The sequence below is a fragment of the Pseudomonas sp. Ag1 genome (assembly GCF_000278565.1).
Classification (GTDB): Bacteria; Pseudomonadota; Gammaproteobacteria; order Pseudomonadales; family Pseudomonadaceae; genus Aquipseudomonas.
The window spans coordinates 114,551-227,744 of the sequence record NZ_AKVH01000110.1 but is presented as its reverse complement, the minus strand read 5'-3'; the positions used below and the strand labels follow the sequence as shown (position 1 = coordinate 227,744).

116 protein-coding genes and 2 pseudogenes (2 of these 118 cut by a window edge) are annotated in these 113,194 nt (G+C 49.5%); 51 read left to right on the top strand and 67 right to left on the bottom strand.

The genetic code is table 11. From position 1 onward, the window contains the following. Positions 1-2,293, top strand: the 3' portion of a protein-coding gene (locus A462_RS05095; RefSeq protein WP_008438502.1) for a putative bifunctional diguanylate cyclase/phosphodiesterase. Its footprint begins 44 nt before the window's first position; 2,293 of the gene's 2,337 nt are visible here — the last part of the coding sequence; its start codon lies beyond the left edge, outside the window; it ends in the stop codon at positions 2,291-2,293. Positions 2,294-2,323: 30 nt separating this feature from the next. On the opposite strand, the gene A462_RS05100 is transcribed toward A462_RS05095, so the two are convergent. The 4 genes from A462_RS05100 to A462_RS05115 form a co-directional block, all read right to left on the bottom strand. Continuing rightward, positions 2,324-3,748 (bottom strand): pyridoxal phosphate-dependent decarboxylase family protein, encoded by a 1,425-nt coding sequence (locus A462_RS05100; protein WP_008438501.1) that lies wholly within the window; start codon positions 3,746-3,748, stop codon positions 2,324-2,326. Positions 3,749-3,782: 34 nt separating this feature from the next. Next, complete coding sequence (locus A462_RS05105; protein ID WP_008438500.1) at positions 3,783-4,640, bottom strand: 2OG-Fe(II) oxygenase; 858 nt, start codon at positions 4,638-4,640, stop codon at positions 3,783-3,785. Positions 4,641-4,884: 244 nt separating this feature from the next. Next, positions 4,885-7,302, bottom strand: coding sequence for a glucose/quinate/shikimate family membrane-bound PQQ-dependent dehydrogenase (locus tag A462_RS05110; RefSeq protein ID WP_008438499.1), 2,418 nt, complete (start codon positions 7,300-7,302; stop codon positions 4,885-4,887). Positions 7,303-7,415: 113 nt separating this feature from the next. Further along, positions 7,416-8,753, bottom strand: coding sequence for a carbohydrate porin (locus A462_RS05115; RefSeq protein ID WP_008438498.1), 1,338 nt, complete (start codon positions 8,751-8,753; stop codon positions 7,416-7,418). A 294-nt stretch (positions 8,754-9,047) separates the two neighbouring features. Here A462_RS05115 and A462_RS05120 point away from each other — a divergent pair, with 294 nt between their 5' ends. Both A462_RS05120 and A462_RS05125 read left to right on the top strand, forming a co-directional pair. Next, positions 9,048-9,305: a hypothetical protein gene (locus A462_RS05120; protein WP_003210383.1), complete on the top strand. Its 258-nt coding sequence runs from the start codon at positions 9,048-9,050 to the stop codon at positions 9,303-9,305. 1 nt (position 9,306) lies between these two features. Further along, complete coding sequence (locus tag A462_RS05125; RefSeq protein ID WP_003210382.1) at positions 9,307-9,690, top strand: DUF1640 domain-containing protein; 384 nt, start codon at positions 9,307-9,309, stop codon at positions 9,688-9,690. Between the two features lie 44 nt (positions 9,691-9,734). Here the strand turns inward: A462_RS05125 and A462_RS05130 are convergent, their stop codons facing one another. Continuing rightward, positions 9,735-10,985 carry a 2-aminoadipate transaminase gene (locus tag A462_RS05130; RefSeq protein WP_008438489.1) on the bottom strand — a complete coding sequence of 417 codons (1,251 nt, stop codon included), beginning with the start codon at positions 10,983-10,985 and terminating at the stop codon, positions 9,735-9,737. Positions 10,986-11,091: 106 nt separating this feature from the next. Next, complete coding sequence (locus A462_RS05135; RefSeq protein WP_008438487.1) at positions 11,092-11,988, bottom strand: LysR substrate-binding domain-containing protein; 897 nt, start codon at positions 11,986-11,988, stop codon at positions 11,092-11,094. 144 nt (positions 11,989-12,132) lie between these two features. Here A462_RS05135 and A462_RS05140 point away from each other — a divergent pair, with 144 nt between their 5' ends. Beyond that, complete coding sequence (locus tag A462_RS05140) at positions 12,133-13,161, top strand: amino acid ABC transporter substrate-binding protein (protein WP_008438485.1); 1,029 nt, start codon at positions 12,133-12,135, stop codon at positions 13,159-13,161. A 4-nt stretch (positions 13,162-13,165) separates the two neighbouring features. On the opposite strand, the gene A462_RS05145 is transcribed toward A462_RS05140, so the two are convergent. From A462_RS05145 to A462_RS05160, 4 genes are all read right to left on the bottom strand, one after another. Further along, a complete protein-coding gene (locus tag A462_RS05145; protein WP_023659140.1) occupies positions 13,166-14,179 on the bottom strand; it encodes a diguanylate cyclase in 1,014 nt (337 codons plus the stop codon). Positions 14,180-14,315: 136 nt separating this feature from the next. Then, positions 14,316-16,235, bottom strand: coding sequence for an alkaline phosphatase D family protein (locus tag A462_RS05150; protein WP_008438482.1), 1,920 nt, complete (start codon positions 16,233-16,235; stop codon positions 14,316-14,318). Positions 16,236-16,372: 137 nt separating this feature from the next. Then, entirely contained in the window at positions 16,373-16,618 is a 246-nt protein-coding gene (locus A462_RS05155; RefSeq protein WP_008438481.1) for a hypothetical protein, read from the bottom strand. Further along, on the bottom strand, positions 16,608-17,396 hold the full coding sequence (locus tag A462_RS05160; protein WP_008438478.1) for an MlaA family lipoprotein: 789 nt from the start codon (positions 17,394-17,396) through the stop codon (positions 16,608-16,610). The genes A462_RS05155 and A462_RS05160 overlap by 11 nt, the downstream gene beginning before the upstream one ends. Positions 17,397-17,560: 164 nt before the next feature. Between A462_RS05160 and A462_RS05165 the strand changes: the two genes are divergently transcribed. Further along, positions 17,561-18,271: a response regulator gene (locus A462_RS05165; RefSeq protein WP_023659139.1), complete on the top strand. Its 711-nt coding sequence runs from the start codon at positions 17,561-17,563 to the stop codon at positions 18,269-18,271. Next, complete coding sequence (locus tag A462_RS05170) at positions 18,268-19,587, top strand: ATP-binding protein (RefSeq protein ID WP_008438475.1); 1,320 nt, start codon at positions 18,268-18,270, stop codon at positions 19,585-19,587. Before A462_RS05165 ends, A462_RS05170 begins: the two co-directional genes overlap by 4 nt. A 356-nt stretch (positions 19,588-19,943) precedes the next feature. Here A462_RS05170 and A462_RS05175 read toward each other — a convergent pair whose 3' ends face one another. The 4 genes from A462_RS05175 to A462_RS05190 form a co-directional block, all read right to left on the bottom strand. After that, the gene (locus tag A462_RS05175) at positions 19,944-22,172 is read right to left on the bottom strand and encodes an ATP-binding protein (protein WP_008438474.1); all 2,229 of its coding nucleotides are present in this window, start codon (positions 22,170-22,172) and stop codon (positions 19,944-19,946) included. Then, positions 22,169-22,783 (bottom strand): biliverdin-producing heme oxygenase, encoded by a 615-nt coding sequence (locus A462_RS05180; protein WP_008438473.1) that lies wholly within the window; start codon positions 22,781-22,783, stop codon positions 22,169-22,171. Before A462_RS05180 ends, A462_RS05175 begins: the two co-directional genes overlap by 4 nt. Positions 22,784-22,884: 101 nt before the next feature. Continuing rightward, positions 22,885-23,262: a response regulator gene (locus tag A462_RS05185; protein ID WP_003210361.1), complete on the bottom strand. Its 378-nt coding sequence runs from the start codon at positions 23,260-23,262 to the stop codon at positions 22,885-22,887. A 142-nt stretch (positions 23,263-23,404) separates the two neighbouring features. Further along, positions 23,405-24,124 (bottom strand): SDR family NAD(P)-dependent oxidoreductase, encoded by a 720-nt coding sequence (locus A462_RS05190; protein WP_008438472.1) that lies wholly within the window; start codon positions 24,122-24,124, stop codon positions 23,405-23,407. Between the two features lie 124 nt (positions 24,125-24,248). Here A462_RS05190 and A462_RS05195 point away from each other — a divergent pair, with 124 nt between their 5' ends. Further along, on the top strand, positions 24,249-24,770 hold the full coding sequence (locus A462_RS05195; protein WP_032899797.1) for a GNAT family N-acetyltransferase: 522 nt from the start codon (positions 24,249-24,251) through the stop codon (positions 24,768-24,770). Between the two features lie 27 nt (positions 24,771-24,797). Continuing rightward, positions 24,798-25,181: a c-type cytochrome gene (locus A462_RS05200; RefSeq protein WP_003210355.1), complete on the top strand. Its 384-nt coding sequence runs from the start codon at positions 24,798-24,800 to the stop codon at positions 25,179-25,181. A gap of 1 nt (position 25,182) precedes the next feature. Here the strand turns inward: A462_RS05200 and A462_RS05205 are convergent, their stop codons facing one another. Next, on the bottom strand, positions 25,183-26,121 hold the full coding sequence (locus tag A462_RS05205; protein ID WP_023659137.1) for an AraC family transcriptional regulator: 939 nt from the start codon (positions 26,119-26,121) through the stop codon (positions 25,183-25,185). Positions 26,122-26,200: 79 nt separating this feature from the next. On the opposite strand from A462_RS05205, the gene A462_RS05210 reads away from it, so the two are divergent. Beyond that, a complete protein-coding gene (locus A462_RS05210; RefSeq protein ID WP_003210351.1) occupies positions 26,201-27,166 on the top strand; it encodes an oxidoreductase in 966 nt (321 codons plus the stop codon). Between the two features lie 39 nt (positions 27,167-27,205). On the opposite strand, the gene phnX is transcribed toward A462_RS05210, so the two are convergent. From phnX to A462_RS05255, 9 genes are all read right to left on the bottom strand, one after another. Continuing rightward, entirely contained in the window at positions 27,206-28,033 is an 828-nt protein-coding gene (phnX, locus tag A462_RS05215) for a phosphonoacetaldehyde hydrolase (protein WP_003210349.1), read from the bottom strand. Positions 28,034-28,121: 88 nt separating this feature from the next. Continuing rightward, positions 28,122-28,994 carry a LysR substrate-binding domain-containing protein gene (locus A462_RS05220; RefSeq protein ID WP_008438457.1) on the bottom strand — a complete coding sequence of 291 codons (873 nt, stop codon included), beginning with the start codon at positions 28,992-28,994 and terminating at the stop codon, positions 28,122-28,124. Positions 28,995-29,030: 36 nt separating this feature from the next. After that, positions 29,031-30,326: an MFS transporter gene (locus tag A462_RS05225; RefSeq protein ID WP_003210345.1), complete on the bottom strand. Its 1,296-nt coding sequence runs from the start codon at positions 30,324-30,326 to the stop codon at positions 29,031-29,033. A 93-nt stretch (positions 30,327-30,419) separates the two neighbouring features. Next, positions 30,420-31,511, bottom strand: a complete 1,092-nt coding sequence (psrA, locus tag A462_RS05230; protein WP_003210343.1) for an iron-containing alcohol dehydrogenase PsrA — start codon at positions 31,509-31,511, stop codon at positions 30,420-30,422. A gap of 126 nt (positions 31,512-31,637) precedes the next feature. Continuing rightward, positions 31,638-33,656, bottom strand: a complete 2,019-nt coding sequence (locus tag A462_RS05235) for an LTA synthase family protein (RefSeq protein WP_008438456.1) — start codon at positions 33,654-33,656, stop codon at positions 31,638-31,640. Next, positions 33,656-34,255, bottom strand: coding sequence for a hypothetical protein (locus tag A462_RS05240; protein WP_008438455.1), 600 nt, complete (start codon positions 34,253-34,255; stop codon positions 33,656-33,658). Before A462_RS05240 ends, A462_RS05235 begins: the two co-directional genes overlap by 1 nt. Further along, positions 34,255-35,523 carry a sialidase family protein gene (locus A462_RS05245; protein ID WP_032899777.1) on the bottom strand — a complete coding sequence of 423 codons (1,269 nt, stop codon included), beginning with the start codon at positions 35,521-35,523 and terminating at the stop codon, positions 34,255-34,257. Before A462_RS05245 ends, A462_RS05240 begins: the two co-directional genes overlap by 1 nt. Positions 35,524-35,546: 23 nt before the next feature. Beyond that, entirely contained in the window at positions 35,547-36,092 is a 546-nt protein-coding gene (locus A462_RS05250; RefSeq protein ID WP_008438453.1) for a cytochrome b/b6 domain-containing protein, read from the bottom strand. Continuing rightward, the gene (locus A462_RS05255) at positions 36,092-36,358 is read right to left on the bottom strand and encodes a PepSY domain-containing protein (protein WP_003210334.1); all 267 of its coding nucleotides are present in this window, start codon (positions 36,356-36,358) and stop codon (positions 36,092-36,094) included. Before A462_RS05255 ends, A462_RS05250 begins: the two co-directional genes overlap by 1 nt. Before the next feature lie 147 nt (positions 36,359-36,505). Between A462_RS05255 and A462_RS05260 the strand changes: the two genes are divergently transcribed. Both A462_RS05260 and A462_RS05265 read left to right on the top strand, forming a co-directional pair. Continuing rightward, positions 36,506-37,168 carry a response regulator gene (locus A462_RS05260; RefSeq protein ID WP_008438452.1) on the top strand — a complete coding sequence of 221 codons (663 nt, stop codon included), beginning with the start codon at positions 36,506-36,508 and terminating at the stop codon, positions 37,166-37,168. Continuing rightward, the gene (locus A462_RS05265) at positions 37,165-38,565 is read left to right on the top strand and encodes a sensor histidine kinase (protein WP_008438451.1); all 1,401 of its coding nucleotides are present in this window, start codon (positions 37,165-37,167) and stop codon (positions 38,563-38,565) included. Before A462_RS05260 ends, A462_RS05265 begins: the two co-directional genes overlap by 4 nt. On the opposite strand, the gene A462_RS33845 is transcribed toward A462_RS05265, so the two are convergent. The 5 genes and pseudogenes from A462_RS33845 to A462_RS05280 all read right to left on the bottom strand — a co-directional run bounded on the left by A462_RS33845 (position 38,522) and on the right by A462_RS05280 (position 41,281). Next, on the bottom strand, positions 38,522-38,992 hold the full coding sequence (locus A462_RS33845) for a hypothetical protein (RefSeq protein ID WP_083853253.1): 471 nt from the start codon (positions 38,990-38,992) through the stop codon (positions 38,522-38,524). The two genes, A462_RS05265 and A462_RS33845, sit on opposite strands and share 44 nt — an antisense overlap. A 9-nt stretch (positions 38,993-39,001) precedes the next feature. Beyond that, complete coding sequence (locus A462_RS05270; RefSeq protein ID WP_008438442.1) at positions 39,002-39,280, bottom strand: colicin E3-like toxin immunity protein; 279 nt, start codon at positions 39,278-39,280, stop codon at positions 39,002-39,004. 14 nt (positions 39,281-39,294) lie between these two features. Beyond that, positions 39,295-40,453, bottom strand: a pseudogene (locus A462_RS0132760) (S-type pyocin domain-containing protein). A 125-nt stretch (positions 40,454-40,578) separates the two neighbouring features. Next, positions 40,579-40,899: a DUF6966 domain-containing protein gene (locus A462_RS05275; RefSeq protein WP_008438441.1), complete on the bottom strand. Its 321-nt coding sequence runs from the start codon at positions 40,897-40,899 to the stop codon at positions 40,579-40,581. Positions 40,900-40,936: 37 nt separating this feature from the next. Then, a complete protein-coding gene (locus A462_RS05280; protein WP_008438440.1) occupies positions 40,937-41,281 on the bottom strand; it encodes a PH domain-containing protein in 345 nt (114 codons plus the stop codon). Between the two features lie 157 nt (positions 41,282-41,438). Here A462_RS05280 and A462_RS05285 point away from each other — a divergent pair, with 157 nt between their 5' ends. After that, entirely contained in the window at positions 41,439-42,074 is a 636-nt protein-coding gene (locus A462_RS05285) for a LysE family translocator (RefSeq protein ID WP_003210319.1), read from the top strand. Here A462_RS05285 and A462_RS05290 read toward each other — a convergent pair. Then, the gene (locus tag A462_RS05290; protein ID WP_008438439.1) at positions 42,071-42,400 is read right to left on the bottom strand and encodes a hypothetical protein; all 330 of its coding nucleotides are present in this window, start codon (positions 42,398-42,400) and stop codon (positions 42,071-42,073) included. The two genes, A462_RS05285 and A462_RS05290, sit on opposite strands and share 4 nt — an antisense overlap. A 561-nt stretch (positions 42,401-42,961) precedes the next feature. On the opposite strand from A462_RS05290, the gene A462_RS33840 reads away from it, so the two are divergent. Further along, a complete protein-coding gene (locus A462_RS33840; RefSeq protein ID WP_083853252.1) occupies positions 42,962-43,993 on the top strand; it encodes a hypothetical protein in 1,032 nt (343 codons plus the stop codon). 131 nt (positions 43,994-44,124) lie between these two features. Here A462_RS33840 and A462_RS05295 read toward each other — a convergent pair whose 3' ends face one another. Both A462_RS05295 and A462_RS05300 read right to left on the bottom strand, forming a co-directional pair. Continuing rightward, positions 44,125-44,556: a MaoC family dehydratase gene (locus tag A462_RS05295; RefSeq protein WP_008438438.1), complete on the bottom strand. Its 432-nt coding sequence runs from the start codon at positions 44,554-44,556 to the stop codon at positions 44,125-44,127. Beyond that, on the bottom strand, positions 44,556-45,221 hold the full coding sequence (locus A462_RS05300; protein ID WP_008438437.1) for an acetyltransferase: 666 nt from the start codon (positions 45,219-45,221) through the stop codon (positions 44,556-44,558). Before A462_RS05300 ends, A462_RS05295 begins: the two co-directional genes overlap by 1 nt. A gap of 821 nt (positions 45,222-46,042) precedes the next feature. Between A462_RS05300 and A462_RS05310 the strand changes: the two genes are divergently transcribed. The 4 genes from A462_RS05310 to A462_RS05320 all read left to right on the top strand — a co-directional run bounded on the left by A462_RS05310 (position 46,043) and on the right by A462_RS05320 (position 49,950). Continuing rightward, positions 46,043-47,581: a tyrosine-type recombinase/integrase gene (locus A462_RS05310; RefSeq protein ID WP_008438435.1), complete on the top strand. Its 1,539-nt coding sequence runs from the start codon at positions 46,043-46,045 to the stop codon at positions 47,579-47,581. A gap of 556 nt (positions 47,582-48,137) precedes the next feature. Then, on the top strand, positions 48,138-48,455 hold the full coding sequence (locus A462_RS34475) for a hypothetical protein (RefSeq protein ID WP_133244093.1): 318 nt from the start codon (positions 48,138-48,140) through the stop codon (positions 48,453-48,455). Positions 48,456-48,516: 61 nt separating this feature from the next. After that, complete coding sequence (locus A462_RS05315; protein WP_008438433.1) at positions 48,517-49,002, top strand: hypothetical protein; 486 nt, start codon at positions 48,517-48,519, stop codon at positions 49,000-49,002. A gap of 54 nt (positions 49,003-49,056) precedes the next feature. After that, positions 49,057-49,950, top strand: a complete 894-nt coding sequence (locus A462_RS05320; RefSeq protein ID WP_008438432.1) for a hypothetical protein — start codon at positions 49,057-49,059, stop codon at positions 49,948-49,950. A 66-nt stretch (positions 49,951-50,016) separates the two neighbouring features. Here the strand turns inward: A462_RS05320 and A462_RS34470 are convergent, their stop codons facing one another. The 5 genes from A462_RS34470 to A462_RS34670 all read right to left on the bottom strand — a co-directional run bounded on the left by A462_RS34470 (position 50,017) and on the right by A462_RS34670 (position 53,880). Then, the gene (locus A462_RS34470) at positions 50,017-50,160 is read right to left on the bottom strand and encodes a hypothetical protein (protein WP_156422427.1); all 144 of its coding nucleotides are present in this window, start codon (positions 50,158-50,160) and stop codon (positions 50,017-50,019) included. A gap of 108 nt (positions 50,161-50,268) precedes the next feature. Continuing rightward, positions 50,269-51,009, bottom strand: a complete 741-nt coding sequence (locus A462_RS05325; protein ID WP_157222880.1) for a hypothetical protein — start codon at positions 51,007-51,009, stop codon at positions 50,269-50,271. 223 nt (positions 51,010-51,232) lie between these two features. Then, positions 51,233-53,131, bottom strand: a complete 1,899-nt coding sequence (locus A462_RS34465) for a hypothetical protein (protein WP_157222879.1) — start codon at positions 53,129-53,131, stop codon at positions 51,233-51,235. Positions 53,132-53,239: 108 nt separating this feature from the next. Beyond that, on the bottom strand, positions 53,240-53,503 hold the full coding sequence (locus tag A462_RS34460) for a hypothetical protein (protein WP_155717303.1): 264 nt from the start codon (positions 53,501-53,503) through the stop codon (positions 53,240-53,242). A gap of 59 nt (positions 53,504-53,562) precedes the next feature. Then, the gene (locus tag A462_RS34670; protein ID WP_177325585.1) at positions 53,563-53,880 is read right to left on the bottom strand and encodes a hypothetical protein; all 318 of its coding nucleotides are present in this window, start codon (positions 53,878-53,880) and stop codon (positions 53,563-53,565) included. A gap of 81 nt (positions 53,881-53,961) precedes the next feature. On the opposite strand from A462_RS34670, the gene A462_RS34985 reads away from it, so the two are divergent. Beyond that, positions 53,962-54,186, top strand: a complete 225-nt coding sequence (locus tag A462_RS34985; protein WP_238544268.1) for a hypothetical protein — start codon at positions 53,962-53,964, stop codon at positions 54,184-54,186. On the opposite strand, the gene A462_RS05335 is transcribed toward A462_RS34985, so the two are convergent. From A462_RS05335 to A462_RS05345, 3 genes are all read right to left on the bottom strand, one after another. Beyond that, positions 54,183-54,434 carry a hypothetical protein gene (locus tag A462_RS05335; RefSeq protein WP_008438429.1) on the bottom strand — a complete coding sequence of 84 codons (252 nt, stop codon included), beginning with the start codon at positions 54,432-54,434 and terminating at the stop codon, positions 54,183-54,185. The two genes, A462_RS34985 and A462_RS05335, sit on opposite strands and share 4 nt — an antisense overlap. A 932-nt stretch (positions 54,435-55,366) precedes the next feature. Continuing rightward, positions 55,367-57,943, bottom strand: coding sequence for a hypothetical protein (locus A462_RS05340; RefSeq protein WP_238544267.1), 2,577 nt, complete (start codon positions 57,941-57,943; stop codon positions 55,367-55,369). Positions 57,944-58,002: 59 nt separating this feature from the next. Then, positions 58,003-60,675 carry a hypothetical protein gene (locus A462_RS05345; RefSeq protein WP_238544266.1) on the bottom strand — a complete coding sequence of 891 codons (2,673 nt, stop codon included), beginning with the start codon at positions 60,673-60,675 and terminating at the stop codon, positions 58,003-58,005. A 791-nt stretch (positions 60,676-61,466) separates the two neighbouring features. Between A462_RS05345 and A462_RS34455 the strand changes: the two genes are divergently transcribed. From A462_RS34455 to A462_RS34440, 11 genes are all read left to right on the top strand, one after another. Beyond that, the gene (locus tag A462_RS34455) at positions 61,467-62,033 is read left to right on the top strand and encodes a hypothetical protein (RefSeq protein ID WP_157222878.1); all 567 of its coding nucleotides are present in this window, start codon (positions 61,467-61,469) and stop codon (positions 62,031-62,033) included. A gap of 147 nt (positions 62,034-62,180) precedes the next feature. Next, positions 62,181-63,185, top strand: a complete 1,005-nt coding sequence (locus A462_RS05350; protein ID WP_083853251.1) for a DNA adenine methylase — start codon at positions 62,181-62,183, stop codon at positions 63,183-63,185. 260 nt (positions 63,186-63,445) lie between these two features. Then, positions 63,446-63,886, top strand: coding sequence for a hypothetical protein (locus tag A462_RS05355; protein ID WP_008438419.1), 441 nt, complete (start codon positions 63,446-63,448; stop codon positions 63,884-63,886). Positions 63,887-63,912: 26 nt separating this feature from the next. Next, the gene (locus tag A462_RS05360) at positions 63,913-64,293 is read left to right on the top strand and encodes a hypothetical protein (RefSeq protein ID WP_177324617.1); all 381 of its coding nucleotides are present in this window, start codon (positions 63,913-63,915) and stop codon (positions 64,291-64,293) included. A gap of 95 nt (positions 64,294-64,388) precedes the next feature. Continuing rightward, entirely contained in the window at positions 64,389-64,991 is a 603-nt protein-coding gene (locus tag A462_RS34450; RefSeq protein ID WP_157222877.1) for a hypothetical protein, read from the top strand. Positions 64,992-65,204: 213 nt separating this feature from the next. Next, on the top strand, positions 65,205-65,732 hold the full coding sequence (locus tag A462_RS05365; protein ID WP_032899775.1) for a hypothetical protein: 528 nt from the start codon (positions 65,205-65,207) through the stop codon (positions 65,730-65,732). Then, positions 65,732-65,974: a hypothetical protein gene (locus tag A462_RS05370; protein ID WP_008438409.1), complete on the top strand. Its 243-nt coding sequence runs from the start codon at positions 65,732-65,734 to the stop codon at positions 65,972-65,974. Before A462_RS05365 ends, A462_RS05370 begins: the two co-directional genes overlap by 1 nt. 17 nt (positions 65,975-65,991) lie before the next feature. Then, positions 65,992-66,684 (top strand): SOS response-associated peptidase, encoded by a 693-nt coding sequence (locus A462_RS05375; RefSeq protein WP_008438407.1) that lies wholly within the window; start codon positions 65,992-65,994, stop codon positions 66,682-66,684. Between the two features lie 37 nt (positions 66,685-66,721). Next, a complete protein-coding gene (locus A462_RS34445) occupies positions 66,722-66,919 on the top strand; it encodes a hypothetical protein (RefSeq protein WP_156890629.1) in 198 nt (65 codons plus the stop codon). Positions 66,920-66,996: 77 nt separating this feature from the next. Next, positions 66,997-67,728: a hypothetical protein gene (locus A462_RS05380; protein WP_008438406.1), complete on the top strand. Its 732-nt coding sequence runs from the start codon at positions 66,997-66,999 to the stop codon at positions 67,726-67,728. 76 nt (positions 67,729-67,804) lie between these two features. Then, positions 67,805-68,125, top strand: coding sequence for a hypothetical protein (locus A462_RS34440; RefSeq protein WP_156890628.1), 321 nt, complete (start codon positions 67,805-67,807; stop codon positions 68,123-68,125). Positions 68,126-68,176: 51 nt separating this feature from the next. Here A462_RS34440 and A462_RS0132755 read toward each other — a convergent pair. After that, positions 68,177-68,456: pseudogene (locus A462_RS0132755) on the bottom strand (addiction module antidote protein). 234 nt (positions 68,457-68,690) lie between these two features. Between A462_RS0132755 and A462_RS05385 the strand changes: the two are divergent. Then, positions 68,691-70,712: a site-specific DNA-methyltransferase gene (locus A462_RS05385; RefSeq protein ID WP_008438401.1), complete on the top strand. Its 2,022-nt coding sequence runs from the start codon at positions 68,691-68,693 to the stop codon at positions 70,710-70,712. Continuing rightward, positions 70,709-73,078, top strand: a complete 2,370-nt coding sequence (locus A462_RS33830) for a DEAD/DEAH box helicase family protein (RefSeq protein WP_083853250.1) — start codon at positions 70,709-70,711, stop codon at positions 73,076-73,078. Before A462_RS05385 ends, A462_RS33830 begins: the two co-directional genes overlap by 4 nt. 59 nt (positions 73,079-73,137) lie before the next feature. On the opposite strand, the gene A462_RS34435 is transcribed toward A462_RS33830, so the two are convergent. The 5 genes from A462_RS34435 to A462_RS05405 all read right to left on the bottom strand — a co-directional run bounded on the left by A462_RS34435 (position 73,138) and on the right by A462_RS05405 (position 76,805). After that, entirely contained in the window at positions 73,138-73,629 is a 492-nt protein-coding gene (locus tag A462_RS34435) for a hypothetical protein (protein ID WP_177325586.1), read from the bottom strand. A gap of 221 nt (positions 73,630-73,850) precedes the next feature. Further along, complete coding sequence (locus tag A462_RS05390) at positions 73,851-74,285, bottom strand: hypothetical protein (protein WP_008438395.1); 435 nt, start codon at positions 74,283-74,285, stop codon at positions 73,851-73,853. A 67-nt stretch (positions 74,286-74,352) separates the two neighbouring features. Continuing rightward, positions 74,353-75,423: a hypothetical protein gene (locus A462_RS05395; RefSeq protein WP_008438392.1), complete on the bottom strand. Its 1,071-nt coding sequence runs from the start codon at positions 75,421-75,423 to the stop codon at positions 74,353-74,355. A gap of 1 nt (position 75,424) precedes the next feature. Continuing rightward, complete coding sequence (locus A462_RS05400) at positions 75,425-76,045, bottom strand: HEPN domain-containing protein (RefSeq protein ID WP_008438391.1); 621 nt, start codon at positions 76,043-76,045, stop codon at positions 75,425-75,427. 70 nt (positions 76,046-76,115) lie between these two features. Continuing rightward, on the bottom strand, positions 76,116-76,805 hold the full coding sequence (locus tag A462_RS05405; protein WP_008438386.1) for a hypothetical protein: 690 nt from the start codon (positions 76,803-76,805) through the stop codon (positions 76,116-76,118). A gap of 140 nt (positions 76,806-76,945) precedes the next feature. Between A462_RS05405 and A462_RS34430 the strand changes: the two genes are divergently transcribed. The 3 genes from A462_RS34430 to A462_RS05420 all read left to right on the top strand — a co-directional run bounded on the left by A462_RS34430 (position 76,946) and on the right by A462_RS05420 (position 80,576). After that, positions 76,946-78,412, top strand: coding sequence for a hypothetical protein (locus A462_RS34430; protein ID WP_157222875.1), 1,467 nt, complete (start codon positions 76,946-76,948; stop codon positions 78,410-78,412). An 89-nt stretch (positions 78,413-78,501) separates the two neighbouring features. After that, positions 78,502-79,854, top strand: a complete 1,353-nt coding sequence (locus A462_RS05415; RefSeq protein WP_008438383.1) for a hypothetical protein — start codon at positions 78,502-78,504, stop codon at positions 79,852-79,854. Further along, positions 79,851-80,576: a hypothetical protein gene (locus A462_RS05420; protein ID WP_008438382.1), complete on the top strand. Its 726-nt coding sequence runs from the start codon at positions 79,851-79,853 to the stop codon at positions 80,574-80,576. Before A462_RS05415 ends, A462_RS05420 begins: the two co-directional genes overlap by 4 nt. Here A462_RS05420 and A462_RS05425 read toward each other — a convergent pair. The 3 genes from A462_RS05425 to A462_RS34425 form a co-directional block, all read right to left on the bottom strand. After that, the gene (locus A462_RS05425; RefSeq protein WP_008438381.1) at positions 80,573-81,169 is read right to left on the bottom strand and encodes a hypothetical protein; all 597 of its coding nucleotides are present in this window, start codon (positions 81,167-81,169) and stop codon (positions 80,573-80,575) included. The two genes, A462_RS05420 and A462_RS05425, sit on opposite strands and share 4 nt — an antisense overlap. Next, positions 81,166-82,020, bottom strand: a complete 855-nt coding sequence (locus A462_RS05430) for a hypothetical protein (protein ID WP_008438380.1) — start codon at positions 82,018-82,020, stop codon at positions 81,166-81,168. The genes A462_RS05425 and A462_RS05430 overlap by 4 nt, the downstream gene beginning before the upstream one ends. A 396-nt stretch (positions 82,021-82,416) precedes the next feature. After that, positions 82,417-83,160, bottom strand: coding sequence for a hypothetical protein (locus A462_RS34425; RefSeq protein WP_157222874.1), 744 nt, complete (start codon positions 83,158-83,160; stop codon positions 82,417-82,419). Between the two features lie 82 nt (positions 83,161-83,242). Between A462_RS34425 and A462_RS34420 the strand changes: the two genes are divergently transcribed. After that, positions 83,243-83,920 (top strand): hypothetical protein, encoded by a 678-nt coding sequence (locus A462_RS34420; RefSeq protein ID WP_157222873.1) that lies wholly within the window; start codon positions 83,243-83,245, stop codon positions 83,918-83,920. A 39-nt stretch (positions 83,921-83,959) separates the two neighbouring features. On the opposite strand, the gene A462_RS05440 is transcribed toward A462_RS34420, so the two are convergent. After that, positions 83,960-84,730 carry a hypothetical protein gene (locus A462_RS05440; protein WP_008438378.1) on the bottom strand — a complete coding sequence of 257 codons (771 nt, stop codon included), beginning with the start codon at positions 84,728-84,730 and terminating at the stop codon, positions 83,960-83,962. A gap of 98 nt (positions 84,731-84,828) precedes the next feature. Here A462_RS05440 and A462_RS05445 point away from each other — a divergent pair, with 98 nt between their 5' ends. The 3 genes from A462_RS05445 (at position 84,829) to A462_RS05450 (ending at position 85,659) form a co-directional block, all read left to right on the top strand. Beyond that, positions 84,829-85,098, top strand: coding sequence for a hypothetical protein (locus A462_RS05445; protein WP_008438377.1), 270 nt, complete (start codon positions 84,829-84,831; stop codon positions 85,096-85,098). Beyond that, positions 85,095-85,271, top strand: a complete 177-nt coding sequence (locus A462_RS34415; protein ID WP_157222872.1) for a hypothetical protein — start codon at positions 85,095-85,097, stop codon at positions 85,269-85,271. The genes A462_RS05445 and A462_RS34415 overlap by 4 nt, the downstream gene beginning before the upstream one ends. 82 nt (positions 85,272-85,353) lie before the next feature. Continuing rightward, the gene (locus A462_RS05450) at positions 85,354-85,659 is read left to right on the top strand and encodes a hypothetical protein (protein ID WP_008438376.1); all 306 of its coding nucleotides are present in this window, start codon (positions 85,354-85,356) and stop codon (positions 85,657-85,659) included. Between the two features lie 56 nt (positions 85,660-85,715). Here the strand turns inward: A462_RS05450 and A462_RS05455 are convergent, their stop codons facing one another. The 3 genes from A462_RS05455 to A462_RS05465 are packed head-to-tail and all read right to left on the bottom strand — an operon-like array spanning position 85,716 to position 87,197. Further along, positions 85,716-86,258 carry a hypothetical protein gene (locus tag A462_RS05455; RefSeq protein ID WP_008438375.1) on the bottom strand — a complete coding sequence of 181 codons (543 nt, stop codon included), beginning with the start codon at positions 86,256-86,258 and terminating at the stop codon, positions 85,716-85,718. 31 nt (positions 86,259-86,289) lie between these two features. Next, a complete protein-coding gene (locus tag A462_RS05460; protein ID WP_008438374.1) occupies positions 86,290-86,826 on the bottom strand; it encodes a hypothetical protein in 537 nt (178 codons plus the stop codon). Then, complete coding sequence (locus tag A462_RS05465; protein ID WP_008438373.1) at positions 86,823-87,197, bottom strand: hypothetical protein; 375 nt, start codon at positions 87,195-87,197, stop codon at positions 86,823-86,825. Before A462_RS05465 ends, A462_RS05460 begins: the two co-directional genes overlap by 4 nt. Positions 87,198-87,388: 191 nt before the next feature. Here A462_RS05465 and A462_RS05470 point away from each other — a divergent pair, with 191 nt between their 5' ends. Beyond that, positions 87,389-87,697 (top strand): helix-turn-helix domain-containing protein, encoded by a 309-nt coding sequence (locus A462_RS05470; protein ID WP_008438365.1) that lies wholly within the window; start codon positions 87,389-87,391, stop codon positions 87,695-87,697. Positions 87,698-87,716: 19 nt separating this feature from the next. Here the strand turns inward: A462_RS05470 and A462_RS05475 are convergent, their stop codons facing one another. Then, a complete protein-coding gene (locus tag A462_RS05475; RefSeq protein ID WP_008438363.1) occupies positions 87,717-87,935 on the bottom strand; it encodes a hypothetical protein in 219 nt (72 codons plus the stop codon). A gap of 430 nt (positions 87,936-88,365) precedes the next feature. On the opposite strand from A462_RS05475, the gene A462_RS0132740 reads away from it, so the two are divergent. Both A462_RS0132740 and A462_RS05480 read left to right on the top strand, forming a co-directional pair. Further along, positions 88,366-88,701, top strand: a complete 336-nt coding sequence (locus A462_RS0132740) for a hypothetical protein (RefSeq protein WP_032899769.1) — start codon at positions 88,366-88,368, stop codon at positions 88,699-88,701. 157 nt (positions 88,702-88,858) lie between these two features. After that, positions 88,859-89,806: a hypothetical protein gene (locus tag A462_RS05480; protein WP_008438359.1), complete on the top strand. Its 948-nt coding sequence runs from the start codon at positions 88,859-88,861 to the stop codon at positions 89,804-89,806. A 92-nt stretch (positions 89,807-89,898) separates the two neighbouring features. On the opposite strand, the gene A462_RS0132735 is transcribed toward A462_RS05480, so the two are convergent. The 5 genes from A462_RS0132735 to A462_RS05500 form a co-directional block, all read right to left on the bottom strand. After that, on the bottom strand, positions 89,899-90,558 hold the full coding sequence (locus tag A462_RS0132735; protein WP_032899767.1) for a hypothetical protein: 660 nt from the start codon (positions 90,556-90,558) through the stop codon (positions 89,899-89,901). Between the two features lie 118 nt (positions 90,559-90,676). Next, positions 90,677-92,938 (bottom strand): hypothetical protein, encoded by a 2,262-nt coding sequence (locus tag A462_RS05485; RefSeq protein ID WP_008438356.1) that lies wholly within the window; start codon positions 92,936-92,938, stop codon positions 90,677-90,679. Continuing rightward, positions 92,938-93,735, bottom strand: coding sequence for a hypothetical protein (locus tag A462_RS05490; protein WP_008438354.1), 798 nt, complete (start codon positions 93,733-93,735; stop codon positions 92,938-92,940). Before A462_RS05490 ends, A462_RS05485 begins: the two co-directional genes overlap by 1 nt. A gap of 10 nt (positions 93,736-93,745) precedes the next feature. Next, positions 93,746-94,180 (bottom strand): hypothetical protein, encoded by a 435-nt coding sequence (locus A462_RS05495; RefSeq protein WP_008438352.1) that lies wholly within the window; start codon positions 94,178-94,180, stop codon positions 93,746-93,748. Between the two features lie 2 nt (positions 94,181-94,182). After that, positions 94,183-94,716 (bottom strand): hypothetical protein, encoded by a 534-nt coding sequence (locus A462_RS05500; protein WP_008438350.1) that lies wholly within the window; start codon positions 94,714-94,716, stop codon positions 94,183-94,185. Between the two features lie 611 nt (positions 94,717-95,327). On the opposite strand from A462_RS05500, the gene A462_RS05505 reads away from it, so the two are divergent. The 4 genes from A462_RS05505 (at position 95,328) to A462_RS05520 (ending at position 100,491) form a co-directional block, all read left to right on the top strand. Beyond that, on the top strand, positions 95,328-95,843 hold the full coding sequence (locus A462_RS05505) for a hypothetical protein (RefSeq protein ID WP_008438346.1): 516 nt from the start codon (positions 95,328-95,330) through the stop codon (positions 95,841-95,843). 521 nt (positions 95,844-96,364) lie between these two features. Then, the gene (locus A462_RS05510; protein WP_032899765.1) at positions 96,365-96,943 is read left to right on the top strand and encodes a hypothetical protein; all 579 of its coding nucleotides are present in this window, start codon (positions 96,365-96,367) and stop codon (positions 96,941-96,943) included. A 126-nt stretch (positions 96,944-97,069) separates the two neighbouring features. Continuing rightward, positions 97,070-100,186 (top strand): membrane protein, encoded by a 3,117-nt coding sequence (locus A462_RS05515; protein WP_032899763.1) that lies wholly within the window; start codon positions 97,070-97,072, stop codon positions 100,184-100,186. Beyond that, entirely contained in the window at positions 100,183-100,491 is a 309-nt protein-coding gene (locus tag A462_RS05520; protein ID WP_008438340.1) for a hypothetical protein, read from the top strand. Before A462_RS05515 ends, A462_RS05520 begins: the two co-directional genes overlap by 4 nt. Positions 100,492-100,856: 365 nt before the next feature. Here A462_RS05520 and A462_RS34410 read toward each other — a convergent pair whose 3' ends face one another. The 6 genes from A462_RS34410 to A462_RS34395 all read right to left on the bottom strand — a co-directional run bounded on the left by A462_RS34410 (position 100,857) and on the right by A462_RS34395 (position 104,866). Next, positions 100,857-101,318 carry a hypothetical protein gene (locus tag A462_RS34410; RefSeq protein WP_157222869.1) on the bottom strand — a complete coding sequence of 154 codons (462 nt, stop codon included), beginning with the start codon at positions 101,316-101,318 and terminating at the stop codon, positions 100,857-100,859. 165 nt (positions 101,319-101,483) lie between these two features. Next, the gene (locus A462_RS34405; protein WP_157222868.1) at positions 101,484-102,200 is read right to left on the bottom strand and encodes a hypothetical protein; all 717 of its coding nucleotides are present in this window, start codon (positions 102,198-102,200) and stop codon (positions 101,484-101,486) included. 110 nt (positions 102,201-102,310) lie between these two features. Continuing rightward, positions 102,311-102,667 carry a hypothetical protein gene (locus A462_RS34400; RefSeq protein WP_157222867.1) on the bottom strand — a complete coding sequence of 119 codons (357 nt, stop codon included), beginning with the start codon at positions 102,665-102,667 and terminating at the stop codon, positions 102,311-102,313. A 75-nt stretch (positions 102,668-102,742) separates the two neighbouring features. Beyond that, positions 102,743-103,594, bottom strand: coding sequence for a hypothetical protein (locus A462_RS05530; RefSeq protein ID WP_008438335.1), 852 nt, complete (start codon positions 103,592-103,594; stop codon positions 102,743-102,745). Beyond that, positions 103,591-104,466 (bottom strand): N-6 DNA methylase, encoded by an 876-nt coding sequence (locus A462_RS05535; protein ID WP_008438324.1) that lies wholly within the window; start codon positions 104,464-104,466, stop codon positions 103,591-103,593. The genes A462_RS05530 and A462_RS05535 overlap by 4 nt, the downstream gene beginning before the upstream one ends. Before the next feature lie 112 nt (positions 104,467-104,578). Beyond that, complete coding sequence (locus tag A462_RS34395; RefSeq protein WP_157222866.1) at positions 104,579-104,866, bottom strand: hypothetical protein; 288 nt, start codon at positions 104,864-104,866, stop codon at positions 104,579-104,581. Between the two features lie 258 nt (positions 104,867-105,124). Between A462_RS34395 and A462_RS0132730 the strand changes: the two genes are divergently transcribed. From A462_RS0132730 to A462_RS05545, 4 genes are read left to right on the top strand one after another with little or no spacing between them, the layout of a single operon-like run. Continuing rightward, a complete protein-coding gene (locus tag A462_RS0132730) occupies positions 105,125-105,556 on the top strand; it encodes a LexA family protein (RefSeq protein ID WP_032899762.1) in 432 nt (143 codons plus the stop codon). A gap of 11 nt (positions 105,557-105,567) precedes the next feature. Further along, positions 105,568-106,473: an abortive infection family protein gene (locus A462_RS05540; protein ID WP_050550325.1), complete on the top strand. Its 906-nt coding sequence runs from the start codon at positions 105,568-105,570 to the stop codon at positions 106,471-106,473. After that, positions 106,466-107,359 carry an abortive infection family protein gene (locus tag A462_RS0132725; protein WP_032899761.1) on the top strand — a complete coding sequence of 298 codons (894 nt, stop codon included), beginning with the start codon at positions 106,466-106,468 and terminating at the stop codon, positions 107,357-107,359. Before A462_RS05540 ends, A462_RS0132725 begins: the two co-directional genes overlap by 8 nt. A 3-nt stretch (positions 107,360-107,362) precedes the next feature. Further along, complete coding sequence (locus A462_RS05545; protein ID WP_008438320.1) at positions 107,363-108,646, top strand: Y-family DNA polymerase; 1,284 nt, start codon at positions 107,363-107,365, stop codon at positions 108,644-108,646. Between the two features lie 5 nt (positions 108,647-108,651). On the opposite strand, the gene A462_RS05550 is transcribed toward A462_RS05545, so the two are convergent. Beyond that, on the bottom strand, positions 108,652-109,242 hold the full coding sequence (locus A462_RS05550; protein WP_032899760.1) for a hypothetical protein: 591 nt from the start codon (positions 109,240-109,242) through the stop codon (positions 108,652-108,654). Between the two features lie 93 nt (positions 109,243-109,335). On the opposite strand from A462_RS05550, the gene A462_RS05555 reads away from it, so the two are divergent. Next, positions 109,336-111,681, top strand: a complete 2,346-nt coding sequence (locus A462_RS05555) for a hypothetical protein (RefSeq protein ID WP_008438318.1) — start codon at positions 109,336-109,338, stop codon at positions 111,679-111,681. Positions 111,682-111,796: 115 nt separating this feature from the next. Further along, a complete protein-coding gene (locus A462_RS05560) occupies positions 111,797-112,378 on the top strand; it encodes a hypothetical protein (protein ID WP_008438316.1) in 582 nt (193 codons plus the stop codon). A gap of 494 nt (positions 112,379-112,872) precedes the next feature. Here A462_RS05560 and A462_RS33820 read toward each other — a convergent pair whose 3' ends face one another. Continuing rightward, on the bottom strand, positions 112,873-113,194 hold the end of the coding sequence (locus tag A462_RS33820) for a DEAD/DEAH box helicase (protein ID WP_083853249.1). The gene runs 1,391 nt beyond the window's last position; only the last 322 of its 1,713 coding nucleotides appear in the window; its start codon lies off the right edge, out of view; it ends in the stop codon at positions 112,873-112,875.

Below are 113,194 nucleotides of genomic sequence, written 5' to 3'. Positions count from 1 at the left end.
GGCGCTGCTGTTGCTGGTGGTCGTGGCGGCGGTGTATTTCGCGGTGAAAACCGCCACCAATCGCGCCGTGGAAAACCAGGCTCAGGTGCAGTTGGAAACCGGCAGCCAGGTGTTCGAACGCCTGCTCGACCTGCGTGGCCGGCGCCTGCAATACGGCTTGAACTGGCTGACGGCGGACCTGCCGTTTCGCCAGGCTGTCGCCGATGGCGAGCCCGACGCGATTCTCGCGACCCTGCGCCGGCATGGTACCGGCCTGAGTTCCAGCGAGGTATTTGTGCTGGGGCTCGACGGCCGCGTGATGGTCAGCACGTTACCGGCGCTGACGTCCGGCCAGGCCTTTCCCTATAACGATGCCTTGCGCCAGGCCCGGCGCAGCGGCCTGCAAATGTTGATCGTGGCCCTGGATGGCCGGCCTTTCCTGCTGGTGCAACAGGAAGTCGTCGACCCCGCGCCGATCGCCCGTGTCGCCATGGGCTTTCCCATGGACGAAATCTTTGCCAGTGAATTGCGCTCCATGAGCAACCTGGAAGTGTCGTTCATCAGCGCGCAGCATGGTCAGCCCGGCGAATTGTTCAGTACTCAGCCCGAGGCGCTACAGGCGTCGATTGCCAGCGACCTGCAGGGCGCGTACATCACTCCGGTGGCGCAATTGAACCTGTTCCACGGCCAGCGCTATCTCAGCCAGGTGCTGCCGTTGGGCAACACGGCAGACGGTGGCGAGGTCCGGGTGCTGCTGCAAAGCCCGCTGGACCACGCCCTTGAATCCTTCGCGCCGCTGGACCGGCAATTTCTCGCGATCGCCCTGGTGGTGCTGCTGGTGTCGCTCGCGGGTGCGTTGTTTCTGGCGCGGCGGGTTTCACGCCCACTCAATGCGTTGGTGCAGGCGGCCGAACGCATCGGGGCCGGTGACTACCGCACACCGGTACAGGTGCGCAGCCACGATGAATTCGGCCTGCTGGCCCAGGCCTTCAACGCCATGCAAACCGGGATCGCGGTACGCGAGCGACAACTGGCCCACAACGCCTTGCACGACCCGCTCACCGGCCTGCCTAACCGCGCGCTGGCCATGGAGCGCCTGGGCAGCGCCATCAGCGCTGGCCGGCCGGTGGTGTTGCTGTACCTGGGGATTGAAAACTACCGGGTGATCAACGAAGGCTACGGCCCGGAAGGCGTGGAAGAAATGCTCCGCGAAGCCAGCCGCTGCCTGCTGTCGAGCCTGTCGGCCAGCGACACCGCCGCGCGCATCACCGGCAGCGAGTTTTTGCTGCTGCTGGAAAACACCGCGATCGACCGCGCGGTGGCCCTGGCTGACCGCTTGTATGGGCTGCTCACCGAACCCCAGCGCATTGGTGGCGATGAATTGCGCCACGAAGTGAGCATCGGCATCGCCGCCTACCCGGCCGACGGCCAGCAGGTTGAAGAGCTGATCAGCCGCGCCGCGATTGCCCGCCACGATGCGGCAGCGTTCCCGGGTTACTTGCAGATCTACCAGCAGGACCGCGACCTCGCCCATCAACGCCAGATCAGCCTGATTCGTGACCTGCGTCGGGCGCCGACTGAGGGCGAGTTGTACCTGTGTTACCAGCCCAAGCTCGACCTGCACCATGGCCATGTGCGCCAGGCCGAAGCGCTGTTGCGCTGGCAGCACCCGACCCTGGGCCTGGTGTCGCCGGCCGAGTTCATTCCCCTGGCCGAGCGCACCGGCAGCATGGGCAGCCTGACCCAGTGGGTGATCGAAGAAGCCATTCGCCAACTGGCCGAGTGGGCGGTGCGCGGGTTGGAGGTGCAGTTGTCGGTGAACATCTCGGTGGATGACCTGGCCGATGACGGCCTGGCCCCGCGGGTGACCGAGTTGCTGGCGCACTACCGGGTATCGGCCCGGCAACTGATTTTCGAAATCACCGAAAGCGCGATCATGCACAACCCGGCCCAGGCCCTCAGCGTGCTGGAGCAACTGCGCGCTTGTGGCATCAGCCTGTCGGTGGATGACTTCGGCACCGGCTATTCATCCCTGGCGCAACTGCAACGCCTGCCGGTGCAGGAATTGAAGATCGACCAGTCGTTTGTGCGCAACCTCGACAGCACTTCCGGCGACGGCGTGATCGTGCGCTCGACCATCGAAATGAGCCACAACCTGGGGCTCAAGGTGGTGGCCGAAGGGGTGGAGTTCGAGCCCAGCCTCAAGCTGCTCAAGCTCTGGAAGTGCGACACGGCCCAGGGCTATCTGATCAGCCGGCCGTTGAATGCCATGGCGTTTGAGATGTGGATGCGCCGCGAGCGCGTGCCGGTCTAGGGCGTCGGTGGCTGCACCGACGCCGGTCTTTCAGTGTTCCACCGTTGCATCGACCAGGCTTTGCAACCGTTCCCACAAGCCTTCGACGTGGTGGCGCTCCGTCCCCAGCGCGCCAATGGACACGCGTACCATCCAGCGCTCGTCGAGCACGGCGGGGGTGACGTAGGCGCTGCCTGAATGGTTGAGCTTTTCCGCCCAGGCCCGGGTGTAGTTATCCAGCGCCTCACCATCAAGGCCTGGTGGCTCGTGGCGAATGCACAAGGTTTGCAGGGTAACGGCGGCTACCAGTTTCCAGTGTTTGCTGCCTTCAATCTGTTCTGCCAGCCAGCGGGCATTCGCCAGGTCACGCCGCAGCCGAGCCTGCAGGCCGCTGACGCCTTGCTCGCGGATCAGGAACCACAGCTTCAGCGCGCGGAAACGGCTGCCCAGGGAGATCCGCCAGTCGCGGTAGTTCCTGACCTGGCCGTCAGCCTTGGACTGTAGATAGCTGGGGTTGGTGGTCATGATGCGAATCAAGTGCTCGGGGTCGCGTACAAAGTACACCGAGCAATCAAACGCCGCCCCCAGCCATTTGTGAGGGTTGAGGACCAGCGAGTCGGCGTTCTCGATGCCGTGCCACAGCGCGCGGCATTCCGGGAGGATCATCGCGGCCCCGGCCATGGCTGAGTCGACATGCAACCACAGGCCGTGGCGTTGCGTCAGGGCGCCGATGGCTTCCAGGGGGTCGATGGCCATGGCTGCCGTTGTGCCGGTGGTCGCAATCACCACACAGGGTCTGTTCCCGGCAGCCAGGTCTTGTTCGATTGCCCGCTCCAACGCATGCGGTGACATTGCATTGTGTTCGTCGGTTGCCACGGTACGGATATTGTTCTGGCCGAACCCCGCCAGGATCGCGGCCTTGTTCACTGAACTATGGGCGTGGGCCGAGGTGTAGACGATCAAGGGGGCGCCGCTGTTTTGCAGGCCATCGTGCATCAGCGCGTAGTGGGAGCTGCGTTCGCGGGCGCTGATCAGCGCCACCAGGGTGGAGGTCGAGGCCGAGTCCTGGATCACTCCGCTCCAGTTGGCGCTCAGGCCGATCATGTCGCGCAGCCAATCGGTGGTGACTTCCTCGATTTCGGTCAGGGCCGGGCTCGATTGCCACGACAATCCCACCACGCCCAGGCCGGTACTCAAGCAATCGCCGAGGACGGAGGACAGTTCCACATTCGACGGGAAGAACCCGAAGAAGCTTGGATGCTGCCAATGCAATAGACCGGGCATGATCAGTGTTTCGACGTCGCCCATGATCTGTTCGAACGGTTCAGCTGTCTCAGGCGGGCTGGCCGGCAATGCGGACCTGATTTCGCCCGGGGCCGTGGTGGGTTGCACACCGCGTTGCTCGATGTTTTGTCGATAGTCTGCAATCAGGTCGATCATGGCGTGGCCATGTCGGCGGAATTCTTCAGGTGTCATATCAGGGTGTCCGTCAGAAAGAGAAATAAAGGCGTTAGCACCAGAAGTAAAACGGCTGGCCAGTGGTATAGCCGATAAACGACTGGATGCTGATGCGCTTGCCTGAATCGAAACCGCAAATGGCATGGGGACGGCGAGTATTGATAATCACCAGTTCGTTTTTCTGCGGCTGGATGCGCAGCGGTTTTTGCAAACGATCTTCGGGCAGTTCCGCCCCTTCGAAACGGATGACCTCGTCGTAGGTAAACGCCTCGGTATCCCAAATGACCAGTTCACCTCCCGAAGGTGGTACTTCGAGGTAAATATTCGCGCTGAATTGATGTTCCAGTTCGGCAATCGACAAGGGCAGGCAATCGACATGGGGGACTGTTTCGGAGAGGTGGGCTGTCTCCGGGAACATGGCGCGGATAATGCCGCAGAACATCGGCTGGCCCTGGAACGCCGCGGTTGTCGCACCTTCTGGCCACACCTGCCGGATATGCTCCATCAGTAGATGGATGGGTGGTTTGCGCGGGGCACAGAGGTCATCGATCACGCAGCGCATGTGGGTGGCGTCTGCGTAGTATTTCTGTTGCGAATAGCTGTCTGCGGCCTTGCCGTAGGTGGAGTTGAACGGTGTTCCCCAGCGATGGACACCATAGAAATGCTGGACAACTTTTCCGTGCTCATAGGTCTCGTGGTTATATTCCTGGAGCGTCGCCGTTTCGTTGATATGTTTATTTAGTACTTCGCTGGTTTGTTCATTCGCGTAGTCAGGTACCCGGATGGCAAGTATTTCTCCGCGAATAAGTTTTTCCAGGCTGAGTGTGTCGAGTTGCTCGAGCGCCAGGATCCCGGGCACCTGGCTATGCTGGACTGCAGGTATTGATTCAACGCTGTTGAGGTCCGTCATGATGAAAACTCCATGTTAGTTACAGCACGTCATATAGATAACGTTTGTTTGGCTGGGGATTTACTGGCGACAGTGAGCGCCGGATGGCGCAGGGCCAAAGTTGAGGGAAAGACTTTTGGGGAGGTATAGGACTTTTCCGAGTAAACTTTTAAATACATCGGCGCTATCGGATCGCTTTATTTCACGCATAAAAAAAGGCGGCTACCCACTTAGGTAGCCGCCTTTTTCTTACTGCCGGTTTTGCTTAATCCGGCAGTTTGAACGCCATCACATAGTCACCCTGCTTGGTGCCCAGGGAACCATGACCGCCGGCCATGACCAGCACGTACTGCTTGCCGTCCTTGCCGGTGTAGGTCATTGGTGTGGTTTGCGCGCCTGCTGGCAGGCGGCCTTCCCACAACTGCTTGCCGTTTTTCACGTCATAGGCACGCAGGTACTGGTCAAGGGTACCGCTGAGGAAGGACACGCCACCGGCGGTGGTGAAAGTCCCGCCCAGGCTTGGCACGCCCATGGTCAGTGGAATCGGAACCGGCGAGCTGTCACGCACGGTGCCATTCTTGTGCATCCAGATGGTCTGGTGGTTGGTCAGGTCGACCGCGGCCACATAACCCCACGCCGGCGCCTGGCACGGCAGGCCCAGTGGCGACAGCATGGCTTCGAGGATCACACCGTATGGCGCGCCTTTGTTCGGCTGCACGCCTTCGGTTTCGCTGACCCGTGGGCCTTGCTTGGCAATGTCGGCGGCCGGGATCAGTTTCGATTTGAACGCCATGTAGCTTGGGTTCACGAACGCGATCTGGCGAACCGGGTCGACGGAAATGCCACCCCAGTCGAACACGCCGAAGTTACCTGGGTAAACGATCGAGCCCTGCAGCGACGGCGGGGTGAACGGACCGTCGTAGCGCATGGATTTGAAGTCAATCCGGCACAGCATCTGGTCGAACGGCGTCACGCCCCACATGTCACGCTCCTTGAGGGGCGGTGGCATGAAGTTCAGGTCGGACTTCGGTTGGGTCGGTGCGGTGTGATCGCCGGCCACTGCGCCTTGCGGTACAGGGATTTCATTGATCGGCACTACAGGCTGACCGTTCGAGCGGTCGATCACGTAGATGCTGCCTTGCTTGGTCGACGCCATCACCGCTTGCTTCACGCCGTCAGCGGTCTTGATGTCGATCAGCGAAGGCTGGCCGCCCACGTCCATGTCCCACAGGTCATGGTGAGTGAACTGGAAGGTCCACTTCACGTGGCCGCTGTCGATGTCCAGGGCAGTCAGGCCGGCGCTGTACTTCTCGGAGTCCGGAGTCCGGTCGCCGCCGTACTGGTCGGGCATCTGGTTACCCATCGGCAGGTAGAGCATGCCGAGTTTTTCGTCCACCGCGAACATCGACCACATGTTTGGCGAGTTGCGGGTGTAAGTCTTGCCCTCGGCCAACGGGGTGGTGTCGTCCGGGTTGCCGCTGTCCCAGTTCCACACCAGCTTGCCGGTGTGCACGTCGAACGCACGGATCACGCCGCTAGGCTCGTCGGTGGAGACGTTGTCGGTCACGTGACCGCCGATTACCACCAGGTTCTTGGTGACGGCCGGTGGCGAGGTGGAGTAGTAACCGCCCGGGGCGAAGGTGCCGATGTTGGCACGCAAGTCGATCTGGCCTTTGTCACCGAAGTCTTCGCACATCTTGCCGGTGTCGGCGTTCAGGGCGATCAGACGGGTGTCGGCGGTAGGGACGAAAATGCGTTTCGGGCAGGCATTCGGCGCGGCGGCCGGGCTGGCGCTGCCAGTCGGGCTCTGTTCCGAGGCATAGACCGCGTCATCATGATACGACACGCCACGGCAGGTCATGTGCGCCCAACCCTTGAAGTTGGCAGCACCTTCGCTGCTGATCTTCGGGTCGAAACGCCAGATTTCCTTGCCGGTGTCCGGGTCCAGGGCAATCACCTGGCTGTGAGGCGTGCACACGTAGAGCATGCCGTTGACTTTCAGCGGGGTGTTTTCCGCGGTGGTTTCACCGGGATCGCCTGGGCCAGGGATGTCGCCAGTACGGAAGGTCCAGGCTGGAACCAGCTTGTGGGCGTTTTCCGGAGTGATCTGTGCGAGTGGCGAGTAACGATCACCGAAGGCCGAACGGCCATAGGAGTTCCAGTCACCATCAGCCTGGGCTGGCGCAGTGCTGGCCATGCCCGGTACCGCATCGCGGTCCAGCTGGCCTTTCTTGACCATGGCGCCCGGGTCGGTGAATTGGCTGGCCAATGCAGCGGCGCCGGCCAGTACCACCGCGACGCTCAGCGCGCCAGTGCCCAGCGGCGAGGCTTGGCCACGCAGCAACGGACGGCGGAACCACGGGAGCAGCATGACGATGCCGAGGGCAAACAGCAGGGCCAGGCGCGGTACCAGTTGCCACCAGTCCAGGCCGACTTCCCACAGCGCCCATACGGTGCTGGCAAACAGCACCAGTGCGTACAAGCCCAGCGCCGCACGGCGTGTAGCCAGCAGCAACAGGCCTGTGACGGTGATGCCGAGACCGGCCAGCAGGTAATACAGCGACCCGCCGAGCATGCTCAGCTTGATCCCCCCGGCCAACAAGGCCAGGCCCATTATCAGCAGCAAGATCCCCAGCAGCCTGGGCAGCAGGCGACTTGGACTTGAAGCACCATCAGTGCTCATAGTGTGGTTCTCCGTTACGTTTTGAATTGATTGCGCACAGTTCACTGTAGATGACGTTCCGGCGCAGGCTTGGTTCAGGGCTAATTCGTTTTCTTCAGAATTTACTTACAACGTCAGAATGAGCTTTGCAGCTTGATCCCGCCGATGAGCGCGTCATCCACCTGGGCCACGGCTCCGGGGTGACGGATGTATTGCAGGTTCGGGCGCACCGTCAGCCACTGGGTGACATGGATGCCGTAATAGAGCTCAGCGCTGTATTCCGTGTGTTGAATCGGCAGGTAGGATGGGTCATCGAAGTCGTATACCGCGTGGGCCTGGTTGCTTGCCTCGGCATTCTTGCGGTAGGCCGGGTTGACGTGCACCCGGGCCACGGCGAAACCGATATCGTCCTTGGCGCGGGCGTCGAACAGGCCCTTGTAGACCACGCCGACTTGCACGTAGTTATCCACAGCGTTGGTTTTCTTGTCGTGCATCGTGCCGTTGGCGAACACGTTCAAGCCCCGAGAATGGTCGCTGGCCAGGCTGGTGACTTGCTGCTGCACCCCCAGCCACACCCCGTGCTTGCTGGAGGCGCTGCGATAGGCCTCGCCGCTGAGGGCTGCCGGCTGGTCGTTGCGGTCTTTATACACATCGCTGGCCTTGGCGCTGCTGTAGTAGTAGCCGGCGCGGTATTCGCCGGGCAGGCCGTTCAGCGTAGGCGTCCATACCAGTTCAACCGGGAGCAGGGCGCCTTGGGTGCCGCTGCCGCTGAGCTTGAAGCCGTTGCCGCGATCGAGGTTGGACGGGTTCTGTTCGTAGGCGCCGACCTGGGCGTACAACTCGGGCGTCAGGTGATATTTGACCCGCAACGCCCACTGGCTCACCGGCCAGTTGTACCAGATGCTGCCAACCCAGTTACCGACCTGCGAGCCGCAGAATGCGAGGTTCTGGAAGTCGCAGGGGAAGCTGTTGAAGTCTTCACCTTCGCCAAAGCGCCCGGCCTTGATGTCGAGCTTCTGGTCGAAGAATTTCTGCTGGTACCACATCTGCGTCAGGCGCCAGGTCTGGCCACGGCCCCAGACTTCCTGGGACGAGGTAAAACCGCCCACACGCGGATCGTTGACCCGGTCATTGGTGATGTTGTTGCCGCTGCGCTCGGTCACCGTCAACTGGAACTCGGCGTCGTGCCAGCCGAGGATCTTCTGCAGATCCAGGTGCGTGCCCAGGCCGAATTGGTCGCTGTAGCGCGCAGTGCGGTCGTGATCCGAGCCGCCGTGCAGGTTGCTGCCCATTTCGCCGGTGTAGTCGAATTTGAAGTCGTAGCCTTGTTGAGACAGCGCTGTCCGAGTGCCGCCGAAATCACCCAGCATCCACGGTGATTCAGCGTCAAAGGCAGGTGCGGCCTGGGCACAGTTGATCAGGCCGAACGGTAACAGCGCAGCGCACAGGCGCAGGTTTGGGAAAGCAGGCATAGGCAAAATGGGGTCTTAATATTTTATGGTTTTGAAACGCAAACAGCGGCCTGGCGCGTTCGCACAAGGGCGTTGAACACGGGCGGTCGATGGTTTGGTGGAATGATGAAACGTTTCAGTTTGTTGCTGACAAGGATAAAGCCCTGGCGCGGGGAGAGAAAGGGCTAAACGGAAGATGGATTCTTTCGGAATTGGTAATAGTGCGCTGGATCGTCGGATTTGGTAGCAATCTGTGCGTTGGTTTGTGTTTGAGGGCGTGGTTATCTGCGTCACCAAAACAGATGGGGGGTCGACATGGAAGGCGACGACAACGTAGGTGAGGCAAAGGCCGTAACAGCCGGGGAACTAGTCATTATTCTCGGTCAGTATCACAGTGCAATTGCTAGGCTCGGCTCCGGCATCATTAGCTTGTCCGGTGCGCTCAAACATAGTGAAGACGTGGATGTAAAACAGGCGGCAGATGAAGCATGGGTGAAGCTGAATGAGTTTATCGACTGCATGGAAGGTGTAGCTGATGGACTGAATGCTTTGACCCAAAAGAAGGAGGCCTGAAATGGCGAATGACCTCAAGGATAATGTGAGCTATCTTCGCCAGGAGTACCGTCAAGGTTCGTCATCAGGCTACGACCGCAAAGGCGGCGCAGGCGGTGGGGGCAACGGAGGAGAAAACGATTTGGAAAAGCGTATTTCACAAGTTGAGGCAAGATTGGAGCGCGTCGAGACGAAGCTGGATGGCATGCAGGAGCACATGGCCACCAAGTCCGATCTGATGCAGACCAAAATCGACCTGCTCGAAGCAACCTCCAGGTTGGATCTCTCAATCGCCAATTTCAGAACGGATATGCAATCGTTGGAAACCCGACTGCTGAAATGGTTTGTCGGAACAGCTGGCGCCTTGTCTGCCATCGCCTTTGGCGTCGCCCGACTCGTCCACTGACGTTTTCCGTTCGAAGCCCGGCTTCCCGCCGGGCTTTCTGGTTTTTAAGCCAACTTCGCCAAACACTCTTCAAGAATATCCAGCCCTTCCTCCAGCACCGCCGCTTCAATCGTCAACGGCGCCAGCAGGCGGATGATATGCCGCGATTTGCCGCTGGGCATCAGCAACAAACCCGCCTCGCGGGCCAGTGCCAGCAGCTGGGCCAGTTGTTGTGGCGCCGGGCTGCCGTCGGCGTTGGCCAGTTCGATGCCACGCATGGCGCCCACGCCGGTCAAGCGGCCGAGGTAGGGGGAGAGCCTTTTCGAACACCATGATTCATAGCGACTGACGATCGCTTCTTCCTGCTGCGTGCCCCAACCTTGCAGGTGCTCGTCCGTCATTTCGTCCAGGGTGGCCAAGGCCGCCGCGCAGGCAATCGGGTTACCGGAGTAGGTGCCGCCGAGGCCGCCTTTGGGCAGGTTGTCGAGCAATGTCTTGCGACCCACCACCGCACCCAACGGCACACCGCCGGCGATGCTTTTGCCCAGCAGGATCAGGTCCGGTTCGATGCCCAGGCGTGAGAAGGCGAAGCGCTGGCCGGTGCGGCCGAAGCCGGACTGGATTTCATCGGCAATCAACAGGATGTTTTTCTCATCGCAGAAGCGTCGCAGGGCCTGGGCAAATTCCACGTCCAGCGCCAGGAAACCACCTTCGCCCTGCACGGGTTCGATGATGAAACAGGCCACGTCGTCGACGTCGATTTCCACGCTGAACAGGCGGTCCATCGCCTTGAGTGCTTCGCCGCAGGTCACGCCGTTGTCGCGGCTGGGGTAGGGCAGGTGGAACACCGGCCCCGGCAATACGCCGACTTTTTGCTTGTATGGCGCGACCTTGCCATTGAGGTTGAGCGTCGCCAGCGTGCGCCCGTGAAACGCACCGTCAAAGGCGATGACGGCGGTGCGGCCAGTGGCGCCGCGGACAATTTTCAGGGCGTTTTCCGCCGCTTCCGCGCCACTGTTGGTGAGCATGCCACTGACCGGGTAATCCACCGGGATGAATGCGGTAAGACGGTCCATCAGTTCGATGTAGGGCGCGTGAGGCGCGGCATTGAAGGCGTAGTGGGTGAGCCTGGTGGCCTGGTCGCGGATCGCCTCCACCACACGCGGGTGGCAGTGGCCCAGGTTGAGCACGCCGATGCCGCCGACGAAATCGATGAAGCGCTTGCCGGTGGTGTCCCAGACTTCGGCGTTCCGGCCATGGCTGAGGCTGATGGGGTGGACGATGGAAATCGATTGGCTGATGGTTTCGCGGCTCATGGATCCGGGACTCAAGAATAGGATGCGTCCTTTTATCTAAGCCGTGAGCCGCCTTGCCCCGCAAACGAAATAAAGTCGCCGGGTCATTATTAAAAGTCGGGATGTGCTATGGCGAGGGAGCAAGCTCCTTCGCCACATCCACCATCCAGTTCAGGAACGCCTTCACTTTCGGGATCTCCCCGGCATGTTCGGCATGGGCGATAAAGTGCGCGCCGGCACTCGGCATTCTGTAATCCCAGGGGATCATCAGGCTGGCGTTCGCCAATTCCTCGGCCACCAGATACTGCGGCACCAACGCCACGCCGTGCCCCGATTGCGCGGCGCGGATGCACATGTAGAACGTGTCGAAACGCGGCCCGTGGTAGCTGTTTTGCGAGTGCAGGCCCTGTTCCAGAAACCACTCGTGCCAGGCTTCCGGGCGCGAGGTGCATTGCAGCAAGGTGTGGCGGGACGAGGCGTCGCTGCCAGCGGCAACAAACCCGGGGGCACAGACCGGCACCACGGCTTCGCGAAACAACTCGATGCAAGTTGCCCCCGGCCACGCTCCCTGGCCGAAGAAAAACGCGATATCCGCCTTGGCCTGCAACACGTCGAACGGCTCCAGTTCGTTGCGCACGTCCAGATGGATATTGGGATGGCGCGCGGCAAAATCCTTGAGCTTGGGCACCAGCCAGCGGTCACCGAAGGTCGGCTGGGTGGCGATGCGCAGCACTTCGGTCTCGCCACCATAGGTGAGGATGTAGCGGCTGGAAATATCCACCTGGTTGAGGATCTTGCGTACTTCCTCCAGGTACAGCGAGCCCGCCGGCGACAGGTACAAGCGCTGGCGCACTCGCTGGAACAGCGGGTGGCAGAGCATCTCTTCGAGCTGTGCCACCTGCTTGCTCACCGCGCTCTGGGTCAGGTGCAGTTCTTCGGCAGCGCGGGTGAAACTCAGGTGGCGGGCGGCGGCTTCGAAGCACTGCAGGGCGGTCATCGAAGGGGTCAAGCGTTTCGAGATCATGAGAAGTTCATTCCAAATCGGAAGGAGCCTTTGCCTAAACGTCGTTTGTGGCCAAGGTGTAAAGCCGTTGATACTGACCGGCAACACTATAAACGGCGCGGGTTTGTGGCGCCGAATAATAAAGACCGACAGGGAGCGCCTTGCATGAAGCACATGAAATCCACGTTGGCGGCATTCACCGCCGCAGCACTATTGGGGCTGGCCGCAAGCGCACACGCGGGGGCGACCCTGGATGCGATCCAGAAGAAGGGTTTTATCCAGTGTGGGGTCAGTGATGGGTTACCGGGTTTTGGCGTGCCGGACGCCAACGGCAAGATGACCGGCATTGATGTGGACGTGTGCCACGCCGTCGCCGCAGCACTCTTTGGTGACGCGTCGAAAGTGAAGTTCAGCCAGTTGACCGCCAAGGAGCGTTTCACTGCGTTGCAATCCGGCGAGATCGACCTGATTTCCCGCAACACCACCTGGACCAGTTCCCGTGACGCGGGCATGGGCATGGTGTTCACCGGCGTGACCTACTACGACGGCATCGGGTTCCTGGTGAACACCAAGCTCGGTGTGAAGAGCGCCAAGGACCTGGACGGCGCGACCATCTGCATCCAGGCCGGCACCACCACCGAGCTGAACGTCTCGGATTACTTCCGCGCCAACGGCCTGAAGTACACGCCGATTACCTTCGACACTGCTGACGAAAGTGCCAAGGGCCTCGAAGCGGGCCGCTGCGACGTGCTTACCACCGACCAGTCGGGGCTGTACGCCCAGCGGATCAAGATGGCTCACCCGGATGAGTTCGTCGTATTGCCTGAAGTCATTTCCAAGGAGCCATTGGGCCCGCTGGTGCGCAAGGGCGACGACGAGTGGTTCAGCATCGTCAAGTGGACGCTGTTCGCCATGCTCAATGCCGAGGAAATGGGCATCACTTCGCAGAACGTTGAAGAGCAAGCCAAGTCCAGCAAGAACCCGGACGTCGCCCGTTTGCTCGGCGCAGACGGTGACTACGGCAAGGACCTGAAACTGCGCAAGGACTGGGTCGTGCAGATCGTCAAGCAAGTGGGCAACTACAGCGAGGTGTTCGAGCGCAACATCGGCCAGGGCAGCGTGTTGAAGATCAAGCGCGGCCTTAATGCCCTGTGGAGCAACGGCGGGATCCAGTACGCGCCGCCGGTTCGCTGAGGTTTCACGAAGAAACCGTGTCCTTGCCCGCCGCCTTGGAGCGATACAACGCCTGATCGGCCCTGGCCATCAGGCAGGCGGGTGACTCATCGTTGCGTCGCTCTACCACGCCGAGGCTCAACGTCACTTTGAAGCTGCCCACGGCGGGCAAGTCCTTGAGCGCACAGCGCATTCGCTCGGCCAATTCCCGCGCGGTCTCCAACGTGCTTTTGGGCACGATGACCATGAATTCATCGCCGCCCCAGCGGGCCAGCAAGTCGCCGTGGCGAATGCAGGCCTCCAGGCATTCCACCACGCGCACCAGGGTTTCATCGCCTACGGCATGGCCGTGCTGATCGTTGATGGGCTTGAAGTCGTCAATGTCCATGGCGATCAGCGACAGCGGCAGGCGAAACCGTTGGGCGCGAGCGCACTCTTCCAGCAGGACGCGTTCAAGGCGGTAACGATTGGCCACGCGAGTCAAGGCGTCGCGTTCGGCCAGGGAGCGATTCTCGTCCAGTTGCAACTGCAGTTGTTGATTGACCCGCGACAGCTCGCGGGTGCGCTCGGCCACCAGGGCTTCAAGGGATTGATTGCGGCGCTCCAGCTGTTCGATGGACTGTTTGCGCGCCTGGATACTGCGGTGGGCGCCGACCATGCGTGCCACCGAGCCGTCGTCGTTACGTGCGATCACGTAGCCGCGGTCTTCGATCCACAGGTAGGAGCCGTCTTTCTTGCGGCAGCGGTATTCGGCTTGATAGTGAGTGGTGCGGCGGTTGATGTAGTTATCAAACAGCACCATCACTTGGGGATAGTCATCGGGATGAATCACGTTTTCCCAGGTGAATACGCTGTTTTCCAGGGAGTGATGGGCATAGCCGAGCATTTCGTACCAGCCGGGGTTGCGGTAGACGAACCCGGTGTTGGCGTTCCAGTCCCAGATCCCGTCGCTGACCAGCTCCATGATGGCATGCAGCATGTCGGCGTTAAGGTCGCAAAAGTCCTTCCTTGACGGTTCGCTGCCGGATGTATCGTCCATTGCGCACTCCCTGCGTGGACTGGCTCCTGGGGCCAGCCAAATTGATGCCGATACTCCGTGGCTGGCGGTACTGTACAACGGCGCCTTGGCGCTTAGAAGGGGGTCTTTGGTCTAGTGAGAGTGTGGCTAAAAGCCACTACTTGCTTGGGTTCAGCTTCTGATCAGGCGCCGCCATCCTGGTCCTGGGCGCCCCATTGGCATTGTGCTGATAAATCGCCTCAGGCTGCCCCTGCCGGTTAAAAAACACCTGCCCGATCCCGGCAGAATTCCAGAGCCGTTCGCCCGCTTCAGCGTGTTCCGGAATATGCGGCACTACCTGCATGAGTCGGCGACGGGTGAACCAGTTCAGCGGTGAGCGCGGTGAGTAGAGCCATCGATTGAGACGGTCGAACCATTCCAGCAAGCGCGGCGGGAATTCGTTCTTGATGCCGCTGCTGGTGATCTGCCAGATTTTTGGACCGGCATTGCGGTGGCGAATCAGCACTTCATAGACGAACGAGTAGTGCACGTCTCCCGAGAGGATCACGTAGTTGCCCGGTGTGCGGGAGTGACGAAAGATGTTGAGGATCACCTGTGCCGCGCCGCGGTGGGCCATCCAGTTTTCCGCGTCCACCAGCAGCGGGTAGCCGCACCAACTGAAGGCCTTCTGCACGGTTTCGATCAGCTTGACGCCGAAGATCGGCGCCGGTGAAACGATGACCGCGCAAGGGTGATCCAGCAGCTCCTGTTGCAGTTCGCTCAGCGCTTCCCAGTCCAGCAGGCCGGAGGGTTGCTTGAGGTTGAACTCGCTGCGCCAGCGCCGGGTACGGGTGTCGAGCACTACCAGTGCGGGGGTGGTGGGCAGCACGTAATGCCATTGCTGGAACTTCAGCAGGTCATCCACCAGCTCATCTTGAGCGTCAGGCTGCAGGTAGTTGTCGTGGGCCTGTGTGGTGAGCGCCAGGGTTTTGCCGATCACCGTATCGAACGCATCCGGGTTATTGCCCCAGCCCTGGCACAGCATATAGGCCAGCAGTGCGTTGCCGATGATGCGCTTGGAGAACGGATGCCCGTAAGCGGTTTCTTCCCATTGGGCGCTGAGGTTCCAGTCGTCGGTGATGTCGTGATCATCGAAGATCATCAGGCAGGAGAGGTGGGCGAACACCCTGGCCACGCCACCCAGGCCGTCACGGAACGTGTCGATCTGCACTTGCTCGTGCCCATAGCGTACGTGCCCTTCGGCGCGCAGTTGCGGCGCTTGCGGGGTGATCAGCTGCCACGGTACGGGCGACCACGCCAGCAGGTACATCGCCATGACTTCGGCAAAAGTCACCAGGTGGTTGTCGGCGCTGCTGCTGGTGAAAATAGGCTTCTTCACCCCGCCAAAAAAACGCTCGCGCAGGGTCTCGTTGCTCTTCAGGGCGGGCAACAGGTCGGCTCGATGGTAGTAGCTGGCGGCATGCTCATAAAGCGCGGCGCTGTTGTCGACGACGGCACCGTCGAGGTGTTCGTCGAACAGGCCGAGGCGCGTGATCAGCGCATGAATGGCCCGCAGCATCGGCCCCGCGACATCGTCGGCGTAGACCTGGTCGCCACTCATCATCAACAAGGCCGGGCGTTCCTCCAGGGTGTTCGATTCGGCCAGCAGCCGGTCGACACACAGCAAACCGTCGGCTGCGCTGTGATGGGGCTTGCGGCAGGAACCGTGGACCAATTGGTGGATGCGGCTGTGCAGGACGAAATGCGGGCCTTGTGCGCCCGGGTAGAGCAGGTGCGGCGCCCATTCGGCGATACCGGCACGGTTTACCAGCAGGTCGTAGCCGATGCTCACGTCCTGGGGCAGGGCTTCCGCCAGCGGTACGTCGATCAGGTGGATAAAGGCCTGGCGCCCGACGGGCACCACCTTGCATTGGCTGGCGTCCAACTCGATATCGAGCGCCGCGCCTTGGGCGACTTGCAGCCTCAGGGTCAATGCCAGGGGACGACTTCCCACCAGCCACATCACCAGGCGCCGCGGTTCCAGGCGTCGCAGCAACGGGCCGGCGAGTACAGCGGGAAGTGTGTCGGGGTGAGGCATCAAGGCAACGGCTCTGGGCAAGGTTGGGCCGAAAAGGTAACGCATTGAATGTCAGCGTTTTGTTAAGGCGCGATACCCGGGCGAGCCGCAAATTACCCGGCGCCCACTGGCCCGGGCTATAAACCTTTCATCTCAAATCATGACTGCGTGGCGCAGGTCTCGCCTTCGGCAATCATCCAGCGCAGCACGTCGGCCAGGGCCACACTGTGCTGGCGCTCGACCCAGCGCACACCCTGCGGGCTGTACCGTTCGACATAGCGGCTCAGCACCAGGCGGCCCTGCTCCGACGACAGGCTCAGGCGGGTCTCCCGGCAGAGCAGCGCGCTGGTCCCGCGTTTACGAACCTGACGTTGCAGGACCAGTGAGCTTGATTCAGAAATCATCGCCGGCTCCCTGTGCACAATTATCGGCCTGAGGCGACGTCGCCCCCTGCTTGCCCTCCAGCACAAAGGCCGCGCGGTGTTCGGCCACCACGTTACGCAAGGCACTGTAGTAGTTCGGCAGCTTTTGCAGGCTGTCGGTCAGCGGCAGCAACGAGGCGCGCGTGTCCACTGTGCCACCCACCAGGCTGATGGTGCCCAGGGTTTGCACGGTATCGCTGTCGCCCAGCGGCGCCACCAGGAAGTTCAGGACCTTGCCCGCCGCATCGCGGCTGTTGCCGGTGCCCAGCAACGGCAGTTCGACAATCGGCCCGTTGCCAATCCCCCACACGCCAAAGGTCTGGCCGAAATCGGCGGTGTGGCGAGGGATGCCCAGCGGGTCCGAGACATCGATCAAGCCGACGATCCCCACGGTGGTGTTCACCGCAAAACGTCCCAGGGTGTTGATCGAGCGCCGTGGGTTGCCTTGCAGCAGGTCGTTGATGAAGACCTTGGGCTCGCTGAAGTTGCTGGCGAAGTTATGCACACCCTGCTGGAAAAACTCCGGCATGTATCGGTAGCCTCGGGCTACAGGCGCCAGGGCGTAGTCATCCACCGCGCGGTTGAAGGCGAACACGCCCCGGTTGACTGGTTCGGCGGGGTCATACACCGGGTAGGAAACCTGTGCGCAGCGTGTGGTACTCGTTACGTTGGCCGGGCTCGCGCAGCCTGTGAGGTAAGACACAGTCAGCAACAACACCGCCTGGCGAGCCAGGTGCTGGGGATACGTCAGCGAGCGCATGGGGTCAGTCTCCGGGAAAAGGAAGCCGATGCTGGCAGCCGCAGCTTGCGCGAAGATGTCTGCTTTATTGCGCCGTTGACGCTTTATTGCACGATTGAAATATATGACGGGCCGCGTCGAATGGTTTTAGATGGCGCATCGACAAGACCAAGTGATGCCCATCGGTGAGCCATCTTTTAATCGTGGACGATGACCTCGAGGTCCTCGCCCTGCTGAAGAAATTCTTCCTGCAACATGGCTACACGGTCGAGACCGCCGCCAATGGCGCCGAGCTGTGGGCGGCCATGGAGCGTACACCTGCCGACCTGATCATCCTCGACCTGATGCTGCCGGGGGATAACGGCCTGTTGCTGTGCCAGCGCCTGCGCCAGCAATACGCAACACCGGTGATCATGCTGACCGCCATGGGCGAACTGAGTGATCGCGTGGTGGGCCTGGAAATGGGCGCCGATGATTACCTGAGCAAACCTTTCGATGCCCGTGAATTACTTGCCCGGGTGCGCGCCGTACTGCGTCGGGCGGGTGAAAACCGGCCGACGTTGGGCGACGTGTCGCGCCCGCTGATTCGTTTCGCCGGCTGGCAACTGGACCTGACGCGCCGTGAGTTGCGCTCGCCGGACCAGGTGATGATCCCGTTGTCGTCCGGGGAGTTCGACCTGCTGCTGGTGTTCGTCGAACACCCGCAGCGCGTGCTCACCCGCGAGCAATTGCTGAACCTGGCGCGGGGCCATAGCCACGACGCGTTCGACCGCAGCATCGACGTGCAGGTCAGCCGCCTGCGACGCAAGCTGGAGTTCGACACCAAGCGCCCGGCGATGATTCGTACCGTGCGCAACGGTGGTTACCAGTTCACCGTCGCGGTGACCCGCTCATGAGCCGCTTCAAACCTCGGGACACCGTGGCCCGCTGGATTGCCCTGACCATCCTGATTGCGATGCTCACAGCGCTGGCCTTCAATGCGCTGTTTGTGCAACTGGCTGGCGTTTGGGCCAGGCCGCCGTTGGGTGAAACCGGCCTGTTGGAGAAGGTCGCGGTGATCGTGCGGATGATCGAAGCGGCAGAGCCGTCCCAGCGCGCGCAACTGACTCGGGCAGTGGCCGATGACAGCTTCAATGTGAGTTGGTCGGCCACCCGCACAGGCATTGATGTGCCGGTTCTGGAAGACCCGGGGTTTCACTCCGACCAGGTGTTCAAGCAGCTGCTCAAGGGGCCGGAGCGGCGAATGGAAGCCTACGAACCGTCCGACTGGCCTGGCCCCGGCGGGCGCTATGCGCTGGTGGTGCAGCTGGTGGATGAATCCTGGCTGATGTTCAGCGCGCCGTCGCGCAGCTGGGGCCTGGCGGAAGGCCCGCGAAGCCTGATCGTGCTGATGCTGGTACTGATTTCCACCGCGCTGGTCACGCTGATCGCCACCCGGCGCCTGGCCCGGCCGCTGCAGTATTTCGCCCAGGGTGTGCGACGTTTCGGCGCCGACTTTCGTGCGCCGCCTATAGAGCCGGTCGGCCCCCAGGAAATCCGCCAGGCGATTCTCGCGTTCAACGGCATGCAGGCGCAGTTGCAGCACTTCATCCAGGACCGCACCCAGATGCTCGCCGCGATTTCCCATGACCTGCGTGCGCCGCTGACCCGCCTGCGCCTGCGGGGGGAATTCATCGAAGATGCCGACCAGCAGCACCGCCTGTTCCGGGATGTCGACGAGATGCAGGCGATGATCAACACCGCGCTGGAATTCTTTCGCGACGATGCGCGCCTGGAACAGGCCACCCAACTGGACCTTGCGGAGTTGCTGCAAACGCTGATTGACGACTACCGCGACCAGTCCATCGACATCGGCTTCAATGGCCCGCCACGGCTGGTGTATTTCGGTCGTCCGCTGGGGCTCAAGCGAGTGATGACCAACCTGATGGACAATGCGATCCACTACGGGCTGGCGCCGGAGATTGAGCTGCAACAGAGCCCGGGAAGGGTGACGGTGCGGGTGCTGGACCGTGGCCCGGGCATCCCGCAGGAGCAGCATGAGCAGGTGTTCCTGCCGTTCTTTCGTCTGGAAGGTTCTCGCAATAAAAGTACCGGGGGTGTCGGTTTGGGACTCTCCACGGCACGGGCGATCGTCCTGGAACACGGTGGAACGCTGACCCTGGAAAATCGCCCGTGCGGCGGGTTGGCCGCCGTGGTGGTGTTGCCGGTTTAGGAAGGCTTAACGGTTAGAGCAAATTGGGTCCCAAACCGCTCAGATTACTGCTGTTCGACTGAAAACTTTGCTGGTTGGAACTGCTGCGCGAGGGCTCATCGTTTGGTTTGGGGGCCGGCTGAACAGGTTGGACGGGTTGAGTGGCTTGAGGCGAATGAGTGGGCCCATTGAAGGATTGGATATGGAAAGCGCTGCCAATGATTGGAAAGGACATAGATTTTGGCTCTCATTAGAAAGGACGTGAAGTGTGCGCATTCACCTCCCTTTGAGTGCGTCCTGATCAGTGGCCCTGGCCCGGTCCGGCGTTCCGGGCCTTTGGGTTTCCATATGCTTCGCCGTGTCGATGAGGCGCCGTTTCAAGCCGGCTTGGGCACCGTAAACCGAAACTCGCTGCCTCGCCCCAACTCACTCTCAGCCTCGATCCGCCCGCCGTGGGCCTGCACGATGCCTTGGGTGATGTACAAGCCCAGGCCGCTGCCGGTGGGATTGTTTTCGGTTTGCGTCCAGTAGCGATCAAACACGTGAGGCAACTGATCAGGGGCGATCCCTTCGCCGGAGTCACGCACCGAAAACACAATCTCTTCGCCATTGCTCAACGCACTGATGCCGATATTGCCCTGGCGCGGGGTGAACTTGATGGCGTTGCCGATCAGGTTCGACAGCACCTGGAACAACCGTTCCGGGTCGGCATGGATTTGCAGCCCGGGTTCGGCATTGAAGGACAGGTCGATGCCCTTTTCCATCGCCAGGGGCGCGAGCAGTGAATAGGCCTCCTCGAACATCTGGCTCACGTCCAGGGCCACCGGCTTGACGGTGTAGCGCCCGGCTTCGATCTTCGAGGTGTCGAGCAAATCTTCCAGCAGCACATTCATGCGCCCGGCGGCTTGTTGCATGGTATCGATGGCCGAGGAAATCCGTCGCGAGGTGTGTGGGCCATCGGAACTGAAGGCCTTTTGCATCATGCCGCAGAGCATCGAGATCACCGTCATCGGGTTGCGCAGGTCGTGGGAAACCACCGCCACCAGTTCATCCCGGGCGCGCACCGCCTGTTGTTCACGCAGCACCTGGCGGGCCAGGTCATTTTCCAGGGCCGAGCGGCGCAGGTCGTTGGCGGCGAAGCGGTCACCGTGGCTCCATTTGGTGGAAATGCCGGCCATCTCCACCTTCCAGATTTCAAACGAGGTGCGTGGGCGAAGGTGCAGGCCCGCGTCGGTGCTTTCCAGGTCCAGGGGTTTGTTCGGGTCGCCGCTCCAGTTGATGTTTTCCTTCACTTCGGGACGAAACCACAACACGCCGTTGTCCACCGGCTTGGGCAAGCTCATGGCCAGCACGCCACTGGCTACGTGCTGGTATTCAGCCGCCGGCGGGTAAACCGAGGCCAGGTTATGGCTGGCAAACACCGGCTGCCCGGTCTCTTGCAGCCACTTGTGCAGGGCGCGAATCTGCGCAGGTTCCGGGCAATTGCCGTAACGGTGCAGTTGCTTGTCTTCGATGATCGCCACCCCGCCTGCGAGGGTCAGGTCCATCAGCAATTGCGGACGCTGCGCCAAGCCATCGAAGACGTTTGCGGGCGAGGCCTGCATGGCCTGGCTGAGCAAGGCCAGGGCCTCGACTTTTTCTTCGCGCTGGCGGCTTAGGTCCAGGGCCTCCATGGCGCTGATCTGCAACGACAGCACCTGGCCGATAGTCTGGCACGCGGTGCGCAAATCATTGGGCACCAGCAGCGGCTGGCGGTTGCCGCAACTGATCAGGCCCCAGAGTTTGTCGCCGGCCATCAGGGAGATGCTCATGGACGACAGCACCCCCATGTTTTTCATGTACTGGCAGTGAATCGGCGACACGCTGCGCAGGGTGGCGAAGCTCAGGTCCAGGGGCTGGCCGGTGTCCGGGCGCAACCTGGGCACCAGCGGCACTGCCTCGTAATCGGCATTGGGGATGATCCGCAGCCAATTGGTGCGGTACAGCTCCCGGGCTTGTTCGGGGATGTCAGACGCCGGGAAGAACAGGCCGTTGAACAATTCCATCGACGGGGCGGACGCTTCGGCGATCACCTGGCCGTGGCCTTCCTCTTCGAAACGATAAATCAGCACCCGGTCGTAGCCGGTCATGGCCTGGATTTCGTTGACGCTGATTTCATACAAGGCTTGCAGGGTTTTCGCCGCCTGCAGGCGTTGCAGCATCTTGCCCAGGTTGCTGGTCCGGCCATTGAGTGCCCGCGGCTGGAAGTCCTTGAGCCGTGGTTCGAACTCCAGCACCAGTACATCCTGATGGCGGTGCAGCAAGCCTTCGAACTCGGCGCCGTTGAGGGTCATGTGCAGCGGTGCGGCGTCGAAAAAGCTGTTTTGCGTGACCATGGCCCGGACGGCTTCGGCATGTTCAATGCCGATCAATGTGTGCAGCGGCTGGCCCAGCAGGGATTCCGGCGAGTGGTTGAACAGTTCGGCTACGTTGGCGCTCACCTGCACGATATGCAGTTCCGGCTCGGACAGGGTCAGCAGCGCACCGTGGGGCTGGATGGCCCCCGGGAAGCGGATGGGTTCGTCTGCACAGTTGGCAAGCAACTCTTCAAAATCTTCGGGTTTCATAGCAGTACCTCCTGGCTGTCGAGCCATTGCTCAAAGCAGCTGAATGTCGAGCGGGCCGCGTTCACGGCGCGCAGTTTGGCGTGCGCATCGAGGGGCACATGGCTCAGGTAGTCGAGAAAGTCTTTCCAGCGCCGACCGGTTTCAGCGCCGTACACGTTGAGAAACGCGCCGCCGTTGTCGGCATCCAGTCCCAGGCGCTGGGCCATTTCCCGGCGCAGGATCTGCCCGCCCAGGGTGGCGCCTTCCAACACATACAGCGCGCCCAGGCAGGCGGCCGGCGTGTCGAGGACCGGTAGCGACAGGCAATGGGGAAGGGCGGCGATGGCTCGGGCGTCCAGGCCCAGGGCGTGAAGATCCGTCAGCAAGGTGGGAGTTTTGCGACGCAGCACCTGATCAAACCCCACGGGTATCAAGCCGCTGTCGTGCAGCGTCGTTTCCAGAGGGTTGTAGAACCCGTAATAGGCCTGGAGCAGGCGTTTATACCGAGTGTGATCGAGCTGCGGGGAGAAAAACGGCAAGCGCTTTTCCAGGGCGACGTGCAGTAAAGCGGTACCCGAGCGCAGGGCTTCAAGTACAGGGGGCGCACCAACGTCATGGGCCTGTGAATGCATTCAGTAAACTCGAACTGGGGGCCTGCTGGCCATGTAAGGTTGCTTAATAACTGACCGCAGGAGTCGCCGTGAAGTTCGCCTTGGCTGATATCGCGATGCTATCAGTGCATGGGCGAACCCTGCACCAGGGCCGACTGCACGCAGTCGATCAGGCGCTTGGTGGTCCACGGCTTGGGCAGGAACCGCACGGTGCTGCCCAACTGCGAGGCCATTGCGGTGTTGCCCGAGGTCAGCACCACCGGCAGCGTCGGCCAGCGATGGGCGACTACTTTGCTCAAGTCGTAGCCATTGAGCAGGCCGGGCATCTGGATATCGCTGACAATCAAGTCTACCGGATCACTGGCCCGTTCAAGAAAAATCATTCCTTCGTCTGCGGACGGGAACGAGGTCACCACCGCGCCGAAATCCTCCAGTACATCTACCATCAACGAGCGAATGATTTCGTCGTCTTCCAGCACCAATATCGATGGCTGAGCCATGATCCTTACTCCACCATCCGGGTTAAGTAAGGTGGAGTGGGGCGCCGTTGATTAGGTTCGATTGGATGTTTTTTTTGCGATGGGTGGTCATTTGGTTGTCTTTGAATTGCGTCAGGGCAGGGCGCTCCACTGGCGAAACCTGCTAGAAGCGTTCATCCAGCAGCGCCGGCAACGTCAGCTCCTTGACGAAACTGGCGCCGGACAGGCTCAAGACCATACGCACCACCTGCACCACGTCATGCACCGGAATCAATTGGCCCTCACCGCGCTGTTCGGCCTGGGTGCGTGAGGTGCTCAAGGAATCTTCGGTATTCAGATAGCCCAGGTTCAGGCAAGTGACGCCCAGGCGCTGCTGGCGATAGCCTTCACGCAGCGCATCGGCGATGCCGCGCAAGGCGAATTTCGAGGCGCCGAACGCCACTTCGGGCCGGCCGCTCTGGGGCAGTCCCGAGGTCGAGCCTGTGAGGATGATGCGCGGCTGTGGGCTCTTCAATAACACCGGCAGCAGCCGCTTGATCAACAACAGCGGTGCGGTGATGTTGCAACTGACGATGGCTTCCAGTTGCGTGTCCTCGTCGGTGAGATAGCTGTACGCCGGATCAAACGCCCGCGCCTCCCAGATGCCCAGGTTATAGATCAGTGTGTCCAGCCCGCCTGCCGCCACCGCCTGCTCGATGACGTGCGCCGCTTGGCCAGGCACGCCAAGGTCTGCTTCCACCCAGCGCACCTCGGCGCCAGTGCTGCACGTCAAGGGATCAGGGCGACTGCGGGACACCCCGATCAGCGTATCCCCAACCCCGCCCAGCCCTTCCATCAAGGCCCTGCCCAATCCTTTGCTTGCACCGACCACCATGGTTTTCATCGCTTGTCTCCTGAACCGCTGTGCCGAGAGGAGCGGGCATGCAAGCAGAGTGGTGGGGTGATATCAATTGAGTGGCTGTTTCCAGATGTTAATCTCAGGTGTTTCAACGATCCCGGGTTGCCTCATGCTCACTGTTATCCGACTTGCCGCCGCACCCGACGCAGTGTGTTTACCTGCAATAGAGCGCAGTGCGGCCCAGTCCTTTCGTGCGATCGAATCCTTGAGCTGGCTGGCCGATGCCGAGGTCATGAGTGTTGAACGTCATCTGCAGTTGATCGCGTGGGGTACGTGTTGGGTGGCGGTGGATGCTGCTGGCCAGGTCCAGGGTTTTCTCAGCGCACAGATGTTTGATGACGACCTGCACATCCATGAACTGTCGGTGGCGCAGGTCATGCAGGGCCGTGGCGCAGGGCGGCAATTGCTTGAGGCCGTGATGAATGAGGCTCGCTCGCGCCGGTTGCGGGCAGTCACCTTGACCACATTTTGCGACGTGCCCTGGAACAGCCCGTTTTATCAGCGGCTGGGATTTGAGCAAGCACATTCGCTGGCGCCGGATCATCGTTTGGCAGAGGCTCTGCGTGAGGAGTATCGTCACGGTTTTGCGCCGGGCAGTCGCTGTGCCATGTCATGGCAAGTCCCCAGCTGAACCGGCACAACGGATGGAAAGTTACCCATGAAGTACGTCGTATTATTCAGCCTCGCCCTGATTGCCGGTCTCGTCAGCCTGCCGGCAGCGGCGGCGGGAGACGCCGAAGCCGGTGGAAAGTTATTCAGCAAAACCTGCGGCGGTTGCCATAGCGTCGGCGAAAATGCCCGGGGCGGTTTCGGGCCGCAGCTCAACGGCATCATTGGCCGCCCGGCCGGCACGACCACTGATTACCAGTATTCAGATGCGATGAAGAATTCAGGCGTGGTCTGGACGCGGGACAAGCTGGCCGCCTACATCGAGGCACCGAAAAAGGTCGTGAGCGGCACTCGGATGATTTTCTGGGGGATCAGCGACCAGGAGAAGATCGATAACCTGCTGGCGTACCTTGCGACGTTCCAGGCGCAGTAATTCACATTGATTGACGGCACGCGTCCCGATAATGCCTCGGGGCCTTTCCTGTTACTCGCTTGAAGGCATTGCTGAACGCGCTTTCAGACCCGTACCCCAACGACTGCGCTAACACACCCACTGACAGATTCCCCTCGCGCAACGCTCGTTGCGCAAGGCGCATGCGCCACTCGGTCAGGTACGCCAACGGTGGTACCCCGGCAACGCTCTTGAAGTAGTGCGAAAAGGTGGTGCGCGACATCGCAGCCGCCGTAGCCAGGTCTTCCAGTGTCCAGGCACGCCCCGGCTCGCTGTGTATCAAGCGCAGCGCGGGGGCCAGGCGCTTGTCGCTGACCGTGCGCAGCCAGCCTTCGGGTAATACGCCCGAGGTCTCGACATAGGCCCGCAGGATCTGGATAAACATCAACTGCGCCAGTTGCGCCGACGCCAAGCTTGCCCCGAGCAAATTGGCTTGCCCCTCATGTGCCAACTGGCCGAGTAGCCATTGCACGATTGTCGCTTGCGGCGACGTGGCCCGCACGTGGATCAGGGGCGGCAGCGCGTTGGCCAGCAGGCCGCCACTCTCCGGGTCCAGTTGCACGTAGCCGCCGATTTGCACACAGCCCTGGCCGTCACCGATTTGCGGGAAGCGGCCGGCGTCAGCGAATAATTGCCGCGCTTCCAAAGGCGCGACCGACACATCGCCTGCAAGCACAAACGAGCGTTGCGCACACAGCAGGAACACATCGCCCGCCTCAATCAACACCGGCGCCAGTTCGCCATCCATCCACAACCAGCACTGTCCCTTCACCACCCCGAAAAACTTGATCTTGTCCGGCGCGGGAAAACGCAGGGCCCAGGCGCCGCCCGCGCTGAAGCCGCCGGTCATAACCGATTGGGCATTCACGAACGTGAGAATCTCGGAAAACGGGTCGCTGGGCATATTCGTACTTTTACGCATGTAAATGGGATAATCGAGTATTCAGAGTACGGCTTTCGAGGGGTAGCGTGTTAACCACACGTCCAATGGAGACTCTGTCATGCCCACAGTACAAAAACCGATCCACAGCGGCTATGGAGCAGCAACCACCGCCGCCGAAGTCATCCGGGGCGTCGATCTCTCGGGCAAGGTGGCGATTGTCACGGGCGGCTACTCCGGCATTGGCCTGGTCACCGCCCGTACCCTGGCTGCCGCGGGCGCCCGCGTGATCGTCCCGGCCCGTGACCTGGCCAAGGCACGCGCCGCACTCAAACCTTACCCACAGCTGCAACTTGAACCCCTGGACTTGATGGACGCCCAGTCCATCGAACAGTTTGCCGAGCGCTTTCTGGCGACAGGCTGCCCGCTGCACCTGCTGATCAATAACGCGGGCATCATGGCGCCGCCGTTGAGCCGCAATGCCCAGGGCTACGAATCTCAGTTTGCGACCAACCATCTCGGGCATTTCCTGCTTACCCAGCGCCTGTGGCCGGCCTTGCAGCGCGCCGAAGGTGCACGGGTGGTGACGCTGTCCTCACGGGGGCATGTGCACGGCGCCGTCGACTTTGATGACTGGAATTTCGAGCGCCAGGCCTACGATCCATGGAGGGCCTACGGTCAGTCCAAGACTGCCAATGCGCTGTTCGCCGTGCATCTGGATACGCTCGGTGCGGCGAGTGGGGTAAGGGCTTTTGCGGTGCATCCCGGTGGAATCATTACCGATCTGGTGCGGCACATGAAGCCTGAAGTCTTGCAGGCATCAGGCTATGTCGACGAGCACGGGAAACCGGTGATCGACCCTGAGCGGAACATGAAAACCCCGGAGCAAGGCGCGGCCACCAGTGTGTGGTGCGCGGTGAGTGGGCAGTTGGCGGGAATGGGCGGGGTCTATTGCGAGAACTGTGATGTGGCGGCGGCAGTGAGTGCGGAATCGGAAGAGCAGTTGGGTGTCAGGCCGTGGGCGGTGGATACCGGGTTGGCGCAGCGGCTGTGGATACTTAGCGAGCAGCTTGTCGCAGGGCGATAGGCCGCAGTGTGGGGTCAGCTCACTGACCCCATCGGCCCATCAAGAACCCTGCGGCGTTTCTCCGCGCGCCAAACGCGCATTGATATCGTCGATCACCGCCGGCAGTTCGACGATGGTGTCGATCAGGTAATGCGGCCGCGAGCCCTCGAACATCTGTGTAATGCGCGCACGCTCCAGCGCCAGCTCAGCAGCAGGCAGCGCCTTGTATTGCTCGTAGGTCAAACCCAGTGCGTTGCCGGAACAGGTCAACGCCACCGTCCACATGCCGGCGCTACGGCCTTCCAGGATCCCCGGCCAGGTGTCGTCGACCTTCACGCACGCGGCCACATCGCTGACCCCCAGGGCAATCACGTTGGCCAGTGCCTGCGCCGGATGCGGGCGCCCGTTGGGCACTTCGTCGGTCGCCACCACATGGTCGGCGACGTAGCCGTTCTGTCGCGCCAGCTCGACCACCTTGGCCATCACCACCGCCGGGTACCCGGAGCAGGAGCCAATCTTCAAGCCCTGCCCGCGCAGGGTGTTGATCGCCTCAAGGGCGCCGGGAATGACCGCCGAATGCAGCGCGATTTTCTCGATCTGCAACGGCATGAAGCGTTCATACAGTGCGGTGACATCCTCGTCAGTCGGCAAGCGATCAAACACCGCCCGATAACGCTCGGCAATCTGCGGCAGGTTGCACAAGGTGCGGATGTGATCCCACTTGCCCATGCCCATCGGGCCGCGGGCTTCCTCCAGGGAAACGGCGACGCCGAACTCGCCGAACGCCTCGACAAAAATCTGCGTGGGGGCGAAGGAACCGAAGTCGACGACGGTGCCGGCCCAGTCCAGGACCACGGCTTGCAGCTTGGAAGGTTGTTGGTAGTGCATGGCAAGTCTCCATTTTCAGGTGTGAGCAGGCCGTCCCTCTGTCGAAGAAGAGGTAAGCGCCTGGTGAGGGTTTAAACGGGTAAGGCGATCAGGTCACCGGGATCGGGCTGGCCTCGAATAGCTCGGCGATCATCGGTCGGTTGCGGCGGATGCCCAGGCAACACAAGTGGTAGTCGATGAAAAACGGATGGTCGACGAAGGTGATCGGCGTGGTGCCCGGGGTTTCGGCGTATTCCACGGCAGACACAAAGCCGATGCCGATGCCCTTGGTGATCGCGTGCACAATGGCTTCGCGACTGTTCAGCTGCATCACGCAGTTCACGGCGATGCCCTGGCGCTTGCAGCTTTCTTCCACCAGTTGCCGGGTGCGTGAGCTTTTCTCGCGCATCACCCACTTTTCGCGGCTGATCTGTTCCACGTGCACCTCTTTCTGCCGGGCCCACGGGTGGTCATCGCGCACCACCGCAATAATCGGATAGCGCCGGTACAGCTGGGTATCGAAGCGCTGGTCGAACTCCGAAAGGGCCAGGATCGCCACGTCGATATCGAAGTTGAAGAGCCGGTCCAGGGTTTCCTTTTCCGGGGAAAACGAGGTTTCCAGTTCGATGTCCGGGTGGCGCTGCATCAGCTCGTAGGTCAGGTTCATCGCGATCGGCGGCGACACCGCGCCCAGGCGCAGCAGTCCGGTCTTGCGCTGCTTGAAACTCTGCAACAGTTGCATGGCTTCATCCTCCTGGCCGAACAGCCCCTGGGTGATCCCGTAAAGGGTGTGCCCGGCGGCACTCATCTCGATAAACCGCCCGCGACGGTGGAACAGCTCCACCGAGAACTGCTTCTCCAGCCCGTTGACCTGCTCGCTGACCGTCGGCTGGCCGACGCTCAGGTATTCGGCGGCGAGGGTGAAACTGCCGGTCTTCGCCACCGCATGAAACGAGCGCAGCCACTTGTGGTACTGGTACATAACGAGTCCTGTTCCTGAGGTCCGCCGGGCCGGTCATCAACGTCGGATAAACAACGCCACCGCTGCGCTGCACAGGCAGGCCGAGGTCACGACGATAAAGATCAGCGAGGTATTGCCGGTACTGTCGAGCATACTGCCGATCAGCGGTTCCGCCAGGCCGGCGAACAGATAGGATGAGAAATTCATCACGCCCGTGGCCGTACCCGCACGCTTGGCGCCGACCAGGTCCGGGCACAGCGCCCAGAAACTCGACGCCGGGCCATACACGAAGAACCCGCAGAGGAACAACGCTACCAGGCCGATTGCGCTGTGGGGCGGCAAACTCCACATCCACAGGCTGGTGGCGGCGCCGAGGAACATGTAGAGCATGATCGCCAGGTAGCGTTTGGAGCCGAACAGCTTGTCCGAGACCCAGCCGTTGCTCAGGGCGCCGATGGCCATGCCCACCGGCAGGGCCACGGTGATCCACTTGGGGTCGATCATGCTGTCGCCGCTTTTCCAGTTGGCCCCGAGGAAGTGCACCGGCACCCAGACGATCAGGCCGTAGCGGGCGGCGTTCTGGAAACCCAGGGAGATCGCGGCGATGATCAGCCGCGGATTTTTCAGCACCGCCTTGTAGCGCTGCGCCGAGGATTCGACTTCGCCGTGGGCCACTTCATGATTCTTGTCTTCGGCATTCGCCACGCCAGTATCGGCCAGGGGCTCGAAGCCCATGTCTTGAGGCCGCTCGCGGGCCACCAGGTAGAAAATAATGCCGCCCGCCAACATCAACAGCACCGGCAGGCGGAAGATCCAGCGCCATTCCAGTTGGAACACTTCCAGCACCACGATGGAGGTGACGTACGACAGGACCGAGGCGCACCCGGCCGCGAACACATAAAAGCCATACACCTTGCCGCGCTCGCCGGCGCTCCACCAATTGGAAATCAGCCGGCTGCCGGGTGCCCAGCCGAGGGCCTGGAAGTAACCGTTGATGCCCCACGGCAGGATCAGCCCGGCAAAGCCGCTGGCGAAACTGGTGACCCAGTTGGCCGCGCAGGACAGCACCGCGCCCAGGGTCATGATGCGGCGGCCGCCGAACTTGTCGGCGAGGTTGCCGTTGATCGCCTGGCCAATCGCGTAGGCCCAAAGCATCGCCGCGGAGGCCCAGCCGAGGGTTTCCTTGGTCAGGCCGAACTCGGCCTGGATCCCGGGGATGGCAAAGCCGAAGGTCTGGCGGCCGGTGTAGAAAAACAGATAACAAAACATCGCCGCCAGCAGCATGCGCCACTGGGCTACGCGAAACGATGAGGTACGGACGGCAGGAACAGGCAGCACGTGTGCACGATTCATGATGTTTTCCTTATTGTTATTCGCCCCGGCGACCGCAGCCGCTGGGGGGCACTCTTGATAGGTGCAACAGGAAACGACTGAATTACGGTGAGTCTAGGCCGCTTGCGCGCCGATGAAATTCTTGCCGCGTGCGCCTTGCAGGGCGAAGCGGATCATCGCCTCGGCCTCGGTGGCATTCACGCCGTAGTCGGCAAATTCGGTCTTCACGTCCAGGCTGTGGAGGAAGTCGCGCAGCTGCGCCTGGGCCTGCTGCAGGTCGGTGCCGAATACCCGTTGCAGAGTGCGGTCCCGCGCGGCGTCGTGCCCCCATGCCAGGCCCAGTACCAGCGGCAAAGTGAAGGAACAGGCGATGCCATGGGGCAGGCCGTGGTGCAGAGTCATCTCATAAGAGATGGAGTGGGCGAGGGCGGTCTTGGTGTTGGAAAAAGCCAGGCCGGCTTTCAGCGCCGCCAAGGCCATGCGCGAGCGCAATTCCTGGTTGCCGAGGTCACGCCGCAAGCGCGGCAGGCATTCCAGGATGTCTTCGATGGCGGAGATGGCGAAGGTGTCCGAGACCGGGTTGGCGTTGACGTTCCAGATCGATTCCAGCGCATGGGACAAGGCATCCAGCCCGGTGGACACCGTGACCCCGGCCGGCACCGTCAGCATCAACTGCGGGTCGATGATCGCCACTGTCGGCCAGGTGCAGTCCAGGTGCAGCGAATACTTCTTGAGGCTGGCGGAGTCCCAGATCGTCGCCCATGGCGTGACTTCGCTGCCGGTGCCGGCGGTGGTCGGTGCGGCAATCAACAGCTTGTGGCGGGCCGGCGCGAAAGGTTTACCGGTGGCCAGCAACGCCAGCAGCTCGTCGAAATCCCCGGAATCTGTGCCGACGATCAAGGCCTTTGCCGTATCAATTGCACTGCCACCGCCGACGGCGACCACCACCTGGCAGTCACCGGCCTGCAGCCAGAAACGCTCGTAGGTGTCGCGCAGTTGGGCCACGTCAGGGTTGGGCTGTACGTCTTCGATGACGTACACCAGGCGTTCGCCCAGCAGGGCCTGGATGCGGTCTACCAAACCGAGCCCGCGGGCTTCGGGAAAGGTCACGAGGGCGACGCTCTGGCCTTCGGTAAGAGCGGCGAGTTCTTGCAGGCAGCCCCAGCCGAAGCGGGTGTCTACCGGGTTGTGGAAGCGGGCAGTCATGGCGGGTTCCTGGTTTTTGTTATTGGAAGTGCCGCCATAGTCGGGGAGGGTGAGGTGGACCTCAAATCGATAGATTGTGGGGATGGATTGGCTGGGCCGATAGTACAGCCCGACCGTCAGGTGACTTCAGCGCACGTTCCGGAACAACATCAATCGCGCACTCTCATGCAGGCCACGGGTCAGCCCCTGCAACCGCTCAAACTCCTCGGGATACTGCTGAGCCACATTGTCCCTCGGCGTTTGCGACGCCAGGTCATGCAGGGTCGGCGAGCTGCCGTCGTGCTCCATTTGCAGCAGGAAGTCCTTGGTCACGCCGCCGATCAGCGGGAACGTGCCCTCGCGCAATACCAGCGGCACCACGCGCTCGCCTTCCGGCGCAGGTTGCTGGATATCCCGGCCCATCGCGCCATTGCGGAACGGTATGCCCGCCATGCCGGCCACGGTAGGCAGCAGGTCCGCCAGGCCGACGGCTTCTTCGATCACCCGGGGTTGCAGGCCGGGCGCGTGGATCATCATCGGCACGTTGTTGCTTTCCAGCCCAAGCTGCTCGAATGCCGGCGCCATGTGCGGAATCTGGCTGATTCGGGTGTTGTGGTCGCCGAAAAACACGAAGATGGTGTTGTCGTAGTAACCGCCAGCCTTGGCGATTTCCATCAGGCGGCCGATGTTGAAGTCCAGCAGGCGCACGGCGTTGTACTGCTCGACGCTGCGGCTGCCTGCGGCCTGGACTTGTTCCACGGTGAGGTCATGCACCTTGAAGCCATCGTTGGTCTTGGGGATGGTGAACGGGCGGTGATTGCCGGAGGTTTGCAGGTAGGCGAAGAACGGTTGGTCCTTGGGGATGGCCCGCAGCAGTTCGTCGCCTTCCTTGAACAGGTCCAGATCCGAAACGCCCCACACGTCCACCCGTGGCGAGCGCCAGTGGCTTTCGTCATACAGCTTCACGCCGTCGATGCTCTGGCGGATCAAGGCGTTGATATTCGCCCAGCCGGCATTGCCGCCGATCATGTAGAGCTTCTGGTAGTCCTCGAACGCATTGATCAAGGTGTGTTGCCGGGTGATCAGCGGGTTGCGGGTTGCCGTCTCCTGGCGGGTAACGTCGGGCACGCCGGTGATGCTCGCCCACACGGTTTTGGCGGTGCCGGTGACGGGCACGTAGAAGTGTTTGAAGAACCAGCTTTCCTTCGCCAGCTTGTCGAGGTTCGGCGTGGGGTTCAGCGGGTTGCCATAGGCGCCCACGGCGCTGGTGCCGAGGGACTCGAGCATCACGAAGATCACGTTCGGCGGGCGCTCGCCCTTGAGCCGATAAGGCTGCACGGCTTGTTCACGGGCGAAGTTCAACTGCTCGGGGTCGGGCTGGCTGACCCCCAGATAATTCGCGACTTGCGGGTAATGCTCTCGCACCCGCGCCTCATCGAATTGCGACTGGCCGACCTTGAGGGTGTCGTACAGAAACAGCACCGGGTTGAGGCCCGCGGCGGCGATCTGGTTGTTGCCGGAAAAGAACGCGTCGCTCCAGCGCAGGGGCACGGGATTTTCGATATTGAGGTTGGCGACGCGGCCGAGCAGGGCCAGCAATACCGCGATCACGCCGACGGTGGCCACGGATGCGATGGCCAGCTTGCCAATGGGTTTGCGTTCGCCATCCAGGGTGATGCGTTCAAGGCGAACCAGGGCGTAGGTCCATAGGCCGACGGCGGCAAGCCAGCTCAAGGTTATCCACAGCACCGGGTAGGTTTCCCACACCATCTGTTGTGAAATCTGCGCGTCTTCCAGGTAACGCAGCACCGTGGCGTTGATGCGCACACCGAGGTAGGCGTAGTGGCCGAAGTCGATGATGTACACCAGCCCGACGGTGGCCAGCGCCAGCAGCAGATAACCCCGTGCCAGCCAGCGCAGGGCGGGGACAGTCACCAGGTTCCAGCGTGGCAGCCAGGCGAGCAGTGCCAGGGGCAACAGGATCAGCACCGCCAGGCGCAGGTCGAAACGCAGGCCGATGCCCACGGTTTCCAGCAGTGCGGGCTCCCTCAGGCCGACCCCGGAAAATCCCCATACAAACACCAGCCGCAGTGCCGCCAGCAACGCAAATACCAAACCGATCGCGCCCACGCCGTAGCGCAGGCGGCGCGAGTGCAACCATCCCATCATTGACCTCTGTGCAATTTTAAAAGAGGGCGCCAGGCAGCCATCGCCAGCATCCACAACCCGGCCACCAGGCAGTAGCCCGTCAGCAGTGGGTCGATCAGATAGTCCCAGTAGTTTTCCGAGGCCTTGAGCCGCAGCGCGAACGCCAGGGTGCCCGCCGCGAGCATCCACACCGCCAGCGTATTACGCAGCCAGAGCATCAACAGTGCTGCCGCGCCTATCAGCACGATCATCGGCCGAGGGTTGAAACCCCAGCGGTAGGGGTCGAAATACGTCAGGCCCATCGTCGCCGGGTACAGCACCAGGCTCAGGGCGCCAAACAGCAACAGCACCTGGACCTTCTGCGGGCGCTGGAGCGGCTGCACCACGCCCAACCGGCACAGGCTGACCCACACCAACAACACCAGGGTGCTGATGGCCAGGTCATCGGTGAAGCTGCGCACATACGCCGCCAACGGCAGTTCGTTGACCGGGATAAAACTTACCACCACCAACACCGGCAGCAGCCAGGGGCGCCAGGGTGTTGTGACGCGCAACAGGCTGAGCAGCACAAAACCCAACAGCACAAAACTCAAATGCGCTTGCCATACAGAAACCATCACAGGCGCTCCGACAGCCAGGCTTCGTTGAAGCTGACATGTTTGATAAAGGTGTTATTCCACGAGTACACCAGGTGGTACATGCCGTCCGGGCTGCGGCTGAAGTACGGGTACTCGTATTCGAAATCGCAGCCACGGGGCTTGCACACCCGGTAGTCCAGGTTGCTGAGGAAGCGTTGTTCCAGCGGCAGGCGCAGGGCGCCGCTGGAGGCGCGGAAGCCTTCGCCGATGATTTCCTTGTAGGCCTCGGGGGAGAACGGTTGGCCCAAGGGGTCGGGGGATTGATCCAGTTCCACCACGGTGCGCCACTGATTGAGCTTGGCATCGGTGCCGTACAGGCTGAGCTTGAAGCGGCCGTCCTGCAGGTCGTTGAGGGCTACCAGCAAACCGTCGCCTTCAGTGCTGACGGCTGCCAGCGAGGAATTGGGATTGGACGGTTCCAATGGGTAAGGCTCGCTCCAGGTTTGGCCGGCGTCTTCGGTGCGGCTGGCGAGGACTCGGTGATGGGTTTCGCCGGCGTAACGCAGCATGGCGATGGCGCGTTGGCCGTCCTGCGGGACGATGGTCGGCTGCAGCGAGTTCTTCCCACGGCTGATACGGAATTTGTCGACCACCGCACCGTCGGGGCTCAAGTACAGGTACTCGGCGAATTTGCCCATGAACTCGTGGTACACCGGCAGGCCGATGGAACCGTCGGCGTGGAATACCGGTGCGGCGCGCACCAGCGTGCTGATATTGAAGAAAGGCGAGGTGATCAGTTGCCGAGGGGCCGACCAGTTCGTCCCGAGGTCATCCGAGACCATCACGTTGATCGCGCTGGTGGCCCAGCCGCCTACCGACACCGAAACGTAGAACATCCACAGGCGATTGTCCGGTGCCAGGGCGATCACCGGGTTGCCCAGCTTGCGGATGTAGCGGTGCGTGCCGTCGCGGGTGCTTTCACGGGTGGCCAATACTTGCTCCGGGCCCCACTCGGCGCTTTTCGCGTCAAAGCGCGCGGTGCGCACCTGCACATCGGCGGCTCCCTCGCGGGAACCGGCAAACCACACGGCCATCAGGTCGCCGCCGGGCAGGGCGGTGACCGAGGAGGAATGCACAAAGTCATTGAGCTGCGAGGAGACAAAGCGGCTGCTGTATTGCGGGGCGGCCTCTGTTGGCGAGCTGTCCTTGGGGCCTTGGGCAAACGGCGCCAATACGTGGGGCGGATGACTTTGCCAGGCGGCGAAAAATACCGCCAGCAGACTGCAGATCATTAAAAGCGGGCGCATAGAGAACCTGTCGGGAAAAAGGATTACTGCGCACGGTCATCCGGCAGGCGCCTCCTGCGGCCGGTGAGCATGGATAACGGCAGGTTGTCCCGCACCTGGATACTTTCAAACAACGCCGCCAGCACATGCACGCCTACCAGGCCGGCCAGTACATTGGCGGCAGTTTCGTGCAACAGCAGCGGCCAATCGGCGCCCCACAGGGCGTCGACTTCCTGCATCAAAAAGCCACTGGCACCGATAGCCAGCAGCGCCAGCAACATCAGAACCATCACCAGCGCGCCAATGGGCGAATGGCCCAGGCGGTGCTGCGGCCGGCGGTTGAGCAGTGAACGCACATGGCCCATGAGCCGTTCCGGCGTTGGCCAGAAGTCCGCCCAGCGCGCGCTGCGCGGACCGACAAATCCCCACACCAACCGCATTAGCAACCAGGCCATGGCGTAATAGCCCAGCCATACGTGCCAGTCGTCGCCTGCTTCGTTGAAGAAGTAATTGGCCACAAAGACGCCGGCGATGGAGAGGTGAAACACCCTCACCACCGGGTCCCAGAGGCGCAGGGAGGTTGCTGGCATCAGCCCTTGATCTCTGTCTTCACGGCCTTGCCGGTGACTGGATCGTGGTAGATCTCGACCTTGCGCTTGTCCTTGTCAAAGCCATAGATCTCGTAGCAGTTGCCGTCAGTAACCTTGAACTTGCTGATCTCGTAGCCCTGGGCCTTGAGTTGCTCCTGAAAGGCCTTCTGGTCCTGCCATTGCGAGCGCTCGGCAGTGGTGCATTGCGGGCCGGCGAAGGCCATGGGGCTGGCGATAATCAGCGACAGCAAGAGAATTTTGCGCATGGAAGCACTCTCAGCAGATGTGGGAGATTTCACTGTGCAAAACCAACCTTAGCGAAAGCTTAGTTGGCAACGGCCCGTAACATCTTTCCCGAAATAGCCTCGACGGTTACACGGCATCATGCCGCCGGTTACTCCAGAGAATCAGTTATGCGCCTGCTCCTTGTCGAAGATGATCGTGCCCTTGGCCAAGGGATCCGCGTGGCCCTGGGCGCCGAAGGCTACACCCTGGACTGGTTGCAGGATGGCGTCAGCGCCTTGCACGCGTTGCGCACCGAAAGCTTCGACCTGCTGCTGCTCGACCTCGGCCTGCCGCGCCTTGACGGCCTCACACTCCTGCAAACCCTGCGCGCCGAGCAATACGACCTGCCGGTGCTGATCCTTACCGCCCGCGACGGCACCGCCGAGCGCATCGCCGGCCTGGACGCCGGCGCCGACGACTACCTGGTCAAACCCTTCGACGTCGAAGAGTTCAAGGCCCGTGTGCGCGCCCTGTTGCGCCGCAGCCAGGGCCGCGCGCAACCATTGCTGGAACATGCGGGCGTGAGCCTGGACCCGGTGACCCAACAGGTCAGTTATCAAGGCGAGGACGTTGTGGTCACGCCGATGGAATACCAACTGCTGCACCAACTGATGGTGCGCCCCGGCAAAGTCGTCACCCGCGAGCGGTTGTCCCGCGCGCTGTACGGCTGGCAGGACCGCGTCGAAAGCAACACCCTCGAAGTCCTTATCCACAACCTGCGCAAAAAACTCTCCACCGAACTGATCCGCACCGTACGCGGCGTGGGCTACGTGGTGGAACTCAAGCCATGAACTCGGTCCGCGCGCGCATCCTCATTCCGGTGCTGGTGCTGATCCTGCTGGGTGATGGCCTGATCAGTTGGCTCGTGCTGCGGGACAGCCACCACGAAATCGAAGAAGTCTACGACGCTCAACTCGCCCAAAGTGCCCGTTTGCTGCAAGGCGTACTGCGCCAGCGCGACCCCGGCGATGCCGACTGGGACCGCCTCTACCAGGCTTTCGATCAAGCCATGAGCCGCGTCGGCGAAGACGGCGCCGCGCACCCCTACGAAACCCGCCTGACCTTCCAGGTATGGCGCGCCGACGGCCAACTGCTGGTGCGCTCCACCGACGCGCCGATCCTCAACGCACCGCCCACCACCCTCGGGCCTCACGACCTGATGGAAAACGGCAATGACTGGTGCGCGTTCATGCTCGCCGACATGCAACAAGGCCTGCTGATCTGGGTGGGCGAGCGCGACGACATTCGCCAGGACGTGATCCAGCGCATCATCCGCCACACCCTCTGGCCCATCCTGATTGGCGTGCCGCTGCTGGCGTTGTTGATCTGGCTGACCATCGGCTGGGGCCTCAAGCCCCTGCGCGCCATGGCCCAGGCCATTCGCGGGCGGGACAGCAATACGTTGCGACCGCTGCAACTTGAGCCATTGCCCACGGACCTGGAACCGATGCAAACCGCGCTGAACCGCCTGCTGGTGCAGGTGGATGACCTGCTGGAGCGGGAGCGTCGGTTTATCGCGGACGCGGCGCATGAACTGCGCACGCCGTTGGCGATATTGCGCATTCACGCGCAGAACGCCCAGAGCGCGGGTACCGAGGCGGAGCGGCGAGAGGCGTTGGACTTTCTGGTGAATGGTGTGGACCGGGCGACGCGTATTGGCAGCCAACTGCTGACCATGGCGCGCATCGAGCCGCAGTTGAACAACACCGTACGAGTGCGTGTGCCGTTGACGGAGTTGGTGCGCGAAGAACTTGCGGAACTGACGCCCCTGGCGATGGAGAAAGGCGTTGAGTTGGTGCTGGAAGGGGATGAGGAATGCTGGATTGAAACGGACCCCGTGGCGTTGGCGATTGCGCTGCAGAACCTGGTGACCAATGCGCTGAATTTCTCGCCGGCGGGGAGTGAGGTGAGGGTGATGGTGCGGGGGACGACGGATTCGGGCGTGGTGCAGCTGTGTGTGGAGGATGCGGGGCCGGGGATTGATGAAGGGGAGATTGGGCGGTTGTTCGAGCGGTTCTATAGTCGTGGGAATGCGAATGGGGCGGGGTTGGGGTTGGCGATTGTGCAGATGATCGTGGGGAAGATCGGGGGGCGGTTGGAGTTGTATAACCGGGAGGTGGGTGGGTTGTGCGCGCGGTTGAGTTTTAGCGCCTGTGGGGTGGAACCGGTGGGAATACCACACCGTTGAAGGTGTGGGTGCAGCAGTCGCAAAACGGCTTCATGAACGCGGGTGTCAGTTGTGGGTTAACTTTTTGCAGTAGACCAGTCTCGTCGACGTATAAGCCGCTGTAGTAACTGGATTCGTCCGTTCGTACGTACTCTTTTTTGTCGCTTTCATGCAGAGCAACCATCCAGAACACAGGTTCCGGGCGGTCCAGGCGGGCGTTGGCTTCGCTGAACACACCATCCCAATGATGGCCGACCTTGGACAGAAGAAACCGAAATAGTGGCGTGTAATCGAGACCGTGCCGGTGATGGCTATGCATTGATCCACGGCTGAGCATGGAATTCTTTTCACTTTTACTATGGCGTTGTTGCCTGTAGGTGCGGCAACTGCCGTGACGCACGTTGTGCGTGCGGGTGTTGACTGAGCGGTAGAGAGGGGGCTTTTTCATTGGATTCCTTTATGGTTTCTTGGAGGATTGGGGCGGCCATGTGCCTTGGTAGCTGAAAGAGATTTGGTAATCGAAGTTCACGGGTTCAATTACGTGCTGGAAATGCGGTTGGATAGTCGCTATCCAGCTTGGGCGAACGTTGAACACGTCCGCATATATCGCCGTTTCTTGACTCAACCCTAGTGTTTCAAAAAAGCTCTCCGCGTCATCAATATCTGCCGAGTATTCATCTGCCTTCACGTAATTGCTTTGCTTGTCGTACCAACGCAATCTGACTTTCATAACCATGATGTGTTTTCCACTTATCTGTATATGCGGCGTTCGGGTTTTGCTCGACCTCGGCGCTCACCGGTGTAGGGATCGAATGCGTCTAGGTGGGCAAGGTCACTGTTTCGATAGACTTCTAATTCGCCTTTCTTGGAATCCCACTCAAATATTTTCCTCCCTTTGGCATCTATCCAGCGCTCGCGTAAGCCGCTACCGCCTTTTCTAGGTGTCACGGGTCTTTGGTCTATCAGACCTGGAAAGCCTGTTATGTCTGCAGCGTTGGGGGCCGGGAAATAATCATGGTCCGGGTTTTTAAGCCCCTTTCGTGGTTCGTTAACCACCACATACAGCGGCCGAACCCCCGACTCCACCGAAAAAACCAGAATAAAATCCCGATACTCCGGCGGATAAATCGGGTTCACCAGCATCTGTTTGGCCGCCTCCGTCGGCGGATAAATCCACATCACCGGCGCTTGTGGTGCAGCCTCCAATGCCGGTATGCCAAGGGTGTCGCCAGGATCAATGGCCGGCGTCCAAATCAGCTCCACACCCTCGCCAAGATCCGCCACGAACTGACTGTCACGACGCTGAAACTGCACCACATCGATCATCTGCCAGTCGGTATTTTTACCGGTGTAAAACCCATATCCCTTCAGCGTCCCATCGGCGCGTTGCTCGATATGCAACCGCATCCGCGAACGGGCTTTTTGCAGGTGACGAAGCTGCTCCATAGAGCGCACTGTCGCCAAGCTCCGACGGCCAGGCCAGCGCCACCAGCCCTGCAAGCAAACCCCCAGCGGCGGCACCGACCGCCGCAGCCGCGGACTCCAACGCGGATGTGCGCAGCACAAGCTGGCCAAGCCCAACGGGTAGGGCACTACCGCTGATTTTCCTGAGGGAAACTCCGCCTTGGCTGTCCACTTCCCGTCCGCCTAACAGCGTGAAGTGGCCGTAATCCTTGATCAGCTCAAGCGGCACATAACCGGTGGGGTTGTTGTAGCTGATGATCCCGTCGGGCAACTGGCACGACTTGGCGAATACATGGCCTGGAATTCTCGCGGGTTCAGGCGTGGGCGCGGGAGGGGCTTCATACAAATCAATGAACGGTGAATACGGAATCTGCTTAGGCTGCGGCGTCAGGATTCGCCGCTTCAGCTGCTCTTCTTCGGTAATTGGATACGCGCGCTCTGTCATGGCTGCTCACTTCCCTGTGCAAGGAAGCGAGCCTATGAGAGCGGAGAAGAACCTGAAATTCTCGTTGTTCGATGGGAGGTGTGGGAAAAGTCACTTTAGCAATCGCTACATTGATTCAAGCACGCTTACTCTGCCTGAGAGCGCTGTATCTGCGCGCCCAACTGCGCGGCTTTATTACGTAACCCGTCCAACCGGTCGTTCAACTCCTTGTATCCAGGCTTCCAGAAAAAAACGCCACCTTCGCTGCTTTGTCCAAGAACGAGGTCATTGAACGAGCCCATTCCGCCGTATGCAGAGCGCAAATAGGTGATTCCGGAGTAATCGGATGCTTGCAATAAGGTTTTGGCCTTACGCATCCATCGGCTCCAGTGATTGTCCCCATCGCTTTCCAGCAGGATGGCAAGTTCCTCAAGCACATCGATTAGCTCTGCGGTTTTTGGGCCCATAGTGGGAAATCCTTAAAAGCGGAGTTTTCGTAACGGTTCAAAGTATCTCAACAATCGACGTCTTTCCCGTGAATTCAAACTTCACTTTCCCCACCGCCGAAAAGTAAATCTCCAACTCCGAATCCAGGTCAAAGGTCCCCGAGGTTTCCACCGAATACGCGACGATATTTTTATACGGCAGGGACGTGAAATCCTTTTTGCTGCCGGTAATTCCCTGCACGTTCACCGCGATGATGCGCTTGGTGGTGAACACCACGCCGTCGCGCATGGCCTTGTAGGAATCGATGACCTGCTCATCATCCAGCAGCAATGACGAAACGCGCTCGGCGTATTCGTTGTTCTGCTTGAGCTTGAAGAAGCCTTTGTTGTTGAAGTCGATCATGTGCTTTTCCTTGGGTGAGTGGTGCAGCAAACGCCGGTACCGGTGTATGACGTTTTGCTCGCGGATCTGTATCTAACGGCGTTCCTTTTATCGACCTACCATGGCGCCAACAACCCGCCGGCCATTACAAGGTTTTACGTCGTCAAGGAGCCACACCATGCCCGAACTCTCCAGCCTGCTTGCCTACGGCCTGATCTCGCTCGGCATGGTGCTGACGCCCGGCCCGAACATGATTTACCTCATTTCGCGGTCGATCTGCCAGGGGCGAGTGGCCGGGCTGATTTCCCTGGGCGGCGTTGCGATGGGTTTTGTCGTCTATATGTTCTGCGCGGCATTGGGTATCACCGCGTTGGTGATGGCGGTTCCCTATGCCTACGACGCGCTGCGGCTCGGCGGGGCGCTGTATCTGGTTTACCTGGCCTGGCAGGCGGTGAAGCCGGGTGGCCGGTCGCCCTTCCAGGTGCGCGACTTGCCCAAGGACAGCCCGCGCAAGCTGTTCATGATGGGCTTTGTCACCAACCTGCTGAATCCCAAAGTGGCAGTGATGTATCTGTCGTTGCTGCCCCAGTTTATCGACCCCAACGGGCACGCCAGTGTGCTCTCGCAATCGCTGGTACTGGGCTTTACGCAGATCATGATCAGCGTGAGCGTCAACGGGCTGATCGCTCTGATGGCGGGCTCGATCGCGGGGTTCTTCATCCGCAAACCGGTCTGGCAAACCGTACAGCGCTGGTTGATGGGCTCGGTGCTGATGGGCCTGGCTGTACGCATGGCGGTCGAAGGCAGGCGTTAAAGGATCGCCTTCAGGTAATCCTTGAGTGCGTTGAGCGGGGCATTGAGTTCTTCGAGTGTCGTCGCTTGGCGCGCATCCACCGCAAGCCGTTGCAGCTCGCGGCCCATCACGGTGTGTGCACCGCCCAGGGATTCGAGGGCCAATGCCAGGCACTCGTCGATCTTATGCTGGATGACGTTGATATCGCCCTTGCGCACCAGCAAGCCAAACACCTCCCGCTCATAGCCGTCCATGACCAGGTCGTCCCGCAGAATCGGGCTCGCGCCTTCGGTCTCATGCACCAGCTTGAGAGCAAAAAGCGCTACAGCTTCCAGCGTCTGTTCCATGGCCAAGGTTCCTCTTTTCTCGCGTTCGCCCGCCCATCATCACTTTCCTGCAGGCGAAAAAAAGACCTTGGACTTCAAGGTCTTTTTAAGATGGTCGCCTCATTGGGAGGGCCAAGCTATTCAGCAACCTTGAGGGCCATAGGTGTTTCAAGTTCGTCCATACACGTGACCATAGAGGGAGGTTTGTGTGACGACGTTTTGTTGCAACTGTTGCCCTGTGAAGATGGCGGGCCGCGACAAGTATACTTACGCAGTGTGCTTACTGTCTGCCTTTGAGGTTGATCCAAACATTGGCCGAGATTTGAAGGGGAGGCAGGGTCGTACGATCAATGTCCAGTAGGCGCATCATATCCTTGGTCGGGCGCGCCGCTCAGTCCAGGGCAACGCTGGTCACTGCGCTTGGCGCTACGGCAGGCTTATCGAATCGAGCGCTCACGTGGTGTCAGAATTTAGGGGGGCTGAGAAAATCCCTACACATTTCTTTACTTTTGTACTGTTTATATGTACAGTTGTTTCTCGCCAGGAAGGCGAGACGATTTAATTTAAGGAATAAGGTAACCAATGTATCAAGATACTCCATATGTGTTTATGCCAAGCGCATCGCTCGATAACGGGCCACAGCTAAGATCAATCATTCAGGCTGGATATCGTTGGATTCAAATCAATCGGGACGTATGCCCGATCAAGACCCCCGTATCTCTCAATAAGTTGGATTTAACTCCGGCTCATGGCCTCATCATCGAGCCAGCACCGGGGATTGAAAAGGTACGAATTGATTCAAGCGGAATCGGCCGCAACCCCAACTCCCCTACCGATCCAAGTTATGCTGCGTTTGATTACCAAGGAAAGGTACGCCCGGCAAGTTATCTTGTTCGCGCAGCAGGTCTGAATCAAACTGAAATTTTCGTCGCTGACGCGACAAAGTATGTGGCGGGGGATTGGATTGTAATTTCGGATGCATCGACTAATTTTGCAAGTATGCCTCTGCCACTCGACGGACCGATGGAGGTTCGCCAAGTTCTCCGCGTGCTTGGTGGCTCCTTGGTAATTAATAACGCCTTGAAGACGGCACATCCTAACGGCGCTATCGTGGCAACTTGTGTGCCGATTCGTAACGTCTTTATTCGAGGTCTTGAATTTACGGGGAACTCCGCCGTAGGCGTGCATTTACATTACGCTCAGCATTGTACAGTGCAGAACATCACGTCGGTTAATTGGAAAGGACGAGCGCTTGTTCTTATTGATAATGGCGGCAATAACAACTCTGTGATCGACTGTTATTGCACCGGCACTGTGCCAGGCGGTGGGCCAGAGCAGAATGCTTGGGGTGTTGTGATGGAAGGGCAGGACTCATCCCGCATGATAAATAGCGGCGGCGAGCTTTGTGGGAATGGCAGTGCAATGAATTACTGCATTGACAGCGTGTCGGTCGACGCAAGGGCTCGTCGCAATAATGTTAACGTTGGAGTCTACACTCAATCGCTGAGAAGTGGCTTTCTTCGCCCGAGGACCGACATGCCTCTCATCCTTGATCGTTACGAAAGCCCGGAAAACACTGAATGCTATATTTCTAATATGCAAAGTTTTTCTTAAGCGAGTGGCGCATTGTGTTGAGGGGTACTATTGTAATTTAGTCTTCAACTGTAAGCCTTGAAGCTCTCGAGTTGAGATAGTCATTCTGCGCCATTGATGAAACCGCCCCGCCCAAAAAAGCGGGGTGGTTGCTATTTGTTTGGGATAAAGATTTCTGCAGATCCGCTAATGACTTTCTTGCCTTTTACGCTACAGATAGTATCGAAAAAAACTCGGCGTTTTTCCAAGTCTACTTTAGTTACTGTAACTTCGGCAACGATAGTGTCGTCAATATAGACGGGGCGTAAAAAATTCAGGCTCTGCGATACATACACACAACCAGGCCCCGGGATTTTTGTGCCGAATATGGCAGAGAAAAACCCAGCAGACATTAATCCATGTGCGATACGCTTGCCAAACCTTGAAGCCTCAGCATATTCTCTGTCGATGTGTACAGGGTTGTGGTCGCCACTAATACCTGCAAATGCCTTGATATCAGCGTCCGTTATAGTTTGAGAGTAGCTTGCCTTCATTCCAACTGTAATTTCAGCAATGGGAACGGACCCCATGGTAAAGTCTCTCATCAGCTGCCCAGTCCCTTTCGAAGTGGTTTGGCCGGGTTTCCGACAACTACGGTGCCCGGTGCAACGCTCTTGGTCACTACGGCTCCCATCCCAACAACAGCCCCTTCACCAATGACAATTGGTTTTTCTGGTGTTCCCTGCTTAATAATGGCACCTGTTCCTATATAGGCATGATCTTCTATGGTGACGTTACCGTTACATTTTACGCTTGGTGCGAAAGTTACGAAGTCACCTATCGTGCAATCATGTGCGACATAAGAGTACAGGTTGGCGTGAAAGTATTTCCCGATTTTTGTATTGGATGTAATGGTTGTGAATGGGCATAAAATTGCGCCCTCACCTATTACGTTGCAGTCTAAACTTACACTGTTATTGATGGAGTGTATTGTGAATGGCAGCGCTCCCGAAGAAATCATTTCGGCGGCAATTCGCTCGCGAATCCTGCTATTACCTATGGCGATGTTGAAGAATTTTTCGCCTGATGACAATGCATTGAATTCAGCGGTGGTCATCACTGCTACGCCGTTAATCTCTGCCGCTTGCGATCCATCATCGACAAATACAATCTGAAATTTTTCCTCGCTGAGCACGCCGAGTTTCTCTCTTACGAGTGGCAGCACTTCTCGGCCAAATCCCCCAGCTCCAACAATTGCATAAGTATTCATGTTGACTCCTTTTAACGAATTTGGGCAGCTGTCAAGTCACGGCCGGCCCCGAATGAAATTGCTTCGTCACCGACGAGTTGTTGTGTGCCCGCCTTTTGTCATCGTGCCTGGGCTATACCGTCAAAACGATGCGCTGCATGACGATGTTCCTTGTGATTGTCTATCGTCTTGTAAAGAGGCGGCGGTTCTAAAGGGGTTGATTGTACTGTGTTCTGTTGTAATGAGCTTCTACCGGGTGCTCACCTTCGTGCTGAGCTCTGGCCTGAAGCGGCCGGTCAGGGCGTCGCCTGACGCGTCCTTGGCTCGCACATGGATCATGTTCCGCAGTGACTGGCAGGCTTGCTTGCGGCGCACGGAAGTAAGTACGAGCGACGTCATAGGTCTCACAGCACTGCTTGGCTTCGGGTTCAAGTGATAACAGGACTGTGTCAGCGAGAAGGGCGCGCTTGATGCCGGACCGCTTCAATTTTCATGGAGCCAAGTTCGTATTTTTGGCGAACATACATCAACGCCGAATAAGACAACAAGGAACATACTGGAAAAAGAAGGGATAAGCAGAAACAAGAAAGCCGGCGCAGTGGCCGGCTTTGCTGTGTATCAGCAGCATGTCAGAACAACATGAAACCTTTAGATGGTGCCCCGAGGGAGACTCGAACTGTCTCCAAAAATGGCGCAACCCCCTGTAAACCTTGATATACGGCGCTTCCAGCAATTTTTACTTCCAAAAACCACTTCCAAAAAGCTGTTCGTGGCATTACAGTCTGTGCTGATGAGAAGGCCATATGCCTTCAGGCTAAAAATTGTACAGGATAGCTCGCGCTATGGCGGTCGATAATCTCAAAAACATCGATGGAACGTGGTACGTCCGCGTAGCGATTCCCAAGGATGTTAGGTCTGCTTTTGGGAACCGAACTGAGTTCATCAAGAGCCTCAAAACGGGTCGTAAGAGCGAAGCCCTTGTGCTTCGTACCAAGGATCTGCATGAGTTCAAAAACCGCATAGCAGTGGAACGGCGCAAGCTCGTCATTGAGCAAGAAATGCAGAACCTAGCTTCACTGCCAGTCGATGTGAAATTTGACGAAATGTTCCAGAACCTGGGCGAGATCAAGCGCAGGCTGATGGAGCGGAAAGATGATAGGAAGAAAGCCTTTCAAGATTCAGAATATGAAGACGTACAGGCAGTGAAGGAAATAGAGAGCCACCATAGTTTTTTGAATCTTTTGGCTGAAGAAAAAGAGGCTCTTGGTGAGGATTTGCACCCGGCACTGGCTTCGATTTTGACTGAGCTGAACGAATTCCAGAGCCAACCAAGCAAAACCTTCAAGCAATCGGAAGGGCTCCTTGAGAAGTTGGAAAATACCCTTGAATTAGGTTCATTCCACGGATATGCAGAAACCAATGCAGAGAAGGAACAGGTCAAAACCTTCATTGCAGAACCAACCAAGTTCGTCAAAAGGCATCCTCTGACAGAGAAGAATTTCGTTGAGTTTCACAAATATGAAGTGAAACGTAAGGTAACGCTGCGCTCTATTGATCGGCACGTAAAACGCTTGAACATGCTTAAGTCGTTTCTGGAAAAACAGAAATTTGAGCTTGATTATGAATCGGTTCGTGTTTTCTTGGAATCGCTTGAATGTGCCGATAAAACGAAATTGCAGTACCTCTGTTCCTACAATGCCTTTTACAAATTCATGTTCAATAACGTGGATTTCAGACAAAAATATCCAGTTAATCCATTTGCAAATCACGCTGTGGCTAAAATACGCCGTGGTGCGAGGAAAGAGGATGCTCGTAAAGGATTTACCAAGGAACAGGTCAAGGCGCTCTACAGCAATGCTATAAGCCAAGAAAAGACACGTCTTGCTGATTTGATCAGGCTCGGATGCTACACAGGCGCACGAATCGAAGAAATATGCCAAATCAAGGTTGAAGATTTGGTTGAGGTGGATGGTGTTTACTGTATAGACATTAAACAGTCTAAAACCAACGCTGGTGAAAGGCTTGTACCAATTCACTCAGAATTGCTAACACTTGTTAAACGCTTAAAGGCTGAATCCAAAGACGGATATTTGCTGAAAACGAATCGAGGCGGGAAGTATGGAACAAAATCTAAAGAAATGAGCAGTGAGTTCTCTGCCTTTAAAATCGCTCTTGGATATCCAAAGGATTTAGTCTTTCACTCCTTTCGACACACAATGGTCACGGAGCTTGAACGTGCCGATACGAAAAACATCCTTGTTATGTCGATTGTAGGGCATGAAGTGGGCGGTAGTCTATCAATGACATTTGATCGTTACTCTGATGGACCAACACCTATGGCAAAGAAAGAAGCTATCGAAAAGGTTAAATTTGATATTTGATGTACGTTCATGGAAATGCAGGAATAGCTTTAATTAATAAAGTATCTTGACGGATACTTAAACGACAAAGGCATGATTCAAAGGTTTGGGGCTTGCAGTACTGAACAATTTCGCGCAGCGAGTGCCCGAACCTCTTAAAATGAATGAGCTACAAGGATCAATAAAAGTCATTGACCTGTCGAATGCATTTTCAATTCTAATGCATGATCCAATACCCAGCAATTGATGGCTAGATTTGCTGACGCCTTTAAGTTTTTAAAGAGTTCTAGATATTATAGGCGCGCTATACATTTTCAGTCCTTGATTTCCGTGGCCTGTAGAGTAGCTACAGTACAAAAAACTACACTGTAGGCATAACTTACAGTACAAAATACTGAGCTGTAAGTGGCATATTTTCCACCAAAACGTGTTTTTTACTAGCTACAGTACAAAATATTGCACTGTAGTTTTAGGTTGGTTTTCTGATATTAAAATATTTATTACACTTTTTGGTGTTTAAAACACGTTTTGGTGTTTTTAAATGGTATTGTATTAAAACAAACCATTAATAACTAAAATGAACTACTCTCAAAATAAGACTTACATTAGATTTCCTACCTCAAAAGCAGCTCTAGATGCTTTATCCAAGGTTGCCCTTGCGAGACATGCCGCACATTCTCTTTTAATCAAGCTCTGCACACTCGCGGAAAAAACAGAGAATGGGTATTTTGTCGTCTATACAAACAAGCCAGTATTAATGGAAATCATGGATTGTTCAGGTGAAAATATTCGCAGATGTATGAATATTTTAAGTGAGCAGAGAATGATTGCCGTTGAGCAAGACAAGGTTCACGTTGGAATGATGTGGATAGAAGTTAAGTTCCTTAACCTTTAATAGATTTGCAGAAGAATAAAAAAGACTGCGCTAACAGCCTAATTAATGAGTTGAGGTTAAAATGAAAGAGAACCCTTTTAAAAGTATAGCATTTAATAAGCTTGAAAAAAACGTTTACGCGCCGATTTTTGTAAAAGCTATGCCATTCTTTATTGCAATAATAGCATTCGATAATGTAGCTGCACGAATAATGATGGCCGCGATTGAACGCATGGATAGATTTAATGAATGTGAAGTAATTATTACAGAACTCGACTCCTATTTGGGTGTGAGCGAAAACACAAGAAAGCGAGCATTGAATGTATTGAGGTATATGAATTTTATAGAAACAAAAAGAAATACAGTTAAAGGCGGAAAAACTAAATTTAAAATAAGCGTACAAGTTGCTTGCAAAGGTAACGTTGAAACCAAAGTGAACATGGAAGGTGCTTTTGATGAATATTTATGTCCTTCACTGCTGGTAGACGGGCAAATCTGTAAAGAGAGTTTTGAGAAATATAAGCAGTTCAAAGGTAAGACCAAACACAAAGATGGACTTCCGTTTTGAATTGACGATTTGTATTCCGAAAGGAGAAAAAAATAACAAAAATACGAGAACAAAATGACAAAAACAAAAATAGCTAGAATCGACCGTTTTTCAAACCAGTTAGCATCATTCGAAGCTGACAAATTCCAAGTAATATTCCACCCGGCTACAGAAGTCTTGATTGAGAAAGGCAAGGCGGCTTTCTGCCTTAAAGCCTACAACGCTCAAGGTGTGAAGGATCAGTTCTTCACTGCTGCTGACCTGCTGACCGACAAGCTTTTCAAGCTGATGAGTGCAAAGAACATCGAAGGGTATGACGTAACGATTGTCCCGAAGTCTAAGACCTTCCACTACCTCACATTCAGCTCTGTCACGTCCGTGAAGCTCAAAGACCTGGCTAGCCTTGGCTTTGCCCCCACTCTGGTAACAACGATCAAGGGTAGCCTGCACAGCAAGCTTTATGACCTCGTTTGCAGGATCGGCAAGCATAAGGACGATGACCAGTATGCATTCAACGCACAGATGTTTGTGTGGGCTCTGAACAAGAGTGTCAGCACCTTGCGCGTACCTCGCCCAAAGAGCCTTGAAGCACCGATCCACGCTGCTGGATTCAAGCACCATGGCACAGGGTCATTCGTGACCTGCAATCGCTCGCTAAAGCGTTCCTGCACTGAATGTGTGGCTCAGATACAGAAGGTAAAGGGAATGAAGCTCACAGCGCCTGCTGTTGGAGCTGGTAGCCCTGATGACACCGCTTTCTACCTAAAGGCTTTACGAGAAACGCTGGTGTACAAATCTCGGCTTCTTGGTGATGCCGTGATCGATGATGTGATCGATAGGAGAGTGGCTAGACAAGCATTTGCAGAGCATTACAGCGGTGATGACGTGTTGGCCTTCCTGTTGAGCCAGGGTCACGTCAAAGCGAGGGAAAATGCATTTGAGCATGCTGTGAAGCTCATGACCTTCTGATGACTGACCTAAAAAAAGCCTCGTGAGAGGCTTTTTTATTTTTTAACTAATCAAATATTACCTCGTCTATTCTTTCCCCTCTGCTGAAAGCCTTTTCTGATAGGTAAAGCTTATTATTTGGGCTTTCTTCAATTTTTTTTGGTTTATTTTGATTAGGTCTAGAAATTCATATAGCTCCTTAAATGACTCATCATCGTTAATTTCTTCCATTATGTAATCCTGTTTTTCAGCATAAGTGCTGAATACAAGAATTATAACATTTGAACGCGCATTAATTAGTGATAAAACGACTTGGAATGCAGCTGGCACCATTAAGTGTCAAGCCTTTCGTTGAATGCTATAATTTATCACTTTACATGGTAAATAAATGCATAGCTTTAAGAATATAGTCAAGAGAAATTGAAAAATAACCAAGTAGTAAAATGCAAATAGTGGCGATAACCCCGCTTTTAGTTCTACGCTCGATAAATTGTGCAAATCATAGTAAGGCGGTTCAATTGGTGTTACCAGCTTGTTCGTGGCATAAAGATTACTGATCTTTCGTATTTCTATTAAGCTGGTACTTTGTTCTCTTATGAATCTGAACTGTGCATTTTTGAATTGGTAATGTGGGAATCGTGACGGGCTGTATGCTTCATATTTTTCCAAGGTTGCATCTTCAAGTATTACGTTAATATCCTGGATTTTTAAAAGCTCAAACCTAATCTGTGTGTTTAAGAAAATAAAAAAAGTCATAAAAAATATGAAAAGCGCCACTATAAAAGCTCCCTGAATATTGTCCAGACAGAATTTTTCTTTCTTAATTCTGATAACGATTTTGATGCATCGCCATATAAAATAAGAAAAGCCCGCTGCAACAGCGATGTAGAACATTGATGCTAGGTGTTCTTCTTTTAAGAACTGATGAACATAGTATCCTTGTCGATCAAGGCTTTTATGTAGAAGAATTAAATATGAAGCAGATAGTAAAAATAAACTTACACCAATAAAGGTTAACATAAGCATTAATAATGTATTCAGCTTACTTTTTTTGTCTGTCGCTGGTTGATTGTTGTCCATTTTTGTAGTGGTTTGTTTGTTAATCGAATTATAGCATTTTGGTTTTGCAAATTAGCCCGTAAGCAATGAAAGTTGAAGAGTTCCTATTTAGGATGGCTGTCGATTGATTTGAGAGCTTTCTAAGGTTGGAGGGTGCCTTTGTGGTGGGTAAGGTTAGGACGGCTCATGGCGGTGGTTTCAAGGTACAAAAAAAGCCCCGTAGGGCTTCTGTTGGTGGCTTATCTTAATCAAAGACCTTTACTGTGAAGCTGAAATGTTGAGGTGTTGATTTCGCAAGAGAAACGTATTTGACAGTGACTGTGCCATTGTTAACGCTAGTGCCAGAAAGCGATAATCTTTCTAATCGAATTCTAGATTGTGTTAAGCCATCTTGATTAATGTATTTATCCAATGTCACTGGTACTGATGATATTTTTACGTTAGCTGATTGACCCAGTTTCGTTTTAAATGTTTTTACAAGATTAGTTATTTTGTTTTTATCGAAAGCCTCGGAACTTAAATTGTCAGCATTAATATTCATTACATAGGCTTTGCCTTCAAGCTTCGATGTGTCTATTTTGTTGAGTTGGTCGATTATCAAATCGCTTTTTGAGATAGAGGTTGTGGTGAAACTCAAGTTTGAAAGAACTGAATCTTGCAAATGTTCAGTGCTAGGTGCGTTTATTTCATCGCTTACCGAAACAGCAGTGCAGGTATTTGAATCAAGAATTGGCGTGGTTCCATATGGATAAACAGTACCTGTGGTGCTTTCAGCTTTTACTAAATACTTTGTGATTTTACCTATAAATCCGGCTGGGCATTCTTCTTCAATGATTTCTTTCGTAGTCGTTGTGATTTCTTTTATGCACGATGTTGTGTCTTCGCTTTTCGTTTGGAACGTTGTGTTTGTCGCTCCGCTTATAGGGTCAAAGATTGTGATGTTGTCTCCAGTCTTGGTAACGTTTCCTGTGTACGTTCCTGCTTGTGTTCCATAATACGAATCACAGCTTACGGTTTCGCTACCGGGTTTTACTTCAACAGTGACGGGGCCTGACGCTTTGCAGCTATTTTCAGTTTCAACAATGTATGAAGAATCGTTTTGTGACCAAGAGATGTATTGTTTTAATTTTAAGTGCGTTTCTCTTATGATTTTTCCTGATTGGCCTGTTGGGCATGAAACCTCATTTGTGCTTGTTACTGTGTCTTTCATGTAGTAGCAGGCATTAGAAATAAGCACTGTTAATTTCCAATCGCTGGCAATTCCTGCTGGTGTCACCGTCCTTGAATAAAGCCCGTTCGTAGTTCCAAGTGGGTAGTTTGGGTTCACTGATGGGCAATTCTCTTGTACAAGCTGTTTGTTTTCAGTTTTTGAACAAGTGTCTTGTGTTGTGATAAAGCCAGAATCATTTTTTGTGCTACCAGTTTTCCATAAATCATACGTTCTCGATTGCGTCATTTGCCCGGTGTAACCAGCGGGGCATGTAGGATTTTTGGTTTCAGTTACTGTCTTAAAGCATTTGTTAACGTTTGTAAAAAATCCGTTTAAATTCCATTCTCCTGCTATGCCGTCTTTTGTCGTTCTTGTCCATGTCCCAAAAATCGTTCCGAATGGAAATTCAGGGTTTTTTATTGAGCAAACTGGATTATCAAAAACCTTTGTTTCTACTAATTTACAAGTGCTAGTAACCATCACACCAAAACCTGTTTTAAAGTTACTGTTTACTCTGTCTGAACTCCATAGCGTATATTCACGACGTTTATTTATCGACCCTGTTTCTAACGGATTTTCGCATTTTTGCGAAACTACTTCTGATACAACTTCCGATATTTTAGCTTCTTCCATTGCTGTGTTTGTCGATTCGTAGCATTTTGACAATATTTCAAATCCGTCGCCATACGATTCACTACCATTTACAAAAACTCCATTTCCTTTGTTTACATAGGTTTTACTACCATCTTTATTAATAAAAAAGACTCGTCTCATACTGATTTGTTGCCCCGACTTGCATCCCCCGTCTGTTGACCATGTTTCTGCGCCTAGCGATTCTTCGTATGTTTGTTCAGCAGGCCATGTAATTGCTGATGCTGTGTTTGCTATCAACAAAACAGAAAGTGTTGATATGGCTATTAGTGATTTTTGCATGATTTAAAGGTTTGTTTATTAGCTTAATTATACCATTTTGCCGTTTGCATACTTTTCCTTTGGGCAAAATTAAAGCCTCTGATGAGGCTCTAGTTGATAAGTGGTTAATCATGAAGCGTCTATATGGGCGTCGTAATCGTTTGTGTCTTCATAATCTTCAATAGGAATTCCTTTGAAGTCCGTGCTAAAAAAAGAACGTGACTGTGCATCCATGTCAACGAAACCCACTGAGTCAACAATTTGTCTCGTGGCCTCAATCAGGTTTTGTTCATCTATATTCTGTTTTCCTGATTTGTTTTGAGTTGAGTCATTCGCATGGGATAAACTCGAAAGCAAGGCTAAAGCTGCAAAGGTAAATAATCTGATTTTCATTTTAGTAAAGGTTTGTTGTTTTTAAATAATAGCATTTAAAAAAAGAAAATCTAATTATCTTAAAGAATAAATTCTTTATTGTCTTTATTTTTAAATATAAATGTTAAACTGTAAAGGCAAGCAGCAAGTTGTTCATCTTTTAGTAAAGTCCGCTGCTTGTAGTTAGGTTTGTTTTTAGAGAAGCCCGCAATCATGCGGGCTTTTTGCTTTCTCTGATTGCTAAGTGGCTTTGCTGCGAGATCTGGAGGTAGGATCAGATCGTCTACCTCCAGGGCTGCACTGACATGTCTCGACCGATCCGCAACAGGTACAACCCTAGGGAGCGCATTCAGCTTGATTTTGACGTGGCTACGTGTGTCCTGAACCTGAATCAACACCTACAAGCTTTCCGTGAATTCTCGGTCTCTGATGACCGCGAAGCCTTTCTACGGACACTAGGAGAGGTGGCAAGGAATGCTATGCACGTACACCAGATCATCGCCTGTTGGCTTGGGCTTTATGGCTTGGGTGAGGATGGGGAGTGGAAGGAGTACTGCAGGGCGTTTGTGGAGAAATTCGTAGAGGTTGATACGGGATTTGCAGAAGTGGCTCTAGCTGATGCCGTCAGCTACTCACAGAGCCTGCTGAAATCCCTCGATGCTGCAAGTAGTCAGCTTGCCGGTGGAGCAGAGAAGGGCGGTTAGGCTTCAACCAGTTCTAGGATTTCGCAACGGCTATCAATGATGAGCCTTCGGCCTTCAAGGTGGCCTATGGGCTCTCCGTACTGAAATAGGACGTTATCCACAAGGAATCCTGCTTCTGTATGGAGGTTGGCGGCGGTAAGGCTGGAATCGAATCTGTACAGCCTTCCGGCTACCAGCGCGCCTACATCTTGGCCGTTGTGCAGCACAATGCACGGAATATGAGGGTTGTAGCTGAATTCCTTGTCCATCTGGTCAACTCCCTGAACCTACTGTATGGATGAGTATACGCTGCGGTGTGGTGCCCTGGAGTTGGACATATTCTATCGGCGTAATAGAGGCTTCGGATTCTGTTCGGAATGGCCTAGGAACGGCCTAGGGAAGGTTGAGTACCTGGTAGAGCATCCGCTGACGCGAGAAGCACCTGGTATGGCTTATATGATTGGATAAGTAGATTCTCGTTGAATGGTTCGACTGTACAAAGCAAAAGGCTTTTTGGATTTTATTCACGGGCTATTCAGTGTGATAGAAGTAAATGGCAAATGGGTTGAGCTTTAATGCTTGCCATTTGCCGCAGGCATTGAGCTTTATTTAATCCTACCTGCAAATTTATTGAATAGACCTTTCATTCCTGACGTGGTGAAGCGGCTAGCTACGATTCGTTTATAGTGATTGTACCGATTGACTTGTTTGTAATAGATGAGTTCTCTGATTAGCCACGCTACTTTTGAAATCTTCTGTGCGAACAATCCGATTGTCCATAAACAAATCGAACAGATGATTACTAAGTGGAAGGGGAACATGTCGGAGATTGGTGTGCTGCGAACAGAAAAATAAGCATACCAAACATAGATGTTTGCTGAAATGAACGTGATAACCAATAAAGTTGGCAGAATCATCCAATACCTAAAAAGGCTGTGATCTGCTTGCATTAGCCTTCGTATTGGAAAGAAAGTCGCTAATAATCCATATGGGAAAAATAGCGCCGTCAATTTTGCTATTTTGTAGAGGTTGTCTACTTCACAATATTGGCTCATTGCATAATCGAATTGTTGCTGAATAGCGCTTTTCTCTTCATCTGAATACTGAGATTCATTTTTTGATAATTTGATTGACATTATAGTGTTAGGTTGTTTTCCTAATTATAGCATCTGCACAATCTCAAATTGGCCATAAGGCCAACTTATATATTGTTTTTTCCGAATTTGCTTGAAGAGAATTCTATTCCTTGGGCGTGTTCGGGGAGATTGCTTTCGGTTGAATACAGTATCACTCCTATGAAATCTTTGATTTGGGTTGATCTGCGAATTATGTGAATGCATAACATTAAGACAATACAAAGGTAGATGCTGATTCCCATCAGGGTTGAATAAATGTCGCCAATTCCGGTGATTCTGTATCCGATATTTAAACTGCCGGTTATCTTTTCTATGTCTATAACCTTATAGATAAATAGCGCTTTTATGTACCATAAGGAGTGGTACAGCATCACGGCATAACAGGTTATTGAGAGAAAAAGTAAAACCAATTCTTGGATGAATTTAAACATATCCGTATGCTTGTCAACTGTTGTTCCATTGATGTTTTGAAGAATTGTAGTCGGTGCCGTGATAGAAAAACCAATCATGGATTTGATAGATGTATATATTACGCTCATAAAACTCAATGCAATTGCAATAGGAATTGCCCAAATCAATGCGTTACCACCCAAAATTAGGGAGTTTGCAAAAGTGTCCAGGAAGTCAGCCATTTGCGGAACCTTGACGATTATAGCTAGCGCTATAAGGGCTTCAGGTCCGACGCTTAATCCTACGGGGTTGTAGATCTCATTGAAGCCTGTTGTGGCTGTTATACCTGTTGCAAGGATTGCAATCTTACCTGTGAATGATCCAAAGAAGCTTGATGCAAGCTCTATTACATTCTTGCTAGCGTTTAATCCTGCTGCCTCTTTGGTTCTGCTAAACGTGTTCTTTCTGATCGCATCATTTACTCTGAGTTCTGCTTTTATAATCATACCTACTGCAAGAAGGTTTTGCCCAAACCCTTCGATTTCTAAAAACACAGAACCACATTCTCTGCCACTTGGCGACGTTGAGCTAGAGTACTGCAAGCAGTCAACAACTCTATCTATACTTAAAGGACCGTCATTTCCGATTGTAATGGATTTCAAAAATGCTGTGTCCCAATCCTTTGCAACTGGTGATAATTGGCTTGCATCAAGACTATTGTTTATGAAGTACTGTAAATTAATATTCGACTGAATCCTTTCGTATTCAACAGTAAAGGCTTCTTTGTCCTTAATTTCAGATGTAAGTATGCTTGAGGATTGATACATGTCTAATTTTAACGTTGAAGCTAATTGCTCACCTGGTCCAGAGAATAGGGTGTTTTTGAAATCGGTATTCAATATCTTTGCCAAAAAAGTAACCATGTTGGGATTGGTCATGTATCTGTTTTTGAAATAAAGGTTGTAAAAATTCAGTGAGTCAGCACAGTTCTTTGGGCTTGAATCATTTGCACAAGCCCTTTCTGCACAAGCTCTCAACGTTGATTCAAGAGTCGAATTGCTAGTAAAGGTGGTTGAGTTGGCATCACGATCTAAACTGGTTTCTGACCCGGCGCTGTGGTCAACAGTTGAGCAAACTCTTACCATTCGGTCTTTGGGCATCAACGCTTCTGTGTATCCTGGAACCCTGTTGAGGTCATCAATCACGCGCCCGTGCATGCATTTTGCGGCATCGTAGGCATAGTCTTTAATGCTATTAGGGCTCATACCGCTAAGATTGAAATTCTCTTCGTCACTGCAAACGAGCTGACCTGATGTGTATGTGTCAGGTACTCCCAATCTAGGTTTACCTGCCTTGATTACGTTCTCAGCGATTCCTTGTGCCTTCTGAATATATTCTTCCTCAATGATACGTTTCATTGTCTCAATCGAATTTTCCACATAGCTGGATAAGCCATAACGTTTTGCAATGCTTTCAGTATTCATGTCGATAGTGAAGCTGACATCTAGTATGCAGCTCCCCACTTGGTGAAAGGCTGAAAATTCACCTGTAGACTCGTTAAAGTTGAAGATGATTTTTTGTTTTTTTGAGGCTTCTTGCTCTGACATACTCGACGTACACAATTGAAAGCTAATCGCGTTGTACTCGTTAGCTGGTCCACCTGAATTCACAGCGGGGATAAAGCGCTTTGGGTATTCAATTTTGGTTTGTTGAGCATCGTTGAATAAATAATATTCCGCTATGGAGTGAGCTTTGTAAAACGTCCCTATCGCTAACTTTGTAAATATGTTGTATCTAATCCCCTGTTCATTCACGAAAACGGGAAAAGCAAAAGCATAAAATAGTAAGGTGATTAATGTGGCCGTTAATGCAGAGTTTTTCTCGTTCATTTTTTGAGAGGCTGCGGCAAATACTTTAATATAAAACCACCTGCTAAGAATTAAAAACGCAAGAGTGGTAATCACTGTGAGCATTTTCCAGATAGACTGATTTACTATCTTGGATACGCCGCTATTAAACTTGTTGTTCTTTCCTATGCAGTTATATTTGCCAGTCTCTGTCCCTTGAGCAATGCTCTGTGTCATTTCACAGCCATACAATGAGTCTAATACTGGCTCTGTGAATCCAGACCTTCTTTCTTCATCTGTTTGAGATTGGATGAATGCAGTTGCTTTAGAGCCAATAGACTCTGCATTAGCAAATTGAGGGCATAGGGTTAATATAAGCAGAAATGCATAGGTTGAGAATTTCATTAAGAGTGGGCTTGTTTTAAAGTATTATACCATTTCAAGCCCTTCCTAATGACGCGTAATCAGCTTCGTTTGTAAGATGTTAAAGAAGAAATAAAGCCCGTGCTTAACTTACTAATCATACCAATTGAGCCCATCGATAAAACGTTTACGATAGTCATCATCCAGCCTATAACCTTGATTCCCGCTTCTGCAAACATCATGTGTCCTCCGAGTAATTTAAGGGTGTTTTGCATAAAGTGCAGACAAATGCTTGTCGAAACCAATGTCACTATGAACGGTCTTATACACTCAATAAAGAATCCAACAATGTTGTCAAAGATACCGCCTCTTTCATAATAGAACGATGCATCTGTGAATACTAAAACGACCCTGATTACCTCCCAATTTATTGTATATGCAATAAGAGGCAGTATAGGGAAAACTGCAATGCTCACTGCAAACGCAAAAATATTCCTGCGCATTGCGGCGAAATTGTCAGCGTCATTCAGCCTCACGAAAGCGAAAAGGAAAAATGGTGAGAATTTGATGAGCGCAATAACAAAGTATTTTTGTGTGACCGCCATTGTGTAGAACGGCAATATAGTTACTGAGATAAGCAAAAATCTGTAACCATTACTAATCATGTCAAGTGTCAGGCTCAAAGACACAATGCTTGAACCAATACCTGCTGCTATGAAAGTTACGGTCTGTGCTAATGAGCTTCCAGCTTGGATTTTATTCTGTTTACCAATGTTAGCCGCGCTATCAGTTTTAGGCATTTCAATTTTTGACTTGGCATAATCGTTAGCAATTTGCCCTGTAATAGCAAGGGTCAATCCGAACGCTCTCAAATCGCTAGCCGTATTGCTTAAGCTTGTTGCGTACAATTGATAACATTTGATTGGGTGAGTAACTGAAAGCTTGCAGCGTTTTAAGGCAGTAGAAGGCAATTCAAAGCCTATTCCTGCGCCCTGTTCAAAGTCATTGTGCATTCCTGCAGACGTACCATTATCGAAGATCAGCTTCTGAGTAATAGCTTCTGCATCCGTGATAGTTGGCAATGTTGCACGGTCAGTCTTTAAAAAGTAATTTCTGACGTATTGGCTAATGTTGACGCGGTTATTATAGTCAGCTTCATATCCGTGCGCTCGTGCCCATTCATCATCTATGAAGAAATCCACTGCCTTTCTTTCTGAAATTTGCAAGACTTTGGTGTTGAATAGGTTTTGATTGATGCTCGTGAAAGTAGTCTCTTCAACAAGATTCTGGTAATTGAAATAGAAATTTAGCTCCCCCTCTTTAATCATTTTTTTCAACTGGTCCAGGATCGAAGGACTTTCCCAAGCCGTGCTGAACGCATCGTTGAAGGCTAAAATTCTGTCACGATAAGTGTCTTCCAGTTTCTTTCTTGTTTCGTAGAGCTTTGTTTTGTAAGTCGCTATTGGGTCTTCGCCCATCACTTGCCAGTCGTTTCCCACGCATTCAATTGAACCTGTGCCTCTTGTCCCAATACCTTTATGTGCATCAATGTAGGTCTTTGCGGAAAGGCGCAGTTGTTTATTTTCGGCACATACCAGATTCAAAACTGTTACAGCCACATCGTCAGCTAGCTTAAAATCGTTTGGTAATTCTTTGAGATAGGTGTTTGCTCTCGTGTCTTTATAGAACATCACCATTACGTTGTTTTTGATGTCTTCGTATTCAGCCTTCTTGTTTTCAAATGGGCCGTTACGCAGTTCATTTCTTAATTGGTTTGCAGTTGCTTCTACTGTGCGAATGTCAGCTTCGTCCCTGTACCTTTCGTTGTACCTGACTTCCTTTAGGTAAGGTGTTGCTGCACCTGCATCAAGCTCTGATTTGAATACAGTCACAGGGTCAAGCTTAAACAATAGCTCTCCGTTATCACTAAATTTCTTAAATGTGAAGGTATTGTTTTCCTGTTTTGAGATGTCAGATAGCGAATTCGATACAACCCAATTCGAAGAATCACTCTTATTGAAAATGTCGTTGTAAAGTTGACTTGAAAGCCTCGCGACAATGGCTTTTGAAATTAATTGGTTCGACAATGCCGAAGCCGTAAAAGCGGCTTGTCCCTTTGTCACTTCATCTATTACGCCTGTTTCAGAGTCTTTAACCGTTGTTTCCAAATATCCCTTCTGTCTAACCCAACTTACCATTTGTATGAATTTCTGCTTTGCGATTTCTGATGTTACGTCAAGCCTTATGATTACTGCATCTGCTATGGATAAAGAGTTTTTCTGTCCGACCATTCCTAGCCCAATTATTCCAATCGCCACTATTGCTATGAATAGATTATTCAAGAAGCTATATCTGGCTTTTACCTGTTCTCCATGATCATTTTTAGAGTCATGAAATTCACCCGTTTTCCAAGCTTTGAGCGCCATGATTAACCATATTATGATAAATATGGCAATTATTAGGTATGAAGCTAAATCCCTTGTGTATTGCTTGTCTCTTATAAAATGATCTTGGTTCGCTTCATCAAAACGTAACTGTGAATCTGATTTTGTTTCTTGTATCTTTGCGTATTGTGCATCTTGATTATTGCTTAGAAGAAGAACCCCTTCGCCCACTGAACTGCTCATTAGCTTGATAGCGATGTTTTCAGGGCAAAGCGTTGATGAATTAGGATCTACTGTTTTGTTATCAGATTTGAATCCACACTCTGCTGCAGATGCTTGTGACAAGTACAGAAAAGGCAATAGAAGAAGAGCGAGAGCTAATTGACGCATTAGTAATAGGTTTGGTTTTCTAAATTATACCATTTGGCTTCGTGATTTCGGCTGATAAGCCGATTGTCTTTTTACCCATTTGCCATGCTCCAGGTGGATTTTGCACCGTCCTTGGATAGGCAGTGTGTAGCTCTCGCTCTGCTTCCTACCCCATCACATTGCATAGCTTGTGAGCCTATTGTGCCGGGGAGACAAGCAAGCTTCTGGTGAGCTGTGCGAAACATCAGGCGTTGTTCGGTGGCCTTGTTCTCTGTTCTGAAGCTGTGATCCACATATTATTTCAAAATCGTTTTAATCGACCTCCTTACACCTGATCGAGTTTGACTATCAGAAATGGCAAGTGTGAACAGCATTTCCAAAAAAATCAGATTTATATTTTTTTCCAAAATAGTCATTTCCTTTTCTTAAATGACCTCTAGCCCCGAGAAACTAAGAGCTGCAGCGATGTGCGAGCTTCTATGTGTTATTTACCAAAATCATCATTTTGGATTTAAGATTTTTTGGCTAAATAAAAATCTGTTTTTTCTAGATTCTGGCTGTTTGACAATATTTTTAAAATCATTAAAGTTCGCTTCATCGAATCAACGGGATTCGAAAAATAGTGGTTATGGAAATGCCTTGGCGTGAAAGCTCTATGCGAAGCTTCAACGGTATTACCAGTAAGTAATCGTACCAATCGCACTATCTGAAATAGCCCATTTCTAAACGCTGATTGATTTCAGCAGTGCGAACCAGAAAAGTTAAAGTCTTTTCCGCTATCTCATTCTGAGAGGCGTACCCGGTATTTCCATATGGCTAATATTTTTAGAAATGAGATTGCGATTCACTGCAGCAAGAGCGATTTAGATGAAATAATTGATTTTTGTTTTAGCGAAGATGGAGGTAGGTATTATTTCGATTTTGAAAAGATTGCATCACTAGGTGGTAGCTCCGAACGTGAAGTTTGGGGTTGCGATTCTGAGGCATTTAATTTTGAAATAACAAATAAAACTGACGTGGTTTTGGTTTTTAGATTTGATACGTTGAATGGTGTACCTCATCGTATTGTTCCAATTCTATTTGATAAATTTAAAAGTTGTTTAATTTCGCATTTGTTGTGCTGTGAAATGCTTTCGTGTGCAGTAATTCTCACGCGTATTTCGAATCGAGTAAAACCATTGGTTGTGAGCGCTTACAAAGGTGAGTGTAGCCTCAATGAAGAACGATGGATTAACGATATAGGACTTATGCTTTGGGGGTATTCAGAACGCCCTAGCTTGGCAGAGCAGGGATTTATAGATGTCGGTGGGGGTCATTTTGTTAAAGCCTACACACCTGATGAGTATGAAAGTCTGTATCCGAGATTTAAACCCGCATAACAAATGATACTTGCTTAAATCTTATGCATTAACTGAAACGCTTTCACGTTTCTAAAAGCAGTTTTGAACAATACTGCAATGCATGCCAGAAAAGTTAAAGTCTTTTCCACACGTCACTTCTGACGATGTGCGCCGCTCTGTGCGCGTTTGAAATATCTCGGTTCCAAAACAAAGCTGCTTGGTTTCATCGATTCTGTAATTAATGAATGTGTTTCAACTATCTCAAAGCCGTCTAATGAGATTGTACTGTGTGACCTTTTTTCAGGGTCGGGCAGGGTAGCGAATCACTTCAAAAACCGTTTTAAGGTCGTAGCTAATGACCTGGAGTACTACTCCTATGCGACGCTTGAAAATCTACTGAACAATGACCCTTCGACAGTCTACGAATGTCAGCCGATCATCGACTACATGAACCACGGCATGGATGGTGTTGAAGGCTTCATTTTTCAGAATTATAGCGAAGCTGGTGGCCGTACCTTCTTTACCAACGGTAACGCTTTGAAGATCGATGCTGGGGTTGCGCTTGTGTACGAGCTGTATGGCAATGGGGAGCTGACTGATGGGCAGTTCTACTATTGCCTCTGCTCTGTCCTAGAGGCTGCTGACAGGGTGAGCAACACCACTGGGCTGTACTCATCGTTCCTCAAGAAATTTACTGCTGCATCCCTCAAGCCTATCGAGTTCAGAGGGTTCGACCTGAAAGAGCCCGTTGCAAGTAATGAGGTGTATCTCGGTGACGCTAACGAGTTGTTGCAGCGGGTGAGTGGTGATGTTCTCTACCTCGATCCACCCTACACGTCCATGCAATACAGCAATGCTTATCACGTCCTTAACACCATTTCGCAGAACGAGCGCCCGACGATCCACGGGATAAGCGGTCGGCCTGAAGGCCGGAACGTTTCTCCATGGGCTAGCAGGCCGAAGGTGGAAGCCGAATTCAGGCAGCTTGTTGATTCGGCCAATTTCGAATACCTGGTCATGAGCTATTCCAACGAAAGCATCATGCCGATGGATCTGATTGCTGATGTGATGAGTAGTTACGGCAAATACCAAAGAAAGGAAATGCAGTACAAGAAATTCAAATCACGAAAAGAAGCTGCCAATGAAATTTACGTGACTGAATACCTACATGTGTTGCACAAGGCCAATTAATTAAGAGGATTAACTTAAAATAACTGCAAAATCATAAAAAGTTTTAGACGGAAAATTTATGTCCGCAATCCCGCTGGCAGTAATTTGTAAAGGTGATTTATGAGTGTCGATGAATTAGAGATAGACAGCTTTTGGGGGCTTATAAATAAGAAGATTTACATGGTACAACCCTAGCCTTTGAAGTTGACGAAGACCCTTTTTAAGAATGAATGAACTACCTATCAGCAATTCTGCTGGTCGGTTTAAGATAAGGTGAATATATGTTGCAAGTAGAGTTTAGCTTTGATGGCGAGCAAGTAAAAATCGATAAATTCGTTTTTGATAATTTTCCTCAATGGGACAAGGTTTCGGATATCAGTCAGTATAGAGGTGCAGTTTCTGAATTAATCGATCAAATGGGTTCTGTTTATCATATGAATCTTTCAAACCCGGAGACATTGATTTTTTGTTATGAGTGTTATGGCTTTGATGACGATTTTCTTCAAGAAACATTTGAAAAGCTTATTGCATCAGGTATGACCGAAATTTACTTAAATTATGCAGACAATGACGGTGAATTTGCGGGTTACGTGGATTTCAGTTCTGAGGTAATGGTAAGAGAGGAATTCAACGGGGGCGACATAGCTGATGTTAGCGAGCAACTGCGTGCTGTTCTTGAGTCGTGGGACACAATGAATCATTTATTTAATGATGATGATTGAATAATGCCATTCAGCAATTCCGCTGATTGGATGATAAGAATGGTGGTTTTATGATGCTAATAGAAACTATTTCTCTTGAGGCCGGCAAAAGCAAAAGCAGGGTTTTTCAAGGATTTTGCATGTTTGTTGAAGAAAACAAATTTCGATTAATGGTTGATAATGGGAGATTTGAGAGAAAGGTTACGCGGGTTGATGTGATCGATAGCGAATGTGTTCAAATCTATTTAACAGATGAAACCTGTGTCTTCATTTATGTAGATACTATTGATTATGTTTATATTGATTGGGTTTTTGGGCAGGTTTCTAATTTGAGATCGGATGGAATAAAGCAGTGGAATGTGGCTAGTAAAAGATACGAGCTTGAGTATGAGGATGAATTCAAGACTCTATCTTTTTATTTGGATTGATTCGTGAATAGTGCTTATCGTTATTTGTGGGTTTTAAAATGATATAATTAACTCTATGAAAGTAATTACGCTTTCATAGCAAAAGGTAAACAAGCATGAGCAAACAATTTACGAAGGATAATTTAAATGACATAGTTACTGAGTCTATTGTAGATTCTTTAAACTACAATAATAAGCAAGCTGTGACTCGAGCAAGAGGAGGTATTCCCAAGCCGGATCAAACTTATTTTGAACGGTACTCTAACAATAAATCGTTGATTCTTAAAAACGCTGGAGTGGAAGAGTCATCGATTCCTGAGAGTATTAATATTGAAAATGTTTTAGTGGCTAAACAAATTCATGATTATATAATTGGCAATCATCATTTGGTCGATTTTAAAGAGTATTATTTGAATGGTCATTTCAAAATTGATCCAACCGGTCCTCATACTACTTTAAAAATAACCGAAGAAAAACTACTTCGATATAATGGAGTTGAGACTCTGTTGAATATTAAGCCGTTGCATAATCAGCCGATAGGGAAAGGTTATACCGTTGACATTCCTTCGCAATACAACGTCGCACCTTTGAGAGCAAAAGGTCTGTTGCAAGGTTTGATGTTTGCTGAAGGTTCTGTCAAGTCAGCATATGAACACATGCAACAACAAGAATTAAATTTAAAGCAGAAAGAACCTCAAAGGCTAAAGCCCAAAATGTGAGAGCATCCCATGCTAAACAATCAGACCGCCCACACAGGCGGTTTTTTTCGGTAAAAAATAAAGCCCTATCAAGGGCTCTATAGTGATTTAACCGTTCTTGGACCGTTCCACCTCAACCCAAATATTAGTTTCTAGTCTATGCTTTTTAATGAATTTCTTACCATTGAGGGCCTCCAAATTTCTACCTGAAGTTAAGTGGATGAGGGTTGAGACTTGAAAATTGCATGCCTAGGATGGGGATCGCTGATATGGAAGCCGGGTGTGCTTCCTTTAGCTTCAGACTGGTTCAGTGACGGGCCTGAACTGCCTATCGAGTTTTCACGGGTAGGCGATGGTGGGGAGCTTGCAACGGCGGTATGCCTCAACGGTCCACCGTGTCAGGTGCTTTGGGCAGTCCTAGACGTTCAGTCGCTCGATGAGGCTGTGCAGGCCCTCCGCATACGTGAGCAGATTCCCGATTATAGAGCTGATGGAGTGGGTGTTTTTACCATCAACAGTTCTACGGTTGGTGTACTTGGGAAATGGGCAGCGGATAGGCAGCTCAATGCCGTCATATGGACTGCCTTGCCTCCACGATTTGAAGACGTAGAAGGCTTGATACCCTCTCTAGATGATGTGCTTTCGTACCTGATCTCCCTGGACGGCAAAACGTTGGAACACGCCAAGGCGTACATGGAAAACGTGCCTGAACAGATCGATACACCGTACCGGCGAGAGATCAAAAAGCTTGGGTGGGACTGATGAGCAAGGACAGCAAGACACTGCTAGCTGGAATCTTCGAACATCTCCGGGTGTTACGTGCAACGGTCGCTGAATTGGAATCTGTTGTTGAGATCGAGGTTGATGCTCTCCGGGGCAGTCAGACGGTTGATGTGGATGACTCGATTCGTCTGTCATTCGTGAAGCTTCAAGACCAAATAGGGGCCATGGAAGAAACCCTAGCAACGATTGCTGAAGCCACGGGTGAGATTCCCAAGCTCTGACATTGATGGAGGTGCGTATGTGTGGACGATTCGTGATGTTCAGATCCCTGGACGAATACGTGCAAGAACTCGACCCGCAAGGTGATCTGTTCGCCCCGGTGGATAAGACACCCATTGGTCGCTACAACATCGCTCCCGGTACAGACGTTCCTGTCATTCACGCCGAGCCTGACGGCCCGCAGATTTCGTCCGTGCATTGGGGCTGGAAGCGTGAAGTGTCTTGGCCGAAGCCGAAGGTCGTACAGCCGATCAATGCACGCATAGAAACCATTGCGAAGGGTAGGTTCTACAAGGATCTGTTCCCTGACCACAGGTCATTGGTAATGGCTGACGGTTGGTACGAATGGGTCAAAGAACCGGGTGATGAGAAGAAGCAGCCGTTCTTCATCAGGTTAAAGAGCCACAAGCCTATGTTCTTCGCTGGACTGGCCCAGGTAGAGCCAGGTATGTCACCTGATGAGCCACCGGGCTTTTTGATTATCACTGCTGATGCTGATGGGGGAATGGTAGACGTTCATGACCGTAGGCCCGTGGTTCTTTCTCCCGTGCTTGCGCGGGAATGGCTTTCTCCTGATCTGACGAAGGATCGAGCAAAGGAAATTGCCCGCGATCTTGGGCAACCTGCAGAAGATTTTGAGTGGTATCCGGTCAGCAAAGACGTAGGGAACGTGAAGAACAAAGGGGCTTATCTCATAAAGTCGATAACCTAAATGGTATAATTTGGGTATAACAAAATATTAAGTTTCCATGACTGACGTATCAGATATTAAATACTCGCCAGACCAAATTTTTTCAAATGATCAGATTGATCAATTGAGAAAGCAAGTCACATGGTGCGGCGGCACTATCGCGGATGAAATATATTGGGAAGGATATTCAGAGAGCCCATTATCAATCAATGAAGATCAAATGCTGTTTTCAAATAAAATGCCGAAAGGGGTTTAAAGGTTTAAGAGGGTTAAGAGATTTAGATGTAGGCAGAAAGAAATGCTATGATTTATTCATAACAATTAATAATATCCATGGCTAATCTAAAATCTGAATACCGCGCACAGGTTCAAAGCTTCATCAAAGCTTTGGATTACTCCAACAACGTCAGCCCTGACGTTGATTACAAAATGTCGAAAATCAAAGAAGAAGCGTTTCTACCGCGCTGGTTAACAGCCTTGATTGCAGAAGAGGTTCGTGCGCAAGGCGTGAAAGCCCCGAACGTACTTAATTTTGGTAGCCCTGTTTTCACCAACACCGTGATTCAGAAGGATGGAGAAGACTACTATGGCTTTGACATGTGCAATGTCTATACACAGAAAGACCATGCTCCAATGACCATCAATGCCTTAACCAAGACTGTGGATAATTACGTCACCTTGAGGAATCACAGTGTCAGCCAAGGTGAGCTTATGCTTGATCTCGATAACACCTTTAAGAAGTGGTACGAAAAGGTGAAGGGTATGACGTTGAAAGACACTGAAGCGCAGTTGGTGAGGAACATCACTGAGAAGGGGATTCCTATCAAGAAGCTGGATGACCTCCAAAAGCTTTCTGGCGACGATTTCACTAAATGGCGTGAACTAGACATGCCCAATACCTGGATAGCCCACAATCCATACGTCAAAGGCTTTAAAAACGAATTCATTGTTCCCAACAGGTTTGCTGATTTTGAAAACTCTTTTGCTAAACGAGTGATGGGCGTTTTTTCTGAGCCTGCCCCGGTTGAGCAAAATAAGCCTGGTAGGCCAAGATTTAAGTTATGAAATTAATTCGCCTTATGGGCGAATTTTGCTTATTTGGTTTGGTATAATTTGACTCATAAACAAAACTATATTTACTATGAGTAAAATTAAATTCAAATCTGATGACGAATATTTAACCCATTTCGAAGGGTTGATTGACTCTTTAAGGCATATAGCCCGTGATTACGGTTATTGCGCGTATGGCTTATCTTACAAAGATTATTCAGGAAGAACTGTAATTTCTTTGGACTACTATGATGTAAAACTAGATTCGATGGTGAGCTGGGATCTGGTCAAAGAAGTAGGGGTTGCTGTTCGAAGATTCAAGAACAAAGAGGTATTGCTTTTCCGTGGCGAGACAGTAATAACTCATAAGCAGATAAAATATTTAAAAGAAATTGAATTACAAGCCTCCTAGATGGAGGTTTGATTTACTCATGCTCCCGGTCAGTCCGGGAGGGTATCGGGCCTAAACGTGCTGTGCCGTCAGCTTCACGCCTAGCGCATTCACAAGCTTTAACACTGTGTCATACCGGGGCTTTGCACCTGGTGCCTGCTTTGTACAGGCTCTCACGGTTCATGCCTGCATCTCGGGCCAACTGCGACATACCACGGGCCTTGGCGACTTCTTGCAAGGCGCGCAGGAACACGTCAGGGTTTGGGTCTTCAAGCGAGGCAGTGAGGAATTCACTGATGGTGTCCTCGTTTGTGAGGTATTCAGACGCCTCAAATGGCTTGAGCTGGGTCATGTACGTTCTCCACGATCGATCTCGTTTAGGCTGGGTTAAGCGGTCATATCCTCTCGCTACGGTATAGGATCACGACCCCTATTCATGAGATCATATCCTCATCGAAAGCTGTATAAATTTACAGTATTATAGGTAGCATGAGCCCGCTAGGTGACGACATCCCAGCGGACAATTTTTTGTACAGAGTTGAGCGATTTGCGATGAATCCTCATCTCCTTGAGTAGAGAACACCGAATGAGCTACGAGCAAATGACTCGCAGTGATCTCATCAGATTGCTGGAGCAGCACGACCAGGCACGCTCCGAAGCAGGCAAAGACGGCATTGTCATGTCCTACACGGGCAGAACCGCACCATGGCAGATTATTCGTCAAGTCAAACCAAAAATGACGAAAATTAATCAGCGGGTTTCCACCGGTGCCGTTCACGAACAGGCAGAAAATATCGTTATGGAAGGTGAGAACCTTTCAGCCATGGTTACTCTGTACAAGTATAGGGGGCAGGTTGATTTGGTTTTAACTGACCCCCCGTACAATACTGGTGAGGATTTCAGATATAACGATAAGTGGGATCAAGATCCCAATGATCCCGACCTTGGTGATTTAGTACCAAAGGAAGACGGATCTAGGCACTCGAAATGGCTTCGCTTCATGACTCCTCGCCTCTGGATGATGAGGGAAATGTTAAAGCCGGGTGGGGTGATTGCGATCTGCATTGACCATCGGGAACTTTACCGTTTGGGTATGCTGATGGACGAAATTTTCCGTGAGGAAAACCGCATTGGCATCATCAACTGGCAGAAAGCGTATTCCCCTAAAAGTGATACCGGTGGGAAAAAGGGTGGATTATCAACTGCCACCGAATATGTATTGGTGTATGCCAAGGATATAGATAAGGCAAAGACCACTCTTTTAGACCGCACAGAAGAAATGGATGCCCGCTATCAATCAACGGTTGACGGAGATCCTGACGAATGGAAATCCGGTGATTGCTCCGGCCCGAATGCGTCTACCCATCGCAAGATGGTTTATGCGATCCAAAGTCCGTTTACTGGAAAGCTATTTTACCCTCCAGAGGGTCGGTGCTGGGCTAATGAAAAGCCAACAATGAAGGCTTGGCTGGAAGGATGGGGCAGCGAGTATCAAGATAAGTGGATTGATGATGATAATCAATATACTGATAAAAATGGCAAGCTATGGAAGGTTAAGGCCTTGGTGTTGAAAGGCACAACTTTCGTAAATGGCGAACAAGTTGCTGGTCAAAAAATTATTAAAGACGCTCGTACCCTAGCTTTAAAGAAAATGAAGGAAGGTACTTGGCCTCCTTTGTTTTTTGGTTTGACTGGCGAAACAGGCCCACAGCAAAAGCGGTACTTGAAAGACGTTAAAAAAGGCAAGGTCGCGATGACCTATTGGGCCAATGAGGATTACACAATACCTCTAAACATTGAGTCGCAGTCGTGGGATCATGAAGAATCTGGCCACAGCCAGACCGGGATCAACGAACTCAATGCTGTGGTTGGTAAAGGTCACGATTTCAAAACTGTGAAACCTTTACGTCTAATGTCGAAGATTATTCAAATTTGGTGCAAACCGGATGGGATAGTTTTAGACCCTTTTGCTGGCTCTGGAACAACCGGACATGCTGTACTTGATGTAAATCATAAGGCAGGCGCCAACAGACGGTTTATTCTCATAGAACAGGGTAATGACGTAAAAGGCGATCTATATGCCAAAACCCTTACTGCTGATCGAATTCGACGCGTAATCACTGGTGACTGGAAGGCTGGTAAATGTTCACCATTGGGAGGCGGATTCCAATTTCAAGAATTGAAAAGGCAACAGGTCGATGCTGCAGCAGTAAGCGCTCTTCAGCGAGAGGAAATGATTGATTTACTGCTCACTAGCCACTGGGATAAATCTGAGCGATCCAAAACTTCGCTTTCACGATTGTTGCCGGGCGATAGCAGATACTTGTTTGCTGTAAACTCACGCAATGAAGGTTTCTTTTTGATTTGGGATGGTGCTGATAAACCATCTATTCTTAATCGCGAGACATTTAAGAACATTATTCAAGAAGCAAAAATTCACTCTTTAGCTGAACGATACCATGTATATGCAGCACTAGCGCCGTACTCTGGCAGGACAGTTGAATTTTATAAAATACCAGACCGAGTATTGGAACACATTGGGTTTAATTCCCGTGCTGATGCTTATAATAATGATGTAGATGTGGACGTTGAGGTTGAACAAGGATGAAAGAAATAAAATTTCAGAATGACGCTGCGCAACAAATTGCTCAGCGTTATGCGTATTTTGCGAATCATGATGCCCGCCCTGGCACGCGAAAAACTGCTGATCCTTTCTTTCAGGCACTTTCAGCTTTAACTGGAGCTGGTAAAACTCCTATTCTCGCAGAGGCTGTAACCCTAATTCGTAATGAGCTACAGGGCGAGCCAATTGTATTGTGGATGTCCAAAGCTAGATCTGTTGTAGGACAAACATTTAATAATTTCAATGGTGGCAAATATGCGCCGTTGATTGAGGGTTTTCAGGTTTGCTTAATCAAAGACTTGTCACCCTCAATGATACAGGACAGCGGATCGCCCTTACTGATTCTGACCACTACAGGTTTGTTCAACAATAAAGACCAAGCGGAAGGCGACTTAAAAGTTTATCGTCCAGGTGAGGATAAGCTTGGAAGCCTATCTATGTGGCAGAGACTTATCCAGCGAAATGATGGATCAGTTAGAAGGCCATTAATTATCGTTTATGATGAGGCACATAATCTATCTGAGCAGCAAACTGATATTTTACGTGAATTAGAACCAGAAGCATGGCTGCTTGCAAGTGCAACTGTAAAGCTGCCGGCAAAATTTCAGACAATGGTTATTCAGCAGATACGCGGCTGGGTTCTTCGTTGTGAACATGAAGTTTCTGAATTTAAAGAGCTTAATGCTCTCAAAGATGGAGTGCCAGATTCAGACACTTTTATGACGACTGCTGTTGACAGCAAAGAAGTCGTGAATGCTGAATTGGTCAAAAACGCAATTAACTTTGATGGTTCTACTGCTCCGATGGAGCGCTGCCTCGATGAATTGATTGACCGATGGAAACTCATAAAAAGGGAAGTCTCTTTAAGAGATCTTCCAATTAAACCTAAAGCCATTTATGTTTGCAAAACCAATATAAATGATGACGGCCAAACCGACGATCCTTCTCGCCCGTTCAGTCTACGTCAAGCACCGCCAATTAAGATATGGAGATACTTGGTCGAGGAAAAAGGAATAGATCCTTCGACCATTGCTATCTACGCCAATTTGAAATTTTCGGATGGTAGTAAGCCTGACGCCGTAATTCATTATTCGCAAGGCGACGATGACTTTGATAATTTCCAAGAGGGAAATTACGAACATATTATTTTCAACCTATCCTTACAAGAAGGTTGGGATGACCCTGAATGCTATCTCGCATACATAGATAAGTCTATGGGGTCATCATTGCAGGTACAGCAATTGATCGGGCGTGTGCTACGCCAGCCGCACGCAACACACTATGATAGTGAAGCGTTGAACGCTGCCCATTTTTTTATTCGTGTAGATAAGAAAAGCGTTTTCAACGAAGCTCTTGAGCTTGTCAAAGCAAAGCTTGATCAGGAGGGGGCTCCAATTGCCATCTCTTCATCTTTTGTTACAGGTAACGCGCCAGGAGCAATCGAGGTATACCCAAGAGAGGACGCTCTTCCCGACCTCCATAATATTTATGTTCAAAAAGAAGAGGCGATGGAAACTGTCAACGAGCTATTGTCAGTTTTTCCAACCTATTCCGAAGGGTCTGAAGATACTACTGGTAAAGCTGAATCAGCTAGCTTGACCATTAAACTAGGATCTAAAGACGGAAATACTGCGGGAGTGGAATGGTTAGAAGGTGGCCAGACAAACCCAGTGAGACTGCGCTGGCTTTTGTCTTTGGCTGTGCGGTCATCAGCCCCTCAAGCCAACAAGATTCTTGATTCAAAACATCCTAAATTCGATGTGCGTGTACAGGTACGAAGCAACGCAGAATTTCAGGTCAAGATTCTAGCGGAAAAAATAGCTGATGCTTATTTTAATCATTCAGAACTGATATATGAGGATCAAGATTCTTTTAAATTTAGTCCTATTAGAGTTGTTAAAGAAGGAAGTCATACATTTGTTAACAGTCTTTATCCTCAATACGGAAAGATGAATTCTGAGGAACTGGCTTTTGCAAATGCTTTAGATGAGTCAAGTATGCTTTGGCACCGAAACCCATCCACAGGTGGTTATTTCATCCCACTTTTAACTTCTGGTGACACAGCTAACTTTTACCCAGACTTCCTTGTATGGAATAAAGGAATTGTTTACGCTCTGGACACCAAAGGAAAACACCTTCTTACCGATGCTCTTGCTCGTAAAATGTTCGATATTTACGAGGGTAAGACAATAAGGATGCATGTCAGATTCATTGTGAAGGGTAAGCAGGATGTTATTGGAGGTAAAACCACCAATAAAGAAGGTTATACCGTTTGGCGAATTAAAGGGAATCAGCCTAAACCCTTTTATGTTGACTCAATTGGAAAAGCAGTTAAAGAGTGCGTTAAATAAAACTCAAAAAAAGCCTCAGAAATGAGGCTTTTTTTGCGTGACGCTATTTTTACGCCCTACTAATAATTAATTGATTTTGGATAATCTTTTAAGTAAAGGGTTAACTCATCTTTGCCCGCGCCTCTGATGGAGCTTTTTGCATTTTCGTTAGGTACGAAAACGGTGTGGGAGCTTGGAAAGTTTTTAACTGCCCAATAAACTGATTGTAAAGAAGCCCAGGGAAGGACGACTGCCCCTCCGGGGAATGAGGATTTTGTGTCGGTGGTTGCGAGATAAAATGTGCAGGTACGACCATCTTCAAATGTGACAGGAAAACGACGTTCTTTGAACAGTTCGGTTATGAATTTTTTACCGATCACTTTTTCAAGCTGATGGTTCAGACCTTTAATCGAGCTAGGTGATACAAGGAGTACATGGTCTGCGAGCGAAGTTGCTTTTTGAATAGCTCTTTGCAGTTCTAGATCGCGGTCACCTGGATTAATAGAATGATATTGCATTAATGACTCTCGCTGAGTGTATGTTTCAAAAGCCCCGATAGGCTTGGGTTTCATGCTAGCAGTTTGGAACCATCAAGCAATGGTTTACACATCGAAAACGGTTTTCTAGGCGATAGACTTGATGATGTTGGGGGGATGGTTGAGGTTGTTTCTGCGTCTGTTGGGTCTACTATCCATGCTCAAACACCTGGGCCATGTGCATGGCTGCATCGTAGTACGCGCAGACCTCTTCGAATTGGAGGTCTTGAAGGTCAATTTCGTCCATGCTGACGTTCCTAATTGAACCTTTTTAGAAATTCGTGAAGGTCACGTTCTGGACGTACACCTTTGACGCTAACCAACATCAAAACTCCGATTAATCGAGCCTCCGAAGTGGCGATTTCAGCATCCCCAAATTCTCTCCTTACGACCGGCAAAGCATGCTCCAACCAGCCATTCAGAATCTCTATAGGATCTTCCTTCATGCATCCGGCGTCGAGTTCGCGTTTCTCGTTCGGGGTGATGGCTCCGAATTCTTCTGCAAGGTGGAAGGTTTGAAGGATCAATGCTCGCGCCATCCCGTGATTTTCAGGCATCTGGCTATTGGAAAATAATGCAAACCAATTTGGAAAGTGCATTCGTGTGAGCTTATTAAATTTGTCCGTTTTGGATTTTACCAAGACAAAAAAAATGATAATTCCGGCCACGATTGCACCGATCAAAAATTCCATTAACACCTCTTATATATCCGTGTAGTGCGGCGTATTTTACTTGTTGGTAAATGGTATGCTTTTCGCGCTATCGAAAAATATCCTCGTCCATTATGCCGTTGAATAAACTGCCTTGGTAACGCTCTGCATAGACCAGTGTTGTAACGTACCGATCAGCGCTATGCGTTCCGTTCAGCTCAAGAGGGTGGGCACCATCAGTTGCGAAAATGTTGCTCGGGTCGTGCTCATGGATATCGTCCTCGGAAACCTTTCTGTACACAGGTTGGTAGATCGTCCCATGGTCGGCCCGCAGGTAGTACGTTGGGTACTTCGTTTCCTTGTCGAGAAGGATTGCACCGGCAGTGAGTCGAGCGGGGCCGTTTACCGTGCGAACCTTGCCATCTAAGAGCTTGTACGTCCCATTTCGTGTGTGAAGCTCCATCACAAAGTCACCCATCGACCGAAGCGGCTTGCTGACAGGTATGCCCTTGCTCGTGATGTAAACAAGGAAAGCATCAGACAGGGTTTCTGATGACAGCGAGGTACCATCAATGAACTCAACAACTCCACCGGCCAACGCCCGTTCAAGGTCAGTGGCTGCTACCAGTAGTGGTTTTAAAGAATGGTCAGCGGCTTTTGCACGATCCAGAAGGTGCAGCATGTTCAGATCGTCCTGTCCCGAGGGAACCCTATCGGTACGTTGGACCAAGAATGACTCTTTAAAAAGGCCCTGCCAGCTATCCAAGCACTCGTTTTTGGAATCCCAGATAACAAGCTGGTCCTCCAATTGCAGAGGTAAGCACGTTGAGCGGAGTGCCTCGATGAGCATGTGCAAAGGCGCGAAATAATCACCGTCCTTTTCTCTGAAGCGAACAATCAGCCCTTCATCTTTACCCGCGATCATGCCATCCAATGACCACTGACCGATTTCAGCCGTTTGGCCCGTCCAAACCATTAGAGATATTTCGGAATGCTTGGGGATGCCGTGTGCATCAAGCTTGATCAAAGCGTTCACTTCCTCCTGGTTAAGATCACAGGGAGGCGGTTGGCTCAAAGATTTTTGGCGCGGAGTTTTCTCAAGACTGTCGATGATTTTTTCATAGTCGTCTTCCCCCGTGGAGAAGCCACGGGACTCACAGAATTCTTCCCACTCGCTCATTTTATTTGGCCTTGACTGGGTAGCGATGATCAAACAGGGCGGTGTAGCTCTTGTAGAGAGCGTCATACCGCTCCCATGACGTAGCCCCAGTCGGTGAGTAGGTCTTGATGTTGATGGTCGCGCCCTTGATCACCGTCTTGCCTTTGTACAGAACGGTGTTGGCCATCTCGTAGTAGTCGATTAGCTTTTCGTCAGTCGCATTCACTGGCACGGGATAGCGTCCTGCCCAAACGACGCTGTGCTGGTAAAAATTCAGGATCTTCTTCTGCGCAGGGTTCCTCTTCACGCCGAGTAGGTGAGCCAGCAGATTCAAGTCGTGATGTTCAGGTGGAGTAATACCTTGGCTAACAAGCGCCGCCTTCATTGCGACTTCTAACGAGAGCCCACACAGCATGTGGTAGACGTGTGAGCAGGCGAGGTGCATGTCGAACCCTTCACCTAACCCAAGCTCCATAGCAGCATCGCGGCCACGCCCGTGTGACATGGTAAGCCAAATGGCACCAGCAGAGGCATGAAGGTCGTTCGCACGATTCCTCCAATGATTTTGATGGCTCTTGTCGTCCACGAGGGTGGGCCGTTGGTGGTGCTGGTATTCCTCATACTCTGGGAAATCTTCTTCCATGTTCAGTCCCTAATGGCAGACGAAAAAAAGCCCCGACAGGCCGGGGCTTCATGCTAGCAGTTTGGAACCATCAAGCGATGGTGTACCCCTCGAAAGCAGTTTTCTCAGTGATAGCTTTAGCGATGTTTGGTCGATTAGCTGGAATCTCTGAGCCGTCTACAAGTTTGATGGTTGCCGGATCGAGTATTTCCTTGCCAGCATCATTCTTGACGATCTTAAAGCCCAACAAGGTGAATACTTTTTCGTCTTGTTTCAGATTCACAGCAGCACGGCCATGGCGAGAGAAAAGCTTTTCAGACTTACCATTGTGCGTCACTGTGTGGAATGTTGGCTCGCCTGTCGGGTCTTTCTCGCTAGTTTTGCGAGTGCCTTTAGTTTTGCCACCGGCGTTCTTCAACGCTACGTGTGTGCCTTTGATGACCTCGAGGGAAATCTGATAGGCCAAGGCTTTGAATTCGTCTTGGAAAGCCAACAGAACGCGTTCAAAAGAAGTGCTTTTCTTCAATTCTGCCAAGGACTTGAGGTTGGCTTTTTCTGCATCTTTCAGCTTTTTCAATTCTTCAAAAAGCTTAACCAGCTTTTCGTCATCGCCCGAAGTTGCTGCAGCGGAGATTTGAGCGTGGATGTCAGTCAAGGCTGATGAAGTCGTGACAGACAGCATTTGCTTCAAAACCTTTGCGCCCAGCTCTTTGGCTGGAGCTGCGTGGAGATCAGCAGCAATGGCGGTTTCGTATTCAGTTTGAGAGGCTTTGTCAGTCATTCACTCGTTCCTTGCGTGTGTGTTGGTAGTTTTGAAAAGAATTGGCTGAAGATAATTGATGGAAATCCTATTGTCAATTTGTTTGGCGTGTTTTTATAAAAGAAAATGATATAATTGTTCATATAACTAACAAGTCTAATATGAAGTATACAAAAGAAGAAGAAAAGCAAGCGCTGGCAAAAAGAAATCAAGCAACCGAAATAGATGATGCACAGCAAACAAAAGATATTGATGACATGCTTGCCAAAAAAGGTGTTTTTAAGAAATTACCTGAACCAGATCCAGTGCCTCAACCAGAACAACAAGAGGTTATGAGTGGTGGTGTAAATGTTAAACGTGCCCTGCCTTTGACTAAGCTTTCCAATGAAGAAGAAGAACAGCTACCAATTGATGAGTTTATTTCAGCTCTGCTGAAAATAGGTAAAAATTACGATAGAAAAGTAATGCAGAAGAAAGACGACATACATGATGGTGTAGACCTTTTTTTCATCAAAGTAGGTCAAGAACGCGCTATTGATGTGAGTGTAAAGCATAGTGGTGATATACGATTCAATGAGGGGGATTTGAATTGTCAGATGAATCAAGACATTGTAAGAACGGTAGCTCCTTTCAAATTTCACCAGCCTGACACTGTTTTAGAAGTGTGGGTAGATGATTCTAAAAAGACTCCAGAAGCAATTGCTGCGCAAGAAGAGTTCATTAAGAACACAATTGGCACATTGGTAGACTCTGGCGTTAGTCTCGACCGTATTATCTTAAAAAACGAGCAGTTCAACGCCATCCTTGAAAAGTACAAAAAAGACGCAAAAGCAGCTAATCCAGAAGAACCTGTAGCTGGTGTTAATGTCGTGAGTCAAAACAAGCCTAATGATAAGCCTTCTGAACCTACAACCGCCGTAGCTGAACATTCGCCAAAGGAAGTTCAAACAAAAGATGAGATTCCTGCGAAGCAGAATGTAACCGATACTCCATCTGATCAAGTGAAAACTAGAATCGAAGAGATTTTTATTGGTGAGGGATTGTTCAGAAGGGGAGACACTATTTTGGATATGTTCAATAGACGTGCAGAGCTAGAAAGAACTGAAGGATTAAAAATTCAATTATCGTCAGATGGAAGCACCTGGAACGTCACAAAAATAGGTGATGGTCAAAGAATTCCAGATAGAAAATTCCAGTTCGACACTTCTAAAATGCCTGAAAAGGATGAGTTTAAAAGGGTATTCAATTCTCTTGAAGGGAAAGGTCAGTTGGCAATCATAAGATCAGGTATGAGTCTCGGAAATTTTGATAAGCAAAAAACGAATTTAATGAAAAGTGGAATTGATTTGTCATTTTCCGATGATTACCAAGACGTAGTTGTTTCGAGAAAGATTGGCAATATAACAGAGAGAGAAACCTTTCCTCTTAGTAGCATCGTGGTTGGTAATTCAAAATTAGGGGCGGGGTTGTTCAACGCACTGAAGAATATTTCAAGCGCCGACAATCAGTATAAAGAAATAAGGCCAAGCAATGCAGCCAAAGCAGCAAATGTGGATGCATTGTTTGAGCCAAAACCTGTGGATGTTGAAGAGAGGCAAACAAGTCGAAGAAACAAACCTTCGATGTGAAAAAATAAAGGAACCTACGGGTTCTTTTTTTGCGCATAATTTGGGGGCTGCGAAATGGTATAATTAAAGCATTAACAAACAAATCTAAAATGAAGTTTATAGATAAAATTAAAGATAACCTCAAAGAGGTATTTGGAGGAAAAAAAGACGGTGGATTCACAGAGAATACTGTAGATGTACTTCAGTCTTTTCAAGATGCAGATTCAACGCCCAGTGTCATCAATGATATGCCGGAGAATCAAGAGCAGTATAGCGATGATATATTGAAGGCTTTCGCAGAAGAATCTAAAACCTTTGGCATGGGAAGCAATAGTCAAACTAAATATGATTATTTGACTGATACAGACGGTGCATTTCGTGACAAGGTTATTGCTAGTATAAATGTTAAGCGAGTACCAGAGTCAGAGCTGGCTAAAAGCCCTGAAAATTCAATGGTTGAAGCAAAAGATTATCTAGCTGAGTTGAAGGTAATTCTAGAAAAGTACAATATGTCTATAATGGAGTTTTCTAACTCAAAGATTAAGATAGCGGATGAAAGAAATAGAACTCAATTTGACCTCAATAGAACAGGTGGGGTTAGGTTTTATGTAAATATCAATGGTCCCTGGGTTCAAGAGGTTGTTGACTTTGAAGCAAGACATAATTATACGGGAAATAAAAAAAGCATTGAGCTTTCAACAGATCCAGATTTAGTAAGCAATGAAGAACGTAAAAAATATTTCGTGTCATGTTATAAAACGCTTCATGCTGCGGGTATTGATCATAAGAGAATTGTCATTCTTGATAAAGATTTCAGATACCTTATGGATGAGTTAAAGCCTAAAATCGAGCCCGTCAAGGTTGGTGCGGAATCAACTAACAACGCAAAGCCAGTGAATTCGCAAGCCCCGCCCCTGACTGGCGGTGTTAAAACTATAACTGCACAAGAAGCATTAGAACAACGAACGTTAAGAATGCTGAAGGTTTTCGGTGGTGATTTGGATTTCTTGGATAGCAAAAGACCAGTCCTCGCAAGTGAACATAATTTAGAAATTACGTTCAGCGATGATGGTCAGCATGTCACAGGTTCGACTGTTGATAAAAAGTTTTCTGCAACCTTTCTTACAGCTACGGTAGAAAAAGGGGAGAGGTATATCGAAGAGCTGAAAATGACTGAAGAGCAAAGAATTGAAAAGGCTATTAGAAATGTAGTGTTAGCCAGCAATGGCAATCTCTCTACTTTTGAAGAACAAGCAAAGAAAGCAAGTGTAGATATGTCGATTACAGATGATTCAAAGAATGTCGTTGGTAAAAAGGTAAAAGACGGAAACATGCACGAAGTTTCACTTGATTTGAGTAAAATCGTAGGAGGTAAAAACCTTTCTGAAATGCACAAGCTTGAAAAGAATGAGCAAGACGACCACACAGTGCGTGAGGCAGTCAAAAGGGGGTACAAGCCATGATTTCCGTTAAGGGGCTGTTCTCCTTCTTCGTGGCTAACCAAGCTCAAAAGCCAAGAAGCAATGAGGCTTCCAAAGCTGCTGATGAGCTGGTGGCGAAGCCTGAATTCCTCAACAGATGTCGAGAACGATTGATCAGCACCATGATTCGTGCGGCCCGGTCTTTGCCGCTTGTTGTTTCCCATGATGGTGAACAGTTGACAGCCACGGCCAACGGCTTGGCTTCTGTTCTCATGAAGGGCAAGGGATTCTGTGTCCTGGACGTGCGTACCCAGTCTGCAGAGCTTGTTCTTTCCGTCATAAGGGACATACACCATGAGTTCTCAGTGGGAGCCACGAACGAAGGCCAGATCATTCTCTCCCTGGTAGCTGATGAAGCTGTAACGCCAGAAGGGGGTCTTGTAAGGCTCTTCACTGACGTAATCCACAATGCGTGCCTAGATCTGCCTGATTCGGTCCTGGAAGCTGGGCGTGATTCCGTGGAGGGACAAGTTCAAGCTGTGATTGCGCGTAAGCTGGCTTCTAACCTCGGGCAGTACTTCGCTGACAATCAGCGCATACCGTTAGCTGTAGCTCGTCATGAAGCCTTGAAAGCACCTCACCTGATGTTGGGTGATGATGACTTGAAAAGCTTTTTGGATAAGAAACTACAGAAGAATGCAGATGTTCTATTCGATGAACTTTACACATTTGATACGACAAGCACCTACATAAAAGGCGATTAAAGGTCGCCCTGCAAATCTGTAAATATCTCGGCTAGCACTGATTTGTTCGTTGGAAATTTCAGGCAGATTGTTAAGATTTCCATGGGCTGTCTGTATTCCCATTTGACCTTTGAATAACCCATTTTGAAAATAATCCTGTCAAGTTCGAATAGATTTTCTACAAAGTGAGTGTTGATCTTGTCGTTTTCGAAATGGGTGTACTTAAAAATACTATAGTAGTCGTCCATGTGTTTTACAAAAGCTCTGACCTCTTCATTGCACGTTTTCCATTCGGGTGAGCCGGGTTTGATTTTTGTGTAAGTTCTAATCATGCTCGTGACAAACATTAGAGATGCACATGTTTCGATTGGTTGTTTAAGAAAATTGCTTGTGATGATTTGGTCAAAAGCAGTGCAATATTTATCCAGCGGGGCGCCTAGTTTCTTCTTAATCCCGGCATACGATTTGTCTTCCGGTGGCGGGTCAGAGTTAAAAATTTGATCAAGGATGTCAGCATTGGGATTGGGTATATCTTTTTCATCATCCCCGTTTATCCCTGAATCAAGGTTTTGCATCATTTGGTGTATCGCGTCTTCGTCATATTCGTCTGTCATAATATCCTCATGATATTGGTTGGTATTGAAAGTATTTTCATTATTCTTTGTTGAGCTTTAGTGGCCATTAAAAAGGCTCTGTATGACTTGGCTTTTTTATTCAGATACGTTTCATTGTATTTAGCGAAAAGGTGCCCGTATTTTCTCAGAAAGGGTTCATAACTGATTAACAAGTCTTTATGAAGCGTAGGGTGTTCCGTCATATAGTCTGTTGGGTATCTAAGCCATTCCGGTTTATTCACGTAATGTGTAAAGTATCGTGCATAGTTTTTCTTTAGCAAAAAAGCGATGTATTCATTAATGCTGTTTGGTCTAGCGTTTTCAGCCCACTCATCGAATTGGCATAATTTAAAAGAGTCGAATGCCAACCAATTCTCTTCATTCGTTGTGAAGTTATTTAAAGACTCTTCGTTTGGAATCTGTGCCCAGTCATGTCTGATTCGGAATCTATGATCCGTACAACGGCTATTAGCTCTATAGCCACTGACGTTCAAAGCGTCCGTAGGAAAAGCGTATAGAGTCTTTAGGAAGCCTTTCAGGTCTTTCTCATAGAACCACTTCAAACGAAAAACGAGAGGTTTGTTAGCCAATCTTTGCGAGTAATCGTCAAAGATAAGCGCACTGATTAGGTCATTTCGCGTTGGGCAGTTAGAAAAGAAAAGTAAAAATTCAATTTCTTTGTTGTATTTGTAAAGAATAAAAGGATTATTCAGCTCCGTGTAGTTTTTAGCGGTAATGATTTCATTGAGAGTATTTGGTTTCGGATCAAAGTCAAAAGTCTTGCTGTAAAGCAATTCATTCAAGTCGTTGATAGGTATCTCTCGCCCTTTTGTGAGGCTAGCTTTAAACATAATGTCATTGTTTGTTTTTCTTCTCTAATTATACCATTTTAAGGTGATGTAACTCGCCTTACAGAATAAAGAAAAATCAGGCGTTAAGCCTGACGGTTTTTTCTTCTGTAAATGAATAGGTAGGAGAGGGTAATTGGTACTGCGATGTAAGCAATTGAGCCGCAAATAATTTGAGTTAAATTTGTTTTTTGAGAAACAACCTCTAACCAATTTATGAAACTAAAATTGCCCATGGAATGGCTCATGAAAATTGAGCAAGCTATCAAAATAGCAAACGCAAGTATTGCAAATTTTATGAAGCGTTCAATTTTATAGTATTTGGCATAAGCTTGGATTGTAGATAGTTTTGAATTTTGCATAATTGTTAAGTTTGTTTTTATAGATTATACCATTTTTTTAGGAGGATTCTTTTAGGAAGACGTTACTGAAATATGCGAGGTCTTTGAGATTTGATTTGGGGTAGTGTGCAAACACCTGGCAAGTGATCGCATCCACTGCGACCATGCAATGCAATTCTCCTAATGGGTTTTCAATTGCGACGAATAGCTTATGTGTTCTTGTTTCCATATCTTGCATTAATTCTACAAATGCTTCCTCTCCATTTGGGATGTATTTGATTACTGGGTTTTCAAGGTCTTTTGTTATTGAGCGTAAACCTTCTAAGAGGTCTGTTTTGCTTACTCTAATTGGCGTTTCTGATCTGCTCCTGTACGGCATTAATTTCCTATACGCTTTGCTGTAGTCTTCGTTAGTGAAGGATTCCCAGTTGTCGTAATTCACTACTACTTTGAAAAAACGGCAAAGGTGTAGCTTTAAATATTCTTCATTTTCAGATTTAGCGCTATGGCTAATGTCGAATTCAAAACAGCAGTAGTGTTCGTTTTCTATGCGAATAGCTTCAGGTGCTGTAATGCAGATGTGTCTTTCTAGTAATAAGTCTCTAGTGAAATGCACCTGTATCTTTGTACTGAAACGTTTTCTTTGCGAAGTGTAAATCATAAGCTCACTTGTGTTTGCTTGGTGCAGCTTCGCTAGAGTTTGGATAAAATTCTGATTGATTGATGGCTTTCCGTTTGCTGTGAAGTCTTGAAATGTGAGTCTCGTGGCTGGCTTTAATACGTGAATGTTTGAATTCGGCATGTGAAGGAAATTATTTATTTAACGTATTATACCATTTTGGCAAAGCGCATTTGTTATAATGACAAAAACAACTGTGTACAATATGAATGAATTAAATTTTAACGAACCAACTGTGCAGATTGATTTACCAGATCTTTTCGGTACGGAAAAGTCCAAAGAGAACGTCGCGGAAAGAACTGACTCACTGATTCAGGCTTTAAGCTCGATAACTGAAAATCGTGGCTTGAATGCATCGCTGGTAGGAATCAAGCTTCCAGCACCAGCACCAGCACCAGCACCAGCACCAGCACCAGCACCAGCACCAGCACCAGCACCAGCATCCACCGCTGCGCATTCAGTAGCGTCTGTTGAGGCTACGTTAGGCATCGAGGAAGATGAATGGCCTGTCGTTGTGCCTGATGTGATTGTGCCCTTGGGTGTGAGCGAGTCCTATGAGCCTCTAGGCATCGTCCAGGTAGAGGAAGAAGTAAGCTTAGACGTAGCTATAGCAATGCCACCGGCTACGCCTGTGGAAGAGAAGGGCGGTTCCCTGGCTGATTACAAACGCTGGGCTCTTGAGTACAAGAAAGAAGAAGAAGCGCTTTTGCGTGATGCTTTTAAAACTGCACGAATATTAGTCAGTTACGATTTTGACCCTACGGCAACAGAATTCGATTATTTAGAGAATGTGCTGAAAATGGCTTTTATCAAACGGGGAGTCTACAACGAATGTAGACATGAAATCTCAAGGCGTCTGTTCGACCAATTCATAAGTGAGTGATAAGCTTAAAAATAATAAAGGCCCCGTATGGGGCTATTTTTATACCTGAAGCCCTAGCTTGGTCATAGTCCCTTGTACTATGACGATGGTGTGAACTAAATCGACTATTAATGTAGAAGCGCAGAGCTGTCCCATAACGCCTATGAAACTACGTTGTCCTGAACCCGTGGAAATTTTATGAAGGGCAAATAAAGCATTCACGAAAAATAGAAAGCCCACCATCTGTAAACCAGATATTATGTTTTTAAGATTCCCTTCTAGCTCTCCTGAATGTTGCGAATCAATCATTGATTTCACCTTGTCAAAGGTTGGTCCTGATATTTGACTGCTTGCAACACTCCAACACATATCCTTATTTTTACCGATTTTCCAATCTTCAAATGCATCTTCATTGGTTATATAGCAAGCCCCTTTAGATTCTGAGTTGAAGGTTTTAACGACAGAATCCACGGTAGAAGTGATGTTGAGCATTAAAACACCAATGATCAAACCGAAAATCATCTTGTTCTTAACTTCGTGTTTGCCCTGTGCGCCTACTTCAGTGTAAAGAACCATATTTTTAAAGGCTATGACTATAAATATTAGCCCTCCAAATACGCTGATTGTTTTAGTTAGCCAGATAATTATTGAAATTAGATATTGATATTCGTCCTCGTTGGAATTATCCATCACTGCGTCATAGTCATCGTCATTGTCATCTGTTCCCACAAAGCTGCTTGTTCGATCTGATGCTGTTTGGCCTGTTATTGGCTCTGCAAAGCTATTGGGAATTGTTGTAAGTGAAATGGCGACGATTGCTAAAAGAATCATTAGCCATCTTTTTATTGTTTTCATTGTATTAGAAGGTTTGTTTCTCAAATTATACCATTTTTAAAATGCTATAATAAATACAAACAAACAAGCCAAAAATGAAAAAGGAAATAACTGTCGATGATGTAAATGCGTTAAATGCTTTTAGTCTTGAGATCGAAGGCGATCAGCTAAAGAGACTGTCGATCCTGGTGAAAGCCAGAATCAAGGGGGATAAGTTTTTAAGCTTTACTAAAAAAATGCAGAAGATAACAAAAATCAAAGTGATGAATTTCAGAGCGCCTATATTTATCACTTTCAGTGAGTCAGCAGTTTCTTCGCTCCATGACTTAAGTCTTGAGCTTATCAGTAAGGAGGCTGTTAAATGAAAATAGGAAAAAAGAAGCCATTTAACTACTACGATGATGAAGAGCCGATCACGCATAAAAAAACAGATGATGAGGTTGACGAATGTTTGAGTCTGGATCTGAATATCCAGCTTGAGCGGAAAAAGCATAAAGAATTTAGGGAGAATTGGAAACCTATTAATACAGACCTTTGAGTCTGTTTTGTTATTTTTGCTTAATGGTAAATTTGATTAAAGTGAAATGCTATAATTCGCTTAACAACAAACTTTACTAAAAATGAATACATATGAAACGATTGCGCTTGAGCTAGAAGATAAGAAAGATAATGACTACGTTAAGGCTGTGAGGCTTCACAATCAAGAAGCCAAAAGAAGACGATTAGCGGAGGAATTGGCTAGATATGACTTGGTTGTTGAAGCTGACAGATTAGCTAATCTATATTTCCACAATTTTGAAGATGAATTTGCTCAAAACCTTCCGTCTACCAAGGACGCTTACCTTTTTGCAGTAGGTAAACTGTCTACAATGAATTTAACCCCCGATGAAAAGAAAATCATAAGGTTGAAAATCATCGGTGGATAAAAAATCGGAGTGCGTTTTTGAAGGCAGTAGTTATAACTACTGCCTTATTACTATTTCTACCAAATGAATTTTTTGTTTTTTTCCGTCAGCGGAATATCACGTTTGATTTCATTGACCTGTTGGAGCGGTGTTGTGCTTCCATTTTTGTTGATTATATAAAGCTTGTTGTCTGAATCCATTCCTAGATCGAATTCATAAGGTCTATCATCGTCACGATCCATTTTTACGATTTTGATAGCGTTATTATATTTGCTGGGTGTAAACGAACTCACTTGAGTATGCCCCGGTGTACCATCCACGAAGAGTTGTACTTTTATAAACCGTACACCTTTCATATCGGCAGGATTGCCAGTGTATTTGATGTCTCCCTCTGCATACCTAGTGATCATGTAAGCATACTCGGTTTCTTGCTGGTCGAATTTTACATATTTCGACTTGCCTACCTGATCGATGACTTTGTTACCAAAGCCCTGAATATCCGCGCTGACTTGGTTTTCATTGTAGCTATCGTTTTTCGAAAAGCTTGTGTCAGCTTGTACAAGTGTAGCTGTTGAAATTAGCAAAGCTGTAAATGCAAAACTGCTGATTTTTTTGATCATGGTATGAAATTCCATTTAGAAAGCGTAAGGTTTAGAAAGCGTAAGCACTTTTTTTGTCTTTTCTTGAAACGTACTTCTTAATTGTATCGACCTGCTCTAAGTGGGTCGTAGACGTAGGGCCGTCGATTAAGAACAACCGTTTGTCTTCATCCATTCCAAGGTCGAACTCGTAAGGGCGATCATCATTACGGTCCATTTTTACAATGCGGATCGCATTATTATATTTGCTAGGTGTAAAAGTACTGACCTGTTTTGGAAGCTCAAAACCGTCTTTGAAAGCTCTCACATTAATAAAAATGACACCATTTAGGTCTTTAGCATTTCCCGTGTATTGCACATCGTTTGAACCAAGACGTTCAATGATGTAGGCATATTCAGTTCCTTGTAAATCGAATTTTAGATACTTTGATTTTCCTGCCTGATCTAAAATCTGATTGCCGAAACCTTGTATGTCTGCACTCACCTGTTCCACCCGATAGCTTTCATTCTTCGAAAAGCTAGGGGCAGCATGAACAAGCGTGGCAGTAGAGAAAATCAAAGCTGAAAGCATTAGGTCAGTGATTTTCATTTAACGATTCCTCGCACCAGCATCGTTATTGAAATCACCGCAATGATGAAGATTGTCCATCCGAACACTCGGTCTCTTTGTTCTTGTGTGAATTTGTTGACGAATTTGGTGAGCGCGTACAAACCCCAAATCATCGGGAGAAGAAGGACGTACCCCAGGCCACTCTCAAAGCCCTGCGCACCCGCAAATACAAGGACGCAGACGACAAGGTAGATAATCTGGACAAGGTTGCCTTTCAGGCTGACTTCTTTCTGAAAGGTCTCACGCATTTCCTTGCCGTGGGCTTTGTCACGCTCGTTGGCCTGAAAATGGGTTTCGTGCTTCTGGCCGTCATACGACAACCATTTATCATTCTCATCGCGATCTGCCATTCCCTGAATCCTCAACCATATCGAACGTAGCGCCCCTGACAGACGGCATGGTGGCCGTCTGATACCTAAAGCGGAGTCTACGCCAGCCATCGTATTCTTAGCAAAAAATCCGATGGCACAGAGCGTTTGTAGACAAGGATTTTTACTGTGAAGTGCTTGTTTGAAATATGTGAACAGGCTGAAAAACTGTGGTGCTTGCAAAAGCGATTAAGAAATACCGCCTAGGGAAGGGAATCACACAAGCGGAGCTAGCCAATCGGTCAGGGTTCGACCCCAAGACGATCAGTCGATTTGAAACGGGCGAGTACGTTCCAACCGTGGAGGCTGTCTACAAATTTGCTGAAATTCTTGGCGTGCCGGTCAAAGAGTTTTTTGCGGATCTGGATGGGGAGATTGAGCAGAGGGCTTTTCTCTTTGAAGTTATCCACAACGCTGATGCTGATGAGCTGAAGAGACTTGTAGCGTTGGTAGGGAAGGCTCGCAAGAAACCCAAGCCCTAAAGTGTTCCTGGTCAGTGTTTTATAAGCCAGCTTTCACCCTCTCTGGATCACCTTCTAACTTGTCTTCAACCTCTTGGAATGAGCGAGCTATCTCCAGCAGCTCGCTTGCTGCTTGCTCATCGCCAGTTGCCTTCATACGGTCAGCTACTGCGACCAGATCAACGCCAGCCCATTTGAGGGTGGCTGCTGCTTCTTTAAGATCGTCGCGCAATGCTTGTTTGGGCAGCGTGAGGGGCATGGTGCTATCCGTTGATTTCAGTTCCTGGTGAGTATGACCAAGGGAGAATGACGATCTCAAGAATCCACCCTGATCAATTGCGTTTGACGCTACGAAGCTAGTGAGGAAGAACGGGCGCGTTGCGCGCTATGGATGGCAGTGTTACTGACCGCATCCTGGCTATTCGATGTATCGATGGCTTGCATGAGACCGTGGGCCTGATTGCTGAGTAAAGCGAAGCCCCGAATTCGCCATACCTCCGGGGCTTCTGTTCTCACCACATCCCTCAATGTCAGCGAGCGTAGCGCGACGGTAGCAAAATGACCTGCGGGTGCCAACCCTCGCCGCGTTTCTGTAGGAAGCCTTGTAGGATATGCATAAGTGGTACTCCTTCGGGTAAAGTGTCGCCGCCCGATAATTGGATCCGGGCTCTACACCATGGAGTTTTTACGTGAAGTCTTTTAGCAAAATCATCGTTTCTGCAGCATGTGGTTTGGTTCTCGCGGGTTGCACTGGCACCGCCATGAAAACCCAGCAGTACGACAGCAGCCAATATACTGTCGTTGGCCATAGTGAGGCGAGCGCCACTGGCCTGATGCTCTTCGGTCTGATCCCTATTCGTCAAAACGACCGTTTTGTTCGCGCACAGAGTTCCGCTATTCAGGCAAAAGGTGGCGATGCACTGATCAATACCCAAGTGCAGGAAAAATGGTTTTGGGCTTGGGTTCTGAACGGCTACACCACCACCGTATCTGGTGACGTGATCAAGCTGAAAACAGCCAAATAAGCAGCGTTCGGTTCAAGAAAGCCCGGTTCGCCGGGCTTTTCTGTTTCTGGCGGTTGGGATATGCGTTGCGATAAAAAAGGACTTCGCCGTTATCAGCTATATTTTTTATTTTTTCTACTGGTAGGATGGCATTTACACATCGTAGGCAGGGATGCTCATGTTCGACTTATTAAAGCTGCTCACCGAAAATAGCCCATCGCTCACTCACGATATGCAGGCATGGTTCGAAAAGTACCCGACAGATGCAGCATGGAATGTCTACTCAGACTATTGCGTTGGCAATATTGATAAGGCAAACGACAGCTTCTCGTTCGTCATCACGCTACATCACGATACTGATAAAAATTTCTCAGAATATATTTCCAATGTAGCACCCAAGGATTTGAAGAAAACTCGTCAAGCTTCTGAAGGTCTGATCTCATATCTCAATTGTCCAATGGCGTTTAGCGTTTCGTTCATCGTTGATCGAAATTCGAAGCTGCTTAGAGATTTCATTACCGACGACAATATCCACACATTTTGCCATGGGCTGCGCGAATTAATTGCGTCATGGTCTACCGAACCTGGAGCAGATAAAGAGTACTGGCAACGTATCGATAAGGCTCTTGGAGTGTTTGCACTTGATGTTAAGCGAAAGCAATTTAATGCCAAACTCGCGAGACAGGTTCTACTGACGTCTACTTTCGCCGCGTTCCTCTTCTTAACTCTAAATCAGTTGAAGGAGCCCGCTCACCTCCGATGGGTAACTGACCGCGATGCCAGCTTCGAAAAATACGACGAAGTTGCATTCGACATTGCCTTCATTATGTTCCTCGTGTTTCGTTTGAATTCAGGTGCAGTGAAAGACCCTAACAGACCGAAGTTTCTGTTTGCCTATCCTTTCATGGATGGAGCAAAAGATTATGCGGAGCATGTTAGGCTCCCAGATTATTTAGCAGGGCTATGCGCCGACATAAATCTTCCAAGCATGCAGTTCAGTCACACGAAATTCGAAAGAATTTTCGGGGAAGTAATTATCAATTCAAAAAACAATGTTCTTCTTCAGGTCTTGGGCAATCCTGAAAAAATCACCGTGAGACGATTAACCTTTAGAGACGATCAGTGAGCGTTCGTGTACAAAATTCAATTATCAGCTCATACCCCAATCTGGGAAGATCAAAGCAGTCGGCAAGCTTTCCTAGTTACTTATCCAAGAGGTCAACGTGGCAATGCCGTTGACGGACAGCCCGACACTTGAGGATAGATAAGGCAAACCAGCGTTGATTTATGCTTCGGCTCAAAGCCGTGATCAATCATGCAGCGTTGCGCTTTGGCTGTGTCTCCGATACTTGCAACGTCCAGATTTGACCCTAGCGGTTTGGCATAGCCGCATGCGTACATCACTGGCAGGGCTTCACTATCATTGGCTATCTGGACTGAGAAATGCGGTGATGCTCCCGCCTTGCGCCAGGTGACTTGCATGCGTTCATCCCGGCCAGAATTCGGCTTGATAGGGTGAAATGCTTCGTCCTCCACAAATGGCAAAGCCTCGAGCTGGGATAAGCTGAGAGGATGACCCTGCCTTTCCTCGACGCAGGCGGGCATGTCTTTCATTACTTCACAGTATTCAAAACCGTCTTTGCGAATGAAGCCATTACGCTTCATACACTGGAATTGCAGCACCTGTTCGTTGATTGGCAAATCCGTTATCGAAGTGCCTACCGGGTCGCCACATTCTGTCATTGCGGCTTTGACACCCTCAACAGAGGTAGAAGGGCGTTTCCACCGCGTAAATTCAGGTGATGGCGGGCAGCCGGTCAGTAAAAGAACCGTCGCGATAAGGGCTGGAAAGGTAATGATGTGAGCTTTGCGGAACATGATAATCCTTTAGGTACGTCAGGCTCCCCAACTGCTTCGATCCTTGGGAGCCTCCATTGACGATGATCATGACAGAAACCGAAAGAGCCTGGCAGTGCTGGAAAGGGTGAAGAGTCCATCATGCCTTCCCCGGTTTACTAGGTGATCGGATAGGGTCTCTAAACTTACCAGATGCTAAAGAACCTGGCTGATCCGGCTTTTCCTGCTCTGTGACCACTGGAGCTGAATGCGTTGCAAGGGCTGGCTTCTGATCTTGCGCAGCAAGTGCCGGCACATGTACTGGTGGTTTTGCCGGTGGTGCGTCCTCCAGTGTTATCCCCGCTCTTATGAGGATGCTGTCTAGCTCGTTGGCCGAAAGCTGCTCATCTTTGCGCAGGTCGTCAATCACCCGCTTTTTCACTGCCCTTGGCAGATCGTTCAGGTGCTGGACGTAGGTAAAGTCCTGGAAGGGTATTCCCTTATGGATACCGTATAGGAAGCCATAGAGCTTCGGACGGGCATCAACCTCTCTATCCATCCTGTTGTTCGTCTGGATGAACACCTTCTTCGATTTGCCGGTTGGGTCTGTGGTTCTCATGGCTACTGCGTCCTTCACCCTCTGACGGTTAGCTATCACGAGCTTCTTGTACTCTTTGTCCATCATTGAATCTGCTTCTCTGACAAGCTCCGGGGATGGGGTGTAGTCCAGAAGCGTTGTCCCGCAGATACGTGATGCAAGGTAAAGGTTTGCTTGCGTCCTTGGGTTCGGCTCCCCTGTGCATCGGATTTTGGTGTGTCCTCTGGCAACGTGGATTGACATGGTGATGAGTGCCGAATTCAGGTCGGTCTGGTATGTCTCGACAGCGTTACCGACGATTGTGCATACGTCTCTCTGGTTAAATTTCGACACAACGGTGTTCCCCACGATCATCTGTTTTGTGATGGATGGGCCGTATCTACTGTTTTCGTTGAACCTTGTGATGAAGTCCTGGAGGGTTTCAGTGTTGTCGATGAACCTGAATTTGATCTTCTTCTTCCTGCCATCTGCGATGGTGATAGAGCCGTTAGTCGTGGCTTCTGTGACCTGCTTTTGGATGTTCTGTTTCTTGACCATTTGGTAAAGACTGTTGATTGATTCGACCTCATCCATGTCGATTTTCAGCTTGTTATCAATGATGACGCCGGATTTTTTGGCAGAGATTTTGAAGTCGAATTCGTCCAGGTAGATCGACCAACCGCTAACCTTACGTTCGCCACTTTTATTTTTGCTGATGTTTGGCACCAGCCGTGCGCCCAGCTCCTGGTACAGTTTTTTGTTCAGCTCTTCAAATCCATTGCTCATGTCTGAAGCGTTAATGAGCGCCACGGCTTTAGAAACGATTAGGGACACGTCTGTTTTAGTTTGGTTAGCTTTGTATTTGTAAGCTGAATAAAGCTCAAGCACACCCTTCGTTTGATGGGGGAGGGTGTCTATAGAAAGGAAGTCATCGCTATAATCTTTGTGTTTGATCTTGATGTGCTGTTTTCCATTAAGGTAATCATCCACAACCTCAAAACCACTTTCTCGTAGCGCGAGTGTGAATTGTGGATAAGAGAAGTTCTGCCCAATGAATTTTGAGGTGATTGACTCAATTCTATTTACTAGCTCAACGTCTTTTCCAAAGACTTCTCCTGTATTTGGATTTGTTGATACATCAATAGTTTTAGCTCGGTCTTCATGCTCCATCTGTAAAAGGAATGGATACTTCTCTTCGAGGCGGAATTTTACGTCTCTCATTTTCTTGATTATACCGCTGTGTTTTTTGCCACGGAAAAAGCTAGGTCTATACCCATCCAGTCTACGAGTAGACATTAGGACGTGTACGTGTGGATTCCCGTCTTTAAGGTGAGGAACAATCATGTATTTGAATGCAATATCCGTTTTGGAATTAGACAGCTCAAGTAAAGTTTCTTTGGCGGAATTGATAAGGAATTTTGCTTTTTCTTCGTCAGTCTTTAAGCTAGCAAGCTCGTTGTCTGTACAAGAAACAATAAACGAGAATGCATCAGACGCTTTGGACGAAGATTTTTTACCTTGGTTAGAATGCTGCATAAATTCATGTGCGCAAGTAGATGCGAATTTTAACGTGTATTTCTTTTCATCAAAGTCGTTCTTGAAGAGTCCAAGCTTCTTCATTTTGTACGGTGAGTCTAACTGTACGTCCAGATTCGTTTCTGCGTATTGGACACCTACGTGAGTGTCTAATCCATAGTCATTGATTTTTGGAAGGTACAGGTATGCAACAGCTCCTTTGATCCTGACCTTACCCCTGATTTCAGGGTCAGAGGATTCAACGTATTCTATTTTTGCGTTTGATGTAATGCTGGCAAATTTTTGTTTTAATGGTGCTGCAATTATCATTATTCTTCTCGTATTCTTATCGTTTTATTATTCCTATATTTCATGTGTAAAAGCTCCAACGCCTTTGACGCTTCAAGCATTGTGCGAACTAACAATTCTTTGTAGTCCTTTCCGATTTTCACCAGCTCGTTCACATCTCTGACACGTCGATTCAGAAGGTCGTAAATGCGCTTTCTTTCAACGAAGAACGGATGCTTGGAGCTAACCCCAATCTTGTATATCTTGGCTTCTTCGATTGCCCTCACGATCTGCGTAAACGGATCATCGTCCTTCTTGAAAAACCAGTATGGTTCGTCCTCCAACAGCGCAGATAGGCGCGTTTCGCTCTCCGTATAAAGCTGGGCGCTGCGTAAGAATTTGCGCCTGGCCACGGCCTCCGTACCAGTGGTTTGTTCCACGTATTCGACGTGGACATACGTGAATTTTTCACTGAGCTGGTTCACCTTGACGTGATGCTTCAGAAGCATCGTAAGCACGTTGGGGAGCTTGACCGTCTTGCCTTGCTTGGATGTGTACTGCTGGCCTTCACATAGGTTGAAAAGCTGCTGGATGTTGCTCTGATTTCTGTTGAACGTGTCCTTCAGTCCGGCAAGGCTTTTCTGATCTTTCAGAGGAATGTAGATGTCTTTATCCCTATGAAGATTGGTTAGGAAAAGGCTCACGCCTTTACGATACTTGGCGACAACCTCAATCTCATTCACCACCTCTGGAAGCCGGGTGTAGCCGCAGGCAAACACAAGGTTTTGCAAGTCGGCTTTGAACCGTTCAGAACACCTAAATCTAAGATACGTTTTCATAAATCAACCCTCACTGCTGATGAGGGTAATTATTATTTTGAGGTTGAAGTTTTGTTTTGAAAGCTTCTTTTAGTTTGGCGGTGTCTCGGATGTTAGTAAGGTTCTTCATTTCTTCTACAAAATCTAAAGCCTCAATTACTAATATTGAATATTCCAACTCGGAAATTTCTGAGGATATTTTACTTCTGGCATCGACCTTTGACTTTTTTGACGCTTCATTCTTTTTAATAGATTTTGTTAAGTCATTATAGGTTTTTCTTGCGGTAGATTTCGCGCTGTCGCTGGCCGATACCTTGTTTAATATTTCGTTGGCCTTGTCTCGTTTAGATCGAATAGTATTTTCTTGATCTTCGAATTTTTTTATCTCAGCAGCTAGCCTGTCAAAAGCAGCCTGCTTAGTTTTAATCTTTGCTTTTAGGTCTATAATCTTTTCGGAAATATTCATTTTTAATGTTGTTTGTTTGTACCTATTATAGCATTTTTTATTTCGCAAATTGTTCGATTGGATTTCATTTGGAAAAGGTATATGGCGACGGCGCTGGCTATGGTGAAAATGATCAGTTCGTCTAAGTTCTGATGCGCGGTGTATGCGAGAACAAGCATGATTGTTGTAAAGCTGAAATTCAGTTTTAGAAAATCTGAAAAGTCGTTCCCGTAGGTCAATGCCCTTTGCTTAACCTTGCTCGAAAGATAGATCTGTTTGTACTCATAAATAGCGTTGTCGATTTCTATTTTTGAGGTGTTCAATCTCGCTAAATTCATTGCCTGTGGAGTGTAATCTTCTGCCTTGTTTCGCACTGATTTGAACAGAGCTTTCCTGAATTTTGTGGGTTGAGTACGCTCGATTTCCTTTAAGCATAAACGCATGCTGTCTTCTACAGAGTTTCTATGGTCTAGGAGAATTTTGTAAATTTCTCCCTGCTTAATTTTTCTAGCTATCTTGAGAAAGCGGTAATAGGTTTTTAGGTGTTTGTATATCATCGTGTTATCAGGTTGTTGTTCTCAGATTATAGCATTTGGGTAGCGCTCAATTATCTATTAGATACCATTTTGGTGCTTTCACTTTTTTAATGATTCAAACCTGCTTTTCGATAACACTGATTCACTGAAAGCTTTATAAAATGCGGTATCCAAACAAGCGGAGCGCGATAGATTGTTGAAATGGACTTGTCCATTACCAACCTGACCTTGCCTGCTTCAAATCCTGCTTAAAAATAGCTCTATTGAATATCCAATACTTACCCAATGGTGCATAGCTCTTGGTGGAGTTCACGCTGTCGTGGTCATCCGAAGGGAGTAGGGGAGTGAGTGAGGCATCCGACCGCTGCGCAGCCGGAATCGGCTCGTCAAGCTGATGTGTTGGCCGTAGCTGGATCGGCTGTGTCTGGATGGTTCGTGTACGTCATCCAGAAGCGATAAGAGCTTTCCGTCAGATCCATTTGATAGGCAGGACTGTGTGACGCTGGCACGTCCTTGGAACGGCTGGTGGGATGTGTGGTTTGCACTGTTCCTGGGCGAAGAGTAATGCTGTCTGTCTGCCATCACATTGGGTAAACTGCCTGGCTCAATTTACGTGATAACAAGGACCGTTAATGAACGCATCAACCTGTGAATGCCAAGCAAAAAAAACTCTGTTTAGTGGATTAAAAGTTTCGATCTATCCGTTCTTTTTGACAATGGTGATTGCGATCTTTTTCTTACACCTAGGGAATGAAGAAATCGTCAAAGAAAATATCACCGGAGTGAACGTAAAATTTGGCGTTGTAACAGGCGCAGTGCTTGTAGTCATCGCTTCGATTTTTCGCGTTCTGTATCAAGGCAAAGGTCGAGACCGGTTTATAAATGCAATTATTTATCTGTCAAATATTGCTACTGATCTTGGATACGGAGCTGTTGGGTTTTACGTTGGAAGTGAGATAGTAAAAAATGGATTTGTAATTAATACAGTCATGTGGTTGTCAGGTTCGATTTTGTACTGGGTTTTGCTAAACATTTTGTACTCAACGTCTGTTGTCGATAACATTCCTTCCAAGCTCAGACCGACATTAGTTTACATTTCTATAGGCATCCTTCTAATAGGCTATGCTTCTTACTTTTTCCTCAAGTGAGTGCCCGATTAATTCTGAATTAATTTTGTAATAAATTAAATATTTATAAAGCCGCCATAGCTGGCGGTTTTGCTTTTAGGGAATGGTATAATTAGAGCACAAACAAACTTTACTCATCATGAGAATATCCAAAAGCAAAAGGTTTAAGTTTTGGCCTATTTCTATTTTAATAATATTAGCTGCAATGATTTTATTTTTAGATAAGCCTAAAGAATTCATTGCGATAATAGTTAACGTTTTCGTCGGGTCCATTCATCATATTGCGCATTGTTTGATGATTGCTTCTCAAGATTTGATATATCCAGCATCTGCTATTGTAATTTTGTCTTTTGCCATACTGTATGTACCTTTTTTTTCAAAGCTAAAACCGTTCGTTAGACACACGATGATGCTGCCCGTATTTTTTTTAGTCGCGCTTGTTGGCATGGTTTCGTGTTATTTTGGAATCTAAAGCTTTGTGTTTTCTCCATAATTAATTAAATCGGCTTTAATGGCGGTTTTGATTTTAGGGAATGGTATAATTGGAACATAAACAAACTTTACTACAAATGAAAAATCAACCAACAGATTCTGAAATCAAAAATCTATTGCACGTAAAAAGGAATCTCCTTGAGGGTGTGGGTATGAACCTTGTTCGCATCCTGCCTATAGCGTTTCTTGGAGGATTCGTTATCAAGTCCAATATCTCTTTTTTCATTAAAGAGCCATTGAACCCAAGCTTCCTTTTTTACATTTTCACGATGACGTTCCTGATGAGCTTGCTTGGTGTGTTCTCCTTGACTGCTCTCAGAACGAAATGCGCTATAAAGGATGCTTCGTACATAAGCGGATTCAAGGGCGCTCTTAAGCAAGCTGGCGAGATCCTAGTGGGAGATATTCTTTCACCTGGTGAGTATATCAACGAAAGGAAATTGGTCATCAAGGATGCTGCTGTGTGCTTCCTTGCCCCGTCACTGCTTGTCGCTGCTGTCGGGTTCGCAGGATTGCCTGCATGGGTCAGCTTGATCGTTCTAGGCGTTGGTGTGTGCTTGTGGTCTGCCCAGCTCAATAGTGTCCAGTCAGTAGCCTACAGGCAGATTGTAAGCATCACTGATAAGTGATGAGGCGATGGAAACAATGGGCTGCATGTGCGGCCTTTTTTTATGGCTGAAAAAAACAAAGAATACAGCTAACAGCTAATTAAAAAGTTCGAAATGGTATAATTAAGAAAACAAACCCAAAACCTAATGCGTCAATTCAAAATTCTGGCAATGCTTTTCCTCATGCTGATTGGCTCCCACTCACATGCTTTCGAATATTCAAACCTTTGTGAAGTGATGAAAACGGCAACCCCTCAATCTAAAGGGCTTGCCTCACAAATCACACCTGGGTTATTCAGCTGTAATGAAGACCAAGCCTTAAGCGTTATTTATTCTCTTGAAGGTGGGAACTCTACCGCCTTATCTACCATTAAGCCGATTCTTAAAAGCGGCGGTATGAGTGAAGATCATTTTTCCACACCAAACCCAGTGCTTGATGCGTTTACGTCTTATATGTGGAACATGATAATAATCATTGTTGGCGCTTTAACTGGTTATATTGTGTATAGGTTTTTGGTTGACTGGTATCAAAGCCAAAGCATTCAAGCATCGTTGAAGAATAACACTACACGTATCGTCTCCATAGTCATGTTAATAGTCTCGCCCTGGACATTTAGCATGTTTGCACTGCTGTTTGCCACAATATCAATTATGTTTTCCAACAAAGAATTGCTTGCAGACAGTTTGGGCAAGCTTTCAAAGGTCGATGATTACAACGTAATCAGACCCGAAGAAAAAATGGTTTTTTCTGCAAACGTCGAACGTATTAACGATATTGCAACTGAAGACACAAGAACAATAGATGCTCTTTTCGCAAATAATCGTATTGCTCTTGGAGAAGCAGGCTATACGAAAGAAGGGATGCTTAAAATAATCGCTGAAAGCGGATTGGAAATTTCCAAAGAAGAAAACTCTTGGATAGATAGTGTCAATGTTGATGTTACTACAAATATAAAAAATATCGTTAACTTGGTAAATGAAGTCCACAACTATCCAATGAGAAAGACTGCTGATTACTCTATGAGCGATAGGGCATTGAAAGGATACCCAGCGAGCGTAGGTAAATTCGTTATTGGATCTAATGGTGGTGATGTTGAAACTCTTACTGGTCAAAGTCTTAATGACGGCACGATGAAGTCGATGTTCGAAAAAGGGGCAAAGGCTAGTACAGAGATGTTGGGAGGTTCTTCGACATATCTTAATAACGCTTTCAAGCTTGGTAAAAAATACAACGCTCAAATCAATGATGATTATTTTCAAACCTCATCAATGAATGTTGTTGATGGAAAATTTGAGACAGAAGAGCAATCTATAGTAGATGATGCGTATTCTAAAACCAAAGAGTTGATGGACATTCTTAAGATAGATGAAATAGGTGTTAGTAAATCAGCAGATGCCGAAGTCATAAAAGCTAAGTTTGCAGCCAATATTTTGTCTGGATATATGGGGCATGATTTTGATAAAAATGGTGCTTCGTTTAGAAATATCCTCAATGCGTTTAAAAACACTATTGTCCGGGCGAAGCTTGATGAGTACTGCACTACACATTGGTTTGAGCATGAGGCTTCTAGACGTGCGATTGCAGTATTCAATGAATTGCCAAATGACACGAAAGGGCGTGATTTAAATCGTATGCAAGGCATAGATTTTGATATGCAGTGCGCGACCCTCAATGCTTCATCATTGAAAATAGAAATTCTTGGTAGCCCAAACGAATCTGATGCAAAAAAATTCAAAGCAAAACAATTAGCCTATTTGACGGCATTTAATCGGGCCTATGATCTTTTTTACATCGGCGTGAAGAAGGCCCTACAGGAAAATAAAGAAGGCTTGGATATTCTCACCTATGAAGTGCTTTCAAATGTTCAAAGGGGGATATTAGGTGCTGCTTTGTCTTCACAGGCCATTACGCAATTCGAGAGCAATAAAAATCTAAGTTCTCAGATACTAAAGAATTCTTTCTTCGTGTATTGGGATAATGCTGATGTGAAGAATTATGATTATGTAAACAAAAAGATATTGTGTGGGATTACTGATATTAAGCCTAATGGCGCAGGTGGTGCTTGTAACCTGACACCTTTCGCACCAGTCGATTACAAAGGTCTTTACCTTTCTCCGATCATGAACATCACGCCTTCGACGTTGACGGAAAACGACAGTTTTCTTAGTAAGATCGATTTATATAAACTGATTTTTGAGATGATTGGTTTAGATTTTACGTCAATTAAGGAGATGGCCGGTTTCGATCCTAGCTTGTCTATTCCTAAAGGTCGTGCTCAATGTGCTTCAAATCCTCAAAGCTGCGAGAATAACTACCATATTGGTTTGGCTGCGGGAATGTACAAGCTTGGCTCTGAAATGTTTGATTTCGGTGTGAACATTATAATAATCAAGTCACTTACAGGTGCTGCAGATGGTGCGCTTGATGGGTTGATGGAGTTAATTGGTAATAGTGATTCGTCTTCGTCTGCAGGAATTAACACAAGTAAATTCACAGGTAAGCTTGCGAAGTTCTTAGGAACGTTAAGTGGTAAAACCCTTCAGATAGTCGTTAAGTCGATGGATATTATAATGTCGGCATATTTACCACTTGGATATGTCTTTGCTGCTTTGGGTTTCTTTTGCAAATACATAATGCCAATGCTCATGTTTTTCATGATTTTGGGGCAGTTGATTAAATTCGTCTATTTCGTGATTTTCTTCAAATTTATAGAAGTTCCGGTTCTTCTCAGCTATTCAACTATAAGCGGCGACAGTAAGTTCATCAAAATCATGGGCTGGAAATTCGTCTACCTTATTTCGTTCATGATGATCCTGATGTTGTTCATGCTGGTTATGAATTTCATGGCTAATAATCTAGACGCTAGAGCTGTGATTTGGGGAATCCTGGGCATGAGCGACGGAACATTCATTGGAGATATTCTTTCGATTCTCATGGTTGTGGTTTACGCAATCTACACATTGTTCATGATTTATAAGCACGGAATCGACTCATTCAATAGAGTGATGAAAACTATATCGAATGAAGATGCAATCCACGATGATTCTGTTTCTAGAATGCAAGCATTCATCATGCACCCACAATTGCAAAATGCCCTTCACGCAGGCATACCAATGCTAGGTAACGCATTTGATAAAGTGGTGAAGAATAACGCATGGGCTAAAAGCTATGATGTTGAGAATAGAAAAAGAAAGGAAGAAATTCGCAAGCAGTTCTCAGAAGAGGAACGTAAAAACTCTACAACAACAGAAGGTGAAGCATGAGTGAGAAAACAAAACCAAAGCAATATGGCCTTTTTATATTCGTAATTTTTCTAGGTGTTTTGAAGGTGTGGGAGGTCTTCAGCGTTGGTCCCGCTTTGATTACTGCATTCGCTTGCGCGATATTGTTTTTGATCTTTCTGCTTGGTGTACGCATCAATCAGAATTTAGACAAAAAGATTGAAGAGCATGATGCTAAAAATCGAGCTGTGATTGACCACAATGAGAAGTTGATAGGGTTGGAAATGGCGCGCAAGAATGAGATCAAAAGGCAGAAACTGGAAAAGCTTGGGATAGGTGATTTGTGAAGCACGTTAATGGTTTCACCAGAGCCTTTCTGTGCGGTTTCCTCGCCTTGTGCTTGGCGTCCGCCCGTGCTGGCAGTCATCGACTCTCTAGCGCGGTTATACAGCCTTGGCCTGTTGCTGTGATGACTAGCGCTGTGGATCTGGCTTCCCTGGTTGGTGTTAATCGTGTGGCATGGCCTGTGAGCTGTTCTGCAGAAGCGTTCACTCTAGGGGAAGGGGAGATGACGAACGTGTTGAAGGCGCTGCTTGGCGAGAACGTTGAACCACTAAAGATTGCAGGTAGGTGAGTGTGGTTTCGTAGGATACAAAAAAAGCCCTGCTGGGCTATTTTTGTAATTCTTCGTTAATTGATTTGTTTCTATCAATTAGCAATGTCCTTTAATTTCTGATTTTATTTCGGCTTCCCAGTTCGATAATCTTATTATTTCTTGGATTGTTGATACTTGATAGGGTTTGAAATACAAGCTTACATTTTCACGATAATCACATAAATCTGATTGAGAATCTTCATCATATATTTCTAATTTCTCTCTGTCGTATTCGAATGTTGTGTCCATTAAAGCACCATTTTCTATTGCAACCCATATTTCTCCTGTTTCTTCATCGCGTTGTGCTATCCACTGAAACCTGATAGTGAAGTGAATATCGTCTCTTCTTGAACCGTGTATAAATTCAATATAACCGCCTGCGTAATTTTGCTGATTCCAAGTTTCGTTTTCGTATTCGCATGTTTCATCATTCCAGATGGACCAATCTTCAGTTTGTGTTTGATAAGTATATTTTAATGCTGAAAGGTCTTTTAGTGAAATTCTTTTAAGTGTGTTCATGTTGTTTCTCCGATTTTATTATTTGAGTTGTTTAATTACTTCCCATGTATAAATAATACCATTTATTTTTAAAAAACAAGTGATAAGAGTAAGAAAATCACTTTTATTTGTAATTTATTTTAAGGCACAAAAAAGCCCTAATGGGCTATTTTAGTTAATTCTCAGTTAAAGCTGTTTTTTGATTATTTCAGAGAATAATGAATAAGCGTTTTTCCATTGTTTGTTTGTCATCAGCAAATCGCGACCAGCAACATCTATTGTCTTTGTGTCATGATTCATCACAACTACGAGGAATGGGTATTCAATTAATGTGGCTTGCTCGTCGTTTTTTACGTTGCATGTAAATTTTACCAACTCTTTAAATGTTATTGTATCTTCAATAACTTCGCCGCCAATCACTTCTACTTCAATGAAACTCAAAGCGCGTAACTCTTCAAGCTTTGACGCTTCAAAATTAAATATCTCATATACAGAACCTTCGCTCGTTCTGGTTTCCCAGTTTTTCGCGCTACCATCACCACGAACCCAGCCAGTTACTAATTCAACATCATCGCCAAGAACAGCTTTGCTGTCTCTGCTCGTAGCCCTAGCAACCATTCTTCCAGCTAATCTGATAGCATCTTTGTTCGCGTAATACATGCGTGGGAAAGTCACACGAACGTCAACTTTAGGGCTTGTTGCTGTGTCATCAGTACCAAAGATCTCGATTAACAAAGCTCTTGCTTTCGCTTCTGATCTTGAAGGGAATACCCAGCAATTTTCTGAATGGCTAAATTTTCCGCTTGAATTACCCGCGCCTTTTATAAATTGATCATCATAAGGGCAATAAACTTTGATTACTGCTTTGTCTTCTTGAGTTGAATGTTCAATTTTTATTTTCATGGTTATTTCTCCGATTATCATTGTTTGAGTTGTTTAATTACTTCCCATATATACATAATACCATTTATTTTTAAAATACAAGTGATAAGTAAAAGAAAATCACATTTATTTTAATTATTTTTTTCAGTGCTGATTAATTCATTTAGAACCTTATCAAAGCACTTGTTAATTTCTTCTGTTTTTTTCCAAGCCACAAACTTTTTATATAAATTGTTTATGGCTCTGTAGGCACTGCCATTCGTATTTCGTGGAAATCGAAGGCTTTCAAGGAATCCAATGTCTGCGCAATAATCTTCAAACAATGGCTCTTTTTTCAGAATAATCTTGGTTTTGGTTCCTACCATTTTGCTGTAATAGCCAATCCTTTCATTGTTTTCATTGGTTATATACACGCGGTTCTTATTAGAATGAGAGCGCATTTCCTCAATTTTGTAGCCTTGCTTTGTTATTTCTTCATATAGATTCATAATGGTTATTTAATGTTGTTTTTAACATCTTACCATTTTTATTTGTTTTGCAAGTGATCAGCCTAAATTAATCACTTATTTACACAACAACTTTTCGGTTAGCGCATTGAAGCACCTAATTCTGTTTTGATTTTCGAATATTATATTCGCATGAGCTAATCGAACTCTTTCGAAAAGCTTGTCTGGCGTTTTGATGACGACAACGGATTTGCTATGAGGCTTCGTCTCTGTGAGCGCATTGGAGCAAGTGATCCGTAGCTGATGAAGGTCTTGCTCATGAATCACTACGCTTGCCACGAACTGCAGGGCTGCTGCGCAACACATCAGAGGGTCAATGTCGTTCATTTCGAGATTGATGAGTCTGGTTTTCTCGCGACCTTTGCCAGCTTCGATAGCGACTCTTGGTAGCTGGAGGCTTCCTGCCCCACAAGTCGAGTCGTAGAACGTCCACGAATCTCTTCCTATGCTTCTCTGCTGGCTTTCCAATTCGTGCAGCAAAGAGCCTATAAGGCTGGAAAGGTCAGTTGGTGTGAGGAACTGACCCAAACCTTCGCCAGTTCTGCGGAATAGGGCAATTTCCTCGATGAGCATTGTCAGCACGTCTGAGAACGGCGGTAGGGCTTCTACAACCTCTTTGTAGAGACGCACTGACGTTGCCAAGGCTTCGACGTTGAGCGTGCTGAATAGCTTCTCATCAAGCTCAAAATGGGTGTCATCGATGAAGATGTGTTCAGTCAACTCCAGGTCCGTGATTCCGTAGTGGCGATACCGGGCAACGAGCTGGTTCAGCATTACGCCCAGTGAGAATTTCACGAAAACTGATAGGGCTAGATCCTGCTTCGCTCGCTCGCCTCCGGTGTGGTGGCTTGTGATCTGGAAGATTGAGGATTTCAGGGCTTTGATTTTGAGATCGATAGATAGGCTCATGCTGCACCTACCAATTGTGTGGCGCTGTGTACTCTCCTGGCTTCGCTATCACTAAGAGGTGTGACATTCGCCGGGTAGCCAAATATCTCGTAGTAACCACACGCACGAAGCTTCTCTTCACGAATCCTGGCGCGAGATTCGTAAACCTTGGCAGGGGTTATGAACCTGAAGAGGTACGGATTTCCAGAAGTCCACTCTGTAATCACGTTTGAGCAGTGCTGTGTGAACTCGCAAAGTTCTATGTCGTTAATCACAGTGTTGGCAATGATCTGAAGGGTCGTGGTGCCGCACATGAAAGGGTCAATGTCGTTCGCTATGACAGTGGCATTTTTCGCGTGATGGGGATTTCGCTTCATCATTTGCTGTAGTGGTGCCAACACGAATGCACCAGCCCCGCAGCACATATCCATGACCTTGAATGGCTGGTCTGTCTGCATAGGCATGAGTTCGAAGCATCCGCTTGCGAGGTTTGGCGGTGTCAGACACTGCCCGAGTCCTTTCCCGCGCTTGCCCACGAGCAGTATGCTTTCTAGGAGAAGTGACAGAACGTCAGTGTATGCAGGAACTTTAGATACGATTTCAAAGTACTGCTCCACTGAAGAACCGAGAGCTTCTGTATCGCAATCATCGATCTGTTTTGAAGAGATTTCGTAAAGGGAAGGGTGGATTACTATGCATTGCATAGTTTCAGCGTCTGACAAACCCAATCGTTTGTACCGTTCGATGAAGCCCTTTAGCTGAATATTCAGTGCGCCTTTCACGAACAGCCTGAATGAGTTTTCTTGGTTTGTTCTATCGTTTTCAGGATGGTTTTCGTAAATCTTAAATATGGTTTTTCTAAGGGTTTCGATTTGGTTTTTTAATTCATTCATTTTTCACCTATTCAGTAATGACGGCGAAAATATAGATCGAATTAAAGATGCTTGTCAAGATTATTATTATAGTATTGGGTCGGCGTTTGATTATAAGAAAGCCCTGTAGGGCTTATTTAATTTTGCTTTGGTAAAACTTCTGATATGCGGTCTTTTGCAGTTTGTAATCTTCGCTATCGTATTCACGTAGCTCTATGCTTCTAGGATTATTTTGGTTGTTGAATATTGATGCTTCTTTAACTAATCTCATGAATGCAAGTCTGTATTTATCTTCAAGTATTTTTGAATCTAAAATCGTAATTCCTATTTTTCCTTTTCTGTCAGTTTCTAAATGTATATGCGGTTCAAGTTCCTTTGGTGCTTTAAAGTGTTTTGATGATTCTTGTATGCTAACTATCATTCTTGTCTCCGGTTTTTTGTTAAAAGGTTTATTCCTTTTGTAGGCATATTATACCATTTAGGTTTTTGATTTTTTGCGTTAAGGAAATAATCTATCTTTAATTAATTATTTTCAATTTTGGTATCGCTGTTTGCGTTTCGTCTGAATACGTCTGTTAGGCTTTTTCGAAGCTCGCCTGTCGGACGGATCTGAAGGTCGCTTGTCGGCTGCTGGCACCTCGCGCCATACTGGTTGCATGTACAGTACGAGCAAGCCCCTATGTTTTCCATCCTCGGTCCCATCAATCCCCCTGTAGATCCTCTGCGAAAGCCCATAGTAGGAAGGGTTTCGTGTGGGTTTCCTTCCCCTGCGCTTGAGTACTCTGAACCGCCTTTAAGCCTTGATGAGTTGGTGTGCCTACGTGAGCCGTCTCGCTGGCTGCTCCGTGCGGACGGGGATAGCCTTCAAGGGATTGGGATCTACGATGGTGACGTGCTGGTGGTGGACAAGGCCCTAGAGCCTTTGGATGGTGACATTGTGGTCGTGGTCATCGGGGCTGATTTCTGCTGTAAAGAGTACAGAGAACGTCTAGGTAAATCGCCCATTCTGCTGGCTCACAATCCCCTCAATGCAAGCATTGAGGTGGGAGAGTGGGAAGACATCGAGCTGTGGGGTATCGTCCTGCACAACCTCCACCGTGTGTCTCGTTGATTAGGTGTCTCATGACTACAAGAAAGGAAGCGCTTTTTCGTTTAACCAAGCAAATTCTTGATACACGTAGCGAAGTCCGCATAGGACTCGAAAGTATTGAAAAGGATTTACGTGAGGGGATGAATGGCTTGACCGTGAATGCGCGTGGCAAACGAGTCACTTTCGGTCAAGTGGATGAGGATGACTGGGAATATGGCGTGTTGAGCTTTGATGGTAAAGATTTGAGAGTTATGACCTCCACGACTATGGATGACGCTCATAATTACGGGACGCCCTGGGAAGGTCATATGACTTCACGTCATTTGAACGAAATCAAGGATGACGAAATCGTTACCAAATTGGCTTCTCCCGATTCCATATCATCCATTTGGAACGCCGTTGAAGAACAAGTTAATGAAATGCTTGGTGAGGCTAAGAGTTCAGCAAAACTATTATCTGAGTTTTCAGACATTCAGAGCGAAAGCATTCACAGGCAGCTTGTCGATTTAATGAATGGTGATTATTTTGAAAAGCAATGGGTAAAGGCTCGTCTAGCAATTGATACTGATGCCAGCGACTCCCTAACGAGAACGAATCAATTTCTTGAGTCGGTTTGTAGACATTATCTCGAAAAGCGAAATATAAAAGCTGGCAAGACCAAGACGATTAGTGAACTTATTAATGCGGTTTCTAATGATCTTCCTCCTTTGAAGCTACCAACCGGCGAAGATCACACTGCTGATATAAAATCATTTTTTGGTGGGATTAAGGGTATTTCCCAAACCACCGGGGCTTTAAGAACTCATGCAGGTACGGCCCATGGTGGGGATAAAACCGCCAATGCTGATGAGGCGCGCCTGTCAAATAATCTAGCGGGTGCTGTGGCTATCTACATCCTGGAAAAGCTTAAAGAGCGGATGGTTGCAGAAAATGAGTGATGACGGATTTTCTGAGCTGGCAGCTCGATCAGCGAAGGTCAAAAACGAAAACCTGCAACTGTTGCTTGGGTTGAGAGCGTTTGAACGAAAGCTTCTCGATTTGGTTGAAGGTCTTGGCTGTGGTGGCAACAGTGAAACCATCGTCTTTGATGAAATTCTCGACGATGAAGATGAGCCAATTGGACACACGATGTGCTATCTCACATTCACTGGCCGAGAGCTGAAAATCTGTTGGAAAGAGGCACCTCGACCCAGAGAGTTTGATTACTGGAATTACTGCACGTTGGAGGAAGCTGGCACTGATATGCAGAGGCGCGTCAGTGACCACAAGGTTCTGAATTCACTGGTAGCTGATCTCCTGGTTAACCTTGATCGGGAGTACATGAAAACTGCCTCCGTGGTTCAGTCCCTATCCCAATTTGTGACTGTCGAGAAGGCTGCGATGGATGCCGATCTCGATGGCCTCTTCCAGGGCAATAAAATGCTCTCGGATTCCTGGTTGAAAGCTCGGGGATGTGTGCTGACTGATCCAGAGCTTTCCATCACGTTGAGCTGCAGCCACATAGAGACAGTGCTGAAAGCATGCCTGAAATCATTAGGTGAAACGGGCTACCAGAAAGACGCGATTGAGAAGCTTGGTAGCAAGCTTTTGGACATCCTGAAAAAGTCCTCGGTTATCGATGAAGCTACCTCGCAAATGATGCGTGGAGTAGGCACCATCTTCCTCGGCGTAGGGACCATCCGTAACGCCCAAAGCGTCTCTCATGGCAAGGATGATGAATACACCCCACCTACGTCAGATCTAGCTCAGACAGTGAATCATCTTGCCGGTGTTGCCTCTGTCTTTGTGATGAAGCAGACCGACCTTGTGTTGAAGGGGCGGTGATTGATGGCGGTCTTCTGTCTGGTCGATTGTGATTGCTTCTACGTGAGCGCAGAGCGTCTTTTCGACCCTACGTTGATCGGTGTTCCCGTGGTCGCATTGTCGAACTCAGATGGCTGCGTCGTTTCCCGTTGTCCAATAGCCAAAAGCAAGGATTCCTCTGCTGGTGGGCTAGGGATCAAGATGGGCGCGCCGTTCTTCGAAATTAAGCACCTGATGAAGTCCCATGGGCTTCGTGTGGTGTCATCCAATTACGCCTTGTACCAAGAAGTCAGTAACCGTGTGATGCGGGTTTTAGAGACGTTTGCGCCTCGGATCGAGGTATATTCGATTGACGAAAGCTGGCTAGATTTCACCGGCGTCCAGGGCGACTTGGACAAGCTTGGGCGTGAGATCCAGGCTGCGGTGAAGAAGCAAACCGGCATAGGTGTAGGGGTAGGGTTTGGGCCGACCAAGACTTTGGCAAAAGCTGCCAATTTCAGCGCGAAGAAATGGCGGAAGGAAACCGGTGGCGTCGTGGTTCTGATGGATGCAGAGCGCCGTGACAAGCTTCTTAAATGGATGCCGGTAGATGAGATTTGGGGCATAGGCCGGAAGCTCTCTGTGAGCCTTCAAGGCATGGGAATCAACAAGGCTATCGACCTTGCAGGGTTTGACCGAAAGAGCCTGCGTAAGGTGTTCAACGTCAACGTTGAAAAGACAGCCATGGAACTGGAGGGTGTGAGCTGCTATGCGCTTGAGGACTCCCCTGAACCCAAGCAGACGATAGCGAGTACCAGAAGTTTTGGTGAGCGTGTTACTTCCTTGCAGGGGCTGCGTGAAGCTGTTGCCACATATGCCAGTAGGGCATGCGCAAAACTTCGGTCAGAAGGGCAGCTTGCTTCCTGCCTCCAGGTCTTCATTCAAACCTCACGCTTTGATGACAAGCCCTACAGCCGTGCTTCGATCTGTGGCTTGCCGGTGCCCAGCAATGACACTCGGGAGTTCGTTGCCGTGGCCCTTGAGGGACTACAAAAGATCTACGTGCCAGGCTATCGCTATGCCAAAGCTGGAATCGTGTTAAGCCAGTTCGTCAGTGGTGACGGGTATCAGCCGGATCTGTTTGCACCGGAGCCTAGGCGAAATTCAGAGACGTTGATGAAGGTGTTGGATGGGATCAATGCTAGGTATGGCCGGGGTAGCATCAGGCTCGCTGTAGAGCCACCCATTCCCCAATGGGGAATGAAAAGGGATTATCTGTCAGATAGTTTCGTCACTGATTGGAATCAGCTCAAAAGGGTTAAATGCTGAAGCCTTTAAGGCTTCATTTTTCGTCTGTTTTTTGAGTTTGCAATGGTCAGCACTGTATCAATTGCTCGGTCGAATTTATCAACGGCAAGTTGATTGTTCATTTTGAAGAAGTCGTTTAAAGCAATTTTGAATGGACCAACACCATCAAACACACGGGCGGCAAACGCTTTATCAGCCTTGATGATTGCTTGGTAGTCTTCTCCTTTCTGCTCATATTTTCGCTGCAAATCCCAAAAGCCAGTGTGGGGGATTCCTGATTTCTTGAAGTAATTGGCGGTGATTCCTTCGATATTTTCCGTGTGCTGTAAATTGCCTAATGAGCGTACTGCTTGTATGGTCAGGTAAGCGTTGCGTCCAATAGCATCAGCTATTGTCTGTATGGCTTTATGCAGAGTATTGGTGTTATCCACGCTGTCAAATACAGCAAAGTCGTTGCCATTTATATTCAGGTTTTTAAATGGTTGAACAGATTGAATATCGCTGGTTTGAAGCCCCAGCTTTATAAAGCTCGTTTTGATGAACTCGGGAACAAGCTTGTGACCTGGTTGGTTGTCGAATTTAACTCTCAAGTCTTTTAGTTCTTTTACTATATCCATTTTGGTGTTGGTTGTTATGTTTGAAGTATACCATTTAGCTTCTTAAAGAAAGGTTTTCAAATGGTATAATTAAGTAAAACGAACTCTATATAAATGAACTCCAACAAAATAATTTATTTGATATTTCTGCTTATGGCATTTCTTTCGCCATTATCACAAGCAGAAACGTATCAAGACGCCCAACAAGCGGACTGCTACTACGCCACATCTGACATGGTTGGCAAATGCGCAGGTCATGAGAGTAAGCGAGATTTCGCATTTAGCTCAATTGCAAAGATGATTACGCCCCAATCAGTAATGGTAGCTGGGCTGGTCCTTGCGCCATATCTCGGGGATAACGACACATTGTCAATTGTAGCTGACAAGTCAAAAGAGGGCGTTGCAATACAAGGGGTCATGAAAGACGCAGTAGGGATATTTGGGATAATTTCTATATTCGTTTGTGGTTTAAACATATTGGCAAGGTTATTCAAGAATGCTGCCAATGCTGAATATGGCCTAAAGGAAAATAAATTCCTGGTCTTTTTAACCTTGGGCGCGGTTTTGTTTTTAGTGGGGAATGGGTGGATTATTCATTTGGTTCTTGCGGCCTTGATAGTCAATTTCGTCTTATTGAAATCGACCGTTATGTTTTTCATGCCTTTCTATATTAACGCATCGATTAAAGATGAATCGGCCTACGTCACTAGAGGCGTTGTTCAGGCTGAAAGCATCTATAAAATGGAGATTATCAATGCCATTCAGATGGCGTCAAACGACTTGGCGCTGCGTAGGCTGCTTTTGGTAAAGCACAATTTGGTAAAAGACGTTCAGTCCGGCAAGTTTAGATTCGTAGAAACTGATTTTTCTCGCTGTCTCGAAAATCAAGCACCAGCATCTAAATATGATGGAGACTCTTTAAGGGTTGGTGAGATTACTAAGACAACGCAGTGCCTATCGAAGCTGCAAGTGAATGTTTATAGCGCTGGTAGCATCAATTCATCAGGACAACTAGGTGTAATCAAAGAAGCCAATCTTAAAATATTTGACATGGCTTATAAAGAAGCTAGAAAAATGCAGATGTTCATGTGCAGCACGGGGCTTGATAAAGTTGATAATCGCGTGAAATACGCTGATAGTGAATTGCTGCTTAATGACTGCTTGGACATGAATGAAGATGGAACCGTGGCAGACAAGGATTCGTTCGTCCATGAATTTAGAGACACAGTTTCTATAGAAGAGCTTCACAATGGACGTGACCAAATGCTGAATGTTGTGAAGGCCACTGTTGATCCTGTGGTTCAAGTCCTCTTGCAGGGAATCACACCAGAAAAATTCACGTCAGATATTTTTGCCTCTTTTATAGGCTTGATGAATCTCAATAACTATCAAAAGCAAATGACTAACGCCATTGATGCTCAATACTCAATTTTCAAAATCAGCATTAATCAGAATTTCAACGCTTCGGATTCAGCAGAGGCATTGAATGAAAATGACAAGAATCAAATGAGCAAAGAAATGATAGATAGCATGAAAGTGCAAAAGCTCTTTGATATAAATAAGTCTATTTATGAAGTCTATTTTTCTCAGAAAGAAAATAAACTTAGTGCTCTAGCATTGGATGGGATTCAGGCACTGCTAAATAAATTAACGGCGCGTTATTACGAAAATTTGGGATTTCAATTTAAGTCTTGCTTTAATACAGATTCAAACTGTGTATCCCCGGTTCTAAACGTCCCGGCTTCGCTTTGGAGCAATGCGTCAGAATATACGCAAGTCGCATTGGTGGTTTACTATGGGTCTGAAATAATAAGAAACGGAATTTTGACCTTTAATAAAAACGAAAGGTACATGAGTAGTCTTCTTTCATATATATCGACAGCTTCAATGTTTATGTATGGATTCTTCATGGCTAATCAGATATTGATAGGTCTGCTGCCTCTTCTATTGCTTTTTGGTGAGATTGGCGTGGTGGTTGCTAGTGCGCTCGAAATAATAGTGACAATGAGCGTTAGGCTAGTTAAATCTATCTTTATTAATAGAAATGAACAGGAAGCATTTGATGTGCTAAAAAACATTATGCTCCAACTGGTTTGGATTTGTTTTAGCGGAACAATTGTAGTGACTTTATTCTTTGTCGGGATGACGTTGGTGTCAGTTGTCATTGTCATAGTAAACGAGTTTGTTGTTTATTTGTCTTCGATATTTTTCTCGGGCGGAACAGGGTTCATGTTCGATGTGATGAGATTGTTCGTGATGCTTTTCTTGCATTGTACTATTACTATAATGATGTTCATCGTTTTATACAGTGGAATTAAATCTATCTCAGCTGCATTCAAAGATATGCTCGTTGCAAAAGATTTATTTACGGATAAAGCCCTGGGTGAGCAAGCGAATACTCAAGTTAATTCAATGAGCGAGAAATTTAAAGGTGTGCTACCGTTACAACGAACAAGGTAAATGGTTATATCCTTTAATTTATATATTTCTAAAGAGTTAGATCTGTTTGTCGGCTAACTCTTTTCTTTGTGAGAGTAAATGCTATAATGGCAATAACTAGAAGAAGGTGAACGACATGAAATGGATGAAGAAGGAAAAGATAAGGTTAAATTTCTTACAAAGATTTATCTTCTTTTATGCTGTGATAGGTTTTTTACCATTGCTCAATGGTTTGCTTTACAGCGGCATGGCTAAAATAAACTCTACCTATTTCGATGATCACCTTACCCTGATACGTCTCGGGCCGATGATCTTCTTCTACGTGACGTTACCTGTTTTCTATCTGATCAACCAGATGGACTACAAGCCTAACTACTTCAATCCTGACGTGTGGGACAAGCGCATCAAGACGTTTAAGCTCATCATGAGTGTCATTGTTTGGGTGTTCATTTACAGATCAATGGTTGTCTTCTTCTTCGGTATTAGGTTTTGGGATTTTACTGGCGAGCTTTCTGCCGTGACGTACCTTCTCCATGGTTATTACACAAGCGAAATTGTCCATGCTCGTGCAGAATTCTCATTGAGCGATCCATCAACGATGTTCGGCTCTATGTTTGCTTTTACAATAATTTGGCCGGTTACTCTCCTGGTTGGAATGTTCACTTTGGTGCTGATGAAGAATAGAAGCTTACGCAATGACAATAGAAGAACTGCATGAATACAAATGTTGTGATATGAAAAGGCCACTCTTCAGTGGCTTTTTTATTGGGGATGATTTTTCGAGGTGCATTACGGCTTTGCCGTAGAGGTGAGACTTATCTGGTTTTGAACGTTGGTAATTTATTGAGTGCGCTCGTGGGCAGGGAAGTACAGTAAAAATCCAACAAAGCATTTATAGGCGGTTTAGGCAGAATCAAACCTTGTTCATTGGGAATAATCAAATTTTGGCTTGGTAATATTAATCCGTTTTGGATGGGTAGAATCAGTTTGCATGAGTTGTTCATAATGGTAATTGTTTGTTTAGTCTAATTATACCATTTTGGTTTTGCCTTATTTGCCATTAGCGAAAATATTCATAATTACTTATGAAATGGTTATGAAGTGCTTATGAAGTATTTAATATTTCGAGTGTGGTCTAAAAAATATAGCTATGAATGCAGGCAAAAAAGCCAGATGCTGTTACCAATACCTGGCTTTTGAAATGCTTGTAGATTACTTGGATAACCCGAAATGCTTGAATAAGTCGAACAAATCATAGGAAATATACTCGGCTTCTTGATCGTCACCTTCATCCAACAATTTACTAATTACTATATTTTTGTTGTGAAGGATGCTGGATAAAAAATCGTCAATTGAATTCTCAATCACAAGGTTAACCACGTTCACAGTGTCCTTCTGCCCAATCCTATGGCATCTATCTTCACACTGAACCATCTTAGCCGGGGTCCAATCCATTTCTCCAAACATAACGGTAGAAGCGGCGGTAAGGGTGATTCCTTCTGCACAAGCCTTGATGCTACCAATGAAGACTTGT

Bases quoted from the DNA above. Each gene is read 5' to 3' on its own strand.
- A462_RS05100 (WP_008438501.1), bottom strand. From the start codon at position 3,748: ATGACACCTGAAGAATTCCGCCGACATGGCCACGCCATGATCGACCTG.
- A462_RS05105 (WP_008438500.1), bottom strand. From the start codon at position 4,640: ATGACGGACCTCAACAGCGTTGAATCAATACCTGCAGTCCAGCATAGC.
- A462_RS05110 (WP_008438499.1), bottom strand. From the start codon at position 7,302: ATGAGCACTGATGGTGCTTCAAGTCCAAGTCGCCTGCTGCCCAGGCTG.
- A462_RS05115 (WP_008438498.1), bottom strand. From the start codon at position 8,753: ATGCCTGCTTTCCCAAACCTGCGCCTGTGCGCTGCGCTGTTACCGTTC.
- A462_RS05120 (WP_003210383.1), top strand. From the start codon at position 9,048: ATGGAAGGCGACGACAACGTAGGTGAGGCAAAGGCCGTAACAGCCGGG.
- A462_RS05125 (WP_003210382.1), top strand. From the start codon at position 9,307: ATGGCGAATGACCTCAAGGATAATGTGAGCTATCTTCGCCAGGAGTAC.
- A462_RS05130 (WP_008438489.1), bottom strand. From the start codon at position 10,985: ATGAGCCGCGAAACCATCAGCCAATCGATTTCCATCGTCCACCCCATC.
- A462_RS05135 (WP_008438487.1), bottom strand. From the start codon at position 11,988: ATGATCTCGAAACGCTTGACCCCTTCGATGACCGCCCTGCAGTGCTTC.
- A462_RS05140 (WP_008438485.1), top strand. From the start codon at position 12,133: ATGAAGCACATGAAATCCACGTTGGCGGCATTCACCGCCGCAGCACTA.
- A462_RS05145 (WP_023659140.1), bottom strand. From the start codon at position 14,179: ATGGACGATACATCCGGCAGCGAACCGTCAAGGAAGGACTTTTGCGAC.
- A462_RS05150 (WP_008438482.1), bottom strand. From the start codon at position 16,235: ATGCCTCACCCCGACACACTTCCCGCTGTACTCGCCGGCCCGTTGCTG.
- A462_RS05155 (WP_008438481.1), bottom strand. From the start codon at position 16,618: ATGATTTCTGAATCAAGCTCACTGGTCCTGCAACGTCAGGTTCGTAAA.
- A462_RS05160 (WP_008438478.1), bottom strand. From the start codon at position 17,396: ATGCGCTCGCTGACGTATCCCCAGCACCTGGCTCGCCAGGCGGTGTTG.
- A462_RS05170 (WP_008438475.1), top strand. From the start codon at position 18,268: ATGAGCCGCTTCAAACCTCGGGACACCGTGGCCCGCTGGATTGCCCTG.
- A462_RS05175 (WP_008438474.1), bottom strand. From the start codon at position 22,172: ATGAAACCCGAAGATTTTGAAGAGTTGCTTGCCAACTGTGCAGACGAA.
- A462_RS05180 (WP_008438473.1), bottom strand. From the start codon at position 22,783: ATGCATTCACAGGCCCATGACGTTGGTGCGCCCCCTGTACTTGAAGCC.
- A462_RS05185 (WP_003210361.1), bottom strand. From the start codon at position 23,262: ATGGCTCAGCCATCGATATTGGTGCTGGAAGACGACGAAATCATTCGC.
- A462_RS05190 (WP_008438472.1), bottom strand. From the start codon at position 24,124: ATGAAAACCATGGTGGTCGGTGCAAGCAAAGGATTGGGCAGGGCCTTG.
- A462_RS05195 (WP_032899797.1), top strand. From the start codon at position 24,249: ATGCTCACTGTTATCCGACTTGCCGCCGCACCCGACGCAGTGTGTTTA.
- A462_RS05200 (WP_003210355.1), top strand. From the start codon at position 24,798: ATGAAGTACGTCGTATTATTCAGCCTCGCCCTGATTGCCGGTCTCGTC.
- A462_RS05205 (WP_023659137.1), bottom strand. From the start codon at position 26,121: ATGCGTAAAAGTACGAATATGCCCAGCGACCCGTTTTCCGAGATTCTC.
- A462_RS05210 (WP_003210351.1), top strand. From the start codon at position 26,201: ATGCCCACAGTACAAAAACCGATCCACAGCGGCTATGGAGCAGCAACC.
- phnX (WP_003210349.1), bottom strand. From the start codon at position 28,033: ATGCACTACCAACAACCTTCCAAGCTGCAAGCCGTGGTCCTGGACTGG.
- A462_RS05220 (WP_008438457.1), bottom strand. From the start codon at position 28,994: ATGTACCAGTACCACAAGTGGCTGCGCTCGTTTCATGCGGTGGCGAAG.
- A462_RS05225 (WP_003210345.1), bottom strand. From the start codon at position 30,326: ATGAATCGTGCACACGTGCTGCCTGTTCCTGCCGTCCGTACCTCATCG.
- psrA (WP_003210343.1), bottom strand. From the start codon at position 31,511: ATGACTGCCCGCTTCCACAACCCGGTAGACACCCGCTTCGGCTGGGGC.
- A462_RS05235 (WP_008438456.1), bottom strand. From the start codon at position 33,656: ATGGGATGGTTGCACTCGCGCCGCCTGCGCTACGGCGTGGGCGCGATC.
- A462_RS05240 (WP_008438455.1), bottom strand. From the start codon at position 34,255: ATGGTTTCTGTATGGCAAGCGCATTTGAGTTTTGTGCTGTTGGGTTTT.
- A462_RS05245 (WP_032899777.1), bottom strand. From the start codon at position 35,523: ATGCGCCCGCTTTTAATGATCTGCAGTCTGCTGGCGGTATTTTTCGCC.
- A462_RS05250 (WP_008438453.1), bottom strand. From the start codon at position 36,092: ATGCCAGCAACCTCCCTGCGCCTCTGGGACCCGGTGGTGAGGGTGTTT.
- A462_RS05255 (WP_003210334.1), bottom strand. From the start codon at position 36,358: ATGCGCAAAATTCTCTTGCTGTCGCTGATTATCGCCAGCCCCATGGCC.
- A462_RS05260 (WP_008438452.1), top strand. From the start codon at position 36,506: ATGCGCCTGCTCCTTGTCGAAGATGATCGTGCCCTTGGCCAAGGGATC.
- A462_RS05265 (WP_008438451.1), top strand. From the start codon at position 37,165: ATGAACTCGGTCCGCGCGCGCATCCTCATTCCGGTGCTGGTGCTGATC.
- A462_RS33845 (WP_083853253.1), bottom strand. From the start codon at position 38,992: ATGAAAAAGCCCCCTCTCTACCGCTCAGTCAACACCCGCACGCACAAC.
- A462_RS05270 (WP_008438442.1), bottom strand. From the start codon at position 39,280: ATGGTTATGAAAGTCAGATTGCGTTGGTACGACAAGCAAAGCAATTAC.
- A462_RS05275 (WP_008438441.1), bottom strand. From the start codon at position 40,899: ATGGGCCCAAAAACCGCAGAGCTAATCGATGTGCTTGAGGAACTTGCC.
- A462_RS05280 (WP_008438440.1), bottom strand. From the start codon at position 41,281: ATGATCGACTTCAACAACAAAGGCTTCTTCAAGCTCAAGCAGAACAAC.
- A462_RS05285 (WP_003210319.1), top strand. From the start codon at position 41,439: ATGCCCGAACTCTCCAGCCTGCTTGCCTACGGCCTGATCTCGCTCGGC.
- A462_RS05290 (WP_008438439.1), bottom strand. From the start codon at position 42,400: ATGGAACAGACGCTGGAAGCTGTAGCGCTTTTTGCTCTCAAGCTGGTG.
- A462_RS33840 (WP_083853252.1), top strand. From the start codon at position 42,962: ATGTATCAAGATACTCCATATGTGTTTATGCCAAGCGCATCGCTCGAT.
- A462_RS05295 (WP_008438438.1), bottom strand. From the start codon at position 44,556: ATGAGAGACTTTACCATGGGGTCCGTTCCCATTGCTGAAATTACAGTT.
- A462_RS05300 (WP_008438437.1), bottom strand. From the start codon at position 45,221: ATGAATACTTATGCAATTGTTGGAGCTGGGGGATTTGGCCGAGAAGTG.
- A462_RS05310 (WP_008438435.1), top strand. From the start codon at position 46,043: ATGGCGGTCGATAATCTCAAAAACATCGATGGAACGTGGTACGTCCGC.
- A462_RS34475 (WP_133244093.1), top strand. From the start codon at position 48,138: ATGAACTACTCTCAAAATAAGACTTACATTAGATTTCCTACCTCAAAA.
- A462_RS05315 (WP_008438433.1), top strand. From the start codon at position 48,517: ATGAAAGAGAACCCTTTTAAAAGTATAGCATTTAATAAGCTTGAAAAA.
- A462_RS05320 (WP_008438432.1), top strand. From the start codon at position 49,057: ATGACAAAAACAAAAATAGCTAGAATCGACCGTTTTTCAAACCAGTTA.
- A462_RS34470 (WP_156422427.1), bottom strand. From the start codon at position 50,160: ATGGAAGAAATTAACGATGATGAGTCATTTAAGGAGCTATATGAATTT.
- A462_RS05325 (WP_157222880.1), bottom strand. From the start codon at position 51,009: ATGGACAACAATCAACCAGCGACAGACAAAAAAAGTAAGCTGAATACA.
- A462_RS34465 (WP_157222879.1), bottom strand. From the start codon at position 53,131: ATGCAAAAATCACTAATAGCCATATCAACACTTTCTGTTTTGTTGATA.
- A462_RS34460 (WP_155717303.1), bottom strand. From the start codon at position 53,503: ATGAAAATCAGATTATTTACCTTTGCAGCTTTAGCCTTGCTTTCGAGT.
- A462_RS34985 (WP_238544268.1), top strand. From the start codon at position 53,962: ATGCACGTACACCAGATCATCGCCTGTTGGCTTGGGCTTTATGGCTTG.
- A462_RS05335 (WP_008438429.1), bottom strand. From the start codon at position 54,434: ATGGACAAGGAATTCAGCTACAACCCTCATATTCCGTGCATTGTGCTG.
- A462_RS05340 (WP_238544267.1), bottom strand. From the start codon at position 57,943: ATGAAATTCTCAACCTATGCATTTCTGCTTATATTAACCCTATGCCCT.
- A462_RS05345 (WP_238544266.1), bottom strand. From the start codon at position 60,675: ATGCGTCAATTAGCTCTCGCTCTTCTTCTATTGCCTTTTCTGTACTTG.
- A462_RS34455 (WP_157222878.1), top strand. From the start codon at position 61,467: ATGGCTAATATTTTTAGAAATGAGATTGCGATTCACTGCAGCAAGAGC.
- A462_RS05355 (WP_008438419.1), top strand. From the start codon at position 63,446: ATGTTGCAAGTAGAGTTTAGCTTTGATGGCGAGCAAGTAAAAATCGAT.
- A462_RS34450 (WP_157222877.1), top strand. From the start codon at position 64,389: ATGAGCAAACAATTTACGAAGGATAATTTAAATGACATAGTTACTGAG.
- A462_RS05370 (WP_008438409.1), top strand. From the start codon at position 65,732: ATGAGCAAGGACAGCAAGACACTGCTAGCTGGAATCTTCGAACATCTC.
- A462_RS05375 (WP_008438407.1), top strand. From the start codon at position 65,992: ATGTGTGGACGATTCGTGATGTTCAGATCCCTGGACGAATACGTGCAA.
- A462_RS34445 (WP_156890629.1), top strand. From the start codon at position 66,722: ATGACTGACGTATCAGATATTAAATACTCGCCAGACCAAATTTTTTCA.
- A462_RS05380 (WP_008438406.1), top strand. From the start codon at position 66,997: ATGGCTAATCTAAAATCTGAATACCGCGCACAGGTTCAAAGCTTCATC.
- A462_RS34440 (WP_156890628.1), top strand. From the start codon at position 67,805: ATGAGTAAAATTAAATTCAAATCTGATGACGAATATTTAACCCATTTC.
- A462_RS05385 (WP_008438401.1), top strand. From the start codon at position 68,691: ATGAGCTACGAGCAAATGACTCGCAGTGATCTCATCAGATTGCTGGAG.
- A462_RS33830 (WP_083853250.1), top strand. From the start codon at position 70,709: ATGAAAGAAATAAAATTTCAGAATGACGCTGCGCAACAAATTGCTCAG.
- A462_RS34435 (WP_177325586.1), bottom strand. From the start codon at position 73,629: ATGAAACCCAAGCCTATCGGGGCTTTTGAAACATACACTCAGCGAGAG.
- A462_RS05390 (WP_008438395.1), bottom strand. From the start codon at position 74,285: ATGGAATTTTTGATCGGTGCAATCGTGGCCGGAATTATCATTTTTTTT.
- A462_RS05395 (WP_008438392.1), bottom strand. From the start codon at position 75,423: ATGAGCGAGTGGGAAGAATTCTGTGAGTCCCGTGGCTTCTCCACGGGG.
- A462_RS05400 (WP_008438391.1), bottom strand. From the start codon at position 76,045: ATGGAAGAAGATTTCCCAGAGTATGAGGAATACCAGCACCACCAACGG.
- A462_RS05405 (WP_008438386.1), bottom strand. From the start codon at position 76,805: ATGACTGACAAAGCCTCTCAAACTGAATACGAAACCGCCATTGCTGCT.
- A462_RS34430 (WP_157222875.1), top strand. From the start codon at position 76,946: ATGAAGTATACAAAAGAAGAAGAAAAGCAAGCGCTGGCAAAAAGAAAT.
- A462_RS05415 (WP_008438383.1), top strand. From the start codon at position 78,502: ATGAAGTTTATAGATAAAATTAAAGATAACCTCAAAGAGGTATTTGGA.
- A462_RS05420 (WP_008438382.1), top strand. From the start codon at position 79,851: ATGATTTCCGTTAAGGGGCTGTTCTCCTTCTTCGTGGCTAACCAAGCT.
- A462_RS05425 (WP_008438381.1), bottom strand. From the start codon at position 81,169: ATGACAGACGAATATGACGAAGACGCGATACACCAAATGATGCAAAAC.
- A462_RS05430 (WP_008438380.1), bottom strand. From the start codon at position 82,020: ATGTTTAAAGCTAGCCTCACAAAAGGGCGAGAGATACCTATCAACGAC.
- A462_RS34425 (WP_157222874.1), bottom strand. From the start codon at position 83,160: ATGCCGAATTCAAACATTCACGTATTAAAGCCAGCCACGAGACTCACA.
- A462_RS34420 (WP_157222873.1), top strand. From the start codon at position 83,243: ATGAATGAATTAAATTTTAACGAACCAACTGTGCAGATTGATTTACCA.
- A462_RS05440 (WP_008438378.1), bottom strand. From the start codon at position 84,730: ATGATTCTTTTAGCAATCGTCGCCATTTCACTTACAACAATTCCCAAT.
- A462_RS05445 (WP_008438377.1), top strand. From the start codon at position 84,829: ATGAAAAAGGAAATAACTGTCGATGATGTAAATGCGTTAAATGCTTTT.
- A462_RS34415 (WP_157222872.1), top strand. From the start codon at position 85,095: ATGAAAATAGGAAAAAAGAAGCCATTTAACTACTACGATGATGAAGAG.
- A462_RS05450 (WP_008438376.1), top strand. From the start codon at position 85,354: ATGAATACATATGAAACGATTGCGCTTGAGCTAGAAGATAAGAAAGAT.
- A462_RS05455 (WP_008438375.1), bottom strand. From the start codon at position 86,258: ATGATCAAAAAAATCAGCAGTTTTGCATTTACAGCTTTGCTAATTTCA.
- A462_RS05460 (WP_008438374.1), bottom strand. From the start codon at position 86,826: ATGAAAATCACTGACCTAATGCTTTCAGCTTTGATTTTCTCTACTGCC.
- A462_RS05465 (WP_008438373.1), bottom strand. From the start codon at position 87,197: ATGGCAGATCGCGATGAGAATGATAAATGGTTGTCGTATGACGGCCAG.
- A462_RS05475 (WP_008438363.1), bottom strand. From the start codon at position 87,935: ATGCCCCTCACGCTGCCCAAACAAGCATTGCGCGACGATCTTAAAGAA.
- A462_RS05480 (WP_008438359.1), top strand. From the start codon at position 88,859: ATGTTCGACTTATTAAAGCTGCTCACCGAAAATAGCCCATCGCTCACT.
- A462_RS0132735 (WP_032899767.1), bottom strand. From the start codon at position 90,558: ATGTTCCGCAAAGCTCACATCATTACCTTTCCAGCCCTTATCGCGACG.
- A462_RS05485 (WP_008438356.1), bottom strand. From the start codon at position 92,938: ATGATAATTGCAGCACCATTAAAACAAAAATTTGCCAGCATTACATCA.
- A462_RS05490 (WP_008438354.1), bottom strand. From the start codon at position 93,735: ATGAAAACGTATCTTAGATTTAGGTGTTCTGAACGGTTCAAAGCCGAC.
- A462_RS05495 (WP_008438352.1), bottom strand. From the start codon at position 94,180: ATGAATATTTCCGAAAAGATTATAGACCTAAAAGCAAAGATTAAAACT.
- A462_RS05500 (WP_008438350.1), bottom strand. From the start codon at position 94,716: ATGATATACAAACACCTAAAAACCTATTACCGCTTTCTCAAGATAGCT.
- A462_RS05505 (WP_008438346.1), top strand. From the start codon at position 95,328: ATGAACGCATCAACCTGTGAATGCCAAGCAAAAAAAACTCTGTTTAGT.
- A462_RS05515 (WP_032899763.1), top strand. From the start codon at position 97,070: ATGCGTCAATTCAAAATTCTGGCAATGCTTTTCCTCATGCTGATTGGC.
- A462_RS05520 (WP_008438340.1), top strand. From the start codon at position 100,183: ATGAGTGAGAAAACAAAACCAAAGCAATATGGCCTTTTTATATTCGTA.
- A462_RS34410 (WP_157222869.1), bottom strand. From the start codon at position 101,318: ATGAACACACTTAAAAGAATTTCACTAAAAGACCTTTCAGCATTAAAA.
- A462_RS34405 (WP_157222868.1), bottom strand. From the start codon at position 102,200: ATGAAAATAAAAATTGAACATTCAACTCAAGAAGACAAAGCAGTAATC.
- A462_RS34400 (WP_157222867.1), bottom strand. From the start codon at position 102,667: ATGAATCTATATGAAGAAATAACAAAGCAAGGCTACAAAATTGAGGAA.
- A462_RS05530 (WP_008438335.1), bottom strand. From the start codon at position 103,594: ATGAGCCTATCTATCGATCTCAAAATCAAAGCCCTGAAATCCTCAATC.
- A462_RS05535 (WP_008438324.1), bottom strand. From the start codon at position 104,466: ATGAATGAATTAAAAAACCAAATCGAAACCCTTAGAAAAACCATATTT.
- A462_RS34395 (WP_157222866.1), bottom strand. From the start codon at position 104,866: ATGATAGTTAGCATACAAGAATCATCAAAACACTTTAAAGCACCAAAG.
- A462_RS0132730 (WP_032899762.1), top strand. From the start codon at position 105,125: ATGTTTTCCATCCTCGGTCCCATCAATCCCCCTGTAGATCCTCTGCGA.
- A462_RS05540 (WP_050550325.1), top strand. From the start codon at position 105,568: ATGACTACAAGAAAGGAAGCGCTTTTTCGTTTAACCAAGCAAATTCTT.
- A462_RS0132725 (WP_032899761.1), top strand. From the start codon at position 106,466: ATGAGTGATGACGGATTTTCTGAGCTGGCAGCTCGATCAGCGAAGGTC.
- A462_RS05545 (WP_008438320.1), top strand. From the start codon at position 107,363: ATGGCGGTCTTCTGTCTGGTCGATTGTGATTGCTTCTACGTGAGCGCA.
- A462_RS05550 (WP_032899760.1), bottom strand. From the start codon at position 109,242: ATGGATATAGTAAAAGAACTAAAAGACTTGAGAGTTAAATTCGACAAC.
- A462_RS05555 (WP_008438318.1), top strand. From the start codon at position 109,336: ATGAACTCCAACAAAATAATTTATTTGATATTTCTGCTTATGGCATTT.
- A462_RS05560 (WP_008438316.1), top strand. From the start codon at position 111,797: ATGAAATGGATGAAGAAGGAAAAGATAAGGTTAAATTTCTTACAAAGA.